General features: G+C 34.6%; 96 protein-coding genes, 2 other RNA genes, 5 pseudogenes and 3 riboswitches (1 of these 106 only partly in view). Of the genes and pseudogenes, 29 read left to right on the plus strand and 74 right to left on the minus strand.

Annotation, left to right across the window (positions count from 1 at the left end):
* From M014_RS0110705 to M014_RS0110725, 4 genes are all read right to left on the minus strand, one after another.
* Positions 1-43, minus strand: the start of a protein-coding gene (locus M014_RS0110705) for a prolipoprotein diacylglyceryl transferase family protein (RefSeq protein WP_026591724.1). The gene continues 641 nt to the left of window position 1, outside the view; only the first 43 of its 684 coding nucleotides appear in the window; it begins with the start codon at positions 41-43; its stop codon lies off the left edge, out of view.
* Between the two features lie 17 nt (positions 44-60).
* Complete coding sequence (locus M014_RS0110710) at positions 61-615, minus strand: TlpA family protein disulfide reductase (protein ID WP_026591725.1); 555 nt, start codon at positions 613-615, stop codon at positions 61-63.
* A 174-nt stretch (positions 616-789) separates the two neighbouring features.
* Complete coding sequence (locus M014_RS0110720) at positions 790-1,602, minus strand: M56 family metallopeptidase (RefSeq protein ID WP_026591726.1); 813 nt, start codon at positions 1,600-1,602, stop codon at positions 790-792.
* Between the two features lie 4 nt (positions 1,603-1,606).
* Entirely contained in the window at positions 1,607-2,020 is a 414-nt protein-coding gene (locus M014_RS0110725; protein WP_026591727.1) for a BlaI/MecI/CopY family transcriptional regulator, read from the minus strand.
* A gap of 195 nt (positions 2,021-2,215) precedes the next feature.
* Between M014_RS0110725 and M014_RS0110730 the strand changes: the two genes are divergently transcribed.
* Positions 2,216-2,914 (plus strand): Type 1 glutamine amidotransferase-like domain-containing protein, encoded by a 699-nt coding sequence (locus M014_RS0110730; protein WP_026591728.1) that lies wholly within the window; start codon positions 2,216-2,218, stop codon positions 2,912-2,914.
* 64 nt (positions 2,915-2,978) lie between these two features.
* Here the strand turns inward: M014_RS0110730 and M014_RS0110735 are convergent, their stop codons facing one another.
* The 10 genes from M014_RS0110735 to M014_RS26795 all read right to left on the minus strand — a co-directional run bounded on the left by M014_RS0110735 (position 2,979) and on the right by M014_RS26795 (position 15,238).
* The gene (locus M014_RS0110735) at positions 2,979-4,388 is read right to left on the minus strand and encodes an MATE family efflux transporter (RefSeq protein WP_026591729.1); all 1,410 of its coding nucleotides are present in this window, start codon (positions 4,386-4,388) and stop codon (positions 2,979-2,981) included.
* A 19-nt stretch (positions 4,389-4,407) separates the two neighbouring features.
* Positions 4,408-4,761: a GIY-YIG nuclease family protein gene (locus M014_RS0110740; RefSeq protein WP_026591730.1), complete on the minus strand. Its 354-nt coding sequence runs from the start codon at positions 4,759-4,761 to the stop codon at positions 4,408-4,410.
* Positions 4,762-4,777: 16 nt separating this feature from the next.
* Entirely contained in the window at positions 4,778-5,542 is a 765-nt protein-coding gene (locus tag M014_RS0110745; RefSeq protein ID WP_026591731.1) for a DUF2087 domain-containing protein, read from the minus strand.
* A 500-nt stretch (positions 5,543-6,042) separates the two neighbouring features.
* The gene (fumC, locus tag M014_RS0110750) at positions 6,043-7,431 is read right to left on the minus strand and encodes a class II fumarate hydratase (RefSeq protein ID WP_026591732.1); all 1,389 of its coding nucleotides are present in this window, start codon (positions 7,429-7,431) and stop codon (positions 6,043-6,045) included.
* A 108-nt stretch (positions 7,432-7,539) separates the two neighbouring features.
* Positions 7,540-8,325, minus strand: coding sequence for a TerC family protein (locus tag M014_RS0110755; protein ID WP_026591733.1), 786 nt, complete (start codon positions 8,323-8,325; stop codon positions 7,540-7,542).
* A 233-nt stretch (positions 8,326-8,558) separates the two neighbouring features.
* Positions 8,559-8,906 (minus strand): hypothetical protein, encoded by a 348-nt coding sequence (locus tag M014_RS0110760; RefSeq protein ID WP_026591734.1) that lies wholly within the window; start codon positions 8,904-8,906, stop codon positions 8,559-8,561.
* A 341-nt stretch (positions 8,907-9,247) separates the two neighbouring features.
* Positions 9,248-10,651 carry a Na+/H+ antiporter NhaC gene (gene nhaC, locus M014_RS0110765; RefSeq protein WP_026591735.1) on the minus strand — a complete coding sequence of 468 codons (1,404 nt, stop codon included), beginning with the start codon at positions 10,649-10,651 and terminating at the stop codon, positions 9,248-9,250.
* Positions 10,652-11,083: 432 nt separating this feature from the next.
* On the minus strand, positions 11,084-12,181 hold the full coding sequence (locus M014_RS0110770) for an alanine racemase (protein ID WP_026591736.1): 1,098 nt from the start codon (positions 12,179-12,181) through the stop codon (positions 11,084-11,086).
* Between the two features lie 11 nt (positions 12,182-12,192).
* Positions 12,193-13,992, minus strand: a complete 1,800-nt coding sequence (locus M014_RS0110775; protein ID WP_176527641.1) for an IucA/IucC family protein — start codon at positions 13,990-13,992, stop codon at positions 12,193-12,195.
* Positions 13,973-15,238, minus strand: coding sequence for an MFS transporter (locus M014_RS26795; RefSeq protein WP_331280095.1), 1,266 nt, complete (start codon positions 15,236-15,238; stop codon positions 13,973-13,975). Before M014_RS26795 ends, M014_RS0110775 begins: the two co-directional genes overlap by 20 nt.
* 65 nt (positions 15,239-15,303) lie before the next feature.
* Between M014_RS26795 and M014_RS0110785 the strand changes: the two genes are divergently transcribed.
* Positions 15,304-17,283, plus strand: coding sequence for an IucA/IucC family protein (locus M014_RS0110785; RefSeq protein WP_026591738.1), 1,980 nt, complete (start codon positions 15,304-15,306; stop codon positions 17,281-17,283).
* 248 nt (positions 17,284-17,531) lie between these two features.
* Here M014_RS0110785 and M014_RS0110790 read toward each other — a convergent pair whose 3' ends face one another.
* Both M014_RS0110790 and M014_RS0110795 read right to left on the minus strand, forming a co-directional pair.
* Positions 17,532-18,398, minus strand: a complete 867-nt coding sequence (locus tag M014_RS0110790; RefSeq protein WP_026591739.1) for a TIGR03943 family putative permease subunit — start codon at positions 18,396-18,398, stop codon at positions 17,532-17,534.
* 12 nt (positions 18,399-18,410) lie between these two features.
* Positions 18,411-19,388 carry a permease gene (locus M014_RS0110795; protein WP_026591740.1) on the minus strand — a complete coding sequence of 326 codons (978 nt, stop codon included), beginning with the start codon at positions 19,386-19,388 and terminating at the stop codon, positions 18,411-18,413.
* Positions 19,389-19,574: 186 nt separating this feature from the next.
* Between M014_RS0110795 and M014_RS0110800 the strand changes: the two genes are divergently transcribed.
* On the plus strand, positions 19,575-20,762 hold the full coding sequence (locus M014_RS0110800; RefSeq protein ID WP_026591741.1) for a GTP-binding protein: 1,188 nt from the start codon (positions 19,575-19,577) through the stop codon (positions 20,760-20,762).
* A 54-nt stretch (positions 20,763-20,816) separates the two neighbouring features.
* Here the strand turns inward: M014_RS0110800 and M014_RS0110805 are convergent, their stop codons facing one another.
* Positions 20,817-21,134 (minus strand): DUF3784 domain-containing protein, encoded by a 318-nt coding sequence (locus tag M014_RS0110805; RefSeq protein ID WP_026591742.1) that lies wholly within the window; start codon positions 21,132-21,134, stop codon positions 20,817-20,819.
* Between the two features lie 153 nt (positions 21,135-21,287).
* On the opposite strand from M014_RS0110805, the gene M014_RS0110810 reads away from it, so the two are divergent.
* Together M014_RS0110810 and M014_RS0110815 are read left to right on the plus strand one after the other, a co-directional pair.
* Positions 21,288-22,253 (plus strand): DMT family transporter, encoded by a 966-nt coding sequence (locus tag M014_RS0110810; protein WP_026591743.1) that lies wholly within the window; start codon positions 21,288-21,290, stop codon positions 22,251-22,253.
* 16 nt (positions 22,254-22,269) lie between these two features.
* A complete protein-coding gene (locus tag M014_RS0110815; protein WP_026591744.1) occupies positions 22,270-22,941 on the plus strand; it encodes a GntR family transcriptional regulator in 672 nt (223 codons plus the stop codon).
* A 61-nt stretch (positions 22,942-23,002) separates the two neighbouring features.
* On the opposite strand, the gene fbpA is transcribed toward M014_RS0110815, so the two are convergent.
* Positions 23,003-23,173: a Fur-regulated basic protein FbpA gene (gene fbpA, locus M014_RS0110820; RefSeq protein ID WP_026591745.1), complete on the minus strand. Its 171-nt coding sequence runs from the start codon at positions 23,171-23,173 to the stop codon at positions 23,003-23,005.
* A gap of 408 nt (positions 23,174-23,581) precedes the next feature.
* Here fbpA and M014_RS0110825 point away from each other — a divergent pair, with 408 nt between their 5' ends.
* Positions 23,582-24,652, plus strand: a complete 1,071-nt coding sequence (locus M014_RS0110825; protein WP_026591746.1) for a WD40/YVTN/BNR-like repeat-containing protein — start codon at positions 23,582-23,584, stop codon at positions 24,650-24,652.
* A 49-nt stretch (positions 24,653-24,701) separates the two neighbouring features.
* On the opposite strand, the gene M014_RS0110830 is transcribed toward M014_RS0110825, so the two are convergent.
* From M014_RS0110830 to M014_RS0110840, 3 genes are all read right to left on the minus strand, one after another.
* Positions 24,702-25,802 (minus strand): DUF4179 domain-containing protein, encoded by a 1,101-nt coding sequence (locus M014_RS0110830; protein ID WP_026591747.1) that lies wholly within the window; start codon positions 25,800-25,802, stop codon positions 24,702-24,704.
* Positions 25,799-26,365: a sigma-70 family RNA polymerase sigma factor gene (locus tag M014_RS0110835; protein ID WP_026591748.1), complete on the minus strand. Its 567-nt coding sequence runs from the start codon at positions 26,363-26,365 to the stop codon at positions 25,799-25,801. Before M014_RS0110835 ends, M014_RS0110830 begins: the two co-directional genes overlap by 4 nt.
* A 264-nt stretch (positions 26,366-26,629) precedes the next feature.
* A complete protein-coding gene (locus tag M014_RS0110840; protein ID WP_026591749.1) occupies positions 26,630-27,424 on the minus strand; it encodes a protein phosphatase 2C domain-containing protein in 795 nt (264 codons plus the stop codon).
* A gap of 159 nt (positions 27,425-27,583) precedes the next feature.
* Between M014_RS0110840 and M014_RS0110845 the strand changes: the two genes are divergently transcribed.
* Genes M014_RS0110845 through M014_RS0110855 form a run of 3 tightly spaced genes read left to right on the plus strand, consistent with a single transcriptional unit; the run spans position 27,584 to position 29,257 of the window.
* Positions 27,584-27,994: a MarR family winged helix-turn-helix transcriptional regulator gene (locus tag M014_RS0110845; RefSeq protein WP_026591750.1), complete on the plus strand. Its 411-nt coding sequence runs from the start codon at positions 27,584-27,586 to the stop codon at positions 27,992-27,994.
* Positions 27,978-28,307, plus strand: coding sequence for a DUF3147 family protein (locus M014_RS0110850; protein ID WP_026591751.1), 330 nt, complete (start codon positions 27,978-27,980; stop codon positions 28,305-28,307). The genes M014_RS0110845 and M014_RS0110850 overlap by 17 nt, the downstream gene beginning before the upstream one ends.
* Before the next feature lie 14 nt (positions 28,308-28,321).
* The gene (locus tag M014_RS0110855) at positions 28,322-29,257 is read left to right on the plus strand and encodes an alpha/beta fold hydrolase (protein WP_026591752.1); all 936 of its coding nucleotides are present in this window, start codon (positions 28,322-28,324) and stop codon (positions 29,255-29,257) included.
* A 44-nt stretch (positions 29,258-29,301) separates the two neighbouring features.
* Here the strand turns inward: M014_RS0110855 and M014_RS0110860 are convergent, their stop codons facing one another.
* From M014_RS0110860 to M014_RS0110890, 7 genes are all read right to left on the minus strand, one after another.
* A complete protein-coding gene (locus tag M014_RS0110860; protein WP_026591753.1) occupies positions 29,302-29,694 on the minus strand; it encodes a hypothetical protein in 393 nt (130 codons plus the stop codon).
* Positions 29,695-29,762: 68 nt separating this feature from the next.
* Entirely contained in the window at positions 29,763-30,335 is a 573-nt protein-coding gene (locus M014_RS0110865; protein ID WP_026591754.1) for a histidine phosphatase family protein, read from the minus strand.
* A 169-nt stretch (positions 30,336-30,504) separates the two neighbouring features.
* Positions 30,505-31,596 (minus strand): serine hydrolase, encoded by a 1,092-nt coding sequence (locus tag M014_RS0110870; protein WP_035414873.1) that lies wholly within the window; start codon positions 31,594-31,596, stop codon positions 30,505-30,507.
* Positions 31,597-31,722: 126 nt separating this feature from the next.
* Complete coding sequence (locus M014_RS0110875; RefSeq protein WP_026591756.1) at positions 31,723-32,349, minus strand: cupin domain-containing protein; 627 nt, start codon at positions 32,347-32,349, stop codon at positions 31,723-31,725.
* Between the two features lie 170 nt (positions 32,350-32,519).
* Positions 32,520-32,681, minus strand: coding sequence for a hypothetical protein (locus tag M014_RS0110880; RefSeq protein ID WP_026591757.1), 162 nt, complete (start codon positions 32,679-32,681; stop codon positions 32,520-32,522).
* Between the two features lie 211 nt (positions 32,682-32,892).
* On the minus strand, positions 32,893-33,420 hold the full coding sequence (locus tag M014_RS0110885) for a DUF4398 domain-containing protein (protein WP_026591758.1): 528 nt from the start codon (positions 33,418-33,420) through the stop codon (positions 32,893-32,895).
* Positions 33,421-33,592: 172 nt separating this feature from the next.
* Positions 33,593-34,861: an MFS transporter gene (locus M014_RS0110890; RefSeq protein ID WP_026591759.1), complete on the minus strand. Its 1,269-nt coding sequence runs from the start codon at positions 34,859-34,861 to the stop codon at positions 33,593-33,595.
* Between the two features lie 118 nt (positions 34,862-34,979).
* On the opposite strand from M014_RS0110890, the gene M014_RS0110895 reads away from it, so the two are divergent.
* The 5 genes from M014_RS0110895 to M014_RS0110915 all read left to right on the plus strand — a co-directional run bounded on the left by M014_RS0110895 (position 34,980) and on the right by M014_RS0110915 (position 38,090).
* Entirely contained in the window at positions 34,980-36,194 is a 1,215-nt protein-coding gene (locus M014_RS0110895; RefSeq protein ID WP_026591760.1) for a helix-turn-helix domain-containing protein, read from the plus strand.
* Between the two features lie 68 nt (positions 36,195-36,262).
* On the plus strand, positions 36,263-36,442 hold the full coding sequence (locus tag M014_RS0110900; protein ID WP_026591761.1) for an H-type small acid-soluble spore protein: 180 nt from the start codon (positions 36,263-36,265) through the stop codon (positions 36,440-36,442).
* A 331-nt stretch (positions 36,443-36,773) separates the two neighbouring features.
* On the plus strand, positions 36,774-37,109 hold the full coding sequence (locus M014_RS0110905) for an antibiotic biosynthesis monooxygenase family protein (RefSeq protein ID WP_026591762.1): 336 nt from the start codon (positions 36,774-36,776) through the stop codon (positions 37,107-37,109).
* A gap of 3 nt (positions 37,110-37,112) precedes the next feature.
* Positions 37,113-37,718 carry a dienelactone hydrolase family protein gene (locus tag M014_RS0110910; RefSeq protein ID WP_026591763.1) on the plus strand — a complete coding sequence of 202 codons (606 nt, stop codon included), beginning with the start codon at positions 37,113-37,115 and terminating at the stop codon, positions 37,716-37,718.
* A gap of 12 nt (positions 37,719-37,730) precedes the next feature.
* Positions 37,731-38,090 (plus strand): hypothetical protein, encoded by a 360-nt coding sequence (locus M014_RS0110915; RefSeq protein ID WP_026591764.1) that lies wholly within the window; start codon positions 37,731-37,733, stop codon positions 38,088-38,090.
* Positions 38,091-38,189: 99 nt separating this feature from the next.
* Here M014_RS0110915 and M014_RS0110920 read toward each other — a convergent pair whose 3' ends face one another.
* From M014_RS0110920 to M014_RS0110950, 6 genes and pseudogenes are all read right to left on the minus strand, one after another.
* On the minus strand, positions 38,190-38,369 hold the full coding sequence (locus M014_RS0110920) for a DUF3951 domain-containing protein (protein WP_026591765.1): 180 nt from the start codon (positions 38,367-38,369) through the stop codon (positions 38,190-38,192).
* Positions 38,370-38,431: 62 nt separating this feature from the next.
* The gene (locus M014_RS0110925) at positions 38,432-38,743 is read right to left on the minus strand and encodes an AzlD domain-containing protein (RefSeq protein WP_026591766.1); all 312 of its coding nucleotides are present in this window, start codon (positions 38,741-38,743) and stop codon (positions 38,432-38,434) included.
* Positions 38,734-39,459: an AzlC family ABC transporter permease gene (locus M014_RS0110930; protein ID WP_026591767.1), complete on the minus strand. Its 726-nt coding sequence runs from the start codon at positions 39,457-39,459 to the stop codon at positions 38,734-38,736. Before M014_RS0110930 ends, M014_RS0110925 begins: the two co-directional genes overlap by 10 nt.
* A gap of 13 nt (positions 39,460-39,472) precedes the next feature.
* A pseudogene (locus tag M014_RS26800) lies at positions 39,473-39,882 on the minus strand (TrmB family transcriptional regulator); the annotation flags it as partial.
* Between the two features lie 275 nt (positions 39,883-40,157).
* Positions 40,158-40,571, minus strand: a complete 414-nt coding sequence (locus M014_RS0110945; protein ID WP_026591769.1) for an NUDIX domain-containing protein — start codon at positions 40,569-40,571, stop codon at positions 40,158-40,160.
* A 98-nt stretch (positions 40,572-40,669) separates the two neighbouring features.
* Positions 40,670-41,575: a DNA-binding domain-containing protein gene (locus M014_RS0110950; RefSeq protein WP_026591770.1), complete on the minus strand. Its 906-nt coding sequence runs from the start codon at positions 41,573-41,575 to the stop codon at positions 40,670-40,672.
* Between the two features lie 180 nt (positions 41,576-41,755).
* On the opposite strand from M014_RS0110950, the gene M014_RS0110955 reads away from it, so the two are divergent.
* Together M014_RS0110955 and M014_RS0110960 are read left to right on the plus strand one after the other, a co-directional pair.
* Positions 41,756-42,358, plus strand: a complete 603-nt coding sequence (locus tag M014_RS0110955; RefSeq protein WP_026591771.1) for an HD domain-containing protein — start codon at positions 41,756-41,758, stop codon at positions 42,356-42,358.
* Between the two features lie 128 nt (positions 42,359-42,486).
* Entirely contained in the window at positions 42,487-42,951 is a 465-nt protein-coding gene (locus tag M014_RS0110960) for a VOC family protein (protein ID WP_026591772.1), read from the plus strand.
* 264 nt (positions 42,952-43,215) lie between these two features.
* Here the strand turns inward: M014_RS0110960 and M014_RS0110970 are convergent, their stop codons facing one another.
* The 9 genes from M014_RS0110970 to M014_RS0111020 form a co-directional block, all read right to left on the minus strand.
* Positions 43,216-44,007, minus strand: a complete 792-nt coding sequence (locus tag M014_RS0110970) for a GNAT family N-acetyltransferase (protein ID WP_244525425.1) — start codon at positions 44,005-44,007, stop codon at positions 43,216-43,218.
* A 61-nt stretch (positions 44,008-44,068) separates the two neighbouring features.
* A complete protein-coding gene (locus M014_RS30060) occupies positions 44,069-44,245 on the minus strand; it encodes a hypothetical protein (RefSeq protein WP_231503931.1) in 177 nt (58 codons plus the stop codon).
* 132 nt (positions 44,246-44,377) lie between these two features.
* Positions 44,378-45,181: an ABC transporter permease gene (locus tag M014_RS0110980; protein WP_026591774.1), complete on the minus strand. Its 804-nt coding sequence runs from the start codon at positions 45,179-45,181 to the stop codon at positions 44,378-44,380.
* Complete coding sequence (locus tag M014_RS0110985) at positions 45,178-46,161, minus strand: ABC transporter ATP-binding protein (protein WP_026591775.1); 984 nt, start codon at positions 46,159-46,161, stop codon at positions 45,178-45,180. Before M014_RS0110985 ends, M014_RS0110980 begins: the two co-directional genes overlap by 4 nt.
* 10 nt (positions 46,162-46,171) lie before the next feature.
* A complete protein-coding gene (locus tag M014_RS0110990; RefSeq protein ID WP_026591776.1) occupies positions 46,172-46,981 on the minus strand; it encodes an ABC transporter permease in 810 nt (269 codons plus the stop codon).
* Entirely contained in the window at positions 46,972-47,943 is a 972-nt protein-coding gene (locus M014_RS0110995) for an ArsR/SmtB family transcription factor (protein ID WP_026591777.1), read from the minus strand. Before M014_RS0110995 ends, M014_RS0110990 begins: the two co-directional genes overlap by 10 nt.
* Positions 47,944-48,328: 385 nt before the next feature.
* Positions 48,329-49,063 (minus strand): oxygen-insensitive NADPH nitroreductase, encoded by a 735-nt coding sequence (gene nfsA / locus M014_RS0111010; RefSeq protein WP_026591778.1) that lies wholly within the window; start codon positions 49,061-49,063, stop codon positions 48,329-48,331.
* A 197-nt stretch (positions 49,064-49,260) separates the two neighbouring features.
* Positions 49,261-49,578, minus strand: coding sequence for a DUF4870 domain-containing protein (locus M014_RS0111015; RefSeq protein WP_026591779.1), 318 nt, complete (start codon positions 49,576-49,578; stop codon positions 49,261-49,263).
* A gap of 112 nt (positions 49,579-49,690) precedes the next feature.
* On the minus strand, positions 49,691-50,272 hold the full coding sequence (locus tag M014_RS0111020) for a YdcF family protein (protein WP_026591780.1): 582 nt from the start codon (positions 50,270-50,272) through the stop codon (positions 49,691-49,693).
* 180 nt (positions 50,273-50,452) lie between these two features.
* Here M014_RS0111020 and M014_RS0111025 point away from each other — a divergent pair, with 180 nt between their 5' ends.
* Entirely contained in the window at positions 50,453-51,130 is a 678-nt protein-coding gene (locus M014_RS0111025; protein WP_026591781.1) for a DUF421 domain-containing protein, read from the plus strand.
* A gap of 20 nt (positions 51,131-51,150) precedes the next feature.
* On the opposite strand, the gene M014_RS0111030 is transcribed toward M014_RS0111025, so the two are convergent.
* Complete coding sequence (locus M014_RS0111030) at positions 51,151-52,506, minus strand: MATE family efflux transporter (RefSeq protein ID WP_026591782.1); 1,356 nt, start codon at positions 52,504-52,506, stop codon at positions 51,151-51,153.
* A gap of 97 nt (positions 52,507-52,603) precedes the next feature.
* A complete protein-coding gene (locus M014_RS0111035) occupies positions 52,604-53,437 on the minus strand; it encodes a MerR family transcriptional regulator (protein ID WP_026591783.1) in 834 nt (277 codons plus the stop codon).
* 302 nt (positions 53,438-53,739) lie between these two features.
* Here M014_RS0111035 and M014_RS0111040 point away from each other — a divergent pair, with 302 nt between their 5' ends.
* Positions 53,740-54,897: a cation:proton antiporter gene (locus M014_RS0111040; protein WP_026591784.1), complete on the plus strand. Its 1,158-nt coding sequence runs from the start codon at positions 53,740-53,742 to the stop codon at positions 54,895-54,897.
* A 50-nt stretch (positions 54,898-54,947) separates the two neighbouring features.
* On the opposite strand, the gene M014_RS0111045 is transcribed toward M014_RS0111040, so the two are convergent.
* The 7 genes from M014_RS0111045 to M014_RS0111075 all read right to left on the minus strand — a co-directional run bounded on the left by M014_RS0111045 (position 54,948) and on the right by M014_RS0111075 (position 61,103).
* The gene (locus M014_RS0111045; RefSeq protein WP_035414879.1) at positions 54,948-56,303 is read right to left on the minus strand and encodes an aspartate aminotransferase family protein; all 1,356 of its coding nucleotides are present in this window, start codon (positions 56,301-56,303) and stop codon (positions 54,948-54,950) included.
* 186 nt (positions 56,304-56,489) lie between these two features.
* Positions 56,490-58,040, minus strand: a complete 1,551-nt coding sequence (locus tag M014_RS0111050) for a solute symporter family protein (RefSeq protein ID WP_026591786.1) — start codon at positions 58,038-58,040, stop codon at positions 56,490-56,492.
* 2 nt (positions 58,041-58,042) lie between these two features.
* Positions 58,043-58,381: a DUF485 domain-containing protein gene (locus M014_RS0111055; RefSeq protein WP_026591787.1), complete on the minus strand. Its 339-nt coding sequence runs from the start codon at positions 58,379-58,381 to the stop codon at positions 58,043-58,045.
* A gap of 196 nt (positions 58,382-58,577) precedes the next feature.
* Complete coding sequence (locus M014_RS0111060) at positions 58,578-59,207, minus strand: sterol desaturase family protein (protein ID WP_026591788.1); 630 nt, start codon at positions 59,205-59,207, stop codon at positions 58,578-58,580.
* A gap of 83 nt (positions 59,208-59,290) precedes the next feature.
* Entirely contained in the window at positions 59,291-59,584 is a 294-nt protein-coding gene (locus M014_RS0111065; protein ID WP_026591789.1) for a hypothetical protein, read from the minus strand.
* Positions 59,585-59,603: 19 nt separating this feature from the next.
* Positions 59,604-60,236 (minus strand): LysE family transporter, encoded by a 633-nt coding sequence (locus tag M014_RS0111070; RefSeq protein WP_026591790.1) that lies wholly within the window; start codon positions 60,234-60,236, stop codon positions 59,604-59,606.
* A 138-nt stretch (positions 60,237-60,374) separates the two neighbouring features.
* Positions 60,375-61,103 carry a YqcI/YcgG family protein gene (locus tag M014_RS0111075; protein WP_026591791.1) on the minus strand — a complete coding sequence of 243 codons (729 nt, stop codon included), beginning with the start codon at positions 61,101-61,103 and terminating at the stop codon, positions 60,375-60,377.
* Positions 61,104-61,371: 268 nt separating this feature from the next.
* Between M014_RS0111075 and cspD the strand changes: the two genes are divergently transcribed.
* Both cspD and M014_RS0111085 read left to right on the plus strand, forming a co-directional pair.
* Positions 61,372-61,569: a cold-shock protein CspD gene (gene cspD / locus M014_RS0111080; protein WP_026591792.1), complete on the plus strand. Its 198-nt coding sequence runs from the start codon at positions 61,372-61,374 to the stop codon at positions 61,567-61,569.
* A gap of 123 nt (positions 61,570-61,692) precedes the next feature.
* On the plus strand, positions 61,693-61,941 hold the full coding sequence (locus tag M014_RS0111085) for a DUF2564 family protein (RefSeq protein WP_026591793.1): 249 nt from the start codon (positions 61,693-61,695) through the stop codon (positions 61,939-61,941).
* Between the two features lie 31 nt (positions 61,942-61,972).
* Here the strand turns inward: M014_RS0111085 and M014_RS28235 are convergent, their stop codons facing one another.
* The 3 genes from M014_RS28235 to M014_RS0111100 form a co-directional block, all read right to left on the minus strand.
* Positions 61,973-62,149 (minus strand): zinc-finger domain-containing protein, encoded by a 177-nt coding sequence (locus tag M014_RS28235; protein WP_081811016.1) that lies wholly within the window; start codon positions 62,147-62,149, stop codon positions 61,973-61,975.
* Between the two features lie 12 nt (positions 62,150-62,161).
* Positions 62,162-62,821, minus strand: coding sequence for a ribonuclease H family protein (locus M014_RS0111095; protein ID WP_026591794.1), 660 nt, complete (start codon positions 62,819-62,821; stop codon positions 62,162-62,164).
* Between the two features lie 478 nt (positions 62,822-63,299).
* Positions 63,300-63,785 (minus strand): QueT transporter family protein, encoded by a 486-nt coding sequence (locus tag M014_RS0111100; protein ID WP_026591795.1) that lies wholly within the window; start codon positions 63,783-63,785, stop codon positions 63,300-63,302.
* A 6-nt stretch (positions 63,786-63,791) separates the two neighbouring features.
* Positions 63,792-63,837: riboswitch (PreQ1 riboswitch) on the minus strand.
* Between the two features lie 131 nt (positions 63,838-63,968).
* On the opposite strand from M014_RS0111100, the gene M014_RS0111105 reads away from it, so the two are divergent.
* From M014_RS0111105 to M014_RS0111115, 3 genes are all read left to right on the plus strand, one after another.
* Complete coding sequence (locus M014_RS0111105; protein WP_026591796.1) at positions 63,969-64,841, plus strand: aldose 1-epimerase family protein; 873 nt, start codon at positions 63,969-63,971, stop codon at positions 64,839-64,841.
* Between the two features lie 91 nt (positions 64,842-64,932).
* Positions 64,933-65,319: a reverse transcriptase-like protein gene (locus tag M014_RS0111110; RefSeq protein ID WP_026591797.1), complete on the plus strand. Its 387-nt coding sequence runs from the start codon at positions 64,933-64,935 to the stop codon at positions 65,317-65,319.
* A 13-nt stretch (positions 65,320-65,332) separates the two neighbouring features.
* A complete protein-coding gene (locus M014_RS0111115; protein ID WP_026591798.1) occupies positions 65,333-66,238 on the plus strand; it encodes a DMT family transporter in 906 nt (301 codons plus the stop codon).
* 2 nt (positions 66,239-66,240) lie between these two features.
* Here M014_RS0111115 and M014_RS0111120 read toward each other — a convergent pair whose 3' ends face one another.
* On the minus strand, positions 66,241-66,501 hold the full coding sequence (locus M014_RS0111120) for a DUF6123 family protein (protein ID WP_026591799.1): 261 nt from the start codon (positions 66,499-66,501) through the stop codon (positions 66,241-66,243).
* 334 nt (positions 66,502-66,835) lie between these two features.
* Here M014_RS0111120 and M014_RS26810 point away from each other — a divergent pair.
* Positions 66,836-67,400: pseudogene (locus M014_RS26810) on the plus strand (isochorismatase family protein).
* A 52-nt stretch (positions 67,401-67,452) separates the two neighbouring features.
* On the opposite strand, the gene M014_RS0111130 reads toward M014_RS26810, so the two are convergent.
* The 8 genes from M014_RS0111130 to M014_RS0111170 all read right to left on the minus strand — a co-directional run bounded on the left by M014_RS0111130 (position 67,453) and on the right by M014_RS0111170 (position 75,756).
* A complete protein-coding gene (locus M014_RS0111130) occupies positions 67,453-68,304 on the minus strand; it encodes a GNAT family N-acetyltransferase (RefSeq protein ID WP_026591800.1) in 852 nt (283 codons plus the stop codon).
* Between the two features lie 214 nt (positions 68,305-68,518).
* A complete protein-coding gene (locus M014_RS0111135) occupies positions 68,519-70,498 on the minus strand; it encodes an acetoacetate--CoA ligase (RefSeq protein ID WP_026591801.1) in 1,980 nt (659 codons plus the stop codon).
* A 527-nt stretch (positions 70,499-71,025) separates the two neighbouring features.
* Entirely contained in the window at positions 71,026-71,166 is a 141-nt protein-coding gene (locus M014_RS28240; protein WP_081811017.1) for an FbpB family small basic protein, read from the minus strand.
* A gap of 236 nt (positions 71,167-71,402) precedes the next feature.
* The gene (locus M014_RS0111150) at positions 71,403-72,269 is read right to left on the minus strand and encodes a 5'-3' exonuclease (protein WP_026591802.1); all 867 of its coding nucleotides are present in this window, start codon (positions 72,267-72,269) and stop codon (positions 71,403-71,405) included.
* A 134-nt stretch (positions 72,270-72,403) separates the two neighbouring features.
* Positions 72,404-73,135 carry a P-type ATPase gene (locus M014_RS0111155; RefSeq protein ID WP_026591803.1) on the minus strand — a complete coding sequence of 244 codons (732 nt, stop codon included), beginning with the start codon at positions 73,133-73,135 and terminating at the stop codon, positions 72,404-72,406.
* A 381-nt stretch (positions 73,136-73,516) separates the two neighbouring features.
* A riboswitch (M-box (ykoK) riboswitch) is annotated at positions 73,517-73,680 on the minus strand.
* Positions 73,681-73,825: 145 nt separating this feature from the next.
* On the minus strand, positions 73,826-74,212 hold the full coding sequence (locus M014_RS0111160) for a DUF350 domain-containing protein (RefSeq protein WP_026591804.1): 387 nt from the start codon (positions 74,210-74,212) through the stop codon (positions 73,826-73,828).
* 2 nt (positions 74,213-74,214) lie between these two features.
* Positions 74,215-75,441 (minus strand): glutathionylspermidine synthase family protein, encoded by a 1,227-nt coding sequence (locus M014_RS0111165; protein WP_026591805.1) that lies wholly within the window; start codon positions 75,439-75,441, stop codon positions 74,215-74,217.
* Positions 75,442-75,444: 3 nt separating this feature from the next.
* A complete protein-coding gene (locus M014_RS0111170) occupies positions 75,445-75,756 on the minus strand; it encodes a hypothetical protein (protein WP_026591806.1) in 312 nt (103 codons plus the stop codon).
* 82 nt (positions 75,757-75,838) lie between these two features.
* On the opposite strand from M014_RS0111170, the gene M014_RS0111175 reads away from it, so the two are divergent.
* Positions 75,839-76,288, plus strand: a complete 450-nt coding sequence (locus M014_RS0111175; protein WP_026591807.1) for a hypothetical protein — start codon at positions 75,839-75,841, stop codon at positions 76,286-76,288.
* 225 nt (positions 76,289-76,513) lie between these two features.
* On the opposite strand, the gene ssrS (M014_RS28245) is transcribed toward M014_RS0111175, so the two are convergent.
* From ssrS (M014_RS28245) to M014_RS0111190, 5 genes are all read right to left on the minus strand, one after another.
* Positions 76,514-76,697, minus strand: a non-coding RNA gene (ssrS, locus tag M014_RS28245) — 6S RNA.
* Between the two features lie 21 nt (positions 76,698-76,718).
* Positions 76,719-76,901, minus strand: a non-coding RNA gene (gene ssrS, locus M014_RS28250) — 6S RNA.
* A gap of 115 nt (positions 76,902-77,016) precedes the next feature.
* The gene (locus M014_RS0111180; RefSeq protein WP_026591808.1) at positions 77,017-77,850 is read right to left on the minus strand and encodes a sulfurtransferase; all 834 of its coding nucleotides are present in this window, start codon (positions 77,848-77,850) and stop codon (positions 77,017-77,019) included.
* Positions 77,851-77,852: 2 nt separating this feature from the next.
* A complete protein-coding gene (locus M014_RS0111185; RefSeq protein ID WP_026591809.1) occupies positions 77,853-78,125 on the minus strand; it encodes a DUF2533 family protein in 273 nt (90 codons plus the stop codon).
* Between the two features lie 58 nt (positions 78,126-78,183).
* Positions 78,184-78,639: a GNAT family N-acetyltransferase gene (locus M014_RS0111190; RefSeq protein ID WP_026591810.1), complete on the minus strand. Its 456-nt coding sequence runs from the start codon at positions 78,637-78,639 to the stop codon at positions 78,184-78,186.
* Positions 78,640-78,710: 71 nt separating this feature from the next.
* Between M014_RS0111190 and M014_RS0111195 the strand changes: the two genes are divergently transcribed.
* Entirely contained in the window at positions 78,711-78,965 is a 255-nt protein-coding gene (locus M014_RS0111195) for a DUF3931 domain-containing protein (RefSeq protein ID WP_000369734.1), read from the plus strand.
* Between the two features lie 6 nt (positions 78,966-78,971).
* On the opposite strand, the gene M014_RS0111200 is transcribed toward M014_RS0111195, so the two are convergent.
* On the minus strand, positions 78,972-82,628 hold the full coding sequence (locus M014_RS0111200; protein ID WP_026591811.1) for a dynamin family protein: 3,657 nt from the start codon (positions 82,626-82,628) through the stop codon (positions 78,972-78,974).
* A 490-nt stretch (positions 82,629-83,118) separates the two neighbouring features.
* Between M014_RS0111200 and M014_RS0111215 the strand changes: the two genes are divergently transcribed.
* Complete coding sequence (locus tag M014_RS0111215; protein WP_026591812.1) at positions 83,119-84,285, plus strand: DUF418 domain-containing protein; 1,167 nt, start codon at positions 83,119-83,121, stop codon at positions 84,283-84,285.
* A gap of 16 nt (positions 84,286-84,301) precedes the next feature.
* Here the strand turns inward: M014_RS0111215 and pbuX are convergent, their stop codons facing one another.
* The 3 genes and pseudogenes from pbuX to M014_RS28255 all read right to left on the minus strand — a co-directional run.
* Entirely contained in the window at positions 84,302-85,624 is a 1,323-nt protein-coding gene (gene pbuX, locus M014_RS0111220) for a xanthine permease PbuX (RefSeq protein ID WP_026591813.1), read from the minus strand.
* A 2-nt stretch (positions 85,625-85,626) separates the two neighbouring features.
* A complete protein-coding gene (locus tag M014_RS0111225) occupies positions 85,627-86,220 on the minus strand; it encodes a xanthine phosphoribosyltransferase (RefSeq protein ID WP_026591814.1) in 594 nt (197 codons plus the stop codon).
* Between the two features lie 106 nt (positions 86,221-86,326).
* A riboswitch (purine riboswitch) is annotated at positions 86,327-86,428 on the minus strand.
* Positions 86,429-86,794: 366 nt separating this feature from the next.
* Positions 86,795-87,106: pseudogene (locus M014_RS28255) on the minus strand (IS4 family transposase); the annotation flags it as partial.
* A 66-nt stretch (positions 87,107-87,172) separates the two neighbouring features.
* Between M014_RS28255 and M014_RS26815 the strand changes: the two are divergent.
* Both M014_RS26815 and M014_RS26820 read left to right on the plus strand, forming a co-directional pair.
* Positions 87,173-87,586: pseudogene (locus M014_RS26815) on the plus strand (IS6 family transposase); the annotation flags it as partial.
* Positions 87,580-88,017: pseudogene (locus M014_RS26820) on the plus strand (transposase); the annotation flags it as partial. The pseudogenes M014_RS26815 and M014_RS26820, both read left to right, overlap by 7 nt.
* A gap of 134 nt (positions 88,018-88,151) precedes the next feature.
* Here the strand turns inward: M014_RS26820 and M014_RS0111235 are convergent.
* Positions 88,152-89,363 carry an IS110 family transposase gene (locus M014_RS0111235; RefSeq protein WP_026591128.1) on the minus strand — a complete coding sequence of 404 codons (1,212 nt, stop codon included), beginning with the start codon at positions 89,361-89,363 and terminating at the stop codon, positions 88,152-88,154.
* Positions 89,364-89,657 lie beyond the last annotated feature (294 nt).

The raw sequence follows: 89,657 nt of genomic DNA on the forward strand, positions 1-89,657 counted from the left end.
CTATGAGAGAAATAGGCTGTACTTTCACCATCCAGTCCATCATCATTAGGATGTCCCCTTTTACTTCTCAATTAATTCTTTAAATTTCTTTTCTAGTTGATCTGGAGGTAATACCCCCCGCGCTTGATCTACAATCACCCCATCTTTATCAACAAAAAACGTTGTTGGCAATGAAACAATTTTATAATCAATCCCTGCCTCTCCATCCATATCTAGTAAAACCGGGAACTTAAATCCAAAACGATCCGCAAACGCCTTCGCTTCTTGTACTGGATCTCCAACCGTTGCATTCACCGCAAAAATTTCGATTTCTCCTTTATATTTATCGTAAAGACGCACTAAGTCTGGTGCTTCCATTTCACATGGCCCACACCATGATGCCCAAAAATTAATAATATACGGTTTTCCTTTTGCATCATTTAATGAGTACAGCTTCCCATCTAGTCCTTTAAGTGTAATTTTCGGTGCTTTAAATCCTACTTGCGGTAATACTTCTTTCTCTTGTAGTGCCTCTTGTTTTGCTTTCCGTTCTTTTTCTTCTTGCTTTGAATTATAAAAATTAAACCCTGCCCATAGTAGTGCTCCTGCAAGAATAATGGTAATTAGTTTTTTCACTTTCTTTCCCCCTATTTTTAAAATCCTGTAAATCCGTCAAATAATTGAATACAAAATGCTGTAATTTTCATCATTTGATTAGATACAAATGAAAGAATCCCCGCGCCTACTGCGTCCATTTTATTCCTCCCACAAAACACTACATAAAGTAGTGTTTTGGGTTAAAAAAAGAGGCTATATGCACTCTCCAATAATAAGTACAAACGAAATGAGAAATAGCCCTATTGTCACATAAACTGAATTTGTATGTAACGGCATACTAAGCCTTATAGATGACGGACTAACAATTTGCTCAATACGCAAATTGATTGCCGTCTTCGCAAAAGAAGCTGTTATAAACGGATTAGATACTGTTTTTATTTTAATTAATTTTAACAATGCACTACCTAATTCAAACGATGATTTCATTTGATCCATCGCATATTTGTCCGCCAATAGCTCCTGATACGTATGGTAACGCTGTAACATATCTTTCAATACCGGAATATACATCATTCCTTCAGCTAACACCGTAAAAAGAAACAATTTTAACGGATCACGATTTTTTTGATGATATTCTTCATGTAATACAATTGCATCAATTTCTTCTTCTGTAAAAGATTGAAATACACCTTCCGAAACAACAATTTTCGGATGAGTGACTCCGATAGTAAATGCTGTAACCTCTAATGATGGTAGCAAATACAATTGTTTTCCTTTTCGAGTAATCATAACTAAATTTCTCTGTAATTTTCGGCTATAGAAAAACTGTTTCCACACTCTTTTCCATACAACTAATATAGTAAATAACAATAATCCGCTCATTATGACACGAATGGTTGATAATTCTTTCATATGTTCTTGCAATTCAAAGAGACAAAACTGCGATAAAAAAAGAGCTTTATTTTCAAAGAAAAATGGATATGTAACGTAGTACACTAACATCCCAAAAAAGAGAATACCAATACTGCTTGCTAACAATATTATTTTTCGTATTTGCCACTTCATCATACTAGTCCTCTTTTTTCAGTTGATTAAGTTTTTCTTCTAACTTCTTTATTAAAGCAGGATCAGCTTGGTCTAGTTCATCTAACATGTGATTCACAACGAAATCACCAAATTCCCCCATTAATTCTTGTGTCATTTTTTTGGTTTGATTTGATAAAAAGGATTCTTTCGTTTGTACAGCACGGTATACACCGCTTCTTTTTACCGTTTGTTTTTGCAAGTGTCCTTTTTCAACTAACCGATTCATCACAGTCATCACTGTATTAAAATTCACAGGAGATTCCTCACTTAGTTTTTGCTGTACTTCTTTAATCGTAATATCCGGAGTACTCCAGATAATCTCCATAATCCTCGCTTCTAATGACCCAAAGAAATGATTTAATCCTTGCTCATTTAACTTATAATTTTGAGTGAACATGCTAATCCTCCTCTGCACTACAAATTGTAGTACACTGAGAATAAAAGGTCAAATATAGAATGATACGAACATGGAAATAAACCCCTTCTTTATTTTAGAACACATTCCCATTTTCATATTTTGTTATAGAAGGAAAGAAACTTCTCTATAGCGAAACTTTATCAATAACAAAAATCTATTAGGTGGTGCTTCATTATGAAGTTAGCTGTAATTGGCGGAGGTTACTTTGAACAAACAGATCATTTCCTTATAAATCAACGACTTATTGAATTAACTGGGAAACAATCTCCAAAAATATTATTTATCCCAACAGCAAGCAATGACGATGAAGGTTATATAAAAGAATTTAGAGAAACATTCGAGAAGCAGTTACAATGTGATGTTCACATTCTACGCTGTATAAAAGAAAGCGTTAGCGAAGATAAAATTAGTGAAATGATACATTTTGCTGATTTTATCTATCTAGGTGGAGGAAATTATATCAATATGCTTGAAAAGTGGAAGGAAAACAAAATAGACGAAAAGTTGATAGAAGCCGTACACAACGGGACATTCATTGCGGGATATAGCGCTGGTGCTATGTGCTGGTTTACAACGGGGCTTCGTTCTAATTATAAAGGAGACGGCTATATGGAAAGCGATGGCTGGAATTTAATAAACAAACACTTCTGTCCACATTACAATCAATCAGATCGAGCAAACGCTTTTCATTTATTCTTACAAAACCGTGCACGTAATACAGAAGGAATCGCTTTAGAAGATAATTGCGCTTTGTATATAACCGAAAACTCCTTTGAAATTATCGGAGATCCAGAGAAAGCCTGGGAGTTCTATATGTTTGATGGAAAACTTATGCGACATCATTTTGATGTAACTTTGAAAAGTTATTTATAAGTTATTTGTACTCATACAAAATATCCCTAAGCTGAAAACTTAGGGATATCTTTCACCTTCTATTCTAACTAACAAGTCGCGTAATCCGTTTCTTTTGCCATGAAAGCTTATAGTATCCGTATTGTAACAGTAAGCTCACAATAAATGCTGCCGGATATCCAACCCATATACCTTTTATACCAAGACTTGTGTGATACGAAAGGTAGTAGGCAACAGGAACTTCCACAAGCCAAATTGATACAACACTGATAACAGTCGGCCATAGTACCGTTCCACTTGCCCGCATTGTCGCACCAATAATTTGCGCATGACCGAAAATTAAATAACTCCATAATGTAATCATGATTAGGCTATGTGCAATTTCAATTGTATTCGGACTTGTTAAAAATAGTGATAAAATCTCTCTTGAGAACAAGTAAATGACAGCGATTAATACACCACCAATAATATAGTTCATTATAATTCCCGCTCGAACAACTTTCTGTAATCGATCAAATTGATTCGCACCAATGGACTGTGCAGCAAAAATGGATACTGTAATTCCAAGACTGACTGCTGGCATTTGTACATAACTTGCCACTTGATTCACGACTCCATAGGCTGCGGTCGCGTCAGAACCGAATCGATTTACAAATGCAATAACTGCAATCTCAGATAACGAAACTAATATCATATTAATACTTGCTGGAATACCAAGGCGTAGTAATAACTTTAATAGTTCCCAATCCATACGAAGATATTTCCGTACTGTTTCATCCAATTGTAATGGATGATTTTTCTTCTTCAAATAAATAAGCATGACAACAAACGTTATAATCGTTGATATGACAGAGGCATAAGCTGCTCCATAAACATCAAGTTTCGGCATTCCTAACCAACCAAAGATAAGAACAGGCAATAATATCATGTTCAACACTGTACTAACAATTAAAAAGTAAAATGGCGTTTTGGAATCTCCTGTACCTCGCATAAATGTTGTATATGCAAAATATAAGAATAAAACTGGCATTGAAATAAATAAAATACGTGCATAGTGGACACTCATACCAATAATGTTTTCCGGTGTTCCCATAAAACGCAGAATATCCATGGTGAATATGCTGCCTACTACCGCTAAAATAGCTCCTAGTATAAATGTGAAGGTAAGCGTTGTACCAACAACTGCTTTTACACGATCTTCGTTACGAGCCCCAAATGCTTGCCCGATTAAAATAGAACTACCCGATCCAATTCCAATTACAAATGAAACAAGTAGAAAGAACAACGGAAAAAACGCAGAAATGGCAGCTAAATCATTTACACCAAGCCATCTTCCTACCACTACCATCCCAAACAATTGTCCAACTGATTGTAATACATTACTTAAAAGCAAAGGAACTAAGAACATGGACATCGATTTCCATATCGGTTTCCCTTCCTTCTCCTGACTCTGTGATTCTGCATCTTCTTGAATGCTATCTGTCGGTGATTTCAAATTTCATTTCCCCTTTTTATTAAGAGCTTGCTCGGTTGTACCCGCGCTCTCCATATGGCTGCAATTCCTGTAGCCACTTCTCTTCTAATTTTTTCAATTCTTCCTTAGCATTAAAATAACCAGTCTCTTTCTTTTTCAAGACTTCTAGCACTTCAAATTCAAAGGCATCTGCACCGTATTGCTTCCAGTCCTCTTGCAATGCTCTATTTGTATGAGAACCTACATTGAGTTCAAATCGCCTCCCACTTATCGTCTTTAAATTCATCGTACTCTCAACGTACATTTTCTGGTTTTTTGTATTTATAATACGATAAATACCCGCTTCAATCTCTATCTCTTTGTATTGCTGTTTTAATTCTGCTCTTCTATTCATTTTCCTTTCCCCTTTCTTATAACTTCACCCAATATTGACTTCCATCAGGCGTTCGATCTAGAAAACCATATTCAATTAAATACCTTCTTAAAGTTACAAAGTCTGGATATACACTTTCCAAAACTTCATTCACTTCTTTTTCGGTGTACTTTTCGTTACTATTAAATTTTTTTATTAAATGACGTAATATAATTAATTTACGTTTTTGTTTTTTCGGAAATTTCACCAGTGGACCGTCTAATCCTTCTGTAAAATGCAACTTTAAGACTTCATCATTTTCTTCTTCCGTAATATTGTACCGATCGTCCACCATCGTAGCTGTTCTATGAATGGGTACAAATTTAGATTGCACTTTTGATTTTTCTTCGGACAGTTGCATCAATGCTAAAAATACTTTCGCTTGCTTCATCCTCTCACGCAATGTGAATCGATGATTACGTATTGTCGACGTGCTTCCCCCATCCAGCTCTTTCACAATTTCTTTATCATTAAATCCCATGTAAAAAAATTGAACCATCTTCTTTTGCAAATCCGTTAAACCTGTATATTTTTTATCCAGATTCAATAAATAGTCAAACATAGATGTATGCTCATTTTGAATGTGTAATTGTACAAACTTCTCGGCTTCATATAAAACCTGATTATCTTGATAAATTACACCTTTTATAAAACTTTCTCCGCATGCTAAACAAGTATATTCTTCTGTGTCCTCTTCAAATATATATCCTTTTTTTAGTTCTTTAATGGAAGCATCCCAAAACTTCTCAGAAATATCATTCATACCAAACAATCCTCCAAACGGTTTATTAAAAACGCAAACAAATCACAATATCGTTTACCCTTACTGAATCATCTTATCACAAACAAAATAAACTTTTCAACATTTCGCTTACTTATTTACCAAACAAATTTAAAATCGTTTAGTAAATAGGCATCTCCTTCCTAATAACAGCCAATATTTCTAAAGTATTATAAACAACTGCAGAGTAATATCCCTTAATCAACTAAACCTTCAATCTAGTCTTACTTACCCTATTCACTAACTTTTCAACAAAGGAATGAACTTGTCAAAAGATAAATGCCCAAACCTGAAAATAATAAATAAATTTATAGTGAAAACCATTTTTGATCACAATAGAAATATAGAATCGTATTTCTATTATGATGCCACTCTCCATCTTCAGAATTGCATATACTATTAATAATTAAGAGAATAGAAATTCTATTCGAGAAAAAAGCCAAGATTCAAATAGAATCTTGGCTTTTTATTGTCCACTCTAATTATTCCTTCGGTGCAATCATTTTCTTTGGATCTACAATCTCATCAAATTGTTTTTCCGTTAATAACCCCGATTGTAATGCTGCTTCTTTTAATGTTAATCCCTCTTTATGAGCATGCTTCGCAATTTTCGCCGCATTTTCATAACCGATATGTGGATTTAATGCTGTAACAAGCATTAAAGAACGATTTACGTTTTGGTTAATCACTTCTTCATTTGCTTCGATACCAACCGCACATTTGTCGTTAAATGAAACTGTCGCATCGGCTAATAAACGAGCAGATTGTAAGAAGTTATATGCGATTACTGGTTTAAATACATTTAGTTCAAAGTTACCTTGGCTCGCTGCAAATCCGATGGTTGTGTCATTTCCCATAACTTGTGCCACTACCATTGTTAATGCTTCACTTTGTGTTGGATTTACTTTCCCTGGCATAATAGAGCTTCCTGGCTCATTCGCAGGAATAATAATTTCACCGAGACCACTACGTGGGCCGCTTGCAAGCCAACGTACATCATTTGCAATCTTCATTAAATCCGCTGCCAATGCTTTTAACGCACCATGTGCAAACACAACCTCATCATGACTTGTTAATGCATGAAACTTATTTGGTGCTGATACAAATTGCTTTCCTGTAAACTGACTAATTTCCTCTGCAACCATCTCACCAAATTTAGGATGTGCATTAATGCCTGTTCCAACTGCAGTACCCCCAATTGCAAGTTCTTTCATATATGTATTGCTATCCGCAATCATACGCTCCGTTTTTTCAAGCATACGGTGCCACCCACTAATTTCTTGTCCTAACGTTAAAGGTGTTGCATCTTGCAAATGCGTACGTCCGATTTTAATAATATTTTGAAACTCATTTACTTTTTTCTCTAATGTTGCTTTTAACTTTGTAATTGCCGGTAGCACTTGGTCTTCCACTGCAATCAAACAAGCAACATGAAGCGCTGTTGGGAATGTATCATTTGAACTTTGGGACATGTTCACATCATCATTTGGATGAATATGTACAGCAAGTCCTTTCTCTTCTAAAATTTGATTCCCACGGTTGGCGATTACTTCATTCACGTTCATATTCGATTGTGTTCCGCTACCTGTTTGCCATACAACAAGCGGGAAATGTTCATTCCATTTTCCTGCTAGAATTTCATCAGCTGCTTCTACAATCGCCTGAGCTTTTTCTTCCGATAACTTTCCTAATTTGTAATTACTAATGGCTGCACTTTTCTTTAAAATTGCAAATGCTTGTACAATCTCAATCGGCATATGCTCCGTTCCAATTGGAAAGTTTTCTTTACTACGCTGTGTTTGTGCGGCCCATAATTTATCAGTTGGAACTTTCATTTCTCCTAATGTATCTCTTTCAATTCTGTATTCCATGTTTTCATCCCCTTGATAATAAAATAGATACATTTTTATTGTAACAGACTTCCCTTTAAACGATAAGGATTCTCACCTGTATTTATTGATAATTCTATATTTACTAAATTATATTTCAGATGAATCAGAAGATAAGAACCAACCACAAACGCCAATCGTAATTAATACGATATAAAAAATAGCTTTCCACGTAGCGGATTGAGGGAAATCCTTATCGATTATTCCAACCATAGGGTGCGCCAGTGTTGAAACAATAAGTTTTACGCCGACCCATCCAACAATCATAAACGCTGCCGTTTCAAGGCCAGGTCTTTCACGCAATAACTTCACAAAGTAAGTAGCCGCGAATCTCATAATAATTAAACCAATCATTCCACCAGTTAAAATAACAAAAAATCTTCCTGCATCAAGACCACCTATCATCCCTTTATTTAGTGGTGTAATGGTTAATGTAAGAGCTACTGCAGCTAAGATTGAATCGATCGCAAATGCAATATCTGTAACCTCGACTTTCAGAACTGTTAACCAAAAACTACTTTTCTTTTTCGGAGTATTTTCTTCCATCCCTTTTTCTTGCTCTCCGTGCATTTCTCTTTGCCACTTCTTTTGCCGATATATTTTAACTAAACTTCTAGCAGAAAGAAACAATAAATAAATCGCTCCTACCGCTTGCATCTGCCATACATTCACAAGAAATGAAATTAAAAATAATGAGACGAATCGAAATATAAACGCACCGAATAATCCATAAAACAAAGCTTTTTTTCTATCATCTTCAGATAAATGTCTAACCATAATAGCAAGTACAAGAGCATTATCTGCAGATAAAACTCCTTCTAATGCAATAAGAATTAATATAACTCCTCCATACTCCAGCAGTAGCGATTCAGTCATCTCTCTCCTCCTGTTTTTGATACTATATATTTTGCTTTTTGATAGGGGAAATATACGAATATCACCAGAAACTAAACACCCCATAAGTTCGCATTGAACTTATGGGGTGACTTAGTACTATAGGATAAAAATTTCTAACAAATCAACGAAAGAGATAGTTTTATACTTTGCTGAAGTGTTCAGTCTTCACACTCTTCTTACATAATACATATCCTAATTCCTTTATTTGCACTCTATTTTTCACCTGATGTAGTTTCTAGTGATCTAAACGTTAAACATCCAGAAACAATATATATAACTCCTGGAAACAACAATGCATCATACGAAAAGAGTATGGAGATGATACCAATAGTAAGCATTACACTTCCATATAACCTATTGTTCATTTTATTGACACAACAAAAAATTACAATAGCTAAAATCTGTATAAGAAAAACCACGAGCGCCCCATAGGCTTGAGCTTTCCAAGAATCATCAATAACTGACCTAAAACTATACATAATAAAAAGAAAAAATGATATACAAGCTCCTACTATAGAAGCAACTAGTCCTGTTACCAATTCAACAGTACGTTTTTTCAATCTATACGCCCTCCAATATGGAAAAATTGCAAAATTCCCCAATAAACATAACAAACTAAATTACAATAATTTGTTATGTTTTGTCGAATAGAAAATAAAAAAACACTAATTCCCCCGCAAAATCCTTATAACTTACCAATAATCACACCTATAAAAACTAAAAATTCAGCCGTTCAAATTACAACCATATATCATATGAAAGTTTGCTGAAAAAACATATCTTATTTGGCTCTCATTTTACTTTACAAATTATAGAGATTTTATTTTTAGTAGTTTATCTATCATATAGTTTATAAAAAAAATCATCCTCTGCTATACGCAAAGGATGATTTTTTCTTATCTTATGATGCTTGTTTTCCTTTTTCAGCATCATCAACATACCAAATGAATTTTCCTGTATATCCATATATAACTGCTAATGCTAAGGATACAAAGCTCATCCACATAAATGGAACATATGATAATGTGGAAACACCTAGTATACCAGCCATAAAGATACCATTATCAGACCATGGAACCATACCCGAAGTTAATGTCCCACCTACTTCTGAGTTACGCGCTAATATACGGCGATCTAGTTTTAATTTATCATAGCTGTCTTGCATAATTTTTGGCGTTAAAATAAGTGATACGTACATTGCACAACCGAATACGTTTGCCAAGAAAGCAACGATTAATGTGGACAACGTTACATTTCCTGCAGAGTTTAGTTTCTTCTCAAATTTTGATACGATTACTTTTAAAACGCCGAGTTTTTCAAGTAATCCTCCGAAACCTAATCCGAAAATAATAACAGCTACTGAACTTAGCATACCATTGATTCCACCGCGATTTAGCAACTTATCAATGAAGTCCACACCTGATTCAATAGAGAAACCGTTATATGCTGTTCCAATTGCATCTCCAAAATTCATACCTTGGAAAAGCGTTGCCCAAATTGCACCGAGAAGCGCTCCCATTGCAATTGTTGGCATTGATGGTTTTTTCATTGCTAATAGTACAATAACAATAACCGCTGGAACAAGCATCCATATTTTAATATCAAAGTGCTTTAATAAAGCTTCTTTTAAAAACTCCACTTTATTTAAATCAACATTATCTCCACCATACATCCATCCGGCAACTGTAAACATAATACCAGTAATAATATATGCCGGTATATCTAATACAAACATCGCGCGAACGTGTGCAATAACATCTACTTTTGCCATTGAGGCAGCAAGTACTGTACTATCAGAAAGTGGGGATAACTTATCTCCAAAGTATGCCCCTGAAAGTACCGCTCCAGCAACTAGTGGAAGCGGTAAGCCAAGACCTTCACCGATTGCCATCATGGCAATACCAGCTGTACCAACTGTTCCCCACGATGTACCTGTTGCAATAGAAGTAATTGAACAAATAATTAAGGTTGCTAATAAGAAGATACTCGGATGAATAAATTCTAATCCGTAGTAAATCAATGTCGGTACAACACCGCCAGCAATCCATGTTCCAATTAGTGCTCCTACAGCAACTAAAATAAGAACAGCTTCTAATCCATTGGAAATTCCTTTCGTAATTGCATCTTGCAATTCTTGATAACGAAACCCTAACCTTAGTCCAAGCGCAATTACTAAAAACCATGAAATAAATAGCGCTAATTGAATCGGCAAATTAAAGATCGTTTGAAAGGAAAAGACAACTGCAAGAAACAGTAATAAAAGAATAATGATTTCTGGAATCGATGGTAATCTTACACTTTTCATTTGCTTCTCTCCTTACAAGTCGATAATATGATATATGTCGCCTAATATGTACTTTTACATACAATGCATAACGACAAACTATAATTTTCACATTATTCCGATTTGTTTTTTTAGTATAATAAATATACACCTTTTCTATTGTAAAAGTAGAGCTGATATTTCGCAATGAAAATTATAAAAAATATTGTATTTTTATTTACAATTAACAAAAACAAGTAAAAAATCCCTAAAAAAAGAAACAGTTGAGCAAAATTGTTCAACTGTTTCTCTTTTTATCACTTCACGACCTACTTATTGATTATGCACTTCTTTTTCTTCTTCAATTAAAACATTTAATATATACGTATATTGTTTTACAAATTCAATATATGTAACACGCGCTCGATTAATGAGAGTTCGTAATTATTGGGGGTCACGAATCAAAATTTCACTTTATAGAACAAGCACTTTTTGTAACACATCATCTAATACATATTGTTTGTGTACAAGTGAAGAAACCATACCGCTTTGCATCCCTCTATATGCTGGAAGAAACGTAATTATATCGCCTACTCGATATGTCTCACTATCTGTTATATCAATGATTAAATGATCACTACTTCCGCCAAGAATCTCGATATGCCCATCAAGTGGATATAGCCCACTAATATCAAGATCTTGTCGACCAATCGCAACAATGGCTCGCAATCGTTCTCCTTTTTCTTCAAAACATGGAACTTGACCGAAAGCGTTTTTTCCAATCACACCTCTAGGCATCGAAGGCTTTCTTTTAACCTCAATAATCTCAGCTTCTACTGAAAATATATCTTGGTACATAAAAGGAATGTTCTTCCCATATGCTGTTTCTTTCCCAAGAAAAATAGCCTCACCAATACGAAGAGAATTGACCCGCCCTATTTCTTTCCTTTGTAAGATAAGCGGTAAGGAACTGGAGTTTCCACCCGAAATAATGGAAAGTGGCTGCGCGATTGTTTCTTCCACTAGCTCAGTCAATTGTGTTAACTCTAGCAAAGAAGATTCAGTTGGAATCACACCGCTAAAACAAGTAAAATTGGCTCCAATACCAACAAGCTCTATCCCCTGTATCCCCACTACTCTTTGGGCAATCTCCACCATTTGCACAGGCAACATACCTTCGCGAAGGTCTCCTAAATCTACCATTAAAATGATCTGATGTATTTTCCCATATTTCGTCGCAGCCCTTCCCAATGCCTCAATCACGCAGAGTTCAGAATTCAAACTTATATCTGCAGTTAGAACTGTCTCCTCTACTTCTGATAAAGCTGGTGTTCTAATTAAAAGAAGTTCCGCACTGTTTCCCATCATTTTACGGATTTTATGAAGATGCTGTAATCTTGAATCTGCAAATTTTGTAAATCCAGCTTCTTTCAAAATTCCGATTACTTGTGTTGCAGCACTTACTCCTTTTGTAACTGGAAAACATGAAACATTTGCATGCTCACATAATCGTTTTATCATAATGGCATTATGCTTTAATTTTGAAAGGTTTATTTTCATGATGGGCCGCATTTTTATTCCTCCTACATACAAAGTGGATTGGGGAAATTTGTATATAAATACGATTTCGCTTGATCATGTATTCTCATCGAAAATAATGCCTTAGTCTCAATACAAGGTGCAAATATTGCTGCTCGTTGCTCTTCTGTTACCCCTACCATAAAATCTTCCACCACAGCTGCAACAATTCTCCACAACTCTTTTTCCTGTATATCATCAACTGCTCGAGCCAATGTAAATAGCAAATCCCCAAAATGATTTTGCAATACAGAATGAATAAACTTGTTATATACTTCAGTCATATTCTCTGTAAATAATGCTGCTTCTTTCATAATCGAGAGGTCTATCAATTCCGCCAATTTCTCTTTATAAATTCTTACTCCACCAAGATCACGAATGAGAATACGTTGTACTTCACCATTTTTTGTCACAATAATAGAATTTTGCATATGTCCTTCTAGGGCAATCCCATATCGTACAACAAGTTCTAACAATGGCAACATCACTTTCTCAGTATAATGAGCAATATAATAGAATATCTCTTTTTTACCGATTTCCTCTTTGTCAAAATATGTACGCATTATATCTAAAATGACAGATTCGTTTTCTTTTAATGGATTATCGGCTGTTAAACTTGCACCAACCCATAATAATTCTCCTTCTCTTCTATACTGATTGGGATCATCCCGTAAAATAAATGCTAAATTACGTCCTAAATCCCTAGTATTCGGTTTAGAAAAATAGGCTCCTACTCGTTCCCTTACAACAACAATAGACTGCTCTAAATTTTGTTCCTTTGTATAGATGCCATCTAATACTTTTGATAATAGTGGGCCATTTACTGTTATTTCTGGTGACACGGTACGAACTGCACTCGTTGCTTGCGCTCGCACTGGAAGTTTCACGTGATATGGTAATTTTAATACATTCATTGTTCGAAATGATAATGTTGCACGTGAAGATAGTTGATATGGCACTGGAATAATCCACCCCTCTTCTAACTCTGAACCATATTCTTCTTGTAATACATGTTCATACTGCCATGGGTGAATGAGAAATGGATAATAATCTTCCATTCTTTTTTCTTTATTTACAAGTAATGTGTGCACTGCTTCATATAACTCTGGTGAATTTTCATATATAAGTGGTTTCTGCATGTGATCTCCGGTTACTTCAGCTACTTCTTTATGAACGAGAAGAACATGTAACGGAACAACATGTTCAAATTCTGGTGCATACAATTTCACTTCTTCTCTTGATAAACCAAGTTTCGTTTTCGTAGATGGATGAAGCGGATGTCCCTCAATAACAAGTGATTCCGTATAAGTAAGCTCATCAAATGGTATACATGCTTGTAAAGCTTTTAAAAATTGATATAAATTGTTAGGCTTTGTTTTTGTTGCAAACAAAACGTTTGTCTCTAATTGTTGTTTCACCCATTCTTGTTTCCGATTCCATGCTTCGTATGCTAGTGCTAAATTGGTTACACTGTTTTCCAATTCTTCTTGTAAAGACTGTGAAATATGAATACGAAAGAACGGGGCAACTTCTTCCCAAAACATTGACAATGAATCAATCCACCGTATATGTCCACGAACTTTAAAACGAATTGGGAATATAAACTCGTATCGTTCAAACGCTCCCTCTTGTTTTACTTCTAACAATAATTCCGCATCGTTCATACTATCTACAATCTCTATGCCATGCTCATGTTTCAATATTGCACAGTTCTCTTGTAGCACTTTCTCTCGAATCAATGCATTGCAAAAACGATTTAAAATACTACGTTCTGCTTTTACTCTATTAACTTGTTTTCTTTGCATGGACAAATTCCTTCACCTTTCCTTTTTGCTGTTTCAGTTTTATAAATTGAAATAAAGACGGGATCATACATATAACTCCCATTAAAATAAATGTTTGAGCAATACCAACATATTCAATGGAATAACTAACTAAAATAGAACCAAGTGGTATCATCCCTCGATCCATCAGTACTACACTAAGCATAAGTCCCCTCTCTTCTTCACGGACATGATGCTGAAAATAGACACGGTTACTTGATCGTAATAACTGACCAAATAGACCAATAGAAAATAAAAGAATAAAAAATACATATATATTACTAACAATCAGTAGTGCTAAAGAAATTGAAAATGCAATTAAGCTAACATTATACAGGCGTACTTCTGAAATATATGTCAATGCTTTTGGAAGAATCACAGTAGCTATGATTGCACCAATTGCAGCTGATGACATAGCGATTCCAAACACTTCTGCTTTTCCCGTAAATTGCTTTGAAACAAGCGCTGGTAAAACCGATGTATAGGAAAAACCAAAAGCCATTGTAATAAGTGATGTCACAAAGATATTTCTTCCCATTTTGTCATAAGAAAAATATGCAGCAATTTGTTCCCAACTCGCTTTTTTCTTTTCTTTTCGCTTTTTCATTTGGTGATCTTTCATTGGTATCACAAGAATCCAAGCAATAAGTGCACAAACAGCCTGCATCATAAATGTTAATTCGATATGCCCTGCTGCAATAAGAAATCCTGCTAATGCCGGACCAGTTGATCGACAAACATTCATGACAAATGAATGCATGGAAATCAGTTTGCTAATTTGATTATTTGTATCAATATCTGAAAGAAGTGTATTCCGGTTTGGTGTTTCTAATGCACTAATGACCCCACGAATAAATGAAAAAAGTAAAAAGATAAAATATGAAGGAGTAACTAAAGCAACATAAACCGCAAGTAAAGTTGTCAATACAAATCCCCATAAGGAATATGATTTCATTAATTTGACACGTGGATACAAATCACAAAGCTTTCCTGCATAAACACTAAATAATACGATTGGAATGAGTCGTACAAAGTTTAACCATCCTAAATATGTCGCGCTATGGTACAAATCATAGACATACCAATTAATAGCAGTCATTCCGAGCCAATTCCCCATAAACAAAAAAAATGAACTACCAAAAAACAGTTTTCGAATAAGAATCACCTCAAATTTTTTGTTGCATTTTTTAATCCACTCTTTATAATTGAAATTGATTATCGTTATCACTTTAAAGACAATATAAAATATTCTCTCTTTTTTGTAAAGAGCTAAAATTGAGAAAGGTGGTTTCTATGCACTTACACAGCATTCATTCATTTGAGGTAGAAGAACAAACATTATTTTCTTTTTTACAGCAAAACCATCCACCGCTACATGAAATATATAAGCAAAATTTATATAAAGGTCGGAACGGTATATTAGAACGACTACTATCTTCTGTCATCCGAGAAAATATAAGCAATCTAATGGATACTGTGGTGACATTTCAAAAGTCAGCGAAGACGTTTGTTTCTATTTCAGCGTACCGTTGTCCAGATTATTTACTAGATTATATACATACACACCAGAAGAGTTTTGAAAAATATTCCATAATACAAGCTTTATATTTTAAGAAACAAGACTGCTACTTACTCGTACCAGTTCAACAAATGTATGCTTTCGAACGTCCAATTGTAAACGGGCCATACATGCTCATATCACTATCTGAGCAAAAAGAAATTACACATCCAAATGAAGTGTTAGCTTTAATTTTTCAAGAAGGTTGGAAAGGACAGTCTTCTTATTTTCATATGTTCGAAGAGGATTTAGCTAATAGTGCTGCTAATTTATCGCTTGCCTATACATTTCATGAACAGTCTACTGAGGTATCAACATTAGAAGCAGCTGCACAAACAGATAATCATTATGCTTTTTTTGAACAGCTTGTTATTGAAGGACACCCTTGTCATCCTGGAGCAAAAATGCGAAAAGGCTTAAACCCTGAAGAAACAATTGCGTATTCAGCAGAGTTTAAAAATACGATTCCACTTCGATTTGTAGCCGTTCATAACAAAGAAGTAAGTACTGCGTTTATGAAATCACAAGATTGGAATCCTATCATCTTTTCTTTAGAACCTGTACTGAAAGCCGAGGCAGAGATTAGGCTAGATGATAGAATAGATGATTATCTTCTATTACCTATCCATCCTTGGCAAACGATGCATACATTGCAAGAATTATACAAAACAGAAATTGAACAGAAAAAAATTATTATTTTTGATTATGAGGCGCCTTATGTAGCTGGTATGTCATTTCGTACCATCTTCCCAGCACAGTATGATACAAGAAAACCTCATTATAAGTTAACAACGAATGTTCATTTAACAGGAGAAGTGCGAACCTTATCAGAACAAACGATTCATAACGGTCCACTGATGAGTAATATATTACAAAAAATTATAAAAGAAGATACAAGTATCGATGAAAGAAGATTTATTCCGATTATGGAATGTGCTGGCGCACATTTTCTCAGTGCAAATGACTCTAATATAGATTTGCAAACTTTGAGAAGTGAAAATCTTGCATGTGTCATTCGTGATAATGTATACTCCTATATAAATAAAGATGAATGGGCTATTGTCGGTTCTGCTCTTGTTGCATCTGCACACGGAGCGAATCAACCACTTATTGTTGAACTTATCGAACTATATAAAGTAAAGAATTGTCTACCATTACATGATGCAATCGTTTCATTTATTGAAAAATATGTAGCTAACGCTTTAACTGGATTTATTCCACTTATGGTGAAGTACGGAATCGGCTTAGAAGGCCACTTGCAAAATACAGTACCTGTCTTTAAAAAAGATGGCACACCAGACCGACTTCTTGTTCGTGATTGGGAAGGCATTCGTGTTCACCGTGGTCGTTTACAACAGGAACGGCTTGACAGTACAAACTTCCATCACAAATCACGCATTTTAGTTGATGATGAAAAGAGCGTACGAAACAAGGTATTTTACTCCGTTATGCAAAATCACTTTGGAGAGTTATTTATTCATGTAAGCCGTTTCTATAACATAGACGAACAATTGCTTTGGAATATTGTAAAACGAGTCACAAAAAATATCTTTTTAGATTTACAACAAGACTCACGCTATACAAAAAACGCAACAACTGATTATGATATCTTCTTTGCAGAAAAGGTAGACTATAAAGCCCTGACGCTAATGCGAATGATGGGGGAAGCTCACTCCTATTTTTATGTAAAAGTCGATAATCCATTGTATAAATAACAAAAAATCCTTCTTTTCTCATTAGAGTGAAGAAGGATTTTCTTTGCTTCATGTACAAGATCTTTATTTTTAAGATTATACAGGCTTAATATGAGAAAAGGTATAAAGTATATCAATAATATACCAACTCCTAAAAGGACAATGTCATGATTTAATATATTTCTCCTATTTCAAATTCAACTTATAACTTTCAAAAGTATCTTCTAAAAGCATCGTCTCCAAATAATATGATTAGCTGCTTCACTTCATCATTGCGGCAAAGCATCATACACATATGGATCTTTTGGCTTTTCCATTTTTTCTACTTTACTAACTTTTACAAGTGGAAACAGTACCCCTTTATACGTCGTTTCATCTAATATCCCTGTAACTTTCACCCACGTTTCTTCTGGAAGAGTGTTTATTTCATTTCCAGAAACAATCATTCCCCACACAGCGGCATCTGCAACACAACATGTAATTCCATAGCGAGCGACTACTACTTTATCTTCCTTTACTTCTTTATCATGATAAACAAAACCCGTAAAAGTTATCTTTTTCCCTTTAAATCCAAGCACATCTTGACCGATTACATTCATCGTTTGAATATAATTTTGATTGTCTACTTGAATTGTATTTTGCTTCAGTATGTTTTTTTCTAATTCTTTTTGTGACTGCTTTTGCGTAGGAAGGTTTTGAATAGGTTCTTCTTCTTGATCCACTAATAGTTCCCTCCAATCGGAACTTGTGGATTGTTGCTTCGCTCCTGCACTTTGATTCATGCCACGTTTTGCTGCTACGCTACCATCAAGTGTCACATTAGAAAATAAAAATGCACTCACAATCGGAATTAAAAAAATTGCGTATAGCATACAAATTCCAATTTTTGATTTTGGAACTGTATGATTTTTACAGCAGTTACATCCTCTTTTTTTCTCCTCATTCCCATTCCATACTTGTAAGCAGCCTAAAATTAGCGAAAGAAAAAACGCAAAATAGATAAACTTTATCATTTTTGGTGCAACAAAATAATCAATATTCCCTGTTACCAATAGTTTAAATAGAAGCATTGCAAATCCAAGTAAAATAATCCCCCGAATATATGTATGAAATTCTTGTTTACTTTGCTTTTTCATTATCGTCATCTCCTAACTCATTGCAAACTGAACAACGATATATACACTAATCGTGACAATTCCAATAAAGAAGAAAACAAATCTTTTTTGAAAGTAAGCAAATAACATCAATGTATTTTTCAAATCTAACATCGGCCCAAATACTAGGAAAGCAACGAGTGCTTTTACTGAAAATATATGACCAAATGAAGCTGCGATAAATGCATCTGCTTCTGAACAAAGCGATAGTACATAGCCAAAAGCCATCGTGACAAAAGGTGAAATTACCTCGCTATTTGCAATTTCTACAAGCAAGTTACGATCTAAAAATGTTTGAAATAAACTTGCTAAGAACGCACCAATTAATAAGTACCTGCCTGTATCAAAAAATTCATCCACTCCATGACTTATTACATCTCGCCAACTTTTTTTCTTCTCATCATGAGTAATCACTTTTTGTTCTTTTAAAATACTTTTATTACGGTATACATAATACACAACTAAGCCTATCAATAATGCAACAAATAACGCTAACCCAAAACGAGCATATACAACATTTGGATTCGTTCGAAATGCATAATACGTTGATAAAAACACAATTGGATTTAAAATTGGGGCACTTACTAACATCACCATTCCTACATGGGAGGGTAACCCTTTCTGAATTAGCCTTCTTACTACAGGAATGATGACGCACTCACACATTGGAAAAATGACACCAACAAAAGCTGCTGGAATCATTGCAACAATTGTTGACCTTGGCAATATTTTTTGAATCATCTCCTCTGTTACGAATACTTGAATAACCGATGAAACAATAACACCTAATAAAATAAATGGTACTGCTTCAAAGAAAATACTTAAAAAAATTGCATTCACATTTAGCCATTCTTTTGGAATACTTTTGTGCAAGTTTGCTAGATTTGTAAAATCTACAAAAAATAATAAAAAAAGAAAGATTGCAATGAGAAGCGTACCAATTAACTCTTTTGATATTCTATTAAAAACCAACTTCCTCACCTCCGTTTTATTCATATTTAATCGTATGCTTGTCCTCTTTTTCTATGACAATCCCAAACATTTTTCATACTTCATTCCTATTCGTAAATCGTAATCATTATGATTTATTGTTGCATTTCTTTCTAAAGTCATTTATTATAAAACGTAATGATTACGATTTAACAGGAGGTATATACAATGAAAAAAGTGCCCATTACCGTTTTAAGTGGTTTTTTAGGCTCTGGAAAAACAACATTATTGAATCATATTTTGACAAATAGAGAGGGCTTAAAAGTAGCTGTCATTGTAAATGATATGAGCGAAGTAAATATTGATGCCGCACTTGTGAAACAAGGAGGCCTTTCTCGTACAGAAGAAAAATTAGTAGAAATTCAAAACGGCTGCATCTGTTGTACCCTACGAGAAGATTTAATCATTGAGGTAAACCGTCTTGTAGAGGCAGGGGATATTGACTACATTGTGATTGAATCTTCCGGCATTAGTGAACCTATTCCTGTTGCACAAACATTTACGTATATAGATGAAGCACTAGGAATTGATTTAACGAGCAAGTGTCGTCTTGATACGATGGTTACTGTAGTCGACTCAAATCGATTTTGGGATGACTTTGCCGCTGGGGAAAGTTTACTAGATCGAAAACAAGCAATTGATGAAACAGATACACGAGAAGTTATCGATTTACTAATTGATCAGATTGAATTTGCAAATGTTATTCTTTTGAACAAAGTGGATTTACTAGAAAAGGAAGATGTTATCGAACTCCATCTTCTATTACAAAAGTTAAATCCTAGTGCAAAAATCATTGAATCTTCATTTAGCGCAGTACCACTAAATGAAATTTTAAATACAAATTTATTTAACTATGATGAAGCTAGCCAAGCAGCTGGTTGGATTCAAGAGTTAAATAATGATCACCATACGCCAGAAACAGAAGAATACGGCATTAGTTCCTTTGTTTATCGCCGCAAACGTCCATTTCATCCTGTTCGACTTATGAATTGGTTAAAAAACTGGCCATTAGATATCGTAAGGGCAAAAGGTTTTTTCTGGCTCGCATCTCGTAACCATATGATGGGAATTTTGTCTCAAGCTGGATCTTCGATTACAATCCAAGGAGCTGGTGAATGGGTTGCAGCATTACCTGCAGCTGAGCAGCAGCAAATAATTGCAGAAGAACCAGAAGTCTTAAAAAATTGGGATAAACAGTACGGAGATCGCATAACAGAATTAGTCTTTATTGGAGTTGAAATGAATCAATATCATATTGAGCGCTCTTTGGATACATGCTTATTAACTGATGAAGAAATGAGACAGGATTGGGATGATTTTGTTGACCCAATCCCACCTTTTACCGTGGTATCATAATAAAAAGTGAAAAAACAAGATGGTTTCCCTAAAAGGTTACCATCTTGTTTTCGTTTATTCTTTAGAGTTACTAGACCTATTTATTACATTACTCCATATAACAAGTACAATTGTACTTATAACAACAAAAAGTCCATAACCAATCCCCACAGCGTCACCAATTGCTTCTAATCCAAATGGTAATAGAGCGGTAGTAATTCCTATTACATAAGAAAAAAAACCAGCTATTTTTGCAAGTTTTTCTTTATCCCCTACAAAGGTCTCTTCTTGATATCCTGCTAAGAGAAATAACCTCTTTTTTATGTGAATTTGGTATCCCAAAATGATAATGAACATGGCTAAAAGGAAACAAATTATAAACCCACCAATCATCAAATCACTCCTTTACAATATTTTACCACAATTATATCCATTACTCATCTGATTCATTTTAAAAATTCTGTTTATTTTTAATATTACTCATGATATATTACATATTGTATTCGATATTTCAATTAAATTTCTTTCTGAAAGGAGAACCTAGCTATGAATTCAGGAAGATTGAAAGGCATTATTATGGTTATTACAGGTGCTAGTTTATGGGGTTTATCTGGTACTGCTGCACAACAACTTTTTCAACAAGACAATGTCTCTACAGAATGGTTAGTTACAATCCGCTTACTTATATCCGGAAGTATTTTGCTCTTATTCTCCTCATTTGGCAATAAAAAATCAGAAGTGCTTGGCATTTGGAAACAAAGGGCCGATGTAAACAGAATGATTCTGTTTGGATTGTTAGGTATGCTCGCAGTGCAATATACATATTTTGCATCTATTAAGGAAGGCAATGCTGCAGTTGCAACATTATTACAATATTTAGCGCCAATATTTATCACCGTTTACCTTATCTTCAAATGGAATATTCGTCCTACTAAAATCGATTTTATTTCGATCATACTCTCTTTAATCGGAACCTTTTTCTTACTAACGAATGGATCTATTGATAATTTAGCTGTTTCAACTCCAGCTATCATTTGGGGCATTTTATCTGGTCTGTCACTAGCATTCTATAGCCTTTATTCAAAGGAATTATTAGAGAAATGGTCTTCATCTGTCATTGTTGGGTGGGGAATGATTATTGGAGGCATTGGTGTAACCGTCGTACACTTTCTCTCCACAAATGAATTTATCTTATTATCAGGCATGAAATATTTACAGCCTAATAATCTTTTCCTCATTACATTTGTGGTTATTTTCGGTACACTTATCGCATTCTATTTATACTTAGATAGCATCCGCTACCTTACACCGAAAGAGACTACACTATTTGGTTGTACGGAACCACTTGCAGCTATTATTTCTTCTGTTCTCATTTTGCATGTTCCGTTTCAATCATTTCAATTATTAGGCGCTCTCTGTGTTATTGCAATGGTACTTGTACTAAGCAAGAAGCCAGATGAAAGGAAACCGAAACTACAATTTGTTGATACGAGAAAGCAAAATATAAAGTGAAAGGAAATGTTTTATCTTGCCTATTCCTCAAAATTATCGAAAGCAAGAAAGGGTATCTGCTAAATCACTCGTTTTACATCAATTACAAGATTGGATTATCGAAGGTGTTTTACAACCTAATGAGAAAATTAATGATGGAGAGCTGGCCGAAGCTTTAGGTGTGAGTAGAACACCAGTTAGAGAGGCACTGCAAGTATTAGAGCTTTCAGGACTTGTGGAGATGGTCCCTGGACAAAAAACGAAAATTGCTCCTATAAAACTAGAAGATATATCTGTTATTTATGAAACAATTGCTGGCCTTCATACGATTATCGGAAAACAGGCAATTCATCAAATAAATGAAAATGATTTGATAAGACTTTCTGAAATAAACTCAGCATTTATAAATGCCATAGATGAAAAAAATTCGAAACAAGCATTACACTTAGATATCCAATTTCATAATACAATCGTATCAATCGCTAAAAATACATACATCGAACCGTTCTTAGCAAGCATCCAACTTCATGTATTACGTCTTGAATACCTATTTTTCCAAAATTTCATTCCTGCGCGTCAATCGATTGAAGAACACAATTTAATCATCGAAGCATTAAAAAACCAAGATGCAGCACAAATCGAAAAAATCATGTCCAAAAACTGGTTGCGGCCAATGAAAGAAATACAAAAAATAATCTCTGCTAAATAAATAAAGACCCCTCCTTGTTTTTTTCCAACTTAGGGGGGTCTTCATTTACTATTCTATATGACTATGCGCGAACTTCGGCATATTTTTTAATGTCCCTATACTCTTTTTCTAGTTCCTCTAAAGAAAGCTCGTATAATTGTCGATCAAGAATTTTAAACACACCAGCTCCAATTAACTGGTCAATTAACTGCCTCCTGCGAATTTCAATAGCAAAACGGAGTTGACTACTCATCTTTTTAAAAACCCCTTTCTACAATAACTGAAAATGATAATCCTTATCAATTACCACTTTGATTATAAAGATGATATTTTAGAAGTAAAGTAATATGATGAGATATTTACCTTACAACTGTTTGTGGCCACATTATATATATGTATGTTGCAAGAATGAGTTTATGACACTTTTTATCATCTTTTTTCTTTCATACTTTGCAAAGTGGTTCTTTACGTATATATCCTCTATTTCTATTTGTCTCGTAATATGTCCTACATAAAACCTATCCTTCAATAAACGTGTCGCTTCTGCTAGTACGCCTTGTGTCTTCTTATCATTTCCTTTTTCTCAACCTAAAAATATGACTATTTCTTTTTCTTTCTCATATTGTTTAATACTGTAAGAAATGTAAAGGAGGATATAAAATTGAAGCGATTATTTCTTTGTATGGAACGTGAACTTCTTGTTGTAGAAAAAAGAAATGAAGAGTTTCAAGTTCAATATCACTTACAAAATATACAACCTACTTGTATTGCGGTTGATCCATTTCAACCAAATCGTATCTATTGCGGCACCTTTGGCCGAGGATTATGGGTAAGCGATGACCGAGGTGATTCTTGGAGACCAATTGGAGATTCTTACCGCTATTTTGACTTTCCTAAAGAAGATGGTATTTTACATTCTGCTATTACTTCGATTGCTATTAGTCCTATTAAACAAGTTAATGGCTACGGCATTGTTTATGTAGGAACGGAACCTAGCGCGTTGTTTTATTCAGAAAATGGTGGTGCAACATGGAGTGAGTGTAAGAACATGAAATCATTACTTTCTTCATACACATGGGCATTTCCACCTCGTCCTTTTACACATCATGTTCGCTGGATTACAGTCGATCCAAATAAACAAGATACAATACATGTATCAATTGAAGCAGGCGCTATCATTCGAAGTAAGGATAATGGCCAAACTTGGGAGGATAAAAAATTCGGCGCTCCTATTGATGCTCATCAACTACTTATGCACCCACAGGCCCCGAATCGTCTGTATGCATCATGTGGCGATGGGTTTATGGGCGGACCTGACCGTGCATATCTTGAAAGTTATAATAGCGGAAGCAATTGGACTTCTTGTAGCGAGGGCTTAGAACACCACTATTTATATAGTATGGCTATCGATCCTGGTGATTGTGATACGATACTGGTCTCTGCTGCACCAAGTGCTGACCTAGCTCACCATCGTATACCTTATGAATCTTATATTTATCGAAAAACAAAAAACACTCCTTTCCAAAAAATGCAGCACGGGCTACCTTCAGCAATCGGAACTGTCATCTCTATGCTTGCAACAAATCCTGCCGAACCCCATACATTTTATACTTTAAATAATAATGGTGTATTTCAGTCTTTAGATAGCGGGCAAACTTGGGAGCAATTAAACATTCCTTGGAAAGAAGAATACAAAACGCAACATCCACATGCTTTATTGATTACTTCCTAACAGAAATAAAAGGGCTGTCTTATTTTCATAAGACGCCCTTTTATTTCTGTTATTTCTTTAAATCAATCACAATATCATCTAAAACGATTTTTTTATTTTTTGCTTCTTTTTTAGGTACTTCAATCTTCTTCTCTTTTCCGTCTCTCATTTCTACCCCGCCATGATTTTCGGGGGTATGAATTCGTAAGTTAACACGAGGAGTGATAATAAGTTTCGTTGCATTTTCATTGAGCTTTTGAAATGTGTCACTCCAATGAATATTATAGGAATCCTTACCTGATCCACCATTTCCTTCTCCAGAATAATGATTACCTAAATCATCTTTAACTTCCAACTCAACATCTACAGCATCCCATTCCTTCCTTGTATTTTTAGAAACTTCTTGATTGTAATAAAGAATAAACGATATCGGTGACACTGCCACCTTTTCCATATTTACTTTTACGCCTTCTTTTTCGGAACTTCCACTAATTGTTTTTTCTTTACTATCCATTGCCTTTACAGTAAGAGCAAAATTCCAATTCCCTTTTATTTCTTTCTTTTTATCCGGTATTTCTATTTTGTCTATATTCCATCTAAGGTTTATTTTGTCTTTCTTATTACTGCTATGATGTGTCGTTGTCGCCATACCTACATACTTTTTATCTGCAACTTTAGAAATTTGAGAACTTCCTGTTCCTCCACCAGCCTCCATTATCTCTAACCCACCTAATATAATTGGGTCATCCCCTAAATCTTGCTCACTTTCCATTGAATACGTTATTGATACACTTCGTCCATCAGAAATCACATCATTAATCGTAACTTTAATCCCATTATTTTCTCTCGTCATATTTAACTCAGTAGAAAACTCTTTATAATTTTCATAAAGTCCCGTTCTACCATTATCTAAAAACCGAAAAATATCCCCTACAATTGGAAGCCCCCCAGCGTAAGTAGGAAATCCAATTCCAAGCGTTGCAACTGATAACCCTACTAAAACAGATGCAGCAGCGACACTCTTTTTCCAGTTTCTCGTTTTTTTCTTTTTATGTATAACCTGTTTTAAATTTCGTTTCACTTTTTCTTTTTCAAATTCATAGACCTTCATTTCCTCTAAGTCTTTTTCATCTATATCAACATCATTTAATAATTCATAAATATCTTTCATATCACACTACCCCCCAGACTAATATTCATAGCATTTTGTTGTAGTTTCTTTTTCCCACGATAAATTCGATTATCTATCGCAGCCCTCGTTAAACCTAATTTCTCTCCTATCTCCTCCGTTTTTAAACCGAGAAGATATTTCATCATGAACACCTTTTGGTCTACGGGATCTAATTGATTAATAAGCTTTATCAATTCTTCTCTATCTTCCATAATAATTAATTCATCTTCTACCGATTTTTCCATGATTAAATTGAATTCATCTGAAATAATTTCTATTTTCTTATTTGCTTTTCTGTAATAATCAATCGCTTTAAACTTAGCAATCGCTGCAATCCACTTCTTAAAATCGTCTGAATCTCCATGAAACTTTTCAGCATTATTCCAAATCGAAAGAAAAATATCATTGATACATTCATCTATCAATCCATCATTTTGAAGCGGAACAAGAACTTTATGCGTTATGCCCTTTATTAATGGTAAATATATATCGACAATAAACTCTAATGCATCTTCTTTTTGCCGCTGCAACCTTTTTATAAAATTTTTCTCATTTGATTTCATCTCACAATTCCCCTTATTTTGTTGTAAAAGCTTTTACACCCTATATAACGTACAGGAAAATTTTTTCTCTCACATTTATCATCATTTTCTTAATTTCAAAGGGTAATTATATTTTTTCATATACAGCAAACCTTCAATATATGAGAAATCCACCGAAGGCTCGTTCGAATTAAATTATATAAATTCCACGCTGATTCTCATCTATGTAAGAAAAATAAAATAAGCTTAGAATGTATCTATCCTAAGCTCACTTTTTCAAAAATATTATTTTGTACATTCTCTATTTTCCGTATCAATAGACCACCCAATTATGGTCGCACAATCTCTTCCCTTCCATTCAAGCACGCTTGCTAATGCAGGCTCAATCTGAAGACAATCCCCCCTATGCAGCACTTCAAGTAAGGACTGATCATCATGAAACGTTTGCTGATCACACTCTAACATACCGTCTGTTGCCAAAACAATATGATTCATTCCTTTCTCTAATCCACGAACTCCTGAAGTGAAACACGGCGTATTAGCAGCAAACACATTTTTTCTTCCAATATACTCGTAGAATTTACGTTTATTTAATCTTCCTTTTCCATTCTGTAACTGTTCTGAATGAAATAAATATGCAAAGCACTCTCCTACTGATAACCAATATAGGAACTCACCTTTTCGCAAACAAATTAAACACGCAAGTTCTTCATTTTCTTGTTCACTTTTCTCAATAAACGATTCATCTGTAAATAACGCTAATAAATACATATGTGTATGATGAAACGCGAGGTGAACTGGATATGAGAACAATTCCTGTAACTTCTCTTTTCTTTCCGAAATTGCTTCTATTATATAATGTATCTTTTTCGTTTTATGATGAGCATCAAAGATCATAACAAATTCAAATTCTAATTGCGGGTCCCACCAAGCTAGTACTGCATCTCCTCTTTCATACGCATCACTCTCTTGATTCCCACCATATATACCAACTGAAAGAGGACCACATTTTTCAACATGTATCTGATCTAAATACATCTTTTCATGACTAATCCATTTAAATGTATACACTTCAATCATCCTCTCTCTTGCTATTTGTATGCCTTTACACTAAGAGTACCGTAAATTTCAAGAAAAATAAACTTTTTCAATTTTTTTATGTGAAATAGAAGGAATTTACTTCTCACAAAAAGAATATATCTTATTATACGATATAAATAACAAACGGAGGATTTTATCATGAAGAACATCAATCAAAATTGGGAAACCATTTATTATCACTTACGGTATGAATATACAGACAATCTTTCTCACCAAGCCATTCGGATTCTTCAAATCATTTCTCGAGAAACGGAGACTACAATTGGGAAAGTTGCATCTGAATTAGGCTTATCTCATAATACAGCATCAGAGCATGTGAAACGCCTTATCCAAAAAGGATTCGTTATAAAGGAGCGAAATAAACGAGATGAACGAGTCGTTAATCTCGCATTGACCACAGAAGGTAAAGAAGCTTTAGCAAAACATACATTATTAGATGAAGAAAAATTAAAAATATTAGAAGCTCAATTTTCAGAAGAAGAACAACAATTACTTGAAAAGGCTTTTTCATTACTAGCAAAGGAGTCAAAATATGCATTTCCTCGTTAAGGTAATCGTCTCTGCTTTAATTATTGGCGGTGTAACTGAATTCGCTAAACATTATAGTACGCTTGGCGGTTTCATAGCTGCCCTTCCACTTATTAGTTTACTTAGCTTGTTTTGGATTTCTGTTGAAGGCGGGAGTAAACAAGATTTAAGTCAATTTGCTTTAGGGGTATTATATGGATTCCCCGCATCAGCACTACTATTATTTATTGTTTATATTGGATTAAAGAATTCTTTTTCACTCAGTACCTCTGTACTATTCGGTGTAGGCATTTGGTGTATCGTATTTGCTTGTCAAAAAACATTTCAATCTTAGTGGAGGATATTACCATGAATCGTTTTGTAGAAGTACGCGGAAAGAAAATGGAAGTTTGTATAATGGGAAATGGCTCTCAGACTGTTGTGATTCAAACAGGGATAGGATGTTCCTTTTATGATTGGTTCCAAATTGCAGAAAAACTTTCTTCAAATTATACCGTAGTTCTATTTCATCGCCCTGGTTATGGGAAAAGTGAACTTGGTAACGAACCACGTACGACACTACAAGCAACAAAAGAATTGCACGAATTATTACATATATTAGCTATTAGGCAACCCATTATTTTAGTTGGTCATTCTTATGGAGGATTATGTGCACAGCAGTTTGCAATGTTACATTCTAATCAATTAAAAGCTGTAATTCTTGTTGATTCAACGTCTATGAACTTACATCGATTAGACGATCTTGATTTACCTGTCTCAGATAAAACAGATTCAGATGATATGTGGCTACAAAAATATAGAAGTTATTCTAATATGGATTCAGACTCACTTTATGCAGAACTACAATCTATATTAGCAAATCAACATAGTCACTTGTCATCACGTAAACAAAAACAATATGTGGATTTTTCTACCTCACCATTATTATACAAAGCAACTACTTCTGAACTTTCAGAATGGAAAAATTGCGCAAAAAGAATGAAACAACTTGAAGTAACATTAAAAACTCCACTTGTTATCATCGGGAGGGACCCGAATTACTCCATCGGGGAGATGATTCAAGGTGGAATGCCTAATGAAGAAGCTACAAAGCTTGAAGAAGTTTGGCAGGAGCTTATTCAAGAGCAACTTATGCTCTCTCAAAATAGCCGATACATCCTCGCCCAAAATGCTAGCCACGGAATCGAAAGTGACCGCCCTGATATCATAATTCATGCAATTCATTCTCTACAAGAAGATGATATACATAACGTAAAAAACAGTGAAAATCCCAGAGCTAAATAAACATACAAAAAAGGAAAGCAGCCTTCGCTGCTTTCCTCTTTTATCTATGCATAATCTTCCTCGTCTTCATCACCATCATAATACGAGTTCCCATTATTCACATATATAGGACCATTTGCAACATCAACACGAAGTACCCATGCCCATGGTACATCTAAACGTTTATGTAATGCGCGCCAGAATCTCATTGACTTTCTTTCATACTCCTGGAGCTCCTGAAGTATATCTTTATAGGAGGAACCGTCTAACTGAACATTTGCTTCTAATAAACGAGAATAGGCATAGTGCTGTAATTCTAGTTCAGCAGCAACTTCCATTTCTTCTGGTGTTGCCATACCAATAATTGTTCCATCTGATGGAGCAATTTCGTATACATTATGAACTTCCATAAGCCCTTCCTTCTCTTTCTCAAACATGTAAACAGCCTCCTTTATCATACTTTTTTTATGGTACAAGAGCATACTTCTCTAACCGCTCTGTTCTTTCCTGCTTTCTCGATAAAATTTTACAAATTATTCACCAGATGACTGGTTTCTATCCTTACAGCAGAAATTAATTTTTCTTCATTAAAAGTTAATTTATATATATCTGGCATTTCAAGTGCTTTCCAAAAATTAAAATCATATTTAGAATCAAAATAATTCATAATGAGTACCATAATATTTCCATGCGTTCCAACGACAATGTTTTTCCCTCTGTAGTCTTTTAAAATTTTCTTGATACATGCACTACCACGCTGTTGTGCACTATTATTTGATTCTCCACCATCGAAAGAAAATGTTGGATTTTCCCATACTTTTGTAATTGTTTCCTCAAAATCTACTACCGGTTCTTTACTTAGTAGTCTCTCACGCAAATCTTCTTCCATATGTATCGGTAATTCAAATTGAACCGCAACTCCTTGAACAGTTTGAATTGCTCTTTTATATGGACTAGAAATGACAACATCAATTTTCTCTTCTTTTAATAAATCGGCTACACTTTGCGCATCATTCCGTCCTTTTTCAGATAATGGCCGTTCCCTTTCTTCCGGTGTATATATAGAATGAGCATGGCGAACGAAATATATTGTAGTCATCAATTACTCTCCTTTTTTGTTAAGGTATTTGAACATTAACAATTTCATTTTTTCTTTAGTTGTAAAAATTTATATTCAATAAAATATAAACGAAATCCTGTTCCTTCATAACAAACAAAAAGATGACTTATATAAGTCATCTTTTTGTTTACATAATAAAATTATATCATTATAACTTCCCTCTAAATTCTTCGCTCGTTACAACATCTCGGATAAAGTGATTTACATTATTTTCAAGTTTTTTATACGTTATCTTATCTAAATCGTTGGACATAAAGACTATTTCAACCCTGTTTCCTTCTTTATCAGTACCGTAAAAGCTATTTGTTAATACAAATGCTGTTGAACCTCCTTTTTTACCAGCATGTTCATATATCCTGTCTTTAACAGTTCCCTTAAAAATCCGCTCGATTTCATCCTGCATTGCCTTTGGAAACTCATTTCTATTATTGATTTTCCTTATTAAATTCATATAATCTTTAGCAGTTGCGCTTACTAATCTATCAGACCAAATACGTTGAAATTCTATATCCGCTTTTAATGGTATATTACGCTTTTTCCATTCTTCTTCGTCTTTCATCCATTCATGTATTTGTAAAGCGTGCTTTCTATATTCATCCATGGACATTTTACGTAATACTTCTAATGATTGATCTTCAGAAATATGAAGTTCTTTTTCTGCATATCCCCTCATATACAATGCCGATGTATATGGATAGAATGCATCATGACTATTTAATTCTAGTTCCTTTAAACTTTCATTTACTCTTTCCAGTCCCAATCTCTCTAATAAGTAAGTTGTATTTGCATTGGAACTAAAGTGAATCATCCCTATAGCTACTTCTTCTAATGAAAGCTTTTCATTTTTTATTGCATTTCTTATTTTTGCATCCTCTAACCATGCAGGATGTGCTCCAGCATCTGTGTCTGGTACGTAATATTTTTCTAAATCTTGTAATGGAACTTGTTCCTGTGAATTTATCTTTCCTTCTGAAACTTGTTTTGCAAATTCCACTGCTACTACTATTTTTGCCATACTTGCTAACGGTAATTTTTTATTCTCATTTACAGAGACTAGTACCTCACCGTTTCTTCTAATAACTAGTGAACAAGTTTGATCATCTTTATGTTCTTTTATGTAATTTAGTACATAATTGGGATCTTCTTTTGAATAGTAATATTCCATAATTACAAAAAAAGCTATAATGATTGCTAAGATGATACAAAGTATTATCCCTATAATCTTTAATATTTTAACTATATTTATCCCTCCAACAACATACTATTTATTTATTTATTTATTATACTAAACAAATTAACAAATATATCAAGTGCCATTTTAAATTCCATACAAAATAGAGCAACTCTTATCCAAAACAAATAAGAGCTACTCTATCTCACAAGAAGTCAGCTCTCCATTTAGTACAACTACTATACCAGACCGCTGTTCATCCGTAGAACGCTTTAAATGAGGCGGCCCAATCACAACAGATTCCTTAATTGGAGCAAGATCCTTAGCTAAATGTTCAGCATTCACACCGTAAGCGGCTTGGAATACTTCTGGAGGGGTCATTCTAAGTACGTCTGATCCTTCAGCTGTTTCAAATTGATCATTATTGAAAAAGAGATGTAAATGTACTTCTTCTGATACAGCTGTAATCCAGTGCCACCATCCCATTGGAATAAATACTGTTTGCCCAGCTTTTGCCCGATAATTTTGCAGTTGATTCGTTTCTGGATTTAAAATAGAAGTAATTGCTTCTCCAGAAACGACGACATCTAACTCCCAAGCATTTGGATGCCAATGTGGTTCCCTCATATGACCTTTCGTCATAAAAAGATCGACAAACGCTCCTCCAATCATTGCTGGTAATTGTGTTGAAGTCACTTCATAAGCAATATTTTTATCATTCCGTTTAAAAAATACATTTTTCCGTGAGTCAAAGAAAAGATTTGGTGTACCAGAACTTTTCTTTAAGTTTTTATTATCTGGAACATATCCAGAATTAGCCATTCGATCCCTCTTTTCTATTCCCAACATTTCATACTTAACGTTGTATCATATGGAAGAAATGAGACTGATGTGCCTATCTAATACCTTTTTGACATAACAAAAAAACATGCCCAAAATGCCAGCATGTTTTGTGATACACTTCACATTGTTTAATTAAAAAATAAACCTCTTTACTTACCGTGATGTAACATTAAATCACCAAATTCTTCTTCGATATGATTTAACTTTGCAATCCCTTCTTTCCATTTATGGATATAACGTGATACTCCAACAACAAATAAAGTAATAATAGTAGAAAGAATAATACCATAGACAACAGTTACAGTATTCATAAGTTACACTTCCTTGTAATAGGTTATAGAATCATTATATGCCTTTTTTTGATGAAATGGTGGAAATTCAAGTTATTGTAACAAAATTGATTTTTCTAATTATACAAATAGTATTCACCTTAATAGGAGAAACCCTAAAAAAATTAAGATCCCTCCTAAAAAAGCCGTCGTAACAAACGACAGCCTCATGCATAACTATTACATTATTACTCTATTGATTTTTCTTCGCTTCTATTTTTTCTTTTGCATTTTCAGCCTTATCCAATGCTTCTCCGATTTTTTTCTGTTTTTCCCTTGCTTCATCAATGCTATCTACAGCCTTTATTACTTTATCAATGCCTTCTTCATCCACTTTTCTTTGCTTCTGAACTCTTTCTTTTTCTTTTTCTTCAATGTCTTTTGCTTTCTGAAGCATATTTTCTGCATTTGACTTTACAGATTTTTCAAGAGTAGCGTCCTTTTTCTTTTGCAATACTTGATTGGCATCATCTCTCGCCTCTAAATATTTTCCATCTTTTAACGCTGTTGCCCCGTGATTCATTAGTTTGGCAACTTCTGTATATGATTTCGTCTCATCCGTAGATTTTTCTTTTCCTGCTTTTTCGAACCACATGATTGCGTCACTATATTTCTCATCTTTTAATGCCTGCATACCTGTTTCAACTTGGATATCATAAGTATTGCCGCATCCAGTCATCAGGAAAGACAAAAAAAGCATAACAAAACTTATTTTTCTCATGATGTTTTTCTCCTCTTTCTTTGTTACACACCTTATATCATTGAACTTGATTCTATGCACACTTTATTAAATGTATCACACATAAAAAATACTTTCAAAATAAAAAAAGCCAACTTATCCACATTTTTAAACATGTATAAGTTGGAGCTTTTTTACAAAAGCTTCCTTTTATTTACGCTGACACATCCACTTGTTTTTTCATACCCCACTGCTTCATCCCTAATAGTACTACTAAAAGCAACCCAACTCCCAATGTTAACATTACGATACTAGTAGGAAGCATATCTAATAAAAATCCAAACAAAATCATTCCGAGCGGAGCAATTGCTGTAGCAATTGTTTCGAGAAGTCCAAAAACGCGTCCTAAATATCCTGGATCTGTTGTTTTTTGAATATGTACTTGCATTGGTATATTCACTGCTATCATTGAAACACCACTCAGAAGCATAAAAACAATATAATAAAGAAAACTTGCTGCCTTTGGAATCGTAACGATTAACGGAAAGACAGTACATAAACTTAAGCTTGCAAATAACAATAAGCTAATATAAATAGATCGAAACGGGTTATTCATTTCCTTGCGAACAGATAAAACAAATGCCCCAATTAACATTCCAACCGCCAACATACCTTCTACAGTACCCAGTTGCTTAGAAGTTAAATGTAAGTTTTGTACAATAATATACGGAAGTGCAACAAAAAGTGCACTAGAAAAAAAGTTTACCCAAAGAGCAATTTTCATGAGTCCATATATTTCTTGTTGCTGTTTCACATATAAAAACCCATCCTTTATACTTGTTAAGAAATGTGCCTTATCTTGCTCTACTTCTTTTTTATACAAATCAAATTTGATAAATAATTGTACAATAACAGCCAAGAAAAATGTAATACCATTTAAGAGAAAAAAGGATGTAATGGAAAACAACCCAAATATTATCCCGCCAATTATCGGCGCTAAAATTCTTGATAATGAATCCGCTGTTTGATTTAAAGCACTCGCTTTTTGAATACGCTCCACATCCACTAAATTTGGAATTGAAGAAGTGAATGAAACAGAATAGAAACTTGCACATATTGATAATAATGCGGCCGAAATATAAATAAATAGAAGTGATGACCCAAATATAGTAGAAAGAATAAACATTGTAATCATTGTTAAACTACTTAATAAGTCCATTCCAATAATAAGCCACCGTCGATTTACACGATCTGCTACTGCCCCAGCAATTGGTCCACATACCACCCTTGGTATAGATCCGCAAATAAGTGTCATTGCAAATCCTACTCCTGACCCTGTTGTTTTTAAAACATATAAACCCATTGCAAACGTATAAATTCCTGCACCTAATAAAGAAGTAATTTTTCCAATCATCATCAAAATGATATTTCTTGTTGCAATTTTGAGTCTTGGATCATTTCCTCTTATACTTACGTCTTCCATCATGTCACTCTCCCTTAAAAAGTTAAATTGTGTTAAACTTATTATATAACCACTTTTCAAATTTTGACAACAAAAAGTTTAATTGTATTTAACTTTTTTATAATAAAGGAGCAACTATATGGCTACTCTTGGTGAAAAAATTAAAGCATTGCGAAAAGAAAAACGTTTTACGCAAACACAATTGGCTGGCTCAGAGCTAACAAAAAGTATGCTGAGTCAAATTGAGAATGGGAAAGCGACACCTTCCATGAAGACATTACAATATCTTGCTAGTAAGCTTGAATGTGAAGCAAGCTTTTTACTAGAAGACGACAACGAAGAAGTGAAAAAACTGATTCCAAAGATGGAACAAGCAATAAAAGATAATCAATTTGAGGAAGTGTATCGTACACTGCTACCTATTGTTCAAAAGGAACTACCGCCCACTTTAAGTACAGCTCGTTTATATAAACAATATATAGGCGCTGCATTTAATATGAAAGATTACGACATACATTCGTATATCGAAAAAGCCGTAGCAATTTTTCAAAAATATGCTTTATACCGTGAAAGTACACAAACCAGTTTAAAGCTTTGTTATGTATTATTTGTCCATAAAAAATATGAAGAATGCCTAGAACTTCTTACTTCTATTCGAAAAGAATATGAAGCAAGACAATTAGAGATGGACCTTATTATACAAATAGAACTATTCTTATGTGAAGCAGTTGTTTTACTTGCATATGGTGATTATGACGGGTGCGAAATAATTATCTTACAGGCCCTTGACTTCTCAAAAGAAAATCAAGTGTATTATAAAACAGACGAATTTTATCGAATCCTCTCTTATCAAAAGGTAATAGTAGCTGATGAAAATAAATATTTACACTATATAAAGAAATCCGAGCAATTTGCTATTTTTACAGAAAACACTTTATCCCTTGCTGTTGTAGACATATTAAAAGCTTATTACTATAACACAATCACAACTGAATACACGTTAGCTCTACAGCATCTAGAACTGTTTAGAGAAAAACTCCAAGGTGAACAACTCTTTCAAGAAGACGGGGCGTATTACGTAGAAAAGGGAAAATCTTTATACGGTCTCAAACGATACGAAGAGGCCTTAGAAGCATTAGAACGAGCAACAATTCCGGATTATATGTTCCATCCACTAGACCAAGCATGGATTATAACCGGAGGAGCTTATCGTGCTCTTTGTTATATGAAACTCCAAAACAAAGAGCAGGCGCTTCAAGAGGCAACCGAAGCCTTTCATGCTATACAAGAATTTCCTGATTCGACATTTACTGTGTTTATTAAAGAAACGTTACAAATAATACAAAAGTCTTAAATCAACTCTGAAATGGTATATTCCTCCTCTCTTCAAGCAACAATAGTAAAGATGGGAGGAATGTAAGAATGAATGTACAACGTGCAAAAGAGCTATCCGAGTCATCAGAACCAGCGCATGTTAGTTTTCAAGGCCTGCCTGTTATGATCCAACACGTTGATGAAAGCAATGAAACCGCCCGAATATATGATGCAACAAATCCAGAACGTGAATTAACTGTTCCGATTAATAGTCTGGAGGAACTATAAGAAATCCCACTTCAGTTTTATTTGAAGTGGGATTTTTCTTATTTTTGTGCTTGCGTATATGCGATGAATGGCCATCAATATTCTTTTCCCAATATTTTGACCATCACTGGTACAAATAATGCTAATGTTACAAATGCAAACAACAAACCCACTAAAGTGAGATTCATTACTTTTTCGATAATTCATCCAATACAGTACGTGATATTTCAAACCCGAACATTATATGCTTTTTAAAAATCTTATTACAAATAAATCCCATTGCATAATATAAATTTATTTTCAATTCATAACTTTATGATAAAATATATTTTATTATATTTGGAGGTGTAGAATGGACAATTTATTTTCTGAAAAGCCCTTTTATTACGCAGTTATATTCACTTCCCAGCTTTCGCAAGACACTACTGATTATGACGATGTTGCAGAAGAAATAGAGAAACGCGCTAAAGAACAACCTGGATTTATAAACGTTGAAAGCGTACGGGATACATCCGGTTTTGGAATTACAATTTCATATTGGGAATCGCTTGAAGCAATTAAACAATGGAAAGATAATGCAGCACATACTATAGCAAGACAAAGAGGTCGTGAACAATGGTATGAACAGTTCCATGTGCGGATTTGTCTTGTTGAAAAAGAATATGTTTTTCATAGGAAGGAGTTTTAATTGATGAATCAGAAAGTAGCTCTTATTGCTATACACGAAATATACGGAGTAAATGAACATATGCAGGATATCGTTACAAAATTCTCTTCTCAACATGTAGATGTCTTCTGCCCAAACCTTTTACAATTAAACTCTCATTTTCATTATAATGACGAACAAAAAGCTTACTCTCATTTTATAAAAAACGTTGGGTTCCAACATGGAAAAGAACAAGTTGAGGAAATAATTACGACACTTTCAAAAAAATATTCATGCATAGGACTTATAGGCTTTAGCGTTGGCGCAACCATCTCTTGGCTATGTAGTAAAAATCCAAAAGTTAATTTCGTTATTAGCTGCTATGGCTCTCGCATACGAGACTATTCTTATATGATTCCTACATGTCCTACTCTTTTAATTTTTCCAGAAACAGAATTAAACTGTTCAGTTTCCTCTCTTATTGCAACATTGCAAGAACAAAACAACCCATTTCTACATATACACCAGTTTCCGGGATATCATGGATTTTTGGATCCTTATACTGCAAAATATAACGGAGAATCTACAAAACAAGCATACGAAATGATAGATTCATTTCTTCAAAAAAATGTAACACAACAAGTATATTGAAGGAGTTTTGATATGCCATTTACATTACTTTTACTCGCTTTCGTTTTTCTAATCATTACCATAACATTAACTTTCATTTTTATAACTCTTAAAAATCAAAAATATTTAAACCGTCCTTATCGCCATTCCTTTATCGTTATGACTTTATTTCTTGGACATTGGATTTTAGTTTTGACTAGTTTCTATACATTACTCCCCAACTATATTAGCGATTTTATTTTTCTACCAATCTGGTATTTTCTTTGTATTTTAGGATTTATGGTTTTCATAAAAGAATGGAAAAATAACCGAGTTATTTCTGTATCCGTCGGTGCTTTCTCTTTTATTAGTCTACTCTTTGGCATACTATTACAAGGAATTTCTAAAATGTAGGTTTGGTTTACAGGAGCTGAATTTTTGGAATTAGCTCCTTTTTTACAGAACGCTCCTCAAAACAGAAATGAATAAATGAAAGGGAAGAAAAGTCTACTATTAACTTTTCTTCCCTCTATTTTTATCTTCACTTTTACGGGACTGTACTGTGGTGGATTCACACGGTGTGTAATAAATTTGCGGGGTTACTTTTTGAACAAGCATTGTATAAGTCGCAAGGCCAATGATAAAACAAATAAACAATGTAAACAAGATGACACCTATTGTTACAATAATCATAACACCACCCCTTTGTTAATCATGCTATTACACTTTTCGATACAATATGAGCGAAATCCTTGTTATAGGAACAATCGTAACAAAATAATCACAATCACACCTGTCAATACCGTTCCTAATAAACTTCGCGTATAGATAGCAACAAAGAATGTCGGGATTGCTGCAATTAAATAATCCCATTGCATTGTTTTATTCATAAAGAGTACTTCGGCAAGGAGCGCTGCCAATATAGCAATAGGTATATAACTTAACCATTTTAAGCCCCAATCTGGAATTTGTATTTTACTAAATACTATAAGCGGTAATAGGCGTGGGATTAAAGTAACTACACCTGCTCCCATTAAAAGTAATAACACATCGAGTCTTACTTCCATTTTTCAATCACCACCCCTATCGTTGCTGCTGTAAGTGTTGCAATGATAACAGCTACGCTTGCTGGAACAAAAAAATGTAGGCTATATGCGATTACAATTGCCGTAATCGCAACGCTAAGATGAATTGCAACTTTTGGGTGACTGCTCATTAACTGCAAAACAAATAATCCAATGAACATAGCAGGTAAAGCATAATCCATACCATATGTATGAGGGTCTGGTATCCATTCACCAAAAATACCACCGATGACATTCGCAATGATCCAGTTTAAGTATGCTGTCACATTTAAACCAAGCATCCATCTTTCGCTTAAATATTGCTTTTTTGAAGCTTGCTGAACCGCAAGACCAAATGTTTCGTCTGTAATTTGCGAACCAATGATCATATTTTTCAAAAAAGGAACTTTCATTAAATATGGTGCGAGCGCAGCACTCATTAACAAATGACGTAAGTTAACAAAAAATACGGTGAAAATGATTGCAGAAGCAGGAGCTCCAGCTGCAAACATACCAGCGAGTATAAATTGTGAGGAACCAGCATAAATCAAAGTAGACATAAGCGCAATTTCTACTAAAGAAAATCCAGCTGTTTTTTCAATTACACCTGCTGCAATACCAATACTTAAATAACCGAGTACAGTCGGTAAACAGTCTTTCACGCCTTGCCGAAATGTTTCATTACCATGCAGCGTCACCTGTGCTTCAGCCCGGTTCATTATTCTTCCCCCTTCATTTTTTCATGAGTCTTTTCCCTGTTACAACGTGAACTAGATCTGCATTACCACGCCATAGTGTATCTAGTTTAATCGGACCGAACTCTTGTGTAATTTCTTCAATCATAATATCATGACGAACATATTCTGTTGCGACAAGCACTAGTGCTGGATCATATGTTGTCATAGCCCATGATGTGCTATGCTCTGAAAAGTTAGCAATCAAAACCTCTTTCCCATCGCGTGCAATAACTGTTAAAGGTCCCCCATTCGCTCTTTCACAACATCTGGCGTCATATAATTATGATGAAAGGTTGTTCCAATTTTTGTTTGAGGTGCCCCAACAAGAATAGAAAATATATGTACACCCTCCTGCTCTTTTCTCCGAATCAATGACTCAAACTCAGTTACTTGCTGTTCCCATAATACCTACTAATATAAAAAGAAAAAAATGGATAGTCAACAAAATTCTGAATTTTATTTCAATTAACGAAAATAAGCTATCTTTAAAGAAGATAACCTATTTCACCACTCTATAAATCTATTTTGATTTTTCGACATATCACGCTTCTATGCATATCCGGATGCTCTCTCCTACCTAAAAGGAAAGGTTTTATTTCGTTTTATTTCGTTTTTTCAATTTGAATTTATATGATAAAAGTACTTAGCCCTCAGTGAAAGTTTTCTTCCTTACTAAAAGCTTATTTCAATTTCTCGTATTCTTTCAAAGCATTTTGTAAAGTTAAAGTTAATCGTTTTGGTAGACGCTCTAACGAAAACCACCCAATTTCACTAATAGCGTGTTGTTCTCGATTTTCTGCTATCCCATTTTTTACTTTTGCAATATACGTCGGACATACCCAATGCGCTTCTTCATCAGGTAAAATGTGATTCGTCACACATAATAGCGACGTGAGTTCGATTTCTAGTCCTACCTCTTCTTCAATTTCCCTAATAACTGTATCTTCCGCTGTTTCCATCCATTCTACTTTCCCACCAGGAAGACTCCAGTGTCCTTGCTCCGGTGCCTTCTTTCTCTGCACAAGCAATAACTCGCCCTGCCCATTTAAAATAAATGCCCCGACACCGACGCGTGGATGTAATTGTTGGCTCATATTAACTTCTCCTCTTAATTTGTAAGTTTTCTTGATTTTAGCATAAAAATAATAGAGCTACTCTCTATCAGTTTCATAAAACCAATAGAAAGCAGCTCTCATTGTTTCATAGACATCATTTGTTCTTTCGTGTCTATTTTGTTATGATGAAATTTATTTTTCTCCAAATATTGCTTGCATATATTCACAAAAGACGGTAATGTTCGAATTTGATCAATATCAGAGCTCTCAATGAAATGATTCATTTGATTTGTCATTTCGTTCATACTAGAAATAAGCTCCTCTTTTTCATGCCTCAATCTCTCATTTTCAGCACGAAGATTTTGAAGCTCTTTCTGTATATCTTGTGTATTATCTTCTTTTCTATGCCCAGCTGCCATACTTGAAAGTTTATAAATTCCTTCCATAAACTGATACAGTTCTTTTTTCTGCCCTTCCGCACCAATTGTTTCAAAATTATCGACAATACCTGATAATATAGTAACTAGATTATTTTCTGTCTTTTCATTTTGGAGCACTATACTTTTCCCTTCATTCCACTTCTCATTTATATGCTGTTCTGGTTCGTGTTTTTTCTTGCGTCCAGGTGTCCCCTTTTTTATATTTTCAAACGGTAACTCTTGTTTTTTTAATTTATAGTACGTATTCTGTAGTTGGCTTTCCGTTTTCGGAAATAAATGTAGATTCTCTTTACTAATCGCCTTTGAAGTATCTGCAATATTTAAATTATAATGCTGACAAAATTGATACGTAGCATATAAAAATTCCAGCTCTGATTTCAACCACATCATTTGGGATTGCTCGTATGCAAATACCCCGCCCACTTTTTCAATATCCCTTTGAAAGGCTACCATTTTATGATATAAGTCCATTAACTCTGCATACGTTACATGGAATTTCCTTTCTATTTCCTTACACTCTTCTTCTATTTTCTGAACATTTTTCATTCCACTCACTATATTTTTCAAAAGATCTAGTACATGAATTGCTGTCTGTTGGTACATTTTATATTCACTCCCACTCAGCATTTTTGCAATTTCAACTTCTTCTTTGTCTTTTGTAAAAATAAAAAAATATTATAAAAATATTTTATAATATTTCTGAATTATCCGTCAAACAAATGTGAATTGACACATTCTATTTTTATATTAAGATTATTTTATAGTAATGTGAGGGGGATCTAAATGGAACATAATATTCTAAAAGTCATTGCACTAGCTGAAAAACTAAAGTTTGAAATGAGACACAGTTGGCTATCTAACGGTCGACAAGAGAGTGTTGCTGAACATACGTGGCGTATGTCGCTTATGGCTGTTTTAGTTCAGCCTTATTTAGATGAGAAAGTAAACATGGAAAAACTATTAAAAATGGTTATTATCCATGACCTTGTGGAAGCAGAAGCTGGGGATATTCCTGCTTTTGATACAATGAACAGCGAACAATTACAATTGCAAAAACAAGAAAATGAACAGAAAGCTATTTTAAATATTAAACATACATTAAAGGGTTCTCTTGGGGATGAACTATATGATTTATGGATGGAGTTTGAAGCAAAAGAAACATACGAAGCGAAAGTGGCAAATGCTCTTGATAAACTAGAAGTTAAAATTCAGCATAACGAAGCTGACATCGATACATGGCTTCCAATCGAACATAAAATGACATTCCAAGTTGCAAAACATACAGATTTTGACTCATTCTTATCTAAATTACAAAAAATTATTGAACTAGAAGGCGAAAAAAAATTAATTGCTGCCGGCATCGATGTCGAGGCATGTAAACAGTAACAGCTCATGATTAATGAGCTGTTTTTTCATACTTTCGTATGAGCTATCCCTCATCCTTTTTATCGATTCATTCTAGAAATATATGGATTAAAATAAACTAAAAAATATAAGAAAGAAGGTATTATTTTATGATTAAAGGATTATATGAAGCACATCTACCCGTTCGTAATCTAGAAGTATCCATACCGTTTTATGAATCATTGGGTTTAAAACTATATAATAGATATGAGAATACTGCTTTCTTTTGGATTGTAGAAGAACAAAGTTGGCTAGGTCTTTGGGAGGGGGAAGAATATACAACTCCCTATCATCCGTCACTGCGACATATTGCATTTCAAGTAGACTTCGAGTTTCTTCATACATCTACTCAATGGCTGAAAGACCGAAGCATTGAACCCGTTCCATTTGGAAATCGAATTACCACTGAACCTTTCGTTCGCCCTAACCAGGGCAATGCTTCTATTTATTTTAAAGACCCAGATGATAATAGTATTGAGTTTATTAGTTTTATCGATGTTCCAGACGAACTAAAACATATTACAAAAAAACTTTCTTTAGAAGAGTGGAATGCGCTTTCACAATCCTATTTATGATTAGATGGCTTTATAGCTAGACCCCTCTGGGCAGTATACTTGCTCAAATCATTAGCATGAAACCTTTTTCATTAATCCTATTTCTTTCATCTTTTTGGCATTACATATTTTATAAAGAAAAATGACTTGTATAAGTCGCTTTTCTACATCAATTTTTTTATTCATGTTAAAAATCCTATTATATCGTAACAAAAATACCCCAAACAGAAAAAGAACAAATACATTCTTTTTTCCTTGGGGTATTTCTTATTTTCTTTATTCAAATTAAAATTGATACTCAAATACGATGTAATCAAACAGGTTTGTAAACCCTAAGCTCTCCGCTATAGCAATTGAAGGTTTATTCACTTCCATACAGTCCCAATAAGGTACATAGCCTTGTTTGAAACATTCTTGAACAAATGCATGCGCGACTTTCTTGGCAAGATTCTTCCCTCGATGTTCTAGAATTGTCTCAATATTCACCGTATGCGTATTCTCACTTACAAATCCTGAAAAGCAAAGACTCACCACTTGATTCTCATACAAAATCACATACCCTATTCCTTTTTCAAAAAATAATTCCACCGAATTCCAAAATGATGTAATCTGTGAAACGAAAAATGATTGTTCGAGCAAAGAGTATGTTGCAAGATTTTCCCTCGTTACTTTTAATACTGTATATGTCTCATCAATCGTTGGTTCATTATATATTTTATACGCACCCTCATATAATTTGTATACTTTTTGATTGGATTCCTCATATGATTGTTCACACAATATTTCTCTAATTGTACGATCCCATCCTACTTGATAACCAAATCCTTCAAACCACTTCAAGTCCAAACCGGCTGCTTCTTGTGCAATTTGTTCCCTTAAAACTTTTTTTATTTCAAGGTTAAACATTGTATTATTTGCATCACCAATAAATATAAAACCGTCTAAATTTCCAAGCCAAACTAAACCAGACCGTGGTTCGCTTACATTGTCTACAAATATGCGGCCCGAATTATTACCTTCAATGATAGCTTGCACTTCAATTTGCCTTTCCTTGTCTAGAAGATGTTTGCAATTCATAAACTTGTTTTTCTGCAATTCGTATATCATCTTTTTTCTTTCCCTTCCTATTTATCAGAGCTTAGGTTTCATCACTTGCTGTACAATCTATGAATCTCTGCAATAACTTTCTATCTTCTAGAAATAAAATGGTAATACCTTCTATCCCTTCACTTCTTTTCCAATCCACTTCACAAATTAACTCATCTGGATCACATTTTTCTTTATTTCCTCCAATTATTTCGATCTCATAGTACAAAATATGAACATCCTATCCCGTTTCCTCTTTTACTTCCCGTATACAACACCCCTCAAAGGTTAGCTTATCTCATTTCCCATCATTATTTTTACATAATGCCGCTGCACCTCGAAATATTCCTCTCTCCGTTCCTTAAAATAAAACCATATTTCCTGTTCGTTTTGCATGCTTTTCAGCTTTCCGAACAAGCACGTATGATATGCCAACTAAAATAATTAATAAGCTAGCTAATAACCCTAACTCTGGAAGTACATTTATAATATTTTTACCTTCCATTAATAATGAACGGAAAATTTGAAGTACATACGTTAATGGAAACAAAGCTGCTAGTACTTTGCCCCATAGTGGTAATACAACAACTGGAATACGTACACCTGCAAAAAATTGCATCGGTTCTTCTAATATTGTAAATAGAATACTAGCATCTCGTGAAAATAAAAAAATCGTATTTAAGCAACCTCCCCACACAACAGCTGAAATACATAAAATCATAAAAGCAAATACGATATTTTCAACTGGTGGTATCGATCTGTCATTCAAAAACAATGCGATGAGAATCGAAAACATCGTAAACATCCATACTCCTTCTATTAAATTTGCACCTGCCCGGCAATACATCATCCATACACGCGAGGCTGGTGTTAAAAAGATAAGTTCAAGTGTTCCATTTTGGCGTTCCCATGACATTTGCCATGCCGATTGAACGAGGCTCCAAAAGAAAACATATCCAATATAACCTGTAAGGAGAAAAAAACTAATCTGCTTTGGATCCATCCATTTGGCAAGTGGACTACTATTTGAGGTATCAAATGGCTTCACCGAAAAATAAGCAGTTGCAAAAAGTAACACCGGCCAAATGAACAAAGAAAAATAAACCATCTTACTATGAAAATGATTGCGATGACTCTTTTTCCATTCCGCCAAAAATATATTCATGCACTCACCTCATTTGCAATTTGTAATATCGCGTCTTCCAACCTTGCTTTATGTGTTTCTAACTGTACTATACGAATTTGATATTTTGTTAATAATGATAAAACCGTTGTTGTCATATCAAAAGACGCTTTCAATTGATAACGTATATGTTCACCTATCTGTTCTTTTTCATGTTGAATTTCTTTCATCCCTAAAGAATGTTCTAATCGTCCTATCATTTCATCCTGCATTTCTGGAATTACAATTTCTAAGTGATATTCACGGACAATCGATTGGATAATGTTTTCAGGAGTTCCTTCATAAAGAAGCCGACCTTTTTCAATGATGTAAAGCCGATCACAAAGTTCCTCTACTTCTTCAAGATAATGACTCGTTAACAAAATCCCTTTATTTTGTTCCTTTGCCAAACGATTTACCATTTCTCTCAATTTTTTCGCTACAGGGGCGTCTAGTCCTAATGTTGGTTCATCAAGAAATAAATAGTCTGGGTCATTAATAAGGCCTCTTGCAATTTGTAAACGTTGCTTCATTCCTTTTGAATATCGTTCTACAGGCATATTAGCTGTTTCCTTTAGCTCTACTTGCTGTAAGAGGAACTGAATACGTTCTTCTAATTCAACCCCTTTTAATCCATACAAACTTCCAAAGTACTGCAAGTTTTCTTTCCCTGTTAAACGCCAATATAACATGCGTTCTCCACCTGCAATCATATTAATTTTTTTCTTTACAAATAAATCTTGCTTCGTGCTATCTATACCATCAATTTCAATCGTACCTGAAGTTGGTTCCAGAAGCGTTGCTAGCATTTTTATCGTTGTCGTCTTCCCAGCCCCATTCACACCTAGCAATCCTACAATCTCTCCTTTTTGAATAGTTAAATCTAAGCCATTTACCGCTTCAACTACTCTTCTCTTTTTACGAAAAAAACCTACTTTCTCTTTCAACTCATACCGCTTTACAAGTTGTTTTGCTTGTATCATACGAATCCCCCTATGCAAAATGTTTTTCAATCACATACTTCTCCATTCGTTTCATCGTGCATACACCTGCAATAAAATAAGCTATCCCTAATCCTAATAACCACAGAAGTTCATTTTGTATGGAAGCAATATTTCCTCCCTCAATCATGCACAATCGAAATGCTGATAAACCATGTGAGAGCGGCATGAATAAACTCATAGGTTGTAGGAATGCGGGAAGATATCCTACTGGAAAAAAGACTCCACCCACAAGACTCATAAAAATAAACAACGTATTCTGTGTTAAATATGTATCACGAAAATAAAGCATAAACGCACCCAATACTAACGCTTGGGCGAATATTGCAAAGAAGAAAATAACTAACAAAAGTACCACAGGTATCATATTTATTTCTCGAAACTGTAATCCAAAAAACAAACCAAAAATAAAAATTGCGATGAATTCAAGTCCCACACGCAATATTCCTTGTACAGCTGCTCCTAGAAAATATCCTTGCCGAGATGATGGCGTTAATAATAAAACATCAAGTGTCCCTTCACGCAGTTCGGTTATTAGTGTCCTGCTCACAATCATTAATAGAGAAACAGAAAATGAATAAAAAACCGCTCCTAATATAACATAAGAAAGATAATCATCCGTTTTCCCTAGCTTTGCAAAGTTAACATCTAGTTTTCCTTGAAACATAAAATGATACGTTAAATAAGCAAACAATACGATATATACACCAGTTAAAATATGCCCTAGAAAAAATGACCATGGATATGCTCTACGCATCGTATAGAAATCACGACGAAATGTAGCCTTAAATGTTAGCCACATGTTCTTCCCTCCTCCGATTTTTGAACAATTGGGAAATCCATAAATTGGTCTAAATCAACACGAATTTGTTCTAATCGTTCTCGATTTGTTTTATAAAATACGTAATAACCTTTTCGTTCCTTTTGTATAAGCCCTGTAGACTCTAACATTTTCAAATGACTGGAAACCGTTGATTTTGTAAGACTATATCGCTCTGTTAATTGCTGTGTACAAAAAGATTGAAAGGATAAATCTCTTAACATTTTTAATCTCGTTTCATCTGAAATCGCTTGTAAAATTCCTAAAAGATCCTTCGGTACCTCATCTGCAAATGACGATGTAATTTGCACCTCATAATATACTTTTATATGTGTTGAAATAAGGTTATCTATTAATAAATGAGGCGCGACAAAAGTTGATGGATATAACGTAATTGCTGATAAATCCTCATAACAATATTGCCACGTACGAGCTTTTAAAAAAGTTATCTCCTTTTCATCAATTAAACATCTCGGATGCAATTTTCTAGAAAGAGACATCGGATTTTGTTTCATTATTTCTTTCACATCGTATACAGATTGTTCTAACCATGGTTCAATCCGAAACAACTCCCGTGCAAAGTAACGTTGATGATACTGAAATAAAAAATCACATACGATCTCTTTTTCTATATTTGGGAACATTTCCTGAAACTTTTTTCTATCTGATACTCGTAATTTTTCAATTCCCTCTTCTACATAAGCTTCTTGCTGAAACTCAGAGCACCAATCTATAAAACGAAACCAATCATCACTCGCATTATTAATTGCGTGCATAATTTCTCTTTCTTCTTCTTTCATTTGATTTAATACATCTTCCGCCCACTCTAATCGTTTCATATGATGAACAGGATTACATAAAACATGTAAACTTACTAGCATTTCGCGAAATGGTGAATATACAACTTTGACATGTCGCTGAAACCATGATGTAACTTGCAACATAAATTCCCCTCTCTTTGATTCGTTTTCCATCGAATCAATTTTATAATTTTGCAAAATTATTCAGTATATTAACAACCTGTGATGTAAACGTCAATGGAAATTCAGTAATTTTTCACAAAAAAAAGACCTAAGCTTACGCAAAGTTCTTCTCATTAAATTCTTTCATGTTTTTAAAATATAGAAATGTTTCTTTCTCCTCTCCCCCATCAAACAAATTAAGTTTGCTTGATGATTTCAGCTGCAATTTCGACATAAGACGAACCAACTGCTGGAATAATTTCAAATCCTTTACTTTCAACACACTGATACATATTCGAAACCCAAAAGGCTTCTCCTGCTTAAATAAAAAAGCAAATCCTCACTCTTCGGATTTGCTTTCCAAGCTTTATCTTTTATTAAACCCTTTTCCATTCAAAAATCCCTTCATATGCATGCGCTTCTCTTTTGACATAAAAGCACTCATTGACCCTGTCCATGTTACATCCTTTTGATTGGTAGACCTTCCCTTATAATATTCATTCGTTGTTCGGTCATATTCTTCTAGTAATTCATCATATTTATTTTCGACATACGCATTTTCATGTAAAATTGCTTCAACTGGTAAGCGCGGTTTCACTACATGCTTTTCATCTGGTACTCCAACTGTCATTCCAAACACTGGATATACTTTATCTGGTAAATGAAGTATATCACTAATTTCTTCTGGATTATTACGAATTCCACCAATATAACAAATACCATATCCTAGTGACTCTGCAGCAAGTGCTAGGTTTTGGGCAAACAATGATGCGTCTACTGTAGCTACAATAAAGTCCTCTACACCATCATATTTAATCTCTGTCCCATGTTTCTCGCATGCTTTTTCTAAGCGTTTTAAATCAGCACAACAAACAAAAAATGCTGCACAATCTTTTACATGACGATTTCCAGATAGCTCTGCTAATTGTGTTTTTAATGATTCATCTGTTACATATATAACAGAATATGCTTGCACAAAATGTGATGATGCTGCATGCTGAGCTGCTTTTACCATTCTCTCAACTGTAGTCTTTGAAATCGGTTCTTGTTTATATTTACGAACTGATGTATGCTGTTCCATCTTATTTATAATTTCACTCATCATAAAACCTCCTTATTTCCTATTACTGAAAAATTAACATATTTGTTTCATTTTTCTCAACATTTATGCCCAGCTAAAAATTTCTATATACTATGTTCTTTTTTCGCATTGACCAAATTGTAACCTTTCAATTCTATACACAAAGAGGACGAATTTTTAACCATTCGTCCTCTTTCGTTCCTGACATAATCAGTTATTTAAGCTGCTTTCAATACTCTAACACCTTTTACAATATTCCAAACGAAATAATAAATTCCTACAATTGCAAACGTTACATATGTTACAATCATGCCAATTCCAACACTTGCTGATTCTCCAAAACTTAAACCGAATACACCCGAAAGTGCTATTCCGCCAAACAAAATTGCATATGGGAAAATATGTGTCCACAATGCTTTTTTTGCATGATATTTCACATCTTCTTCTGCAATAAAGTAGACGATGATCGGAAATAGAAATGGTGCAAAGAAAAGACTAAAGTAACAAAGAGAAGATAAAATATTATTGCCTTTCATACGATTCACCCCTAAAGTTTCGTTGTTTTTGTTACCTTTATTATGTCATGCAACTACTTTAGGAACTATCGCTTTACCTTTCACTCAGATTACATTTTTGTAAGATTTATCGCTATATGCGATTCATTAGCCAATACTGTGTAATAGCAAAATATTCTCGAACATTCGACTGAATGATAATAGGTTTTGGCGTTTTAGCGGCAAGTCCATCTACCTTCAATCCTTGTTTTATAGCAATTTTTTTAGCTCGAAACATATGAAAGTCATTTGTAACAATCATCCCTTTTTTCTTATTTGCTGGAATAAGTGCCTTTGAAAATTCAATATTCTCGTCTGTATTTGTTGAACGATCTTCCATAATAATTCTTTGTTCTACAATATTCTGCTTCATTAATCCTTGTTTCATAGCTAGCGCTTCCGAAATAGCTTCTCCTTTTCCTTTCCCACCAGATACAATTACAATCGTCTGTTCATGTGTCTTTAAATATTCCGCGGCTTTATCGATGCGGTATTGTAAAGAATAGGAAGGCTCCGTTCCTTTCACCTTCGCACCTAAAAGAATCATGTAGTCTACATCATCTGGCGCTTTCATATGGCCATGTTTATAAATGTTGTATTGTAAAACACCCATATAACCTACTATAATCATCATCAAAATTAAACTATACCTTATTAACTTTTTCTTCTTGTACATTCATATTTACCCCTACTTTTTCTATGTTTTCATCATAATATCCTCGCAATTATTTGTATAGTTCCAATTTCCAAAGATATCCTAATTCAGTATCGAAAAGTAATATTTGTAATGAATAAGGGAATATTGGATAAGGTATACACAATTTATAATGTGAATTTGCATTAAGGGGTGCAAACATTGATTGTTTTTTTATGTAATGTAACATTATTCTTTTTATTATTTCTTATCTCGCTTAAACTACTAGGAAAATCAGCACTCGCACAGCTTACACCACACGATTTCGGGGCAATTATCTTTTTATCCTATTTAGCTTTTCGAGCTGTTCCCGTTGATAGTGCTTTGCAAGCTATTGTAGGTATGATTGTTATTACATGCCTTCATCTTTTTATTACAAAATTAAGCTTGCTAAATAAACTAAATCGTTTTATTCTCGGTCACCCCATTATTTTAATTAAACATGGCGATATTGTTTTTGAAAATCTAAAAAAAAGTAGATATCCCATTGCCGAATTACTTTCCAATCTTCGCGTAGCAGGATATCCTAGCGTACATGAAATCGAATATGCCATTTTAGAAGCCAATGGCGCCATTAGTATTTTACCAAAAAGAGAGCTTGTCCCTCTCACTCCAAAAGATATGCATATAGATGTAAAATATGCAGGGTTACCAATTGCCCTTATCGTTGATGCACAAATTCAATACGATAATTTAAAATTAATTCATAAAAATGAAAAATGGCTTCGGAAAGAGTTACTAGAAAAAGGATTTGAAGATATAAAAAACATTGCATTTGCTTCTGTACAAGAAACTGAAGGCTCTTTTGCAATTAGCCTAAAAAATAAGAAATCCCCTTAAATACGCTAAGGGGATTTCTATCATGCCACATGTTTTCTTTCTATATTTCGTACTGATACCGGATTATAAATACGATTCATTCCAAATACAATAATCGCTGTTAATAATTCCGCAGCCGGCATTACAAGCCAAATTCCGTTCACTCCAAACAGTTTTGGCATAATCCAAAGCAATGGAATAATAAATAATAATCCGCGACTTAAAATAATTAAGACTGATTTTGTCGTTTGTCTTACTGACTGAAAATATTCTCCGTACACGATGTTATAGCCTAAAAATACATATTGAATAAAGAAAAGACTAATCCCGTTTACCGTTAGCATAAGTAATTCTGTCGACTGAACATCAAACAATCCGATGATATATTTCCCAAAGAATAACCCTATCACAATTGCTACACATCCAAGTGCAACAGCTGTTTTCACTGCAAATTTTAGTCCTTCTTTTAACCGCTCAGGTAAATTTGCACCATAATGAAAGCTTGCAATTGGTTGCAAAGCCGCTCCAACACCAAAGAACAATAACAAAGTCATTGAGTGAATACTATTTACCATCGCATAAGAAGCGACCCCTAGTTCTCCAGCATATTGAATAAAAGCTATGTTAAAGCCAATCGTTACAATTGCTACTGTTATCTCTGTTGTAAAACTCGGAAAACCAATCACCATGATTTGCTTAACTGTATCCCATTCAAAATGAAATTTCGTCCATTTTAAAATACTGTTTTTTCTAAAGAAATGGCTTAATAAAACAAGAAAACCAATTGCTGCAGATAAAATTGTAGCTGCAGCTGCACCAGTTACCCCCCAGCCAAATATGAAAATAAAAATATAGTCAAAAACAATATTTAATAACGCTGTTACAACAAGTCCTGCCATCGCTAAATTTGGATTGCCATCGTTTCGTATAAACGTACTTAAAATATTTTCTAGTACATATATCATTCCAAATGTTAATAATACAGTTAGATAATCTAATGCGTACGGCAGAATTACTTCATTAGCTCCAAATAAATAAGCTAAATCTTCTATTCTCCATAAACAGATGACCATTAAAGCACCAACAATTACCACAGCTACTGTCATAGACTGTGTAAAAATTGATCTCGCTCGCTCAATTTTATTTTCACCTAACGCTATGGAATATAGTGTAGCTCCGCCCATCCCAATCCACAATGATATAGAAAAGAAAATGGAAAAGGCTGGGATAGCAACGTTTACTCCCGCTAAAGCATTCGCTCCGACGCCCCTGCTAATCATAACGGCATCGATTACAATATTCACGGACATTAATACCATTCCAAGAACCGCTGGTATTAAATATGATAGAAATAAACTTTTTATTGGTTTATCTCTTAATTTCTCAGTTGTTTCCATAACAAAATGCTCCTTTACAATTCTCTGTTCACATTTTAAACCTTCAAGTTACTTGAAAGTCAAGCGAGAATAAAAATACATTTTTGTTATACAACCGCTACTTCCTTTTTATTACTGGAATTTGTATCTCTGTAACCTGCTCTTCTGGATTCTCCGTCACAGACCAGTCAATCAATGCAAGCTCAATTGCATCTCCTGATACTTTATATCCTTTTCTTTCAATTGTTTTTAACAACTCCCTATAAGTCCCATCTGTTTCTTCATATGGACCATGATGGTAGGAGCAGGCAAACATTCCTTCTTGAATAGCAGCTGCAGTATCCACTTGAAACGGCATATAATCCAGCAAAATAAAAATGCTGTTATATTCTTGAAATTTATTTTGAAAAAGGCCCTCTTTTGACACTGTTACGCCAATATCCCCTGAAAATAAACTATCATCAATTTGCTTCATATTTTTTTGAAGCGAATGTATATAATACTCGAGCATATCGTCCGTTACATTTGGTGCAATTGACAATGCAGTAATTTTTCTTTCTGATAATTTCTTAAATGTTACATGATTCACTTTTGATGCGGTAGCTTCTTGCATCATTTCGATTTTATGATTTATTTTTGCTAACGAATATTCAATTTCCCTTTGTTTCTTCAACATCATTTCTTGTTGTTTTTCCAGCAAATTTAAAGCATAAGATGGATTTCTTTCATCAATATACTTCTTTATTTCCTTTAAAGAAATATTTAACTGACGTAAAAATTTAATTGTATCTAAGAGCGAAAATTGATCAATTGTGTAATATCTGTAATTTGTTTGTGGATCAACAACTGATGGATGGAAAATCCCTTTTTCGTCATAATATCGCAATGTTGATTCTGCAACATTATGCATTTTCGCCATTTCGCCAATTGTAAACCGCTGATTAAATAACATATTTCTTACTCCATTTCTATCAAATAAATTAATTTCTTAAAAACAAATTTATTTTTCTTTTTCGTCTCCTTCATTATATAGACATATATTCCTTATTCAAAATAAATCATCCAAATTAAAATATGCCAATTTAGCATTGATTTTTCTTGAAAATTATTATATATTTATCACGAGTTCAAATTACAAGTTCAAAAGAACTTGTATAAAGACCTCTTGTTTAATGTGTGTTACATATTGTTTTACATTAAGCAAATCCCGAGAAATCGTATAATAAAAAAACTAAAAGGAAAAGGGGAGATGAGATGGAATTTTTCTTTCAAATTGCGTTAATTTTATTAAGTACAAAAATTGCTGGTGACATTAGTGTCAGATTAGGTCAACCTTCCGTACTCGGAAAATTAATCGTTGGTATTGTAATAGGTCCGGCTGTATTCGGTTTAATTAACAACTCCGACTTACTCACACAGTTAAGTCAAGTAGGAGTTATTCTTCTTATGTTTATGGCAGGTCTAGAAACAGATTTAAAAGAACTAAATGAAAATCGTAATTCTTCGTTAGCTGTTGCTGTTGGTGGTATCGTTCTCCCATTTGTAGGTGGTTACGTTGCAGGTCTTGTGATGGGAATGGAACAAGCAAATGCGGTCTTTTTAGGATTACTTCTATGTGCAACAAGTGTTAGTATTTCTGTACAAACACTTCGTGATTTAGGAAAAATGAAGACGCGTGAAAGTACAACAATGCTAGGTGCGGCTGTTTTTGATGATATTCTTGTTGTTATTTTACTAGCATTTGCTATGAGTTTCCTAGGATCAGCTGATGTAAGCTTAACTATAATCATCTTGAAAAAAGTGGTCTTCTTCGCATCTATTATCTTAATTGGTTGGAAAGGTGTTCCACTGATTATGCGCTGGTTATCGCCACTACGCGTATCAGAATCTATTATTAGTGCAGCCCTTATCATTTGTTTCGCTTTTGCATATTTTGGCGAACTATTAGGAATCGCTGGTATTATCGGAGCATTTGCAGCAGGTATTGCAATTTCTCAAACGGATTATAAACATGAAGTAGAAAAGAAAGTAGAACCAATTGCCTATGCAATGTTCGTCCCAATCTTCTTTGTAAGTATCGGTATGAACATTACGTTTGTAGGGATTGGAGATAAAGTATGGTTTATCTTAGCATTAACAATCATTGCTGTGTTAACAAAGCTAATTGGTTGCGGATTCGGAGCACGTATAACAGGATTTGATTTCCAATCTTCTACAATTATCGGATCTGGTATGGTTTCACGTGGTGAAGTCGCTCTTATTATTGCAGGACAGGGGCTTACTTCTGGACTACTAGCACAAGATTACTTTACAGCAATCGTTATCGTCGTTATTTTAACTACAATGATTACACCGCCAATGTTAAAATATTCATTTGGCGTAAAAGATAGACAATTAAAACAAAGTGCATAAGACAGTTGTAGCAAAATGAAAAAGCAAGCCATTATACGGCTTGCTTTTTACTATGAAATACGTTCCATTGCTGTCTTCAATGTCCCGACAACAAAAGCAATTTCTTCACTTGAAATAATAAGCGGTGGCGCTAATGTTAACACGTTATTATAACCTGCTGTTGTCATTCCGTTACGTCCAATGATTAACCCTTTTTCTTTACAAGTATTCACTACACTTGCAATTTTATCATTATCAATTGGTTCTTTTGTCTCTTTATCATTTACTAACTCCATACCAACTAATAAGCCTTTTCCCCTAATGTCTCCAACAAACGGATGATCTCCAATCTCTTCCTTTAACTGTTTTAATAAAAGCGATCCCATTTGTGCAGAACGCTCAATTAAATTTTCATTTTCCATAATTTCTAAGTTTTTAAGTGCTAACGCACAAGCAGCTGGATTCCCGCCAAACGTATTAATATGCCGGAAAAATTCATATTCTCCAGTCCCCTTAAACGCTTCATAAATTTCTTTCTTCACTGCTGTTGCTGATAATGGTAAGTATGCACTTGTAATCCCTTTTGCCATTGTAATAATGTCAGGCTTTACATCATAATTCATAAAACCAAACGCTTTTCCAGTACGTCCAAAACCACAAATTACTTCATCACTAATAAGTAGAGCTCCATGTTTTTGGCAAATTGTATGAACAGCTTTCATATAATCCTGAGGTGGCATCAAAATACCACCACCTGTAATAATTGGTTCCATAATAAATCCAGCTATCGTTTCACTTAGCTCCCACGTCATAACACGGTCAATTTCCTTCACACACTCTATGTCATAAATGTTTTGCGATTCCACCCCTGGCATTCTGTAACAATCTGGCGGCGTCACATGTAAAAATCCTGACGCAAACGGCTCATATTGATATCTACGCTGCGCTTGTCCTGTCGCTGCCATCGTCGCCATTGTATTGCCATGATAACCGCGATAACGTGACATAAATTTATAACGATGTGGTTGCCCATTATGTGCACAATATTGCCTTGCAATTTTAAAGGCCGTTTCATTAGCTTCTGATCCACTATTAGAGAAAAAAATAACATATTCTCCTCCAAGCCATTCATTTAATTTTTCAGCAAGCTGAATTGCGGGTTCATGTGATTGAGACATTGGAAAATATGATAGTGTTTGCAATTGCTCATACGCTGCATCAGCAAGTTCTTTTCTTCCATACCCACTATTCACACACCAAAGCCCACTCATACCATCTAAGTATCGTTTCCCCTCTATATCTTCCACCCAACATCCTTCGGCTTTTGCCCCAACCATTGTGCCATTTGGGCTAAAAGGGCGCATGCCATGCCAAACATACTTTTCATCCTTTGCTAATAACATATCTGTTTGTTTTGTTTTCACCATACATTCCACCTTCCAAAACAACTTATATTTCTTCAAGCTGTACTGGTGCCATGATGAGGTAAAGTTTTCTCTATTTATTTTCATTCCACATGAACGAAACAAATCCTACCAGCTGCAGCGTAATATTTTTAAGCAAAACCCCAAAATAATAGAGCTCTCCAAGAAACTGGAAAGCTCTCTTTCTTCTTAATGCGTAGACACATCACTAACCCCATGACCTGTATTAGATTTGACAAGGATTTCATCAAACTTCGCTGCATCTTCTTTCTTGCTTGAGAAAATTGTTCCTAAGTACGCTGCTAAAAATCCAAGTGGAATAGAAACAATCCCAGGTGTTGTGTAAGGGAATAACGCTTCTCCGACAAAGATTGCTTTTCCAGCCTCAGGACTCCAAACATTTGGGCTCAGTGCCACTAATGCAATAGCTGAAACTAAACCAACAACCATTCCGCAAATCGCTCCTGTTGTATTAAAACGCTTCCAATAAATTGTAAACAAAATAACCGGTAAGTTCGCACTTGCAGCAACGGCAAACGCTAACGACACGAGGAATGCAACGTTTAATGTTTGAGCAAATAGCGCTAAAATAATAGATAATACCGCTACCCCAATTGAAGCATAGCGCGCCATTGATACTTGTTCTTTTTCTGTTGCTTTACCTTTACGAATGATCTCATTATAAAAATCATGTGCAAATGCAGAAGCTGCTGTTAATACAAGACCTGCCACAACAGCTAAAATCGTTGCAAATGCAATTGCAGAAACGAAAGCAAATAAGAAATCTCCACCAAGTGCTTTTGCTAATAAAGGTGCTGCCATATTACCAGCTGGGTTTGCTTGAATAATCGCAGCATTCCCTACAAATGCAGCTGCACCAAAGCCTAGGAAAATCGTCATAATATAAAATGCACCAATTAACCATGTCGCATATACAACAGACTGACGTGCTGTTTTAGCATCACGAACAGTGAAAAAACGAACAAGAATATGAGGTAAACCAGCTGTCCCAAGAACAAGACCTAAATTTAAAGAAAGCGTATCTAAACCATCCTTATATTTCACACCTGGATTTAAAAAAGCTTCCTTTAGAGGTGTTGCCGTTTTCATCTGCGCAAACATTTCTGTCACGCTAAAATTAAATTTTGCAAATACGATTACTGAAATAACAAATGTTCCCGCCATTAGTAAGACAGCTTTGACAATTTGTACCCAACTCGTCGCTGTCATACCTCCAAAAATTACATATACCGTCATTAACGTCCCAACGATTAAAACAGATGTCGTATATTCTATTCCTAATAATAATTTAATAAGTGCTCCTGCTCCCACAAGTTGTGCAATCATATAGAAAATTGAAATTGTCATCGTATTTAAAGCTGCAACTCCGCGTACCTTTTTCGCATCAAAACGAGCTGCAATCATATCAGCTAATGTATATTTCCCTAAGTTTCTAAGTGGTTCGGCAACAAGATATAATACAACTAAATAAGCAACAAGAAAGCCTATGCTATAAAAGAACCCATCAAATCCAGTTAATGCAATTGCCCCTGCAATTCCAAGAAAAGAAGCAGCTGACATATAATCCCCCGCAATGGCCAGACCATTTTGCCACCCAGTCAAGCCTCCTCCTGCCGTATAAAACTCATTCGCATTTTTCGTCTTTTTCGATGCAAAGTATGTAATGACGAGCGTACCAAGGACGATAATCAAAAATAGTGCAAACGCCGTTGTATTCAAGTTTATCCCCTCCCTTTTTGTATATCTTGAAGAATCTTTTGTGAAGTCTCGTCGAACGATTCTGCTTTTTTGCTATAGATCATACATAACGCCCACGTCATAACAAATTGTGCAAAAGCAAAAACCCAAGCCCATGTCACATCACCAAATACTGGTGTATTTAATACCTTTGAATAAGAAGTTAAAATCGGCAATGCAATAAAAAAACTTAAAAAGAAAATACTCATCGGAACAATAAATTTCCGCTTCTTTTCTAGCAATAATTGAAATTCTTCTGATTGAACGACTTCTGTATAATTTACCTCCCCTTGTAACTTACGTGCCGAACTATCTCGTTTCATTCGCCCTCTCCCCTCTCCTTCATTCTTTAAATAAAATTCTCCCTCGCCTCTACAAAAATATAAATTTTAAAAATATTCAGAAACTTTATATTTATTTTAGACAATCTCTTCTTCTCTGCAAAGATTTTTCGATAGACATTTTTCGGCATATTTTTCTAATTTCTTAATATATTTTTGAAAAATAAAGAAGTAGCGCTCACCGCACTACTTCCTTATTTTTCTCTTTTTCTAAGTTTCGTGCCGTCCTACTTAATTCAACATCTTTTCCATCTTTATACGTACCAAATAAAAAATCATACACTGGATTCGACACACCAAACCAATAATTTTCATTTTTATAATGATGCAAAATATGTGTTTTTTTTAACCATCTACCAAAACGAGTCAACGGACGAATTGGTCTATGTGCTATATAATGTTTCCATTCATAAACAAGTAACATTATAATCATTCCTATTCCAAATGAGAGTGTAATCGTTACATCTTTTGTGATCCCATATAGAATGAACAAATAAATCGTAAACCCTGGCAGGCTATACCAAGCTGGTAAAAATAATAATTTTAAATCATCAGGATACACATGATGGTCATAATGTAATCTCTTTAACATTTTCAGTAAAAATGGATTTTTTGGAGGCTTCATATGAAATAAAAATCGATGCGTAACATATTCATTCACTGTATAAAAAATGATACCAGCAAGACATGATATACCCGCTATTCCTGTAAATAATTGCATTTGCAAAATAATGATAAAAAGAATCATTACCCCAATCATAATGATAATATCATGTTGTAAAAAAAACTCCTTCCATACTCTTTTCATTCATCCTATCCCCTTTCTTCGAAAAAACAGCCGTAACATATCGTTACGACCCTTTCTATCTTATCTATGTTACTCTCTTTATATTATAAATTAGCTCGTTGCTCTATTGTAGAGAAAAAATCATTCGAACCAAATATATTTTGTTTCGGTATAATATTTTCAACTGCAAAGACAGTTACTTCTCCTCTCTGCACTTCTCCAATTATAAGTCCCAACAATTCATGATTTACAGCAAATGTTAATTGCTTTGTTTGAAGTAATCTTTCAACAGTTTGAAGAACAGCCTCATATAAAGGGTTCCTATCCGTTATTTCTTTTCTAATCTTTGGCGCTAATGTAATGATAATTTCTTTTCCATTAACTGTGGTTCGATACATAAAAATCTCCCCTTCGGTCTTATATGAACAACTGTAAGGCTTTATACGCAAAGTGAATCGAGTACCCGACTAAAATGAAACCAGCTCCCAATGTAATATAACCGAGTGCCTTTGGCTTAAGTAGAGTTCGTCCAAAATGAACAGAAAAAGCGATATTTAAATTCCACAAAATAATACCACCAATGATGCAAAGGCTATATAAAAACGCCTCCTGCTTTGTGACTTTCGTAAGCAGTGAACTAAGCGTACTTCCATATACACCAAACCAAAAGACAAGATTTAATGGATTAGATACCGCAATGAAAAAACCTGCCATATAGGATTGATGAAGTCCTCCTACCTCTTCTTGATTATATTCCATATTTGAATGCAAAATTCCTTGTTTTACACTTTGAAATCCTAAATAAAACAGTAAGAAAAAACCTATACAATACATAAATGCCTGTACATATGTATACATAAATACAGAAGACAATCCAAAGTAAATAAGAAGCATAAATAAAACATCTGCACTCATGCCCCCTATTCCAACAAGCCAAGCGTGCCAAAACCCACGTTCAATCCCTCTTTTTAACATTTCAATATTAATCGGTCCTACTGGTGCAGCCAATGAAATACCTAGTACAATTTGTTGTATAATCGCTCCAAACATAGTTCTATCCTTTCCTACTCCTTTTATATTAGCTAATGAAAACACGACAAAATATAGACTATCTTTTTCAAAAAATATACACCATTAAAATGTCCTTTTTTATCCAAAATATGCAAAAAAGCCGTCCATAGGCGGCTTTCACTTCTCTATTTTATGATGAAATGGACATTTACCTGTAATCGGTTGAATATCGTCTCCAATAAAATATTGCTTCCACTCACGATGCTCTGGGTCACCATAATGACTGATATTCGGATGTTTCGGCAATTGATCCCATTTTTCCACCCGTTCTCTGACCATTTGCCGCGAATAAGCACCTTTGGGCCGATCTCCTTCTAAACCGTCAAATATAATTCGCGGCTGAAATCCTATAATGAGTGAATTTCCTAAATGTCGCGTTTTTCTTTGTTCATAAGCAGGAGCGTTTCCAAAAGCAAACATAGGCTCCCCACCAAATGAAAATTCCCATAAGTAATGATCTGGATTTTCTGGGATTCTTTCAGGCCATGGCTGTTCATCTGCTTCATGTAAATATTGTAGCACTTTCCAAAAGTAAGAACGGTAATACTCAAGTGATCGTTCTTCATATTCCGGTTCTACAAATAGAAAAAAACCTCTTCTTACAACAGGTCGTTCGTTCATCAACTCCAAAAAAGAACACATCGTCTGTGGTAAATGATTCCAATCATCATGAGACAAGAATGAGTAGCGAAGTTCATTCTTCTTTAAGGCTGTTAAACCAAAATAACAAGGAAACGATGGATCCAATACAACATTAGAAAAATTTCCAAATTCCTCAGAAACCCATATTGGTATATCCTTCCTCATTTTCATTCCTTCATTATCCAATAAATAAGACTGATTCATTCTCTCACCTCATTATGTACAGTACTCACTTAAACATATTAGAAAAAGAGCTTGTCCTATACCATAAAAAAACTTGCGTAAAAAATTATTTAAAAATACAAAAACTTAAAACCGCTTACTTGACTAAAATCTACCATTTCATGTATATTAAAACTATCATTTAGCAGAATATTCGATAATATAATTTTTTTAGTTTTATGAATTCGCGAATATTTCAAATCAACTTTACTAAATGAAAAAGTAATCGTTTTTTAGGGGGAATTGTAACATGCAAGGAAAAGTAAAATGGTTCAACAATGAAAAAGGCTTTGGATTTATCGAAATTGAAGGCGCTGATGATGTATTTGTACATTTCACAGCTATTCAAGACGAAGGCTACAAATCTTTAGAAGAAGGTCAAGAAGTATCTTTCGACATCGTTGAAGGAAACCGTGGACCTCAAGCTGCTAACGTAGTAAAACTTTAATCCAACATATAAAAGGGGGTTACCTTACTTGGTAACCTCCTTTGTTATTCCTTTGTATATTTCCTTTTTGCAGGGTAAAAACTATGTGAAATGCAACAGAATACAAAGGAGGAATTGATGATAGTGAGCTCACATGTGAATGATTTTGAAGAAGTAAAATTCCGCGTAGAAACAGCGCAAAAAATGGTAGGCTCTGCAACAATTACAATGGATCCCGAGTCATTACAACATGCGACAATTGCAGTCGAATCTGCACGTTCTCAGCTTGAAACAATGAAATCTGTTGCGACAGATTTAGACGAACCTTTTTTAATGAATGAAGAAAAAAAATTAAGTCTATGCGAACACCAATTGAAAGAAGCGAAACATTAAATAAGCATCCAGAGATACCTCTGGATGCTTTTTACGATAATTGCTCTCCATATGCTTTTAACTTTTCTCCGACAGTGCACTGCCGAATACAAAAAGAATGGGCATAGTATTTACTATGTGTCTTTCGATAGTGTTCCTGTAAAAAACATCCTTCACAGTATGTTTCTAACAAATCATTTACCTCTGTAATGAGCTGCTTCTTATTCACCCCTGCACCTCTCTATTCCAATATTTCTTTATGGCTATCGATTGCTGTTCCTTCTAATGCTTGCGTGGCCAATTGATGTGCTTCTTTATTCTGTTTCCTTGACACTGGTTCACAGACAAGCTTTAATTTCATCTTCTTTGCTTTTTGTTCAATCTGATCTAAGTAATGATTCAAATGTTCATCGTAGCACGGCCATTCTCCAGCTAGTTGCTGAAGTACGACTTGAGAATCACCATGTAGTGTAACCGGTTCATATTTGATTCCTAATTCCTCTAGTACATTCATTCCATATAATAACGCTGCATATTCCGCTTCATTATTATCATATATGCCGTCTATATATGCATTTCGACGAACTCGATACACCTTCTGACCTTTTTTATAATAAATACAAATACCAATTCCAGCCTCTTTCGTTTGCAGGTCATATCCCCCATCAAAGTAAATACGAATATCTTGTGGCTCCTCTTCTATTTGTTTACCGAGCTTATTCATCTCTTTAAACGTCCATTCCACTCCCATTTCATCATAAAACAATAGTTGCTTTACTCTTCCAGTTTTCTCAAAATCAGTTGCAAATTGAAGTGCCTCTTCTATGTTCATATAATCTGTTATTAATTCTGTTTGAAGATTCGATTTTGTTTTATACACCCAACATATTTTATATTTCATGTTAATTTCCCCTTATATAAGAATTCGTATTTTTATTTTATTATATTTTACCAAGAGTCACTGTATTGTATGCGAATGAATCAATTGATATTGTGAATAACCCCCTTAACTAAAATTAAATTAGATTACTACCTTAAATTTAAGCTGGAACATTCTGACTCTCCACCCATAAATTTTTAAATAGGATGCTCCTTTATATAGTGAAACTTTAATGAGCCTCGATCAAAAAATGAATATTTAGTTATTTTATAATAAGAAAAAATACTTAATAATATCACAATCGTTAAAGTTCCTAATCCAACAAATGCTATCTTTTTCTGAATCTCATTTGCTTTACCGGTAACTTTTACCTTAACCTTTGTTAACTCTTACTACCCGTAAATTAATTTTAGTGTAATGAATCAAAAGTACTTATTTATATATAAATAAAGAGGCTACCCAATCATTCCGATTTGGTTCAGCCTCTTTGTTTTATTCTTTACATCACTTTTTCAAATTGCACTCGTTTATTAATCCAATACATAACAGGCATACCAATAGCCATTACCACAAATTCACCCGCTGCACATGTAAGCCATGTAAATAAAAATGGCAGTTCAAATGCAAGGTGAAGTTCTATCGCTATCATAAACATTGTAACTGTAAAGATAACTGTATTAAAAATCATACGAGCCCAAACACCCTTAATAAAACGCATAGAAATAATCGTAGCGAGAAGTGCAAGAATGGATTGTCCTACTCCAAATACTAAATCATACCCAATCATAGGTGAGAAAAAGAGATTTGTTAAAAATACACCTAAGACAATTCCATAAATTGATTTCTTATTAAATACCACGAGATGATTAAACATTTCCGAAATACGAAATTGTACATTCGTAAAGCCAAATGGCTGAATAAGTGCAGAAACAGCAATATATAACGCTGCCAAAATACCATTACCAACTATAGTTTTTATTTTCATGACAAAATCTCCTTAGTTTTTTTTACGTGGGATGGTCCCGAACCACGTGATTCGTTTTTAAACAGCAAATTTACATTGTACGCAATAGTCAACCATTCGTCAATAGATTCCTATCATTTACTATCCTTTCTCTTATAGACCGCGTATAATAAAGTATATGAAAGGTTTAGGAGGTTTCACTTCATGACAGCAATAATTCAAAATGAAAAAGTGATCGTTTCTATCTCTGAAAAAGGTGCTGAACTAGAGAGTGTTCGCTTAAAAGAAGACAATACAGAATATTTATGGCAAGGAGATCCTAAATATTGGGGGCGCCGTGCACCAATTTTATTCCCAATTGTCGGTAGATTAGTGGACAATGCATATTATGTAGATGGTAAGCCTTATTCATTAACACAACACGGGTTCGCTCGCGACCTTATATTCTCCGTAAAAGAGCAAAGTGAAACAAAAATTACTTATGTAGTCACTAGTAATCAAGAAACTTTACAAAAATATCCTTATGAATTTGAGTTGTATGTTTCTTATAAACTAGACGAGCAAAATATACATGTTACTTATGAAGTGATTAACCCTACTTCAAAAGAAATGTTATTTTCTATCGGAGCACATCCAGGGTTCAATTGTCCTTTAATAGAAGGTGAATCATTTACAGACTACCATTTATCATTTAATCGCCCTGAACATTTAGAAACAAGCGTTTTAAAAGGACCATTTCTATCAAAAGAAAAACAATTGGTTGTTGAAAATAAGACAGAATTACCACTTACATACGATTTATTCAAAAATGACGCCCTTATTTTTGAAAATATGAATACAAATGAAATTTCTATTCGCTCTCATAAACATAATAAATTTGTCAAAGTAGCATTTGAAGGTTTCCCATTCGTTGGTGTTTGGACATCAGGTAATGACGCTCCTTTCTTATGTATCGAACCTTGGTATGGGATTGCTGACGAAGTAGAACCAGCAAAAGATTTCAAAGAGAAAAAAGGCGTACAACCCTTACAAGCAAATGAAACATTTACATGCCGCTACAGCATTACAATTGGATAAAGTGCCTTTTTTCATATTCTATCCCTCATCTTTACAATTAGGTGAGGGATTACTATCAACGAATGCTATATAATAATGGAGGTATTCAATTTTGATTGAAGTATATATTGATGGTGCATCAAAAGGAAATCCCGGTCCTTCTGGTGCTGGAGTTTTTATTAAAGGTGTTCAGCCACCTGTGCAACTATCACTACCACTTGGAACCATGTCCAACCATGAAGCTGAGTACCATGCATTACTCGCTGCATTAAAATATTGCACAGAACATAATTATAACATTGTCTCTTTTCGTACAGATTCACAGCTTGTTGAGCGTGCTGTGGAAAAAGAGTATACAAAGAACAAAATATACGTACCGCTTTTAGAAGAAGCACTACAGTACATAAATAAATTTGATCTTTTCTTTATAAAGTGGATTCCTAGTAGTCAAAACAAAGTTGCCGATGAATTAGCAAGAAAAGCCATTTTAAAAAATTAATGGAGGTTTTAATGTGAAAAAAGGTTGGATTGCTCCTCTCTCTTTATTATTTGTCTCCTTTATTTGGGGGGCCACGTTTGTTGTCGTTCAAAATGCAATGTCATTTGTTGGACCATTTACTTTTAATGGTGTTCGCTTTTTACTTGCTGGAATCATTTTATTATTTGTCCAATTTATATTCTCGAAACAAACTTCAAAACAAGAAATTCAGTATAGTAGCATTGCTGGTTTAATTGTCGGATTTTTCTTATTTGTCGGTTATTTGTTGCAAACATTTGGATTACTCTATACTACTTCTTCTAAAGCAGGATTTTTAACTGGACTCAGTATTGTTATGGTTCCCATTCTTTCGTTTATTTTTTTTAAACAAAAAGCTACACCTTTTATCATACTTGGCATTATTACTGCAACAGCGGGTCTATATTTACTAACCGCTGGTGATTCTTTTCAATTAAATATTGGTGATATACTCGTTCTCGGCTGTGCAATTGCCTTTGCAGCGCATATTCTCATCAACGGGGTCTTTTCTAAAAAGATATCCCCTTTATTATTGAGCACATCCCAAGTATTGTCTGTTGGAATTTTTTCTTCCATTTGTGCTTTTTTATTCGAGGACTGGGAAAAGTTATTTTCAATCTCTTTATGGACGAATTCCGCTTTTTTATTTGCTCTACTTGCAACATCCCTATTCGCAACATCAATCGCTTTTTTTATTCAAACAGCTGCGCAAAAACATACTTCTCCAACGAGAGTTGCCATTATTTTCGCAATGGAACCTGTCTTTGCTGCCTTAACAGGTGTTCTTGTCGCAAACGAACAGCTTTCTATTCCCGCAGTACTTGGTTGTCTCTGTATTTTCTTAGGTATGATCTTCGTTGAACTTCCTTCAAAAGCAAAAAAAGAAGCGCAGGCTGCGTGATGTTACGCTTGTAACGTCCGCATAAAAGCCTTTGCGCTTTTTTTATCAGTAATTTTCTCTTCCCTCAAACGCTCTAATAAAGCGATAAAATAACTGCCATCAAATTGTAATTGATGTTTAATTGTTGCCTCAATTGCTGCATTCACAAGCCCATCAGATGCACCTGTATACCCTTGACCAAACATAATAAACCCTTGTGCATCCTCTGATAATTTAAATCCTTTTGTATGTAAAAATGAAAGATAATCTTGTACTGTTTGCATGCTGTTCCCACCTACCAAAAAATTCTCCACTTCCTATCATACAAGTTTTCAGGCTTCTTGAGAATAGATAAAAACAACATTAGATGATTCGCTAATTTTCACTTTCTTTCCCTCACCTTGGTTATATTGTAAGGTGTTACATGATGTGAAGATAAAGAAAATGAAATAATCCCCTATATAAAAAGGATTCATCTACCGCATCAAGAAATAAATAAAGTGTAACTTTATTTGGCGGGAATTTTCTTCATTCCGCACCTGTCTCTCTTGATATATTCTGAACATTGAGACCAAAAGATCATTACTCACAAATAACGAGATAAAAAGGAGAAATGTAATGAAACAAGCTCTATTAATTATTGATTCTCAACAAGAACTGATTGATGGTAACGAGCAAGAATCTGCAGTATTTCATAAAGATCAATTATTAACGAACATAAATATAGCCATTCAAAAAGCAATTCAATCCAATGCTCTTATTATTTTCGTCAGAGATACTGATGTTGCTTCGGGTGTGGGGAAAGGCTTTCAAATACATGAGGAAATTAAAGTACCTCATACAGCACAAATCATAGACAAACAAACAAGCAACCAATTCATTTTATAACACCTCTTTACATACGATTTTAAGAGAAAAAGAAATTGGCCATCTTGTTATCGGTGGTTGCAAAACCGAACATTGTATTGATACCGCCGTTAGAACAGCAACTGTACAGGGATTTGACGTCACTTTAATCAAAAACGGTCATTCCACAAATGATTCTACGATTTTATCAGCCAAGCAAATTATTGACCATCATAATAAAACACTACATGGTCATTATAATGTGGATCATTTTTCTGTTGTGAGAGATGTCGAGGAAGATTTATTTTCTCCTATTCATGATCAATACCGTGAGTAGAAAAAATCGCATTTATAAATAAAAAAGATTCCTTTTTTAAAAGGAATCTTTTTCAACCGAATATCTGCGCAGCAATGCCATATAATCCACCATTTCGTTTCAAAAATTGAGTGCTGTTTTTCATCATAACTGGTGGTTGATTTACCTTTTGAAATCCAGCTGTCTCGAGCACTTTCATAAAAAATTCTTTTCCTTCTGGTACATCAATTCTAAGTCTTCCCTTATAGTCTTTTGCCAAATGATGAACAATTGTAGTTGCGATATTATCACTCGGCGCAACAATCGGTCCTATAATTCTATTTTCTGGAGTTTGCACGCTCATTCCATATCCTACAATATTATTTTCTTTGTCTTTTACAACCACACATTGTTCAGATTGTTCAATTCTTCTCTGTATAAAATTGCGTCTATTTACACCGCAAGCCAATTCATCTAACTTCACAATTCTATTACTATCTCCCTCGCCATAATCCATAAAAGTGTACTTCTTACTCCCCTCAAAACCCATGAGAGTTACATACTGATTACATATATATTTCGAAACATGACTAACCGCTTGAAAACCTAATTTTTCATATAAAGGTTTTCCCTCTTCTGTAGCAATAAGCATAATCGATGTCTTTTCTGAAACATTTCTTATACAAGCCTCTGTTATTCTTCTGCCAATCCCTTTTCCTTTATACTGCGGATGTACAATGACCATGCCAATAGAAGCTAGCTTCTCTCCATATAAGATAATAGCTGCACTGGCAATACATTCACCTTTCATATTCTTCCCACCATATACAATTCCTGATTGGAAAATTGTTTTGATTTCTTCTAAACTATAATCCCATCCAACTAATTCAGATAAATGTATAAGATGCGGGATATTTTTTTCCTCAATTCTCTCTATTGTAATCACTATCTACCCTCCCACTATATTCCATAAAGGTTGCTCGCTTAATAAAGGAAAACTTTAATCAGTGGGGGTTTTCTTCATCCCCCACTGATTATTAGTTGAACCAATCGGGCTTTTACGGGAAGTTGATCCCCCACCTATCTTCCTTGTTTCTCTCTGAATCTTGAGATGGGGGTCTTACTGCCCGTTAATGCGGGATAAATAGGAAAGAGCTCTATTATTCTTGCTTATTAATAATTTGTGCTAAATCCATAAAAAAGCTTAATGATTCAGGGTTGGCCATGGAACCTTGATTGACTACTTTTTCTGCCGGAAACCCTAATAAAATTTTTCGAATTGGAACTTCTAATTTCTTTCCACTCAATGTTTTCGGAATTTGCTCTACTACGTAAATTTCGTCAGGTACAAAACGTGGTGAAACTTTTTGTTTTATTTCGGCTTTTATCGCTTCTTTTAAATTATCACTCATATTTACTTCAGGTTTTAACACGACGAAAAGTGGCATAAATGATTGACGTCCAAGGAGCTCTAAATCCACTACTAGACTCTCCATAATAGCATCTAGCGACTCAACTATACGATAAATTTCGCTCGTCCCTAGACGTACACCTAGCCGATTGATCGTAGAGTCTGATCGTCCGAAAATAACACAGCTTCCTTTATCATCAAATTTAATCCAATCACCATGTCGCCAAATCCCTGGATACATCTCAAAATAACTTTCAAAATAACGTTTATTCTTGTCATCTCCCCAGAAATAAACGGGCATCGATGGCATTGGTGCCATTATAACCAATTCCCCAACTTCATTAATAACTGAATTTCCCTCATCATTAAATGATTGTACGTGGGCTCCTAAAGAACGTGCTTGTATTTCTCCAGCGTAAACAGGCAATATAGGCGAACCACCAACAAATGCCGTACATACATCGGTCCCTCCACTAGTTGAAACAAGCCACACATCTCTTTTCACATTCTCATATATCCACAAGAATCCTTCTACCGATAGAGGTGAACCTGTTGAACAAATAGCCTTTAACCTAGAGAAACGATGTCTTTCTTTTGGCTTAACCCCGAATTTCATACATGCGCTAAGGAAACCAGCACTTGTACCAAAGAAAGTAACACCAACTTCTTCTGCAAAATCCCATAATATATGTATACTCGGATAAGATGGACTGCCATCATATAAAACAATTGTACCTCCAGTTAACAGTCCCCCCACTAAAAGATTCCACATCATCCATCCTGTCGTTGTAAACCAAAAGAACACATCATCTTGATTCACACCTTGTTCAACTAATAATGTTTTAAGCTGTTCTAATAGTATTCCACCTTGACTTTGTACAATCGGTTTTGGCAACCCTGTTGTTCCAGAAGAAAATAAAATCCAAAGAGGATGTTCAAATGGAACCTTTTCGAAAACAAGCTCACAATCTCCTCGCAATAGATCCTTCCAATACATTGTACGATTATTCAATTTAGAGTCATTACTGCTAACATAAGGGATTAAAACAGTCTGTTTTAAAGTAGGTAGACTCGATTGAATTTCCGAGACATTTGTTATTCTATTCTGAATTTTACCATTATAAGAATATCCGTCAACCGCAAGTAAAATTGTCGGTTCAATTTGTTTAAATCGATCAATAACAGTATTTGTCCCGAAATCAGGAGAACAGCTGGACCAAATGGCTCCAATACTGGCACATGCTAAAAAAGCAATTACTGTTTCAGGAATGTTAGGCATATAAGCAACTACACGATCTCCTTGTTTCACTCCTAATTCCTTTAGAGAATTTGCCACCATCGCTGTCTTTTGCTGAAGTTCTTTCCAGCTTATTTCTGTTCTCCGAGTGGTTTCTGATTGAAAAATTACTGCTGGCTTATTTCCTCTTACATTTCGAAAAACATGTTCCGCATAATTTAAAGTAGCACCTGTGAACCATTTTGCCCCGGGCATCTTTCTTGATTCCAAAACTTGATTATATGGTGTGTTAGATTTGACTTGGCAGTAATTCCAAATATTTTCCCAGAACATTTCAAGTTCGTCAACAGACCATTTCCATAATTCACTCTGATTGCTAAAAGATAAATCCTTCTCTTGTTTAAGCCATTTCATAAAGAGACTGATACCTGATTTTTCTATTTGTTGTTGTGATGGCTTCCATAATAGGTCCCCTTCAGTAACCATTTTCATTGTTATTCATTCCCCCTTAGCTAACAATTTTTTAGACGTAAATAATAACTATATACAGTATTTGCTCTTTAAAAACCTTTTTTTCAAAGGAGGAAGTTCGTACTTTAATAAAAAAAGCTCTCCTATAAAAGGAGAACCTTTTTACTACTAGCTTAATAAACTTATGTCTAAAGAAACTTGAACTTGTAATTACCTTCTGCTTTCATTCTTTCAAACTCTTCTTTATGCTCTACATACAAATGGACTTTTTCTACATCTCTCACTTTACAACCAACGCCCCTGATTGGAACATAACAGCAGAACCATACCTCTCTTGAAACCATTTCTGTTGTCTTAGTAACTTGAATTTTTTATTTATTATTCTTTTCTTTTTTGTTGATACTCAAAGAATGAGGTTACTCTCCCTCCTATTCAGTTACCCAAACTTTCTCCTTCTTTCTATACTTACAACCCTGCTCTTAAGTATGATCAATATATAAAACCCCTTCTCATAAAGAAAGGGGTTTTACATAATTTTATTATCTTATTCAGTTACTTGATACACGATACGATACATGCCTCTTTTCAATCTTTTCCTCTATTTCTCTTAAATTCTCTTTATCACTTAATAATAATTGTTTATTCTCTATCAATAATTGTTTAAAGGATTTTCTTATTTTCTTTCGCATAATTTTTTCCTCCTTCACTATTACAAATAACTTATCAAAGGATTATTTATATAAAAGATAAGTGATTATCTGTATAGTTTTATAATAAAAGATTCATGTGAAATCTGTTTGAATTCCAGATGAAAACTAAGTATTTTTTCTGACAACTCCATCAATTGAAAGAAGTTACATAAAAAATAACGTCTAATCAACATATACTTGATTAGACGTTATTTATAGTATAAAGCATTTCTTTTTTATAACATATTTATAAACATTTCGGGTCTTCCCCAGTTCATTTCTCCACAAACAAAACGTACTTTCTCTTCATCAATTGTATGCAAACCTTCCTCTAACAAACAGGAAATTGGAACTTCACAATGAATTCTTGCCAATTGTAATGATATATTTAAGTTTTCCAAATCATTTTCAATTTTTGTACGCTGTGCTTTCGTCAATGACGCTATATTTTCTAGTACTGCCGCTACTGTACCATGTTCTTGAATTAATTTATACGCTGTCTTCTCACCAATTCCTTTTACACCTGGGTAGTTATCACTCGTGTCTCCCATAAATGCTTTCGCATGAACGATTTGCCAAGGCTCTACGCCTTTTTCTTCCATAATCTTCTCTGGCGTATAATATTCATAGTTTCCGATTCCTTTACGAAGAAGCATTACGGTAACATTTGTATCAACAAGCTGTAATAAATCTGTATCACCTGTTAGAATATATACTTCCGCCTCACTAGCGTATTCTTTTGCTAACGTACCAATACAGTCATCAGCTTCATAGCCCTTCATTCCAATTACAGGAATAGATAACTGTGAAGTCATCTCTTGTACTAAATCAAATTGCGGAATCAATTCTTCTGGTGGCGCTGCACGGTTTGCTTTATAATTTGAGAACGATTCCGTTCGGAATGTCGTACTTCCCATATCCCAGCATGTTACAATATGCGTCGGTTCAATTGCTTGGGTTGCTGTTAATAAATGTTTCATATAACCATGAATCCCATTTGTTGGGGTACCGTCTTTTCTCTTCATAAATTGTCCATAAACACTTGTTGCGTAAAAAGCACGAAATAATAGTGCCATACCGTCAACTAACAATACTTTTCTCATAATTCCTCTCCTACTAACAAAAAATAATAACCTCACGTTATCTCGTAAGGTTATATAAATAGATTACCATTCTACGTTTTTGTTCAACTTTATCCATTATACAATGTTTTCATATATTTAGCACCATTAACAGCTCAAGATGTTTGACTACAGCATGTGTGGAGCAATCCAGAATACGTATTTTTACCTGTTGAAACGACTACAGCCTTCGCAGTTCCATTCACGATATGCGTGCCTTTAAAACATACATTTTCAAGTTGAATTGGATTGTAGTCTTTCATTCGTTTTAATGGAATAAAACGTTTGCGTTCAAGATGATAACAGCTTTCAAATTTCTCTACATTTGCTTCTTTTCCTGTTAACACCGATTCATTTACTAACAAATCTTCTGCATATATAATACGTACATCAGCTGGAACTATATCACCTGCTGATAGAAAAACCATGTCCCCTGGAACTAGCTCTTCAACTGGAAGTTTCATTATTTTTGATTCACTATTCTGACCTACAGATGTATATCCTTCTACCCTAGAAACAGTAACTGTTACAACCTCGCACTGATTGTAATTATGAACACGTTGCTTTGCAAAACCAGGAATCATTTCGCTTAATTTCATCATTACATCAGAAAAAATTGCTCGTTTTGAAGATAATTCATTTTTCCCGTACACATGAATACGCTTCTGTGCTTCTTTCATTGAAAGACCATCTCTTGTTGTTTTAAAATAAGCAAATACAGATTTGACATCTCTAGTTGCAATTTCAATTAACAAATCTTTATTTTGTTTTAATAGAGATTGTTCTTTCAACATTTTTTTGCTTTGTTTATGTGACATGTTACCCACAATTTTATTTACATATAACATATTACCGTCTCCTCCTTTACAACATAGGAAGAAACGCTTTGTTTCTCAATTTATCTCACTTTAACCACTCATATTTCTCTATAGCTTGTTAAAGTGTGCCACGTTCAACTCATCCTTATTTCAGCTCATAACTAGCTGAACGTTATCTTATGATAAATATAGAGGGAGGAACAAGTCGTTTCCTGCCTACATCATATATTTTTGTTTCGAAGTATATGGGTAACGGAACCGAGTCAGAATTTGACATGCTCCTCACCTCCCTTTTCATTTTTTAGTTAGTACTTATAATCACAGCTTGTTTATAAAAAGACCTCTACTCATAAGCGAGTAAAGGTCATTACATACATAAATAAGCGATTCCTAATCAACATAGAAATCCGCGAACCTCTCCCTCGCCGAGTTTTAGCACTGTATAGCATAGGTACGTTACCAGCTACGTTAAGAAAAACCTTAATTCGATCATTCCTGTTGACCCATTGGCGTCTCTCGACATTTTTGGGCAGTAGCATTTCTCTATACAGGAGCCTCACCTAACAGAGACTTATTTTTATTACATAGAAAATGTTACTCCTATTTAAAATAGATGTCAACACTTTGAATTCAAACTTTTTCCTTATTACGACAAGTATTTCCTAGAAAATGATTCAAGACAGAAATACACTTATTCTAATACTAATTGTTTAAGGTTTTTCAATATGTTAAACACCCAGCAATCACGATTCCGATAGAAATTGATAAAAACATAAGGAAAAGTCCAACAGCCTGGTTATCTTCTTCGATGCTTTGGTTGATATTAAAACGCGGTGTAAGCCATTCAGCTAAATAAAACACAATAATTTGCGCTAATACTCCAATCGCTCCCCATAAAACCATATCCATTAATGAAACAGAATGAGCAGCCGTAGAATACAAAACAATTGCAAGCCCAAGAAGTCTTCCTCCAAGTGCATAGCTTGCTGCTTTATTCCCTTTAGCCATTAATGAAAATTCCTTCACTTTTGTTGTCACTTCCATAAGAAAAAGACCAATACATAAAAGACCGATTGTAACTGCTAAATAAAGTAAGAAATTTATCATTTCTAATCCTCCTTTTTAATTCCTACAGGTAAATAATATGATTCATTCCCCGTAATTTTTTCACCAGCACGTATACCAATACTACTTGGCTTCCCAGCAATTAAAAATGATCCAAACACATACGACAGCTCCTCGATCCCCTTTTCAGTCTCAAGAGAAACAACAGGAAGCTTTAAATATTTTTGAAATATAGGAAGCTCTTTTTTATACGTTTGATATGAATTTTGATTAACAATATTAGTGTCTTTATCACGAATTGTAACCGTGTCGCCTTCTCTACCGAATGAAGGTTTTTGAACAAAAGAACTTTTTCCTAAAAACAGATCTGCTTCTAGGTAAGTAGGAAGCATATATTCTTTAATCCATTGTTGTTCCTCATTTGTATAAAAAGCACCTGCCTCCGCTAATCCCCAAATGATACATTGAACCGATTTCGGCTGCAGTAGAAAAGATGAAATCGGATTTATAATAAAAAGCTTTCCTTCCTTTACAAGCTGCAGTAATTCGATCCCTACAAGATCTCCAGTGTTAGGATCTTGGTCCTCAACTAAGTGTTCAATAGGATATGTCTGGCGATACAAAACATCAATTGGTACACCATCTCCGTCAAGTAAAGCATCTTCAGTAATTCTGAGTTCTGACATTGACACCACTTTGTTGCTAACCTGACATAGCTGACTCAAATACCGAGTTGTATTCCAATCTTCTATATGTTCATGATGGGCTGTAAAGACAACGTTTGGTCTTTCTATCCCTTTAACCGCTTCCATCACAGCTTTTGTGATACCAGAAGAGAGAAGACGTTCCTGTTTGTTGTTTGGGTCATGATACTCTAATTCTTTGCAGACCTCCCCATTCATTTGAAAGCATTCCATGATAAAAGTCGGAGTATCGCTATTAAACTCAAGCATTTTGATACCAGTATTTGTCATCGCGAAATCAAACCGTGAAATAATAGATTCAGGAAATAGAGATTTCATTCTAATAAAAGGCAGACTGGAAGAAGGAAAACCAAGTTCAAGAAGCTGAGCGTCAGACAAGGTCCGAAGAAGCCTAGCAGTCTTAAAAAATACTTTTCCCATTCGTTCCGTTGCTAATTGCAAATTTTGGATTGTTTGTTCTGTTATTTCAAAAACATGAAAAAGACTATATTCACTCCCGTATAAGTCGGACCAAAAGTGAGAGAACCTTGAATAAAATTCACTTCGTTTCTTTATGTAAAGCGACATAATTTAACCTCCGGATCCGCCCTTTGAACCGCTTCCAATTCCCCCTTTAAAATTGGACGAAGCTTGATAGGACTTAAATTCAGCAGAATTTTTGAAAGTTGATTTATTTTGATAATATCTACCACCGTAATAATAACCCCCATGATGACTTGAATGGCTGTCATCGCATCGCCACACGCCAAGTTCATCATCCCAATCCCAATCTGCACAACTCTTATCTTTTGGTTTTGAAGGGAGATCTTTTGTACAGCCTGATAAAGTACCAGCCATTAAAGATGTAAGAACACCCGTTACTAACCATTTGGTTTTTGTCACTTTCCAACGCCCCTTTATATATTATATTTTTATTATAAAAGAATTCATGATAAAGTAGAAGAAAAAGAAAGAGGGGTTACAAGTGCGGTTAGAATATCGACTCAATGATGAAGCAAAACAATATCCTGCTCTATGGAACTATGCCGATATTTCTGTGTCTGAAGCTGTCGCAAGGATGACCTGTGAGTACTTTGTTAAAGAAGGAGATACATACGTCGTAACAGCAACCTCGATGGATCCCGATGGAACAGCAGTATTATATGTGCAAAAAGAAACATTTTTCAACGACCCTTCAGAACCCACATATTCCCATATAGGTTTTGAGATTAGAGAATTACTAGGAGAAAATTCGATTTTAATAGAAAGTAAAGATGTATGGAACCATGACGAGATTGTAACGTATCTCCATTCAGATATTTTGTACGTTCAAAAAGACGGAATATTTATGGAATTCACCCTAGACTCCAGAGAGATTGATGAAGATCGAAAATGCTATGTTTATTATGGAAATTTCACAGGTGAACACAGATAAAGTGAAACTTTAATTCGTGGGGCCACTGATTATCAGCCCTCGCGAATCAGGCTGTTACGGGCAGTTAATGCGGGGTAACAATCAAATGAATTCCCACCATTTGGAGTCTATTTGATTTCTACTATTTTTATGCTTTCCACACAATGAAATTGCAATCATTTCTAACATACCGAAAAAGGGCTCCTACAACAAAAAAACCTTACGTATAAAACGTAAGGTTTTTTATATAGCCCCACACATGCCGTTCTCTCTAGATGTCCATAAACCTGCTCTCACAGGTGGATGTTCTCATAAATGCTTTCAGCTTCCTTCTTAAAAAGATGGCATGCTGTTTACATTTAGATATTGAACTTCCGTATTATACTCATTGGTTTAAGACATACATAAGCTACGTACACCGTAGGAATTTTATTTAATGTTAGTTGAAATAAGACCCCCGCACGTGCCGTCACTCGTAAATGTCCAAAAACCCGCTACTCGCAGGTGGATGCCCTCACAGCTACCGTACATCTTCCTCCATAAGGAAGGCTTGATGATGGTCACTAAATATTGAGCTTCCGTATAACTAACATCGGTTTTAGACATAAATAAGTTACGTACACCGCAGGATGTTTTATTTACTTGTCGCTATCTTATCACATTGCATGCAATGTGTAAAATGTAATGTTTTGAAGTAATTTCTTACTTGTGACCTTATTTTAATACAAAATATTTTTACATGCAAGAGGTTACTGTCCTTCTTTTACAATTTGGTTTTCTGGATAAGAAATCCAATCACTCCAGCTTCCAGCATATAACTTCACATTACGAAAACCAGCTGTTTGTAACGCTAATATATTCGGACATGCTGTTACACCAGATCCACAATAGACAATTGTTTCTTTCTCTTTATTAAGATGATGGAACCGTTCTTCTTGCTCATTTTTATTTTTGAACTGACCTTCCGCCGTGATTCCATCTTTCCAAAAATAATTTTCTGCTGTCGGAATGTGACCAGCTTTAGGATCAACAAGTTCTTCGACACCAGCATAACGTCTTGGCTCTCTCGAATCAATTAACGTAACATCTGCATTTGTACGAATTTTTTCTTTCACATCTTCCATCGTTACCAGCATGTTATCTTGTACATTCGGTATGAATTTTTTCCGTTCAATAGTTGGAACTTCTGCTGTTATAGATAAATTTTGTTCTTTCCAAGCAGGAAAACCACCATTTAACAAATATGTTTTTTGATGCCCTACATATGTTAATAGCCACCATAAACGCGAAGCCATTGCACCTGCTTGACTGTCATATGCAACTACTGTCGTATGTTCATCAATACCAGCTTGAGAAAGCTTTTCAGCAAAATCCTGAATATCTGGAAGTGGATGACGACCGCCATGCTCCGTAATAGAACTGGATAAATCAAGATTCAAATCAAAATATAGCGCATGAGGAATATGTTCTTTTTCATACTGTTCTCTTCCCCAATTTGGATTAGCCAAGTCAAAACGACAATCGACTATGCGGACATGTTCATCTTCTATATGATCACGTAACCATTCGACTGTAACAATCATACTTAACGACCTTCTTTCTCTTGCAGGCGACCTACATACTCCATAACCATATCTTCTGTTACAATTTTACGTTGTGGTGCAACACCTCGTTTAGCAAGGTTATTAATTTGTTTCGTTACCATATTAATCGAATCTACTGAGAAATGTTTTCCATTTGATGCGAGTGCTACTGCCGCTTCAATTGCTGCTTCACGCTGTGCTTCTAGCTGTAAAAATGTTGTCACAATTTCATTTTGTTTACGAGAATGTGCTGTAATTGCTTTATGTACTTCCATCTTCTCTTCCCCCTAAATAATTTATATTTTCTTGCCAAATAACTTCATAAAAAAATGATTAGAGTTCCATTGTAAGCCGAATCATATCTCGGCATACAATTCCATTTTCAATAATCTCTTCTTCATAATGCTTCGAAAAGTAATCAAAATCAATAGAAAAAATACGAAAACCACATTTTTGATAGAAAGCAAGCTGTGAAATACTAGAATTCCCTGTCCCTACTTCAAGATTATGCATGTGTTTTTCTTTGGCAGTTATAATTGCGTGCTGTAATAATTGTTTTCCAATCCCTTTTCCTTGTACTTCTTCAGAAACAGCGATATTCATAATTTCCATTGTTTGTGGTCTTGTCTCAAGCAATACATATACACCTATAACCTTTCCTGCCACTTTCGCAACATGGATAAGGCCGCGCTGCAAATATGCATGAATTTGCACATCACTTGGATCGGCGAGTAATAGCAATGATTTCGGTGCTATCTCTTTAGATATGTGTTCTATTACAATCTCCATAAAATTTCCCCTTTCCCTCTTGTTCTAAACCCTCCTTGTCTACCATAAGTAATACAAAGGAGGGATTCACCATGGACAACAATGAGAAAAAGTGCAACGTCATCTCGATTGATGGAAAGAAAAAGAAAAACGGAACATATTCCCACCCAAAATTAGTTGTAGATGGAAAAACATATGAGTTTTCTTCGTTCGTCTTATGCGGTGAAACACCAGATGGCAGACGCTTGGTTCTTACCCATATGATTTCTACAGATGAATTTGCAGGATTCGTAAAATCATTGGATGCTGTACTGCAAAAGAAAATTGAACGAATCTTTTTTTCATAGAGCTTTTCAAATATGAATTTCCTTTTCGATTGCTGTTAACCGTTTCCGCAATTGTTCCTTACTTTGTTCATATAGCGCTACATCGATTGTTTCCGCTAAAGCAAATAATACACTTGCATAATACTGCTTAACATCTTCCTGCATGACTTTTTTGAATGCATCCCATTTCAATTCCCATTCTTGTTTATAGTGCTGGATAAATATCTCTTCTTCATCAGCTACATATTGAGATACGACGGGCTCAAGTGATTCCTTTGTATCTTCCTGCATTGCTGCTTTATCATTTTTTTCAAAGAAGCTTTTCTCATTTTTGAAATGAGATAATGCCTTTTTAAAATGTTTTATTTCTATAGTAGGAAACGGCTCTTTATGCGTAATAATTTGGTATTCGTAATCTGCTGTCCCATTCATAGAAATAGATTCATTTTCCAACTTACATTTCACCGCGATTTCATTCCTTGCACGTTGCATCGCTTCATCGATCCATTTTTCAAGACGTAGTGATGTTGCTCGCATTTCCTGTAATAAATCATGCTGAATAAAGGCTACAAGTTCCATGAGACATTCTTGCAGTTTCATTTTCACATTTCCATCTGTTCGAAGGGATGCTGGGTTAATAAATTCAGTAAATACATCGTTATAACGTAAAAATAGACGTTGCTCCACATAATATAACAGTTCTTTCACTTCATTTTGCATTGCTTGCTCTTCTGCAAGTACACTATACGATGAAATAATATGAAGTAGCTGCTCACGTTCTGCTTCATATTTTTTTATTTGTTTTTCTTTTTCATCATTTCCTTGCTTTGCTCCTTGTATCATATTTGCCAGAAGCTGATCTGCGCTTTGCAATGCGTTATATAAAGAATGGATAGATACAAGCATTAAATCATTCATCATAAAGGATGTGAATGATTCTTCAAACTTTGCAATCCCCGAATTTTCCAAAATACCATACTTTTCTTTTGCAATACTCTTTCCTTGTTTCTCCTCAAGTGCACATAAGCTTGAAATTGCAAAGAGACGTGGATTGCGAATACCATACTGTAGGAGTTGATCTGCAATATATCCTTTCACCATTTCCAACTCATCTTGAGATTGCGCTAAGTCTGCCGCATTAATTAAGAAGAACATTTTATCAAGCGCAAATGTATCTTTCACGCGACCAAGCTGAATTAAAAATTCACGATCCGCTCTTGAAAAGACATGATTGTAATACGTTACAAATAAAATCGCATCAGCATTTTTAATATATTGGAATGCAACATCCGTATGGCGAGCATTAATAGAATCTGCTCCTGGTGTATCAACAAGAGCGACTCCTTGTCTCGTTAAAGCACAATCATAGTACAATTCCATATATTCAACAAAACATGATTTCTCTTCATTCGCTACATAATCAGAGAATTCTTCTAACGTAACTTGTACTTGTTCCCCCAAGTTATTAGAAACTGCCTGATATCCCCTCTGCACCGCACGTAAAAAACTAAACATTGTTTTTTGTTTTCCACTTGGTGATGGATATTTCAAAATCGTATTTATTTGTGATAACGCTTCTTCAAATGTCTCAATTTCATAATGAAACAATTTATAAACAGCTTTCATATCTTCTAATAACGCTTGCTCTGATTTAAATTGAACAACTACTGTACCGTGAGGCTTTTCTTCTGTAATCGGTAAAATTTGATTAATCGTCGCCGTTGTCGGATTTGGAGACACTGGGAGTACATTTTCACCAAGCAATGCATTTGCAAATGATGATTTACCTGCACTAAAGGCTCCAAATAGCGCTACTGTAAATTGTTTCGTTTCAACACGTTTTCTTTTCCCAACAACTTCTTGATGCAAGTGTTGCAGCGCCTGCAGAGGTTCTAATACCGTTTCCGCACCCTTTACTTGTTCTAATATACGTTGAATATTTAATGTTGCTGTTGTTTTGATATTTTCTTCATGATAAGAAATGCTCTCATCTTGTATCTCTTGTTCTTGTAATCTAAACTTCTCATTTACAACCTGTTTCTTCCCTTGTAATACTTCTTCTATTTGCAATCCATCTGGTACAGATACATGACCTGCCCAAATGCCTTGTAAGTAATTCTCGTATTCATCATACGCTTTAATGTATTGTAATTTTGTTTCTTTTGCTGTCTGTAACATAGTATATTGCTCAATTTCTTGTTCAATATGAGCAATCTCATTCTTCATCTTTTGCTGTAAAACGCTCGTACTTTTTTCGAAAACTTGCTGTGCTTTCATAAAGTATCTTTTCTTTAACTCATTCGCAACATCAGCTGTATAAAGAAGTAAGTAATCTCCTGTAAACCCTGCACCTTGTTTAATGGTTTCTGCTAATAATTCAGGGTCAAAAGAAACTTGCAGTGCATATATCTCTTTTCCGACTTCTTCCGTAAACATCTCTTCATCTTTTAAGAAAGCTACAATAAATTCTTTCACATGAAAATCAATCTGTGTCTCAACGGTCTTCCCTAGTGCTGAATAAAATGCATCTAGACGCCTTTGTTTCTCTTGCTCTGTTTTTCCTTTTGCAAATAGCAAACCAACTTTAAATTTTGTTAGTTTCGTTTCTAAATATTGATTTGCTAGCTCTCTCATTTCAAACGGCATTAAGTAAGCGTTATCTAATATCGCTTGCAAACCTTTAATAAATTCATTTTTCACGTCCGATTCTTTACCAGCCACGCGTCGTTTATTTTCAATAAGCTCTTCTTTCTTTTCCGTCACATCTTCGAGCGGCAGAGGTGATGCTAATTCTTTTTGATAGGGCATTAATTGTTTTTCATTTTCTGAAAGAACGAATGAAAAATGCTCTTGTAATAAGTATTCTGTTTCCCTTTCCATACCATTTTTCACATACTGCTCACGCTCTTTCATAATAGAAGAAAGCAATCCCTCTAATCGTTTTATTTCATTATGCGAATGGTTCATCATTCGTAAAGAAGTATAAAAAATGCCGTCTACTTCAATATCCCAGTTAGAAAAAGATTGGCTCACACTTTTCGTATAACTCTCAAATGATAACTCTCTTTCTTTATGCTTATCGATTTGGTTGATAACAAGATAAACCGTTTTATTACGCTGCTTCAATTCTTTCACAAATTGCAAGTTCACTTCAGACTGCACATGATTATAGTCCATCATGTAAAAAATAACATCTGCAAGATGGAGCGTTGATTCTGTTGCTAATTGATGTGCATCATCTGTCGAATCAATTCCAGGTGTATCAACAAGCATAACGCCATCAAGAATCGGTGCATCATTTCGATAAATATGAACACCAATTATTTCATCACCATTTTTACAAAGTTGCTTCAATTCCTCCGCTGAGTATGCACCATCATATTCATAATGTTCTCCAGATTTCACTGTCACAACAACACGGTCCTGTCCCTTTTCAATTTTAACAACATTCGCGCTTGTCGGAATCGGACTTGTTGGCAATAACTGAGCTTTATATAAGTGATTCATCATTGTCGATTTCCCAGCAGAAAAGTGACCACAAAAAGCAATCATAAGTTGCTCTTGTTTATATTTTTGAATTACTTCAAATAACTTCAAGCTATTTTCAATGTCGCCGTGCTTCTGCCATTCTTCATAAAAACAAACAAGTTTTTGTATACTGTTTGTCTGTACTATGTTTGTCATCCCCTTGTTCCCCTTTATTCCATGATGTATTTACCCTATTATCATACTAAATTTTCAGGATATTCTCATTAAAAATAAAAAATCCCTTTCATTCTTTTTAACAGATGAAAGGGATTCTATGTAAGTTTGTTCATTTTGTTGCTCCGACTTCATTTAACACATATTTTGTAACAATAGCATACACAGCAACTGTTCCTGCAACAAATGCATATACCATATTTAGCACACCAACCTTTTTTGATAATGATTATCACTTTTGAGTACATTTTATCATTAAAGAGAATCATTATCAATATTATTTTCTAAAAAAGAAGTTCCTTGAAAACAAGGAACTTCTTTACTACCTGTTTTAAAGGAGTGAACAACTTGTTGTGCAACTTTATTATATCTCATAATAAACATCTTAACAGTTCCAAAATTTAGGAACACCTCTATCTCCATTCCTTTACATTTTGTATAATAAAAGAGATTTACCTAAAGGAGGAAAAAAATGACGCAAAACATTTCACAAAGCGAGAGGATTCATTCGATTGATATTATTAGAGGGGTTGCTGTATTTGGTATTTTTCTTGTTAACTGGCCTGTTATTGCTGGTGTTGACTCTCCTGATATTACAGGCAGTTACGAAGGAATAGACAGTTATGTTCGTTTGTTTTATGACATGTTTATTCAAACGAAATTTTATACTATTTTTTCCTTTTTGTTCGGACTAGGCTTTTTCATTTTTATGCAGCGTGCTGAAGCAAAAACAGCTCATCCAAAAATATTATTCATTCGTCGACTCCTCATTTTATTATTATTCGGCTTCTTACATTACGTCCTTTTATGGGATGGTGATATTTTACATACTTATGCAATCTCAGGATTTTTCTTGTTATTATTTTATAAGAGACAACCACACACCATTTTGGTATGTTCATTCATTCTATTAACTCTTTTCCAACTTTTCATATTAGTAACCAGTGTCATAATTGCGTTTGTGCCAATAGAAGAATTAACATCATCCCTACCAATTATGCCTTTAGAAAACTGGAGGTTACAAGTACAAGATCGCTTTCACGCCTTTTATTCTGAATCAATCTGGTTAAATATTTCAATGCTACCAGAAACAGTTGGATTGTTCTTGCTCGGCTTATATGCTGGCAAAAAAGACATGTTCCGCCGAACAAAAGAATTAGATTCAAAGCTAAAAAAATGGCAAATGATTATGTTTATCTTAACACTTCCAATGTGGTTCTTTATGATCCGTTACTTTGTAACAAAACAACCTTATGAACCAATCTACATGAGTGGTTTTACGATGTTTAGTGGTAAAACTTTATTTATATTCTACATTTTCACACTGATGCGTTTATTACAGAAGGAAAGATGGCAAAAGTTATTACGACCATTTCAATTTGTAGGACGTATGGCTCTAACGAATTACATTTCGCATACAATTATCACACTCGTTGTATTTGGTCTAGTTTTCAAAAATTCCTTACCGGTTCCATTATGGATAGGTCCACTGTTTTGTATCGGTTTTTATACAATACAAATCTTTATTAGTCGCTGGTGGCTCTCTCATTATCAGTACGGTCCGCTTGAATATATTTGGCGCCTAGGTACGTATGGGAAATTGATGCCACTAAAAAAGAAAAGCAAGGTTTCTCAATGAGAACCTTGCTTTTTACTTATGCCTCTCTTACAGCGCTTTGCATGGGAACTTGCTCTTCTTTTGTTTTCGCTTTGCGCTGCGGAACCATATTAAATACAATATTTAAAAGTACAGCTGACGCACTTCCAAGTACAATTCCGTTATCTGTTAAAATACGAACGCTTTCTGGAAGCTGAGAGAATAACGTTGGAACGACTGTTACCCCAAGTCCAATACCAACAGAGCATGCTACGATTAATAAATTTTCTTGTTTTGCAAAATCTACACTGCTTAGCATTTTAATACCGTATGCCATCACCATACCAAACATTGCTAGCATAGCACCACCAAGCACTGGCTTCGGAATAATTGTTGTAATCGCTGCAATCTTAGGAATAAAACCAAGAACGATTAGCATACCACCGCATGTATAAATGATAACGCGATTACGTACCCCTGTTAATTGGACAAGACCTACGTTTTGAGAATAAGTCGTATACGGAAATGCATTAAAAATACCACCTAGGACCATCGCTAACCCTTCGGCACGGTAACCTTTAGTTAAATCTTTTTCACCGATCTTTTTATTACAAATATCCGATAAGGCAAAATACACACCAGTTGCTTCCACAATCCCAACGCAAGCAACAAGAATCATCGTAATAACCGGCGTTAATTCAAATGTTGGTGTGCCAAAGTAAAACGGCTGAATACCGTGAAACCAGTCTGCTTCGCCAACAGCTTGGAAGCTCACCTTTCCCATAAATGCTGCAATAATTGTACCAAATAAAAGCCCTAATAATATCGAAATAGAACGGATAAAACCATCAAAAAAGCGGTACATGAGTATAATAAATAGTAATACACCAAATGCTAATGCTAAATTTTCAAGACTACCAAAATCTTTACTTCCAACTCCCCCGGCCATGTCATTAATAGCTGCTGGAACTAATGTAACTCCAATCACTGTAACGACCGAACCCGTTACAACAGGCGGGAACAGTTTCACAAGCTTTCCAAATAGCTTTGCAAAAACAACAACAAATAATCCCGCTGCAATAATTGCTCCATATATAGAAGAAACACCGTATTGTTTACCGATAGCAATCATCGGTCCCACCGCTGTAAATGTACAACCGAGTACAACAGGAAGGCCAATTCCAAAAAAACGATTCGATAAAGCTTGTAAAATCGTTGCGACACCACACATTAATAAATCGATGGATACTAAGTATGTTAATTCTTGTTGATTTAAGCCAAGTCCCCCGCCGACAATAAGCGGAACAATTATTGCTCCTGCATACATCGCAAGCATATGCTGAATGCCAAGGGATGCGATTTTAAATGGGTGTTGCTTCATGACTATTTCACCTCCGCAGTCTCATGCTGAACAAATGTAACAGTACCGTTATCAAGTGATGCAATTTCTGCAAGTGATTCTACACGAACACCGCTCTCACGTAGTTTCTTTCCTCCATCTTGAAATGCTTTTTCAATTACAATTCCAATTCCAGCAATACTTGCACCAGCCTGTTCAACTAAACTCATTAAGCCTAAGGCTGCCTGACCGTTTGCTAAAAAGTCATCAATGATTAATACACGATCACTTTCATTGATATGATTTCTAGATAATGAAATCTCATTCGTTTCTTGTTTTGTAAATGAGTATACTTTCGCAACATACATATTATCTTGTAACGTTAACGATTTACGCTTTCTTGCAAAGATTACTTTTACACCAAGCTCTAAAGCTGCCATAACTGCCGGCGCAATTCCTGAAGATTCAATCGTCACGATTTTTGTAATGTTCTCTTCTTTAAAACGCTGCGCAAACTCTTTTCCAATTTCTTGCATAAGTACTGGATCAATTTGATGATTTAAAAATGCATCTACTTTTAATACATCACCAGATAAAACCGTTCCTTCATTTAAAATCTTTTCTTGTAATACTTTCATGTTTGTTCCTCCTCTTATGCAATAAAAAAACTCTAAAAGCCGCTACCACTCGTTACAAGTGAGAGACGCGCTTTTAGAGCTTCGCAAAAAAGAATGCTAAACCAGCAATATATTCGTCCTCACTCATAGTCGAAGTATTTACGGTACTTCGGTAGAAACTTGCAGGCCATATCCCCGCGATTATATGAGTGTAGCTAACCTATTTATTTTATAGAAGGATTATAACGCACTTTTTTTGTTTTGAAAAGCATTTCCAGGAAAAAACACGTACAAATTTGATAAAAATATCTTTTTTGTTCGAGTTTTGAAACCTCTTACATCTTGTATTTTTCTACTATGGGCTCATAAAATAACTAGCCCATCTTATGTAATTGCTATTATTCCCCCCTCTATCCATGCACTTTATACTCCCCTTGATATAAATTTTCCAAGTTAAATCTTACACCCCATGCCCATCAACCTAAGCTTATATAAGTTTAATTTCAGGTGAGATTTTTTCTTTTTTCTAGAGATCCAGTGTAAGTTCTTTAAAGATTTGCATACCAAATAAACCTATCAGGTTTCATTTTTTTGATTACGCTACATGATTGTGAGACATAGAAAAGTTGTATACGACGCTTAAGATATCAAAGACTGTTTTCTTCTCATACCTATGGGATTTCCGGCCGTTTTTCTGTAAGAGATTAAACAGACGAAACAATATCTTTATTAATTCTTGAGTGTTTTCTTGTAAAGATTGATAAATAAGTGAAAAATAATCTTTTATGATATAAATCGCTTTATATTCACTTAATTCTCGTTTCTTCTTGATGAGGAGTAATTGGCGCATTTGAAACATGGTGGAAGAACAAAGAGGGATACTTATTAATTGTCCGTATAAGTGGCACGGTTCTGTTGCAAAGTTTTCTACATGGAGCTACACCCTAGAAAACAGGATCTAGGAGAATCAGGCATGAGGTATTTTAAAGGAAAACAATTCAAGAAAGAGATTATTTTAGTAGCTGTCGGCTACTACTGTCGTTTTTCTTTAAGTTATCGCGATGTCTCTGAAATTCTGAAAGAACGTGGCATTTCAGTTCACCCAACAACCATCATGCGATGGGTTCATGAATATGGCAATCTCATCTATCAAATTTGGAAAATGAAAAATAAATCTGCACGATTATCTTGGCATTTGGATGAGACTTATATCAAAATTAAGGGAGAGTGGCGTTATCTCTATCGTGCAATTGATAAAGATGGACACACATTGGATATTCAACTTCGTAAAAAACGGGATCATCAGGCTGCCTATGCCTTCATGAAAAGATTAGTAAAACATTTTGGAGAACCAACGGTTCTCACTACAGACAAAGCGCCGGCATTACGGTATATATGACAAATATTCCTACGGAATGGGTACCAAAAGAGAAAATCTATGATTTATATTCACTACGTTGGCAAATTGAACTGTTATTTAAAATATGGAAATCTTGGTTTCAAATTCATCGTTGTAAATCTATTAAACAAGAGCGATTAGAATGTCACCTTTATGGGCAACTCATTAGTATTCTATTATGTTCTTCTACTATGTTTAAAATGCGAGAACTCCTGTTACGTAAGAAACAGAAAGAGCTAAGTGAATATAAAGCGATGTACATAATTAAGGATTATTTTTTACTTTTTTACCAAGCATTACACAAAAACACCCAAGAATTATCAAAGGTTCTCCTTCGTCTGTTTAACCTCCTACAGCGTAACGGACGAAAATCTCATCGATACGAGAAAAAGACAGTCTTTGATATTTCTTACGATTAGTCAATCATTATTTTTAGATTTTTAATCAATTGAATATCGCATATATTAAATTTAATGCAAACTAAATACCCCTAATATGTATTCATTTTTTTACTAGGGGGAATAAATATAGTATGATGAATGAGACTATGATTTCAGGCGGTTAACCGATAATCATAGTGTATATTATGTGTAATAAGGTAGAAGAGAAGCTTCAATAACTTATTTACACATGCGATTGACGCAACTTTATGACATTTGTTATAAGGTTGCGTTTTTAATTTATCATAATACTCAACAATGTGGTTCTGTCCGTAACGACGTAGTTTTATCATGTTCTGGATAATGAGAAAAAGAAGCTTACGCAGATGCTTATTTCCACGTTTATTGATCTTATCTTTGAAAAAAGTTTTTCCTGATTGAAAACGGCGTATATCAATACCTGCAAATGCATTAAGTTGTTTGTTATTCTTGAAGCGAGTAATATCACCGATTTCAGCTAACAAGCGTATAGCCGTATTGGGACCTATTCCCGGAAAACTAAGAATAATTGGATATTCTGTGCGACTTTCAGCTAATCGTACCATCTTCGTGATACACTGTTCTTTTTGATGAAGGAGCTCCTGATAGCGTTTCGCGTACGATTTGAGTTGTTCACATAAAACGTCATCCTGACGTACGGCTGGATAAGAATACCTGGCAGCTTCAAGTACTTCCATAGCCTTCTTTTCTGCTATACGGATTGAGATGTTTTTATTGGTATTCTTACGAATCTGATTCTTCATGACCGTTTTAGAAAGATTTTGAACAAAGTCTGGGTGAGGGAATAATTGAACAAAGTTTAGAAATAAATCTGACTTAGTTATGAAAATCTGTTCCAATTCCGGAAATGTCAATTGAATGACTTTATGCATTCGGCTACGAATCAAAGATAATTCGTCATCCAGTTCATTATAGAACCTTGAGAGTGATTTTAATTGATAAAATAAGTTATCTGTGCCTGTCTTTTCCCTCCGGGAAGCCGTGAAATGTGTGAGAGCTAATTGATGCGCGTCGCTTCTATCGGTTTTATGAATCCGTAAGGAGTCACATTGTAATTTCGCTTCTAAAGGGTTCAACAGAAAGTATTCAAACTTGTTATCTTGCATAAAACGCTCTAGTTGTCTCGAATAGACACCAGTTGCTTCGAACACAATGTGAGGTGATTTCTTATTTTCATTCATAAGTTGATCTATTCGTTTTCGTAGTTCTTCAAAATCAGGCTTAGAATGATTGATTTCACTTTCAAAAATACATTGTTTTTGAGCATTATAAATAACCATATAACTTTTTCCCATACTAACATCAAACGCAATTACATGTTGCATATTTTTCCTCCTTATGTAGAATTGAAGTCCTCATCTTACTCTTATCGATTCCCATTTCTTATACACGATCTCAAGGATCCACATACTAAACTGATTCAAATAAGGTAAGTGAAGAAGGTCTGTTTTGGGTACGGATTTAAAATCCCAATATCAAAGCGACCTACTCTTCACTTCTACTATAAAAAAATAGTAGTGTAAACCAATGCATTGGTTTACACTACTAATCTTAGTATGTTTTGGGTGTTATTTATGAGTATACCACTTCTACTCATCAGGTAGCATAGTAAAAAAATT

Origin of the sequence: Bacillus sp. UNC437CL72CviS29 (assembly GCF_000482345.1) — a bacterium.
Taxonomy (GTDB): Bacteria; Bacillota; Bacilli; order Bacillales; family Bacillaceae_G; genus Bacillus_A; species Bacillus_A arachidis.

Bases quoted from the DNA above. Each gene is read 5' to 3' on its own strand.
- M014_RS0110720 (WP_026591726.1), bottom strand. From the start codon at position 1,602: ATGAAGTGGCAAATACGAAAAATAATATTGTTAGCAAGCAGTATTGGT.
- M014_RS0110725 (WP_026591727.1), bottom strand. From the start codon at position 2,020: ATGTTCACTCAAAATTATAAGTTAAATGAGCAAGGATTAAATCATTTC.
- M014_RS0110730 (WP_026591728.1), top strand. From the start codon at position 2,216: ATGAAGTTAGCTGTAATTGGCGGAGGTTACTTTGAACAAACAGATCAT.
- M014_RS0110740 (WP_026591730.1), bottom strand. From the start codon at position 4,761: ATGAATAGAAGAGCAGAATTAAAACAGCAATACAAAGAGATAGAGATT.
- M014_RS0110745 (WP_026591731.1), bottom strand. From the start codon at position 5,542: ATGAATGATATTTCTGAGAAGTTTTGGGATGCTTCCATTAAAGAACTA.
- fumC (WP_026591732.1), bottom strand. From the start codon at position 7,431: ATGGAATACAGAATTGAAAGAGATACATTAGGAGAAATGAAAGTTCCA.
- M014_RS0110755 (WP_026591733.1), bottom strand. From the start codon at position 8,325: ATGACTGAATCGCTACTGCTGGAGTATGGAGGAGTTATATTAATTCTT.
- nhaC (WP_026591735.1), bottom strand. From the start codon at position 10,651: ATGAAAAGTGTAAGATTACCATCGATTCCAGAAATCATTATTCTTTTA.
- M014_RS0110770 (WP_026591736.1), bottom strand. From the start codon at position 12,181: ATGCGGCCCATCATGAAAATAAACCTTTCAAAATTAAAGCATAATGCC.
- M014_RS0110775 (WP_176527641.1), bottom strand. From the start codon at position 13,992: ATGCAAAGAAAACAAGTTAATAGAGTAAAAGCAGAACGTAGTATTTTA.
- M014_RS0110785 (WP_026591738.1), top strand. From the start codon at position 15,304: ATGCACTTACACAGCATTCATTCATTTGAGGTAGAAGAACAAACATTA.
- M014_RS0110790 (WP_026591739.1), bottom strand. From the start codon at position 18,398: ATGAAAAAGCAAAGTAAACAAGAATTTCATACATATATTCGGGGGATT.
- M014_RS0110800 (WP_026591741.1), top strand. From the start codon at position 19,575: ATGAAAAAAGTGCCCATTACCGTTTTAAGTGGTTTTTTAGGCTCTGGA.
- M014_RS0110805 (WP_026591742.1), bottom strand. From the start codon at position 21,134: ATGATTGGTGGGTTTATAATTTGTTTCCTTTTAGCCATGTTCATTATC.
- M014_RS0110810 (WP_026591743.1), top strand. From the start codon at position 21,288: ATGAATTCAGGAAGATTGAAAGGCATTATTATGGTTATTACAGGTGCT.
- fbpA (WP_026591745.1), bottom strand. From the start codon at position 23,173: ATGAGTAGTCAACTCCGTTTTGCTATTGAAATTCGCAGGAGGCAGTTA.
- M014_RS0110830 (WP_026591747.1), bottom strand. From the start codon at position 25,802: ATGAAAGATATTTATGAATTATTAAATGATGTTGATATAGATGAAAAA.
- M014_RS0110835 (WP_026591748.1), bottom strand. From the start codon at position 26,365: ATGAAATCAAATGAGAAAAATTTTATAAAAAGGTTGCAGCGGCAAAAA.
- M014_RS0110840 (WP_026591749.1), bottom strand. From the start codon at position 27,424: ATGATTGAAGTGTATACATTTAAATGGATTAGTCATGAAAAGATGTAT.
- M014_RS0110845 (WP_026591750.1), top strand. From the start codon at position 27,584: ATGAAGAACATCAATCAAAATTGGGAAACCATTTATTATCACTTACGG.
- M014_RS0110850 (WP_026591751.1), top strand. From the start codon at position 27,978: ATGCATTTCCTCGTTAAGGTAATCGTCTCTGCTTTAATTATTGGCGGT.
- M014_RS0110855 (WP_026591752.1), top strand. From the start codon at position 28,322: ATGAATCGTTTTGTAGAAGTACGCGGAAAGAAAATGGAAGTTTGTATA.
- M014_RS0110860 (WP_026591753.1), bottom strand. From the start codon at position 29,694: ATGATAAAGGAGGCTGTTTACATGTTTGAGAAAGAGAAGGAAGGGCTT.
- M014_RS0110865 (WP_026591754.1), bottom strand. From the start codon at position 30,335: ATGACTACAATATATTTCGTTCGCCATGCTCATTCTATATATACACCG.
- M014_RS0110875 (WP_026591756.1), bottom strand. From the start codon at position 32,349: ATGGCTAATTCTGGATATGTTCCAGATAATAAAAACTTAAAGAAAAGT.
- M014_RS0110880 (WP_026591757.1), bottom strand. From the start codon at position 32,681: ATGAATACTGTAACTGTTGTCTATGGTATTATTCTTTCTACTATTATT.
- M014_RS0110885 (WP_026591758.1), bottom strand. From the start codon at position 33,420: ATGAGAAAAATAAGTTTTGTTATGCTTTTTTTGTCTTTCCTGATGACT.
- M014_RS0110890 (WP_026591759.1), bottom strand. From the start codon at position 34,861: ATGGAAGACGTAAGTATAAGAGGAAATGATCCAAGACTCAAAATTGCA.
- M014_RS0110895 (WP_026591760.1), top strand. From the start codon at position 34,980: ATGGCTACTCTTGGTGAAAAAATTAAAGCATTGCGAAAAGAAAAACGT.
- M014_RS0110900 (WP_026591761.1), top strand. From the start codon at position 36,263: ATGAATGTACAACGTGCAAAAGAGCTATCCGAGTCATCAGAACCAGCG.
- M014_RS0110905 (WP_026591762.1), top strand. From the start codon at position 36,774: ATGGACAATTTATTTTCTGAAAAGCCCTTTTATTACGCAGTTATATTC.
- M014_RS0110910 (WP_026591763.1), top strand. From the start codon at position 37,113: ATGAATCAGAAAGTAGCTCTTATTGCTATACACGAAATATACGGAGTA.
- M014_RS0110915 (WP_026591764.1), top strand. From the start codon at position 37,731: ATGCCATTTACATTACTTTTACTCGCTTTCGTTTTTCTAATCATTACC.
- M014_RS0110920 (WP_026591765.1), bottom strand. From the start codon at position 38,369: ATGATTATTGTAACAATAGGTGTCATCTTGTTTACATTGTTTATTTGT.
- M014_RS0110925 (WP_026591766.1), bottom strand. From the start codon at position 38,743: ATGGAAGTAAGACTCGATGTGTTATTACTTTTAATGGGAGCAGGTGTA.
- M014_RS0110930 (WP_026591767.1), bottom strand. From the start codon at position 39,459: ATGAACCGGGCTGAAGCACAGGTGACGCTGCATGGTAATGAAACATTT.
- M014_RS0110945 (WP_026591769.1), bottom strand. From the start codon at position 40,571: ATGAGCCAACAATTACATCCACGCGTCGGTGTCGGGGCATTTATTTTA.
- M014_RS0110950 (WP_026591770.1), bottom strand. From the start codon at position 41,575: ATGTACCAACAGACAGCAATTCATGTACTAGATCTTTTGAAAAATATA.
- M014_RS0110955 (WP_026591771.1), top strand. From the start codon at position 41,756: ATGGAACATAATATTCTAAAAGTCATTGCACTAGCTGAAAAACTAAAG.
- M014_RS0110960 (WP_026591772.1), top strand. From the start codon at position 42,487: ATGATTAAAGGATTATATGAAGCACATCTACCCGTTCGTAATCTAGAA.
- M014_RS0110970 (WP_244525425.1), bottom strand. From the start codon at position 44,007: ATGAATTGCAAACATCTTCTAGACAAGGAAAGGCAAATTGAAGTGCAA.
- M014_RS0110980 (WP_026591774.1), bottom strand. From the start codon at position 45,181: ATGAATATATTTTTGGCGGAATGGAAAAAGAGTCATCGCAATCATTTT.
- M014_RS0110985 (WP_026591775.1), bottom strand. From the start codon at position 46,161: ATGATACAAGCAAAACAACTTGTAAAGCGGTATGAGTTGAAAGAGAAA.
- M014_RS0110990 (WP_026591776.1), bottom strand. From the start codon at position 46,981: ATGTGGCTAACATTTAAGGCTACATTTCGTCGTGATTTCTATACGATG.
- M014_RS0110995 (WP_026591777.1), bottom strand. From the start codon at position 47,943: ATGTTGCAAGTTACATCATGGTTTCAGCGACATGTCAAAGTTGTATAT.
- nfsA (WP_026591778.1), bottom strand. From the start codon at position 49,063: ATGAGTGAAATTATAAATAAGATGGAACAGCATACATCAGTTCGTAAA.
- M014_RS0111015 (WP_026591779.1), bottom strand. From the start codon at position 49,578: ATGAAAGGCAATAATATTTTATCTTCTCTTTGTTACTTTAGTCTTTTC.
- M014_RS0111020 (WP_026591780.1), bottom strand. From the start codon at position 50,272: ATGTACAAGAAGAAAAAGTTAATAAGGTATAGTTTAATTTTGATGATG.
- M014_RS0111030 (WP_026591782.1), bottom strand. From the start codon at position 52,506: ATGGAAACAACTGAGAAATTAAGAGATAAACCAATAAAAAGTTTATTT.
- M014_RS0111035 (WP_026591783.1), bottom strand. From the start codon at position 53,437: ATGTTATTTAATCAGCGGTTTACAATTGGCGAAATGGCGAAAATGCAT.
- M014_RS0111040 (WP_026591784.1), top strand. From the start codon at position 53,740: ATGGAATTTTTCTTTCAAATTGCGTTAATTTTATTAAGTACAAAAATT.
- M014_RS0111045 (WP_035414879.1), bottom strand. From the start codon at position 56,303: ATGGTGAAAACAAAACAAACAGATATGTTATTAGCAAAGGATGAAAAG.
- M014_RS0111055 (WP_026591787.1), bottom strand. From the start codon at position 58,381: ATGAAACGAGATAGTTCGGCACGTAAGTTACAAGGGGAGGTAAATTAT.
- M014_RS0111060 (WP_026591788.1), bottom strand. From the start codon at position 59,207: ATGAAAAGAGTATGGAAGGAGTTTTTTTTACAACATGATATTATCATT.
- M014_RS0111065 (WP_026591789.1), bottom strand. From the start codon at position 59,584: ATGTATCGAACCACAGTTAATGGAAAAGAAATTATCATTACATTAGCG.
- M014_RS0111070 (WP_026591790.1), bottom strand. From the start codon at position 60,236: ATGTTTGGAGCGATTATACAACAAATTGTACTAGGTATTTCATTGGCT.
- M014_RS0111075 (WP_026591791.1), bottom strand. From the start codon at position 61,103: ATGAATCAGTCTTATTTATTGGATAATGAAGGAATGAAAATGAGGAAG.
- cspD (WP_026591792.1), top strand. From the start codon at position 61,372: ATGCAAGGAAAAGTAAAATGGTTCAACAATGAAAAAGGCTTTGGATTT.
- M014_RS0111095 (WP_026591794.1), bottom strand. From the start codon at position 62,821: ATGAAATATAAAATATGTTGGGTGTATAAAACAAAATCGAATCTTCAA.
- M014_RS0111100 (WP_026591795.1), bottom strand. From the start codon at position 63,785: ATGAAAATAAAAACTATAGTTGGTAATGGTATTTTGGCAGCGTTATAT.
- M014_RS0111105 (WP_026591796.1), top strand. From the start codon at position 63,969: ATGACAGCAATAATTCAAAATGAAAAAGTGATCGTTTCTATCTCTGAA.
- M014_RS0111120 (WP_026591799.1), bottom strand. From the start codon at position 66,501: ATGCAAACAGTACAAGATTATCTTTCATTTTTACATACAAAAGGATTT.
- M014_RS0111135 (WP_026591801.1), bottom strand. From the start codon at position 70,498: ATGAAAATGGTTACTGAAGGGGACCTATTATGGAAGCCATCACAACAA.
- M014_RS28240 (WP_081811017.1), bottom strand. From the start codon at position 71,166: ATGCGAAAGAAAATAAGAAAATCCTTTAAACAATTATTGATAGAGAAT.
- M014_RS0111150 (WP_026591802.1), bottom strand. From the start codon at position 72,269: ATGAGAAAAGTATTGTTAGTTGACGGTATGGCACTATTATTTCGTGCT.
- M014_RS0111155 (WP_026591803.1), bottom strand. From the start codon at position 73,135: ATGTTATATGTAAATAAAATTGTGGGTAACATGTCACATAAACAAAGC.
- M014_RS0111160 (WP_026591804.1), bottom strand. From the start codon at position 74,212: ATGATAAATTTCTTACTTTATTTAGCAGTTACAATCGGTCTTTTATGT.
- M014_RS0111165 (WP_026591805.1), bottom strand. From the start codon at position 75,441: ATGTCGCTTTACATAAAGAAACGAAGTGAATTTTATTCAAGGTTCTCT.
- M014_RS0111180 (WP_026591808.1), bottom strand. From the start codon at position 77,850: ATGATTGTTACAGTCGAATGGTTACGTGATCATATAGAAGATGAACAT.
- M014_RS0111185 (WP_026591809.1), bottom strand. From the start codon at position 78,125: ATGGAAGTACATAAAGCAATTACAGCACATTCTCGTAAACAAAATGAA.
- M014_RS0111190 (WP_026591810.1), bottom strand. From the start codon at position 78,639: ATGGAGATTGTAATAGAACACATATCTAAAGAGATAGCACCGAAATCA.
- M014_RS0111195 (WP_000369734.1), top strand. From the start codon at position 78,711: ATGGACAACAATGAGAAAAAGTGCAACGTCATCTCGATTGATGGAAAG.
- M014_RS0111200 (WP_026591811.1), bottom strand. From the start codon at position 82,628: ATGACAAACATAGTACAGACAAACAGTATACAAAAACTTGTTTGTTTT.
- M014_RS0111215 (WP_026591812.1), top strand. From the start codon at position 83,119: ATGACGCAAAACATTTCACAAAGCGAGAGGATTCATTCGATTGATATT.
- pbuX (WP_026591813.1), bottom strand. From the start codon at position 85,624: ATGAAGCAACACCCATTTAAAATCGCATCCCTTGGCATTCAGCATATG.
- M014_RS0111225 (WP_026591814.1), bottom strand. From the start codon at position 86,220: ATGAAAGTATTACAAGAAAAGATTTTAAATGAAGGAACGGTTTTATCT.
- M014_RS0111235 (WP_026591128.1), bottom strand. From the start codon at position 89,363: ATGCAACATGTAATTGCGTTTGATGTTAGTATGGGAAAAAGTTATATG.